A 113,724-nucleotide genomic window follows, 5' to 3' on the forward strand; every position below is an offset into this window, starting at 1 on the left:
GAACGAGGCGCTCGATATGCTATTGGAGGAGGGAATGGAGCAGGTGTTCGAGCGCCATGCGCGCTGGGGAGCTGGCGTACGCGCGGCGGTCCAAGCTTGGGGGCTGGAGATCCAGTGTCAGGATCCAGCGCTCTATTCACCGGTATTGACGGGAGTCGTCATGCCTGAGGGGATCGATGCCGACGCGGTACGGCAGATCATCTACGAGCGCTTCGATCTCTCGCTGGGCATGGGCCTTGGCAAGGCGAAGGGCAAGATGTTCCGTATCGGTCACTTGGGCGACTGTAACGACTTGACACTCATCGCCACCCTTGGTGGCTGCGAGGCGGGCATGAAGCTTGCCGGTGTCGAGCTCAAAGCCAGCGGCGTCACAGCAGCGCTCGACTATTTCGCCGAGCATCCACACCGGTTTTCCCGCGATCAATCAGGCCAATAGGCCGGGAGGCGACATGATATCGCTGACTCAGCCGCCACGGTCTGCCGACGCCAAAATCAAGCCGGTGAGTGAGCTCGCGGCCAGGCTTTCTCGTGAAATAGCCGGCGACGTACTCTTCGATCACGCCAGCCGCGGACGCTATTCCACCGATGCGTCGATCTATCAAATCACGCCGGTGGGAGTGATCATTCCGCGCCACCAAGAGGATCTCACCTTGGCGCTGGATATCGCGCGCGATGCCGATGTGCCGATGCTGGTCCGTGGAGGCGGCACCAGTCAGTGCGGGCAGACCGTGGGCGAGGCGCTGATACTAGACACCACGCGCTGGCTCAACCAGGTGGTGGAGTTCGACGAGCAGGCACAAACCGTCGTGGTCGAGCCGGGCATGGTGCTCGATCACCTCAACGCCTGGCTCAAGCCTTACGGGCTCTGGTTTCCGGTGGATGTATCCACCAGCGCCCAGTGCACGATCGGCGGCATGGCTGGCAACAACTCCTGCGGTTCACGCTCGATCTATTACGGCAACATGGTGCACAACGTGTTAGGGCTCGACGCGGTGTTGGCCGATGGCAGCGAGGTGAGCCTTGGGTTCGTCGATCAGTTCTCCATCAGTAGCCGGGAGCAGGCGTTGGCCGAAAAAGTCAGGGCCATCGCCGAAAAGGTCGGCCCGGAGATTCGGGAACACTTTCCCAAAGTGCTGCGCCGGGTCGGTGGCTATAATCTGGACCTTTTCGACTGTCAAAACCCGATTCCCTACGACCCTGATCACCGTCCGAATCTATCGCACCTGCTGGTGGGCTCGGAAGGAACGTTGGGGGTCAGCCGGCGTATCAAGCTAAAACTTTCACCGCTGCCGGAAAAGAAGGTGCTGGGCGTAGTCAATTTCCCCACTTTCTATCAGGCGATGGATCTCACTCAGCACATTGCCAAGCTTGGCCCCATGGCCGTGGAGCTGGTCGACCGTACGATGATCGAGCTTTCACTCGAGAATCCGGCGTTTCGCCCGGTCATCGAGAAAGCCTTGATCGGCCGCCCCGAAGCGATGCTGTTGGTGGAGTTCGCTGGTGCAGATCAGGCTGTGCTCGTGCAAAAACTCGACGAACTCAACGAACGCATGGGCGAGCTGGGCCTTGGTGGCAGCGTGGTCAACATGATTGATGCCAGCGAGCAGAAGGCGCTCTGGAACGTGCGCAAGGCCGGGCTCAACATCATGATGAGCATGAAAGGGGATGGCAAACCGGTATCGTTCATCGAGGATTGCGCGGTACCGCTGGAACATTTGGCCGAATACACCGACAAACTGACCCAGGTTTTTCATCGTTATGGGACGGAAGGAACCTGGTACGCCCACGCAGGTGCCGGCACGCTTCACGTGCGCCCGATCCTCGACCTGCGCCGGGGCGGGGCCGAGAAGATGCGGGAAATCGCCGAGCATGCCTCGAGTTTGGTGCGTGAATACAAGGGCGCCTATTCCGGTGAGCACGGCGACGGTATCTGCCGGGGCGAGTGGGTCGCTTGGCAGTTCGGCGAAACCGTCAACAATGCGTTCAAGGAAATCAAGGCGCTCTTCGATCCCCATAATCGTTTTAACCCTGGAAAGATCGTCGATACCCCGAAAATGGACGATGAACGCTACTTTCGCTTTCCCACAAGCTACGATCGTATTCCGCTCACGCCTGTATTTGATTGGTCCGCTTGGAATGTCGAGCGTGATCCGCTCACCGGCGAGCAGAGCCCTCCGGGGACGGCGGGCGATGCCACCCACGGTCTCGCGATGGCGGTCGAGATGTGCAACAACAATGGGCATTGCCGCAAGTTCGATGCGGGCACCATGTGTCCAAGCTACCGGGCGACTCTGGATGAGAAGCACCTGACCCGGGGGCGAGCCAATACCCTGCGCCTGGTGCTTTCCGGTCAGATGGGCGAGGAAGGACTGGCCGATGACAGCGTGAAAGAGGCGCTGGATCTCTGCGTCTCCTGCAAGGGCTGTAAGCGTGACTGCCCCACGGGGGTCGACATGGCCAAGTTCAAGATCGAAGCGCGCACGGCCCGAGCGCGGCTCAAGGGGCTTTCGCTTCGCGATCGCATGGTCGGCGAGATGCCGCGCTACGCACGCTGGGCTCACCGCTTAAAGGGCGTAACGCGAACCGTCGAGCGCATTCCGTTGATCGCCTCGCCGCTCAAGCGCGCGTTGGGGCTCGCGCCACAGCGCGCCTTTCCCGTTTTCGATGGCAACTTTCTGGTAGAGCCGCACCAAAACGCACGCGAACGCGGTCAGCGCGACGTGCTGCTATTCGTGGATACGTTCAACAACTATATGGAAAGCGACAATGCTCGAGCGGCCAAGCGTGTGCTGGAGTCTGCGGGCTATCACGTACACTTGAACGTGCAAAAAGGACAGCGACCGCTTTGCTGTGGGCGCACCCACCTGGCAGCCGGTCAGTTCGACAAGGCAAAGGCTGAAGCACGGCGAACGCTCGACTATCTGATGCCCTTCGTTCAGCGCGGCGTGGCGGTGGTCGGGCTTGAGCCGTCATGCCTGTTGACCCTACGCGACGAGTTTCTGCAGTACGGCTTTGGCGATGAGGCTCGGGCACTTGCCGAGTCTGCTTACCTCTTCGAAGAATTTCTGGTCAAGGCAAAGGCTGCCGGCGAACTTACGCTGTCGCTCGAGCCGTTGGAGACGTCTCACGCGCTGCTTCATGGCCACTGCCATCAAAAGGCGTTCGATGCACTACGCCCGGTCGAGGAGGTGCTTGGCTGGATTCCCGGTCTCCGCGTTGAAACCATCGAGTCCTCCTGCTGCGGTATGGCGGGGAGTTTCGGCTACGAAGCGGAGCATTTCGACGCCTCGATGAAAATGGCCGAACTCAGTCTGCTACCCGCCGTGCGCGGCGCCAACGCCGATACGCTGGTAGTCGCCGATGGCACTAGCTGCCGCCACCAGATTCATGATGGTGCTCAGCGTAACGCCATTCATGTTGCCCGCGTGCTGGAGCAAGCGTTATCCTGGCATGATCGCGCGAGCGGATGACAACAATCAAAAGGAGCCTTGCATGGCCATTTATCAACTGGGTGAGCACAAGCCGGACATCGGCGACGACGTCTACGTTGCCGAGACCGCCGATGTGATCGGGCAGGTGACGCTGAAAGCCCGCGCCAGCGTCTGGTATCAGGCGGTGCTGCGCGGCGATACCGAGCGGTTGGAGGTGGGAGAGCAGAGCAACATTCAGGACGGCGCGGTGCTGCACGCCGACCCCGGCTTTCCCCTGACCGTGGGTAAGGGCGTGACCGTCGGTCATCAGGCGATGCTGCACGGCTGTACGGTGGAGGATGGCTGTCTGATCGGCATTCAGGCGGTGATTCTCAACGGCGCGGTGATTGGCGAGAACAGCCTGGTCGGCGCCTGCGCTTTCGTGAAGGAGGGCGCGGTGTTTCCGCCCAACTCGTTGATCGTCGGCTCTCCCGCGCGGGTGGTGAAAACGCTGCCCGAAAGTGCAGTGGAGGGGCTCAAGCTGAACGCGCAAAGCTACGTGGAGCGCGGCCAGCAACACGCCAAAGAACTCAAGAAAATCGGTTGAAAAGCCGACGTTAAGCGCATAAAAAAACCACCCCGAAGGGTGGTTTTTTGCGTTGGGCCAGGCCCGCTAAACGCCTGCAGCCGCTACATCAGCGTGTCGGTTACCCCCAGAACGTAGAAGGCAATCAGCGCGATGATACCGGCAAACGTCAGGTAGTAGATCGTCGGCAGGATGGTAATGCGGATCGTGGCGCCCTCGCGGCCCAGAAGGCCCACGGTGGCAGAGGCGGCCACCACGTTGTGGATGGCGATCATGTTGCCCGCTGCCGCGCCTACGGCTTGAAGGGCGATCATCATGGCGGTCGACACGCCCAGAGTTTGCGCTACGTTAAACTGGAACTCGGCCAGCATCAGATTGGAAACCGTGTTGGAACCGGCGATAAAGGCTCCCAGCGCACCGACGGCCGGGGCGAAGAAGGGATAGACATCGCCCACGCCGTTGGCCACGGCCTGCGCCATCATCACCGGCATGGAGACCAGATCCGCTCCGTTTACACCGGAGTTGATCAGAATACGCACCATCGGCACGGTGAAAATCAGCACGAAGCCTGCGCCGAAGATGGTTTTAGTGGACTCCGACACCGCCGCCTTCAGCTGGCCGCCGTTCATCCTGTGCAGGAAGTAGGTAATCAACACGACCGCCAGGATGATGCCACCGGGTAGGTACAGCGGCTGTACGCCGCCGCTCACGCCGGTTTCACCGAGGATGTTCGCCCAGTTCAGGTTGATCGACGTCAGTGCGACACGAAGCGGCTCGATGGTGCGCGAGGCGACCAAAAAGAGCGCCAGCAGCACGTAGGGAATCCAGCCTCTGAGCGTGGACATCGGCGCCCGGCCGGCCACGTCTTCCATTTTGATTTGCAGGTTGCCGATCCACTCATCCGGCCAGGACGTCGCTTCGGGGAAGTCCCAGGTGTCCTTGGGCAGCAAGAAGCCCTTGCGCGCCGCTGGTACCACGATGGCCAGGCCAATCATGGCGCCGATCATCGAGGGGAATTCCGGGCCGAGGAAGACGCCGACCAGCATGTAAGGCACGACGAACGAGATGCCGGTGAAAATGGCAAACGGGGTAATCGACAGGCCCTCTTTCCAGGACTTGTTGGCACCGAAAAAGCGCACCATCACGGTGACCAGAATCAATGGCATCAGTATGCCAATGATGGCGTGAGTGATCGCCACTTCGCTGGTGATCAGCCTGAAAAACACCTCCCAGGAAGAGCCGTTGGCAACAAGCGCCTCGGTGATCCCGTTGCGGTCGACCCCGGTGCCCACGCCCACGATGATCGGCGTACCTACCGCGCCAAACGACACCGGCGTGGACTGGATCATCATGCCCGCCACCACGGCGGCCAGCGCCGGAAAGCCCAGTGCGACCATCAAGGGGGCGGCCACGGCGGCGGGCGTACCAAAGCCCGAAGCGCCTTCGATGAAACAGCCAAACAGCCACGCCACGATCAGCGCCTGCACGCGACGGTCCGGGCTGATACCGGAGAAGCCGTTGCGAATCGCCATGATGCCGCCGGAGTGCTTGAGCGTGTTGAGCAGCAAAATCGCGCCGAAGATGATCCACAAAAGCCCGGCGGTCTGAATCAGGCCCTGAATGGTCGAGGCAGCCACACGGGTAAAGCTCATGTCCCAGGCGGTCAGGCCGATCACGGCGGCGGTGAGGAAGACCAGCGGCATGGCGATTCTGGCGGGTACTTTAAAGCCAATCAGTAAAATACCCGCAAGCAGCAGCGGCATGAACGCCAGTAATGCAAGTATCGTTTCACTCATGGAGGAGAGCCCTTGTTTGTTCGACGGTGCTTTTATGAGTAGTCACTGCTCGGCGCTTGTGGCGCGTAAGCAGCCCAGGCCAACGATACGACCAGCTTAACGCGCTGACTACATTGGAAAATTGGTCTTACCAGTCAGCGGCGGGGATTGATGCTGTCTTGTACCTGATGATTTTGAATCAAGTCGTTGTTTTTGATCGATATAACATCAGGCGTGCCAACGAGAAGTGACGTTTTTCATTAGACTAATAGATAGGGCGGCAGGTAGGTGGTTGGGCAAGCATCAGGGCTTGTTTGTGGCGCGGGGAGCGACCATGCTGAACACGTCGTCTTTCAAGCGAGGTGAACCGATGGATCGTATCGTTTATGACCTGTGCGGGCGCGATGAACGCCTGCGTTTTTCGCCTTACTGCTGGCGCGTGCACCTGTCGATGGCGCACAAGGGGCTCGCCTATCGCACCGAGCCCTGGCGCTTTCAGCAAAAGGAGAAGATCGCTTTTGCCGATCACGACAAGGTACCCGTGCTGGTCGACGGCGACACGGTGGTGACCGATAGCTTCGAGATCATGCGCTATCTGGATCAGACCTATCCGGACGCGCCGCTGCTTGGTGAAGGACAGAGCTATCAGCGTGCGCTCTTTTTTAAACTCTTCGTCGAACGTAGTGTTAGCCCGGCCCTGTTTCGCATCGTGGTGATGGACCTGCTCGAGGCCATTCATCCCGACGACCGTGACTATTTTCGCGAAACCCGTGAGGCGAACTTCAAGATGCGCCTTGAGGAGCTTCACAACCCCACCCAGGGGCGCGAGCAGCTCGACAAGGTGTTGACGCCGGTGAACGCGCTGCTAAAAGAGAGCGCCTTTCTCGACGGCGAAGCGCCGGCAGGCGCCGACTACCTGCTGTTTGGAAGCTTCATGTGGGCCCACGTCGTGTCACGCGAGGCGCTGTTCGACGAGCACCAGCCCATCTCGCGGTGGTTCGAGAAAATGCTGGCCATTCATGACGGTATGGCAGGCCAGGCACCCACGGTGCGCGAGGTATAGGTCTCATCCCAACGGCTGAAATGATGCAGTGCGGCAAAAATCATGTTGCGCTGCACAAAAAGCGCTGCTAGTTTTAGAGGACACAAGGCAAGTGCTTTGGTATCGACCGCCCCACATGCGCGTCGAATCGCTAACTGGCAGGAGGTTACGTGATGGATAAGACCGCAGAGAACACCAAACAGCAGTTTGAGTCGATTTTCGTATCGCCCATGCGCTCATACACCCTGGCCGCGCTCGATTACTACGAGCGTCTCGTCGGTGCCCAGATGGACGCCGCTCGTGCCTACTCGGACATGAGTCTCGCTCAGGCGCGTACCTGGCTTGACGTGAAGGACGCCGACGGTTTCAAGCGTGCCATGCAGTCCCAGCAGAAAACCGCGTCCGACTTCATGGAGCGCGTCAAGGGCGACTCCGAGAAAGTCACCTCGATCGGTCAGGACTTCATGCAGGACAGCCAGAAAATGGCCGAAGAGCAGACTCAGAAAGCCGCTGATACCATCAACCGGTAATCAATCCGGTTGCTTTCGAAGCCGCCCCCTCGGGGGCGGCTTTTTCGTGGGCGAAACGAAAATAACCGGCGGCTCAGGTCTCGCTTTTGGCGATCAGACGAAAACGCGCGATGCAGGCGATCTGCTCGATGGCGGTTTCCCGCTCCTCGTCCGGCGTGTTGTTGAGCCGCGTCTCAAACGCCGCCAAAATATCGTGGCGGTCGAGCCCTTTCACCGCGATCACGAAGGGGAAGCCGAACTTCTCAAGGTAGGCGCCGTTCAAGGACTCAAAGCGCGCCAGCTCCTCGATTGAACACTGGTCGAGCCCGGCGCCGGCCTGCTCGCTTTTCGAAGCGTCGGTCAATTCATCGGCCAGCGCCGCCTTGCCGGCCAGGTCCGGGTGCGCGCGAATCACCTCGATCTGACGCTCGCGCGGCGCGGCGCGCAGTACATCGCTCATCGTTTGCGCAAGCACGGCCGGATCGTCGTGGGGGATATCCAACCCCTGGTGCCAGGCCTGCTCGGCGATCCAGGGCGAGTGTTCGAACACGTCGCCATAAGCCGCTAAAAACGCGTCCAGCGAACATTGGCTGGGGGCCGGGGTGAGTGAATCGGTTGCCTCTTGATGCGCGTTTGTCACGGCGTCTTCTCCTTGGCGTAGAGCGAGGGGGCGGTGTATACAATCGATGGTATCACCACTAAGCTTTGATCAATACAAGGTGTTGACCGATGGGTCAAACGCACCGCCGATAACAGGAGAGAGCCCATGGGACGGCTGACGACCCACGTACTGGATACCGCGAGAGGCGCGCCTGGCGCCGGCATCACGATCGAGGTTTTTCGACTTTCGGCCGGTTCTCGCGAGCACCTGGGGAGTGCGGTGACCAATGCCGACGGACGCTGTGATGTCCCGCTGCTCGATGGCGAGCGCTTTCTGGCCGGCGAGTACGAGCTGGTGTTTCACGTCGGCGACTATCTGCGCACCCAAGGGGTCGAGGCCGTCGAGCCGCGCTTTCTGGACGTGATTCCGCTGCGCTTTGGCGTGGCCAGCGCCGATGAGCACTACCACGTGCCGCTGCTGCTCTCGCCCTATGGTTACTCGACATATCGCGGTAGCTAAACAGACCCTAAAATCGGCACCCGATTTATTTCTTGCAAGGAGACGCCATGAGCGACGAGCAGGCCGCCATGAAGCGCCGCGCGCCTGAAAGCGACGGCGACGCGCGCCACGAGTCGATTTATCGTGCGGTGAGCGACGCGATCGTCGAGCAGCGCCTAAAGCCCGGTGCGCGCCTTCGCGAGGATGCGCTCTCCGAGGTGTTCGGCATCAGCCGGACCGGCATTCGCAAGATTTTACAGCGCCTGGCGCTGGAGCAGCTCGTCACCCTTACGCCGCGCCGCGGCGCCAGCGTCACTCGCCCGACCGCGGAAGAGGCGCGCGACGTCTTCAACGCGCGTCAGCTGGTCGAGTGTGGGCTGATGGCGGACGTTGCCAAGCGTATGACCGCGGCGGATTCCGACGCGCTTCGCACCCTGGCCCACCGCGAGCGCCAGGCGCTGCGTGAGGGTCAGCAGAGCGTGGCCATTCGCCTCTCGGCGGATTTTCACGTGCATCTGGCAAGGCTTTCCGGCAACGCCACGCTTGCCGATTTCGTCGAGCGGCTCTGCTCGCGCTCGTCGCTGATTCTCGCGGTCTACGGCCATCGCGGTCATCTGGGCTGCGAGTCCCACGATCACGACGATTTGATCAATTACCTGGAAGCGGGTAAGACCGAGCGCGCTACGGCGTTCATGAGCCGTCACCTGAAAGCGATCGAAGCCTCGCTTTCGATGGTGGAGGAGGAAGAGAGCGTGCCGGACTTGCGCCAGATATTTGCCGGTTGAAGGATGGTCGCTGTGGGCAGGTTTACATCAGGCTCCAGAAGGCTTCGACCAGCGGGTTTTTCAGGTTTTTCTTTAGCGTGAACAGGCCGATATCGTAGGGCTCGAGCTTTGGCGCCACGTCCAGCACGCGAATGCGCTCCCTGAGCGGGCTGTTGTCGAGCACGATTTTAGGCACCACGCCGATGCCGAAGCCCAGGCTGACCATGCTGACGATCGCCTCGTTCCCGGTGACCTGGGCGTAGATACGCGGCGAGATGTCTTGTCGGCGAAACCACTCGTCCACCCGTGCACGCGACACGCCGCTTTCCGACAAAATCATGGGAACACTCGCCCACTGCTCAGCCGTGCCAGGCGTGCCGGTGGGAGCGTTCGGCCCCGGCTGCTCGAGCGGGGCAATGAATAAGAGCGGTGAGGTGGCGATCGGCTTGAAGGCCAGTCCTCGCGGCAGGTGGGCGGGTTTGGCGGCGATGCTCAAATCTTCCTTGCCCTCCAGCACGTGGGCGATGGCGTGTTCCGGGTCCCCGGTGCGCAGCTTGATCTCGATGGCCGGGTAGGCGATCCGAAAGCGGCGCAAAAGCTCGTGTAGAAAGCTGTAGCTGGCGGTCACCGAACCATACAGGCTTATTTCGCCGCTCAACTCGCCGGGGTTATCGGTCAGCTCATGGCGAATCATGTTCCACTGGCTGCTGGCCTCGCGGGCGTACTCGAGAAATCGCTGGCCTTCCCGGGTCAGCATCACGGTCCGGTTGTCGCGATTGAAAAGCGCCACGCCAAGCTCGTCTTCCAGATAGCGGATATTGCGCGAAAGCGCCGACACGCTCACAAAACACGCCTCGCTTGCGCGGCCAAAGTGCAGCGTCTCCGCCAGCGCCAGAAACTGTTTGAGAAGTTTGAAGTTCATTTCGCCATCATACCCCTGTTTTGTTAAAAACGGGATGTGCTGTTGCAAATATATCAATTTAAGAAAGAGTCGTTTTTGGGTAGATTGGCTCTACCCACTCGGCGCTGGCGTTTGAAGCGAGCGACCGGGTCACTTTTTTCGTGTCGGTGTGGCTACATCGACCGCGTTTGATCACAGATCGGGATATCCAGAATGGCTAATTATTTCAATACCCTGACGCTTCGCGAACAGCTGGAGCAGCTTGCCAAATGTCGTTTCATGTACAGCTCTGAATTCGACGAGGGTGTCGAGGCGCTGAAGGGCAAGAAGATGGTGGTCATTGGCTGTGGCGCGCAAGGCCTCAACCAGGGCTTGAACCTGCGCGACAGCGGCCTGGACGTCGCCTACGCGCTGCGTCCGGACGCCATCGAGCAAAAGCGCCAGTCCTGGAAGAACGCCACGGAAAACGGCTTCACCGTGGGCACCTACGAAGAGCTGATTCCGACGGCGGACGTGGTTCTGAACCTGACCCCGGACAAGCAGCACACCTCGGTGGTCAACGCTGTGATGCCGCTGATGAAGGAAGGCGCGTGCCTCTCCTACTCGCACGGTTTCAACATCGTCGAAGAAGGCATGAAAATTCGCGATGACCTGACCGTCATCATGGTTGCACCCAAGTGCCCGGGCTCCGAGGTGCGTGCCGAGTACGTACGTGGTTTCGGTGTTCCCACTCTGATCGCCGTGCACGAAGCCAACGACCCCAAAGGCGAAGGCCTGGCGCTGGCGAAAGCCTACGCGGTGGGCACCGGCGGCCACAAGGCGGGCGTGCTGATGTCCTCTTTCATCGCGGAAGTGAAATCCGACCTGATGGGCGAGCAGACGATTCTTTGCGGCATGCTGCAAACCGGCTCTATCCTCTGCTTCGACAAGATGATCGAAGAGGGCATCGAGCCGGGCTACGCCTCGAAGCTGATCCAGTACGGCTGGGAAAACATCACCGAAGCGCTGAAGTACGGCGGCGTGACCAACATGCTGGACCGGCTCTCCAACCCGGCCAAGATCAAGGCCTTCGATCTGGCCGAAGAGCTGAAAGAGATCATGCGTCCGCTGTACAACAAGCACCAGGACGACATCATGAGCGGCCATTTCTCGCACACCATGATGGAAGACTGGGCGAACGACGACGCCAACCTGCACAAATGGCGCGCCGAAACTGCGGAAACCAACTTCGAGAAAACGCCGGCCGGCGACGTTGAAATCTCCGAGCAGGAGTACTTCGACAACGGCATCCTGATGGTCGCCATGGTGAAAGCGGGTGTCGAGCTTGCGTTTGAGACCATGACCGCAGCGGGCATCATCGCCGAGTCCGCCTACTACGAGTCGCTGCACGAAACGCCGCTGATCGCCAACACCATCGCGCGCAAGAAGCTCTACGAAATGAACGCGACGATCTCCGATACCGCAGAGTATGGCTGCTACCTGTATAACCACGCCTGCGTACCGCTGCTGGCCGACTTCATGAAGGGCATCAAGTCCGATGTCATCGGCAAAGGCCTTGAGGTCGACGACAACGGCGTGGACAACGCGCGCCTGATCGACGTCAACGAAGCGCTGCGTTCGCACCCGGTAGAAGCCGTTGGCGCCGTGCTGCGCGGTCACATGGCCGATATGAAGAAGATCGTTTAACCCCTGGGTTAGCCGTTAGCTAGTCAAATCGAAGCCGGGCTATCCCCAGGATACGCCCGGCTTTTTTGTCTCTTTTTCCAGCCCGAAGGAGCAACTGCATGGCGTCCTCGATTCCGCTTGCGAGTATTCAGCTAAAGAGCGCGACGATCAGCTTCGATGATCGCTTCACCCTGAGCGAGGTCGACTGGACCATCGAACCCGACCAGCACTGGGTGATCACCGGCGCCAACGGTTCCGGCAAATCGGCGCTGGCGGCGGCGCTGGCCGGCGTTGGAAAGCTGGAGGCGGGCAGCATCGAGGGTCTTCCCAAGCGCGTCGGGCTGGTCTCCTTCGAGGCGCAGGCCGAACTCATCGCCGCGGAGCTTAAAAAGGACGACGCCGACATCATGGATGTCGTATCGCTGGGCACGCCGGTCAGGGAGATGATTTTTGATTACTGCCGGGATGTTGAGCTTGCCGAGCAACTGGTCGAAAAGTTTGGCCTGGCGCCGCTGCTGGAGCGCGCCTTTCGCAAGCTCTCGACGGGGGAGACCCGCAAGGTCATGCTGATTCGGGCGCTGGCCAACGAGCCGGCGCTTTTGATTCTGGACGAGCCGTTCGATGGCCTCGACGCCGACACGCTCGCCATGCTCCAGGCACACCTGGCCGCCATCGTCGAGCGCGTGCCCATGGTGCTGGTGCTCAATCGCTTCGACGAGATGCCGGATTTCATCACCCATGTGGCCTATCTGGACAAGGAGCGCCCCGCACCGGTGAAAGGTAGTAAAAAGCGTGGCGAAGGCGGGCGGCTGGCGTTCACGGTCGACCGCCAGGATGAAGCGGCTTACAACGAGCTTTATCAGCTGCTGCATTTGAAAACCAGCGATTTGCGCGTGCCCGAGGCGGACCCTGCCAGCCAGCTGCCGGCGCTCGACCCGAGCCAGCCGCTGGTCAAACTCACACAAGCGACGATCCGCTACGGCGATACCCTGATCGTCGACCGCCTCGACTGGACGATCGAGCAAGGCCAGCACTGGCAGCTCAGTGGCCCCAACGGTAGTGGCAAGACCTGCGTGCTCTCCTTGATCACAGGCGACCACCCGCAGTGTTACACCAACGATATCTTCGTGTTCGGCTTCAAGCGCGGCAGCGGCGAGAGTATCTGGCAGATCAAGCAGTTCATCGGCTACGTCTCCACCGCCCTTCAGTGGGAGTATCGCGTCAGCACCAGCTGCAAGAACGTCGTCATTTCGGGCTTCCATGACAGTATCGGTGTGTATACCAAGGCCACCGATCAGCAAAAACGAATCGCCGATCAGTGGCTTGAGCTACTGGGCATGAGCGCGCGGGCGGATCAGCCGTTCAACAAGCTCTCCTACGGCGACCAGCGGCTTTTATTGATTGCCCGGGCCATGGTCAAACACCCGCCGCTTCTGATCCTCGACGAGCCCTGCCTGGGTCTGGACGACATGAACCGCCAGCTGGTGCTCGCGCTGATCGAGAAAATCTGTGAAGGCGGCGAAACCACGGTGCTTTACGTCAATCACCACACCGAAGACCGCATCAAGGAGATCGACAATCACCTGACGCTGGAGAAACTCAGCGCTGTTTCATAACGCCTCACCTAAACCCTCACGCGATAGGGGTAAAGAGCAGCCTCGGCATTGCGCCGCGGGGTGAATAGCGAACTGTCGCTAAATCGTCAGCGGCCAAAAAAGCGGCGCCAAAAGCCGCGTTTTGGCTCCGAGGGCTTTGGCGTGCGCCGCGCGAGGTACTCGCCGTAGCAGTCGGGGAAGTGCGTTTGGCACCAGTCGGCAAGCTCGGCCGCGGTGGCTGGATGGCGCGTCGGCGCCGAGTTTGAATAGAGCGATAGCGCCTCGCCCGCACCGAACGCCTGCCAGAGTAGCGCGATATAAGTGCTCCCAGCGCCAATGCTCGAGGCGGCGCCGTAGCCTTCGGCATCGCTCAGGGCGCGATAGCCCGAGCGCGTGACGACCCCTTTGGCGAACGCCTGCTGGTGCGATGGCAACGTATTCATGCGAGTGATAGCGTTCTTAAGCGATGTTCTTGAGCGATGCTATGAAACGATGCCCTTAAGCGATGACGGCAGGTGAGGTAGTGCGTAAAGGCGTTGCAGAGCATAAATCGATCCGTAAAAAAGCGCCGCCGGCCCGGGCCGGTGGCGCTTTTGGGCTTACCTCAACGCGCAACGTGTGCGCCTCAGGTGGTCTGGTGAGCGCCGATGGCAGGGGCCGCCTTGAAATTGCGCATCAGCACGTAGTAAATCAGCCCGCCCAAACCGGCACCGATCAGCCAGCCGTAGCCGCCAAGCCCGGAAAGCGCGGGTACCAGCACGGTGGAAAGCGAGAACGCCGCCGCCCCCACGAAGGCGATCAGTGCGCGCTTGTTCCAGCCCTTGGTGTAGTAGTAGGCGCTGTTGCGCTCGGAAGAGAAGAGCTCCTCCATGTTCAGGTGCTGGCGCTTGATCAGGTAGTAGTCCACCACGATGATCCCGTAGAAGGGCGCTACTACCGCGCCAAGCGCGTTGACGAAGCCCGGCACGCCGATCTGGCTGATCACCGATACCCACAGCGCGCCGACGAAAAACGCGATGATCGCGGTGATCAAGCCGCCGGTCTTGAAGCTGATCCTGCTGGGGAACAGGTTCGCCAGGTCATACGCCGGCGGGATGAAGTTGGCCACCAGGTTGATGCCGACGGTCGCGGCGAAGAAGGTCAGCGCGGCGACGATGGTCAGTGGCAAGGAGTCCACCCGCTCGACGATGTCTGCCGGGTTGGTCAGCGCCTCGCCGAACAGCACCAGCGTGCCGGCGGTGATGATCAGCGCGATGAAGGAGAAAAACGCCACGTTCAGCGGCAGGCCCAACAGGTTGCCAAGCTTCATCTGCCGCTCGGTTTTCACGAAGCGGGTGAAGTCACCGAAGTTGATCACTACCGCCGCGAAGTAGGCGATCATGGTGCCGACAATGGCGAAAAACGCCGCCACGGCGCCACCATCCGGCTCGCCGCTGCCGCTGAAAATGGTGCCGATGGCAGGCAAAAGCTCATCGCCGGCCTGGTACCAGACCACGCCCATCAGCACCAGCATGACCACGTAAACGAGCGGCCCCGCCCAGTTCAAAAAGTGCTTGATGCGCTCGATTCCCTGCCAGAAGATCGCGATCTGAAACACCCACACGATCACGAACGACACCCAGGCCACCGGGGAGAGCCCCAAAAAGCTTGCGCCGCTCGGCTCACCAATGAAGGCGGTGATCAATAGCGCCACCGCCGTCGAAGCGAAGTAGGTCTGCACGCCGTACCAGAATATACCCACGATGGCGCGCAGCATGGCGGGCAGGTTGGCGCCGCGCACCCCAAGGCTCGCCCGCACCATGACCGGAAACGGAATGCCGTATTTCACGCTGGGCTTGCCGGTCAGGTTGACCAGAAACATCACCACCACGCCGGCGAGAATGATCGCCGCCATCACCGCCCAGCCGTTCAGGCCATACGTTAGAAAAAGCGACGCGGCCAGGGTATAGCCGAACAGGCTCTGAATGTCGTTGGACCAGACGTTGAAGATCTCGAAGGCGCCCCAGCTACGCGCCTCGGGCTTTAACGGGGCGAGGTCTTCGTTGTAAAGGCTTGGGTCGATACGCTTGATATCGAGTCCACTCGGGGACGGTTGCTCATGCATGGTGACATCCTGTGCGGGTATTTGGCGTTGTGAGTGAAGCGATATAAAAAGGCCGCCCGAGGGCGGCAGGGGGACAAACGATTATTGCGTAAAGCGTTGGCAGGCGGACCAGCGCGCCATGAGCAGGTAGTACACCGCGCCCGCCGGAATCAGGCTCGCGTACCAGGAGACCGCCGAGAACATCAGTGCGGCGACGATCCCCACCGCCATGGCGATCACCGCGGCCAGGTTGACGCCTTTGTAGGGGCCTTGCGGATCGTAGAGCTTGTCGAGATCCAATGTACGCCGGCGAATCAGATAGTAATCCACCACCAGAATCGCGAAGATCGGGCCGAGAAAGGCGGAGTAGGTCTGCACGAACAACTGAAGTCCGGCGGCGGATTCCGGCTGCACCAGCTTCCAGGGAAAGGTGGCGAAGGCCAGCAGGCCGACCAGAATGGAGGCCGTCGGAAAGCGCATCTTGAACACGTCCATCAGCACGTAGGTCGGCGGCACCACGTTGTTGAGCACGTTGGTGGTCACCTGAGCGAAGGCGATGAACAAAAGCGTGGTCATCAGAAGCGGCGTGTTATCCACGGCGTTGGCGAATACCTGGATGGGGTCGGCGGTGCCGGTCGCCTCGGACACCATGTAGCCAATCAGCCCCATGAACAGCGTGCAGGGCAGAATCGACATGGCGTAGATGGTGGTCAACAGGCCGCCGCCGGTGCCTTTTTCATGCTCGCGCGAATAGTCGCTGACGTTGAGCATCATGGTGCTGTAGATGCCGAGAAACAGCATCGTCGCGCCCCAGAACGGCATGCCCCAGGAGCCTTCCATGGTGAACAGACTCGCCGACAGCTCGTCGCCGTAGCGCTGTACCGTGGCATAGAACATGTAGGTCAGCGAGCACAGGATAAACGCGCTGCCGATGTTCTCGAGCCACTTGATGCCCTGAAACCCGGTCACCGACAGCGCGATCTGCAGAAGCTGGAAAGCGATGAAGAAAAACACCAGATTGTCGAAGCCGAACAGCGTGGCTGACACCATGTTCAGCGCCCCCGCGCCGATCCAGCTCTGAAAGCCGTACCACACCACCGCAGGCACCGCGCGAACGAGGCCCGGAATGCGCGTGCCGGTGAAGCCGAAAGCGGAGCGCGCCTGCACCATGAAGGGAATGCCGTACTTGTAGCCGGCCGCGCCGTTGATCGCCAGCGCCACACCGATGACGAAGCAGCCGATGGCGATGGCAAGGGTGGCCTGTAAAAGGTTGAGCGTGCCCACCACGCTCGACCCCATGGCGAAGGTGCCAATCGACACGCAGCCACCGAACCAGGCCAGAAAGTAGGAGCCGCGTCCCATGATGCGGGTTTGTTGCGGCGCCAGGCTCTCGGCGCCCATCGCTTTTTGGGCGGCGTCCGCCGGCGGGTGGGATGTTTCCGAGGTCAAACCAGACGTGTTCATCGTACCGTCCTCGCAAGATATTCGATGTTATAGTTTTGCCCGATGGCTCGGGCGACGCTTGCGGCGTGGCGTGCTAACGGTGTTCGTATTGTCGTTATGGATGCTGCTTGTATCGATAAAACGGTACTGCTGTATCAGCGATTCTGCCTGCTTGGCGCTGCTTCGTAATTAACGGTTGCCTGGTGATGAGCGCTAAGCGCCTGGCGGCAGCTCGAGGTTCGAATAGTCGCTGAACCTGCCGGTAAAAGTTTTCGCGCGCGGGTAGTCCAGATCGCCGTGCTTGCTGGTATGAAGGCCAAGCCCCACCAGCGACTCGGCAAGCTTCAGTGCGGCGCTGACGCCTTCGACGACCGGAAGGCCCACCTCGCGGCTGATCGCCTGGGTCAAATTCGCCATGCCGCCGCAGCCCAGTACGATGGCGCCGATACCGTCCTCATCGCGAGCTCGGCAGCACTCGGCCACGATGCGCTTGAAGGCCGCGTCCGGGTCGTGTTCGAGATCGAGCACCGGAATTTCCGCGGCGCGAATGCGCCGGCAGTGGTGGCTAAAACCGTACTGCTCTAAAAGATGCTCGGCGATGATGCCGGTGCGCCCCAGCGTGGTGACGATCGAAAAGCGCGTGCTGATCAGGGTCGCCAGGTGAAACCCGGCCTCGGCGATGCCGATCACCGGCGCGCGGGTTAGCTCGCGGGCGGCCAGAAGCCCGGGGTCGCCAAAGCAGGCCACGATATAGGCATCGATCCCGCCTTCGCGCTCGCCCTTGAGCACCTCCTCGGCCACGCCCACGGCGCTCACCGCCTCGTCGAAATGGCTTTCGATCGATACCGGCCCGGCCTCGGGCTGTGTGGCGCTCAGCACGGTGCCTTCGCTTTTCAGAGCTTCGGCGGCGCGATGAATGGCTTGGGTCATCGAGGCGGTCGTGTTGGGATTGATGATGCGTATATGCACGTTGAGCGACTCACAGGTAAACGATTAAAAGTCATCTTGTATACGAAAATAAGGCGCTTTAAATCACGGCGCAACCCTTTTAACGTTGAACCATAGTGTAAGACCCAAACGTCTCGCAGCACGGTATAAGCGCTTTGAGAAAGCGTTGAAACATGGCGAATGAAAGCTGTTGGATTGCTAGCGCGTTGCGACCGGGCGTCGAACTGTTTACCTTGTATACAAAGAAGTCCCGCCAACAATCAGGGAGATACCACGATGTCCACGAAAGAGCAGACCGCCAGTTTCTATCCGCGCGACCTGGTCGGCTACGGGCAAAAGACGCCCCACGCCAACTGGCCTGGCAAGGCAAAAATCGCCGTACAGTTCGTGCTTAACTATGAAGAGGGCGGGGAAAACTCGGTGCTGCATGGCGACGTCGGCTCCGAGCAGTTTCTTTCCGAGATCATCGGGGCAGCGAGCTACAGCTCGCGCCATCTCAGCATGGAGTCGATCTATGAATACGGCTCGCGCTCAGGCGTCTGGCGTATCCTGCGTGAATTCGAGCGTCGCGGTCTGCCGCTGACCGTGTTCGGCGTGGCCATGGCGCTGGAGCGCCACCCGGAAGTGGCCCACGCTTTCAAGGAGCTGGGCCACGAAATTGCCTGCCATGGCTACCGTTGGATCCACTATCAGGAAGTGCCCGAACACATCGAACGCGACCACCTGCAAAAGGCGATGGATATCTTCGAGCGCCTTTATGGCGAGAAGCCCGAGGGCTGGTACACCGGTCGCGACAGCCCCAACACCCGGCGGCTGGTGGTCGACGAAGGAAGCTTTTTGTATGACAGTGACTACTACGGCGACGACCTGCCGTTCTGGAGCCGCGTGACCGACAGCCAGGGCAGCGATCATAACCATCTGATCGTGCCCTATACGCTCGACACCAACGACATGCGCTTCGCCTCGCCGCAGGGCTTCAACACCTCGGATCACTTCTTTAGTTATCTGCGCGACGCCTTCGACGTCCTCTACGCCGAAGGCGACGAAGCGCCTAAAATGCTCTCCGTGGGCATGCACTGCCGCCTGCTGGGACGCCCCGGGCGCTTTCGCGCGCTGCAGCGCTTTCTGGACCACATCGAAGCCCACGACCGCGTCTGGGTGACGCGCCGTGTGGACATCGCCCGCCACTGGGCCGAGCACCACCCGGCGCCGGCACTTTAACCTTATCCGTTTGGAGAGCCATGACGCCCCATATAGGACAGCGCATCGCCGCCCAGTTCGAATCGCTTAGCGCTCAGGAACAGCGGGTGGCGAGCTTCATTCTGGATCACTTCGACGATCTGGCCGTCTACAGTGCCGCGGACCTGGCGCGGCTGACCGGCGTGTCGAAATCGACCGTTAGCCGCCTGTTCAAGCGGCTGGGGTTCGAGAGCTTTCGCAACGTCAAAACGCACGCCCGTCAGCTTCGAAACCTGGGCGTGCCGCTGGTCATCGAATCCGATGCCATGGCAGAGGAAGGCGGGGGCGCCCTGGCGCGTCACCTTCAGCGCGAGCAGGAAAACCTACAGCGCGGCTTGGGCCGGTTGGATACGGGCGATATAGCGAGCGCAGTCGACGCGCTTTGCTCGGCGCGCCAGGTAGTGGTGATGGGATTTCGCAACAGCTACCCCTTGGCACTACACTTTCGCCAGCAGCTGATCCAGGCACGGGCTCAGGTGCGTCTGGCCCCACAGCCCAACCAGTCGCTTGCCGAGGAAATCGTCGATCTCACCACCGACGACGTCGTGGTGCTGTTCGGTTTTCGCCGGCGGCCGAAAGGGTTTGACTCCCTGGTTGAAACGCTCGAGCGCTCGTCCCCCCGCGTTCTTTTGGTGGGTGACCCTACGGCCGTTGCCTTTGCCTCGCGGGTCGATTGGTTTTTAGAAACACCCCTTGAAAGTATTTCGGCCTTTGATAGCTACGCCACGGCTAATAGTTTGATCGCGTTGATCGCCAACGCTTGCCTTCATGAAGGTCTGGCAGAAGGCCGTAAGCGGATCAACGCGATTAGTGAAAGCTACGATGCGCTCGACGAACTCGAGCGCTCCGCTTTCACCTTCGACTAGCCGTATCTTATCCGGTCCATTGCGTTGCCTGGGCGAAGACCAAAAAGCCCAGCGCAATGACGATCCAGACACAGAATAGCGGGAAGAAAAATTTTACCCATTTTTGCCAAGGCACGCCGGCCAGTGCGAGCGTCGCCATGAAATAGCCGGAGGTAGGATAAAGAATATTGCCTATTCCATCACCGAGCTGGTAGGCCAGCACGGCGGTCTGGCGGGTAACGCCGAGAATGTCTGAAAGCGGCGCCATTAGCGGCATGGTAACCAGTGCCTGACCACTGCCAGAAGGTACGATGAAGTTGAACCCGAGCTGTGCGAAAAACATGCCGATGGCTGAAAGCAACGTGGGCAACTCGCCGACCAGGTTACCCAACCCGAACACCAGCGTGTCCATGATCTGACCGTCTTCGAGCATGACCGCGACGCCCCGAGCGACACCGGCAATCATTGCGCCCACCAGAACGTCGCGAAAGCCCTGATTGAAACCAGCGCAGATCTCGTCGGTATCGAGCCCCGCGATCACCCCGACGACAATACCCATGATGATGAATAGCCCTGCCATTTCCATCATGAACCAGCCCTGGCGCAGTACTCCGTAAACGAGCAGCGCGAAGAAGGCAAACGTCGCCGCTGCCGCCAGCTTCTGGCGCAAGTTTGCACGCAGCGCCGGCGTGGTCTCGCCGTGCTGATAGCGTGCGCGTTTTTCGCTTTCCTCTGGATCAGCGGCCATGAGCCCGGATGTCGGGTCGGCATGAACTCGACGGGCATAGCGCATGACGAAAAAAATCGCCGCGGCCAGCATGACAACAAACGCCAAAATACGTAGCCCGTAACCGGAGTAGAGCGGCAGTGCCGAGAGCTGCTGGCCGAGCCCGGTGTTGATCGGATTGAGCACGCCGGTAGTGAATCCCACCGTGGTAGCGCACAGCGCCACAGCGGCGGCGGTCAACGAGTCAAAGCGCAGCGCGATCATCAGCGGCAATATTACAGGTACGTATACGAGCGCCAGTTCCTGGGTACCAATGACCGTGGCGATGGCGGCGAAAACGGTCATGAGCACCGGTATGGTGAGTACGCCACGGCGCGAGAAGCGTCTCGTCAGCTTATCCACCCCGATCTCGATGATGCCCGTGCGGCGAAGGACCATGAACATGCCGCCGATCATGAAGGTAAAGAAGACGACTTCGCCGGCGCTCATCAGCCCGTTAGGAATGGCTAACATGAAGTCGACCCAGCCGACCGGCGTAGAGTCGATCTGCTGATACGAGTTCGGGTCGATCGTGATCCGTCCGGCAGGGCCAGGCACGCGCTCAAACTGCCCAGCAGGTACGAAATGTGTGGCAATGGCCGCCAGCGCGATAAAAACGAAAAGTACGGCATAGATGTCGGGAATGCGGCACCAGCTCTTTTTGGCGGGCGATGGGGGGCGAGATATATCTTGGCGATCCATTGAGTGCCTCGTACCAGTGGGCCGCTATAGCAGCCTCTGTTGTGTTTTAAAAAACGGCAGAGCCATATGTTCCTGTTGACGTTCGAATCAGCCCAAACACGTGGGTTGAAACAAAAGTTGTTATAGAAGTTACTATTGGGAGATATGTTTCACAAGCGTTCAATAATGGCTACGCTTCATTATGTTCGCTAAATCTTGTATACAAGACGGGTCCATTTGTTCCTTACCATCAGAGTCAACAATGTCCAATAACTACTACGCCCCCCAGGGCGGCCATCCGCCGCAGACTCAGCTCACCGCCGACCGGGCGGTGTTCACCGAGGCTTACGCGCTGATTCCGAAAGGGGTGATGCGCGATATCGTGACCAGCAACCTGCCGTTTTGGGAAAGCACCCGGGCCTGGGTGCTGGCGCGGCCACTCTCCGGCTTCGCCGAGACGTTTTCGCAGTACATCATGGAAGTGCAGCCGGACGGCGGCAGCGACAAGCCCGAGCTCGACCCGAAAGCCGAAGGCGTGCTGTTCGTGGTCGAAGGCGAGCTCACGCTGACCCTCGAAGGCGAGCGCCACGTCATGGCGCCCGGCGGCTACGCCTATATCCCGCCGGCCAGTAATTGGCAGGTGCGCAACGACACCCGCGCGCCCGTGCGCTTTCACTGGATTCGCAAGGCGTATGAGTATGTCGAGGGCATCGACGTGCCCAATGCGTTCGTGACCAACGAGCAGGAGATCTTGCCCAACGAGATGCCGGGCACCGACGGGCGCTGGTCGACGACCCGCTTTGTCGACCCGGCAGATGTGCGCCACGACATGCACGTGACCATCGTCAACTTCCAGCCCGGCGGCGTGATTCCCTTCGATGAAACCCACGTCATGGAGCATGGCCTCTACGTGCTGGAAGGCAAGGCGGTGTATCACCTGAACCAGCAGTGGGTCGAGGTGGAAGCCGGCGACTTCATGTGGCTGCGCGCCTTCTGCCCGCAGGCCTGCTACGCCGGCGGCCCGGGCCCGTTTCGTTACCTGCTTTACAAGGATGTGAACCGCCACGCGGCGCTCAAGTTTTAACTCACCCGCCCAGGCCAAAGGAGTTTGATATGCTCGAACTGACCGCCGCGCCGCTGACCGCGGAAACCTTCGCCCCCTTTGGCGAGGTGATCGACGCCCGAACGTCGCCCTCGTTTGCCATCAACGCCGGGCGCACCCAGCGCCACCATGATCTGGCGCGGGTGGAAACATTAGGCGAGAACGCCCACACGCTGATCAACATTTTCGTCAGCCAACCGGTAACGCTCCCGCTTGAGCTCACCTTTCTGGAGCGCCACCCCCAGGGCAGCCAAGCCTTCATGCCGCTGCACGGCGAGCGCTTTATCGTCGTGGTGGCGCCCAAGGGCGATACAATCGACCCACGCGAGGTGCGCGCGTTCGTGACTGATGGCCGCCAGGGCGTGAACTACGCCGCGGGCACCTGGCACGCGATCAACTCGGTGCTCGAGTGCGAGGGCGAGTTTCTGGTGGTCGACCGGGGCGGGGAGGGCGCCAACTGCGACGAATACCCGCTCGAGATCGTGGTGGCTCTCGACGAATAGCGGCGAGGGCGTTTGCCTGTTCGTCACATTAATTTGCTAAGCTGTCAGCCAACTTCACCAACGATCAGGACTTCCATGAGCCAGCGCACCGCACCGCCCATTCGCCGTACCAAGATCGTCGCTACGCTCGGCCCCGCCAGCGACCGCGAAGGCGTTCTCGAAGCCATGTTGAAGGCGGGGGTGGACGTGGTGCGTCTCAACTTCTCCCACGGCACCGCCGATGACCACCGCGAAAGACTCACGCGCGTGCGCGAGATTGCCGCGCGGCTGGGGAGAAGCGTGGCCGCTTTGGGTGATTTGCAGGGCCCGAAGATTCGCATCGCGCGCTTCAAGGCAGGAAAGGTCGTGCTCGGGGAGGGCCAGCCCTTCGTGCTCGATATGACGATGGATAGCGACGCCGGCGATATTCACGGCGTCGGCTGCGACTACAAGACCCTGGCCGAGGACGTGGCCGCCGGCGACCGGCTACTGCTCGACGACGGCCGCGTGGTGCTCGATGTCACCCGTGTCGAGGGCCAGCAGGTGCATACCGAGGTCGTGGTCGGCGGCAAGCTCTCCAACCACAAGGGCATCAACAAGCAGGGCGGCGGGCTCTCCGCGCCGGCGCTGACTGACAAGGACAAGGCGGATCTCAAGACCGCCGTCGAGATCGGCGTCGATTATCTGGCGATCTCCTTTCCGCGCTCGGCCGCGGACATGCAGGAAGCCCGGCGCCTGCTGGGTGACGAGGGCGCCGAGATCGGCCTGGTCGCCAAGGTGGAGCGCGCCGAGGCGGTGGCGGACGAGGCCACGCTCGACGGCATCATCGAGGCCTCGGAAGCGGTGATGGTCGCCCGGGGCGATCTGGGCGTGGAGATCGGCGATGCCAAACTGGTCGGCGTGCAAAAGCGCATGATCAAGCGGGCCCGCACGCTCAACCGCGCGGTGATTACGGCGACCCAAATGATGGAAAGCATGATTTCGGCGCCGCTGCCGACCCGCGCCGAGGTGTTCGACGTGGCCAACGCCGTGCTCGACGGCAGCGACGCGGTGATGCTCTCCGCCGAAACCGCCGCCGGCGACTATCCGGTCGAAACCATTCAGGCGATGGCGCGAGTGTGTCTGGGCGCCGAGCGCGAGCGTACCGTTCAGGAGTCCGGTCACCGCATCCACGAAGGCTTCACCCAGGCCGACGAGACCATCGCGCTCTCCGCGATGTACGCCGCCAACCACATGAAAGGCGTGGTCGCGATCGCCTGCATGACCGCCTCGGGCTATACGCCGCTGATCGCCTCGCGCATCAGTTCGGGCCTGCCGATCGTGGGCCTGGCCCATAACCCCATCGCCCAGCGGCGCATGGCGCTTTATCGCGGCGTGGTATCACTGCCTTTCGATACCTCTCGGATGAGCGCGACCGAGCTCAACGACCGGGCGCTCGAGATGCTCGTCAAGCAGGGCGTGGCACGCCCCGGCGATCACGTCATTTTGACGCGCGGCGATCACATGAATGCCCACGGCGGCACCAATACCATGAAGGTGATGTCGATTTCCGATCAGCATCAAAGCGCCCGCGAAAGCGCAAGCGGAGACGCCTCATGAACCTGTCGCGTCGCAAACTCATCAAAACCGCGCTGGGCGCGGCGCTCGTCGCCAGCGTAGCGACCCCCGCCTTCAATCTCTTCGCCGCCGAGCCAGAGGGGGCGAAAGCGGCGGCACCAGAGGCCGGGACGCTGCCGCTGACCATTCACACCGAGCAGGGCCCGCATCGGCTGGATGTCGAAGTGGCCGAGACGATCTCGCAGCGCCAAAAAGGGCTGATGGGACGCGAGCACCTGCCCGAAGAGCGCGGCATGCTGTTTCGCTTCGAGCGCGAGCAGCCCGCGGGCAATGCCTTCTGGATGTTCAATACGCTGATCGCGCTGGATATCGCCTTCATCGATGACCAGGGGCGGATCGTCGCGATCAACACCATGCCCCCGTGCGAGTCCGAGACTGCCCGCGAGTGCCCAACCTACCTGGCGGGCGCGCCGTTCACCTCGGCGCTGGAGGTCAACGCCGGCTACTTCGAGGCGCGCGGTATTCAGGTGGGCGACTGCGTCTCCGTGCCGGCGCTGGCCGGCTTCTGCCGGCCCGACGCCTGAATGCTCGCCCGGTGGTGACCTAAACCGCCGGGCGGCGCTTTTTAAAACGCAGTAGAATCAGCCCCACCCCGGCGACCACCAGGCCGCCGCCGGCGAGCTTGTGTACGCCCAGGGGGTCGCCCATCAGAAGCGCCCCCAGCCCCACCGCCAGTACCGGTACCAGCAGCGTCATCGGCACCACCTTGTTGACCGGGTGGCGGCGTAGCAGCGCGTACCAGATACCGTAGGCAAGGATCGACGACATCACCGCGGTATAGAACACCGCGCCCCAGCCGGCCAGGCCCGCCGAGCGAATGGCTTGCCACTGCCCGTTCTCGAAAAGCCAGGAGCCGAGCGCGACCTGGGGCACTGCGAATAGCGCGATCCAGCCCGCCAGCGCCAGCGGCGCGATGGCTGGGCCGCGCTTGATCAAAAGTTGCGACACCGCCCAGCCCAGCGCGCTCAAAAGCAGAATGCCAAGCGGCAGCGGCGAGGGCAGCGTGGGGCCACCCGCCAGCACCACCACGCCGGCAAACGATAGCAACAGTCCCGCCAGCCGCTTGGGCCCCAGCTTCTCCTTGAGAAAGACGACCGCCAGAATCGTCGCAAACGGCGTGCCCATCTGTACCAAAAGCGCGCCGGTGCCCGCCTCGGACTGACCAAGGCCGATGAACAGCATGGCGAAGTGCAGCGTACCGAAGGTGACGGATAACAGCAGCAGAAACGGCAGCTGGGCGCGCGGCACCGGATAGAAGGGCACCAGCAGAAGGGCGACCAGCGCAAAGCGCAGCGTGGTCATCAACAGCGGCGGAAGTTCCGCCACGCCCACCTTGATGACGACGATATTGAGCGCCCAGATGGCCACGACCAGAAGGCCCAGAAGTAAATCGCGTAGCGGCACGGCAGTGTCCTGTCGTTGAAAAGAGGATGATTCAAAGTGGCGCGACCATCATAACAGCCCGGCTCTCTTCCCTTCGCCCTTCAAGTGCCTACAATAGGCGAGGCGCGCGCGGGCCAACGACCGCCGCGCCCTTGCACATCCCCTATAAAAACCAGATAAAAAGGAATCCTCATGACGCTGACACGCCACCTCTCCCGCGCAGGCCTGGGCCTGACCGGTGCCGCGCTCTTGACGCTGGCCGTTTCCGCCCAGGCGCGCGAGCTTTCCGTCTCCACGGTGCTGTCCGACGCCTTCCCCTGGGGGCAGGCGGCAGAAAAATGGGCCGAACTTTTGGAAGAGCGCAGCGACGGCGAGCTGACGCTGCGGGTTTACCCCAACTCGCAGCTGGTCTCCGGTGATCAGACCCGCGAGTTCTCCGCCATGCGCTCCGGACTGATCGATGCCGCGGTGGGCTCGACCATCAACTGGTCGCCCCAGGTGCCGGAGCTCAATTTGTTCTCGCTGCCGTTTTTCATCCCCGATGTCGCCGCCGTCGACGCGGTGACTAAAGGCGAGGCGGGCGAGATGGTGTTCGAGGCGATCGAGTCTCGCGGTATCGTGCCGCTGGCTTGGGGTGAGAACGGCTTTCGCCAGGTCTCCAACTCGAGCGGCCCGATCAGCGCCCCGGACGACCTCGACGGGCTCAAGATTCGCGTCGTCGGCTCGCCGCTGTTCCAGGACACCTTTGCAGCCCTGGGCGCCGACCCGACCCAGATGAGCTGGACCGACGCCCAGCCCGCGCTGACCACCGGCGCCGTCGACGGCCAGGAGAACCCGCTGTCGGTATTCGACGCCGCGCGCATCGACCAGGTCGGTCAGGAGTACCTGACGCTCTGGAACTACATGAATGATCCGCTGATCTTCGCGGTTAACCAGCAGGTGTGGGGCTCACTGAGTGAAGAGCAGCAGACTTGGCTTCGCGAAACCGCCGAAGAGGCCGGCGCCTGGGAAATCAGCATGACCCGCGAGCAGGAGAGCGAGCGCCTGGCGGCGATCGAAGAGCGCGGCGTCACCGTCACCGAGCTAAGTGATGACGAGTACCAGGCCTTTCGTGAGGCGACCCAAAACGTCCTGGAAAAGTGGGCGCCGCGCATCGGCGAGGAGCTCATGGAGTCGGCGCAGTCGGCCATCGACGCGCGCTAAGCGCCAGATCCGCTACCGGCGTTGGCCGGTAGCGCTACCCTTTAGAGGCTACCATGCAACCATTTTCCGATGCGCGCCTCGAGCGCTGGCTGGGCGCGCTATCGTTGATCGTCATTTCGCTCATCAGTCTGGGTAACGTGGTGACGCGCTACCTGACCGGCGGTTCGTTCTCGTTTACCGAAGAGTTTTCCGTGTTTTTGCTGGTGGTGCTGACCTTTGCCGGCGCCAGCGTGGCGCTCCGGCGCAACCGCCATATTCGCATCAGCTTTCTCGAGCGCATGCTGCCCGAAAAATGGCGCGGCGCGCTGATTCTTTTTCAAGGCGCCTGCGGGCTTCTGGTGCTGGCGCTGATTACCTGGTACGGCGGCAAACTCGCCTTTCAGGAGTATCAGTGGGAGTCGTTGTCGCCCGGGCTTGGACTGCCCCAGTGGTGGTATCTGGTGTGGCTGCCGGTGCTCTCGGCGCTGATGCTTTGGCGCCTCGTTCAGCAGACCCGCGAACGATTGAGCGGAGACCTGCGCGATGACCCCTGATCTCTGGATGCTGCTCGCCTTCGCCGGGCTCTTGATCGCCGGGGTGCCGGTGGCGTTTTCGCTGGCGCTGGCGGGCTCGGTCGGTATCGTTACCGGGCTTTCGCCGGATATGCTGGCAACGCTTGGCACCAACACTTACAACAGCATCGCCAAATACCCGTTGATCGCCATTCCGCTGTTCATTTTGACCGGGCTGATCTTCGAGCGCTCCGGCGTGGCGCTGCGTCTGGTGCGCTTCGCCCAGGCGCTGATCGGCCCGCGCCACGGCGGCCTTGCGCTGGTCGCGGTGCTGGTGTGCATGATCATGGGCGGCATGTCAGGCTCTGGCCCGGCGGATGCGGCGGCCGTGGCGATGGTGATGCTGCCGAGCATGACGAAGGCGGGCTACCCCAAGCCGTTTTCCGCCACGCTGATTGCGGCCTCCGCCTCCACCGCGATTCTGATTCCGCCCTCGGTGGCGCTGATTCTCTACTCCATCGTGGTGCCCGGGGTGGATCTTCGCGCGCTGTTCGCCGCCGGACTCTTCCCCGGCATTCTGGCGGGACTTTCGCTGCTGATACCGGCGATGCTGCTGGCCAAGCGCTACGGCTGGGAGGGCAGCACGCCCGAGAGCGATGCCGAGCGCCTGAGCGTGGGCGCGGCGTTCAAGCAGGCGCTGCCGGCGCTGTTTGCCCCGGTGCTGATTCTCGGCGGGCTGCGCTCGGGGCTATTCACACCGACCGAGGCGGCGGTCGTCGCGGTCGCCTACGGCACGCTGGTGGGGCTTTTTCTCACGCGCGAGCTCTCGCTCAAGGATCTCTGGGCGCTGCTGGGCGAGGCGGCGATCATCTCCGGCGTCGTGATGCTGATCATCGCACTGGCCGGGGTGTTCGCCTGGGCGGGCACCATGCTCGGCACCTTCCGTCATTTGGCGGAGTGGATGATCGGGCTGACCGACAACGGCGCGCTGCTGCTGGTACTGGTGATGCTGGCGGTGCTGATCGCCGGGATGCTGCTCGATGCCATTTCGATCTATTTGATCCTGATGCCGATTCTGATTCCGGTCATGCAGCACTTCGAGTGGAACCCGGTGTGGTTCGGTATTTTGCTGGCCATGAATATCGCCATCGGCCAGTTTACACCGCCGGTAGCGGTGAATTTGATGGTCACCACGGAAGTGGCAAAGATCCGTCTCGAGCATACGCTGGGCTGGGCGCTGGTGTTCGTTGCCGCCATGGCCTGCGCGATGGCCATCGTGGCGCTGTTTCCCGGTATCGCGCTCTGGCTGCCAACGGTGCTGGGTTACAACGTGTAGAGCCCGGGATAGCGGCTGGCGCCAGCGTTTAAAATGCGCGTGAGGCTAAACGTGCGTTTGACCGGGGATTTCATATACTCGGTCGAAAGAGGGGACGCGTTTTCGCCAAGGGTTGAATTTTTCGCTAAAGTGAATGAACCTTTGCCGCCGATTGGCAGAGTCGCTCCATAGAGTTAACAGACTGTCTCACAAGCGTTTTGAACGGTATCGCCCAAGGGATCCGATAAACGGGTGGTTTAAAACGAATAATGCTCACAAAAGAGAAAGAGGTGTGCCCATGAAGCGCCATGTATTTTCGACCGCAGCCTTTTCAGGCGCGCTGATTGCCGCGGCAAGCTTTGCAAGCCCGGCGGTTGCCCAGGAACGCTACATCACCATTGGTACCGGCGGTCAGACCGGCGTGTACTACGTCGTCGGCCAGTCGGTGTGCCGCATGGTCAACCGCGGCAGCGAAGAGCACAACATTCGCTGTAACGCGCCGTCCACCGGCGGCTCGGTCGCCAACGTCAACGGCATGAAAAACGGCGACCTGGACATGGGTGTGGTGCAGTCTGACGTGCAGTACCGCGCTTACAACGGCGAAGCCAACTTCGAAGAAGAGGGCCCGTGGGAAGAGATGCGCGCCGTTTTCACCATGCACGGCGAGCCGCTCACCGTAGTCGCCCGTGCCGACGCCGGTATCGAGAACATCAGCGATTTCCCGGGCAAGCGTGTGAACATCGGTAACCCCGGTTCTGGTCAGCGCAACACCATGGACGTGGTGATGGACGCCTTTGGTTGGGACGAAGATACCTTCGCGCTCGCCTCCCAGCTCGACGCCGCCGAACAGGCCGCTGCGCTGTCTGACAACAACATCGACGCCATGGTCTACGTGGTCGGCCACCCCAACGGCTCCATCCAGGAAGCGACCACCACCATCGATGCCAAGCTGGTCTCGGTGACCGGTGACGAAATCGACAGCCTGATCGAAGAGTATCCCTACTACACCCGCTCCGTGATTCCGGGCGGTCTGTACCGCGGCAACGACGAAGACGTCGAAACTTTCGGCGTGGCGGCGACGTTCGTCTCCTCCACCAATGTCGACGAAGACGTGATCTACGAAACCGTGAAAGCCGTGTTCGAGAACTTCGACCGCTTCAAGCGCCTGCACCCGGCGTTCGAGAACCTGAACGAAGAAGACATGATCTCCGACGGCCTGACCGCGCCGCTGCACGCCGGCGCCGAGCGCTACTATCGTGAGCGTGGCTGGATCGAGTGAGCCGACAAGCGCTAGGCGGCAGGTACCGATAGCGCCTTGAGAGAACGACAAGCGCGGGCGCCCAGGGTGTCCGCGCTTTCGTTGGAAGCGACGTTATATATCACGTCGAAAGCGTCGCCTACGGCGCGATCGACCGGCGCGGATCTTGAAAAGGACAAGCGTATGCAAGACGAAAAAACATCCTCGGGCGCCGCGCGAAACGACCTGGACGATATGGTTGCCTCGAGCGATACCGGCGCGCGCAAACCGTTGGGGGCGCCGGGCAAGCTGTTGGTGGGTATTGCCGCCGTCTGGTCGCTGTTCCAGCTCTGGATCGCCTCGCCGCTGCCTTACATGCTGGGGTTTGGCGTGTTCAGCGCGACCCAATCGCGTTCGATCCACTTGGCCTTTGCGCTCTTTCTTGCCTTTATGGCCTACCCCGCGCTCAAGCGCTCGCCGCGCGACCGCGTGCCGCTGCAGGACTGGGCGTTCGCCGCCGTGGCCGCGTTCTGCGGTGCTTACCTGTTCATCTTTTATGACGATCTCGCCACCCGAGCCGGGCGCCCAATCACCCAGGACATCGTGGTCGGCGTGGTGGGTATCGTCATGCTGTTGGAGGCGACCCGGCGCGCGCTCGGGCCACCCTTGATGGTGGTCGCCGCGGTGTTTATCGCCTATTCGCTCTTTGGCCCTTACATGCCCGGCATTCTCGCGCACCGAGGCGTGAGCCTGGGCGGGCTGATCAACCACCAGTGGCTCGGCACCCAGGGCGTGTTCGGCATTGCGCTGGGGGTGTCGACCAGCTTCGTATTCCTGTTCGTCCTGTTTGGCGCGCTGCTCGACAAGGCCGGCGCCGGCAACTATTTCATCAAGGTGGCCTTCTCGATGCTGGGCCACTTCAAGGGTGGCCCGGCGAAGGCCGCCGTGGTGGCCTCGGGCATGACCGGTTTGATCTCCGGCTCCTCGATCGCCAATACCGTCACCACCGGCACGTTCACCATTCCGATGATGAAGCGGGTCGGTTTTAGCGCCGAAAAGGCCGGGGCGGTGGAAGTGTCGTCATCGGTCAACGGTCAGATCATGCCGCCGGTCATGGGCGCGGCGGCGTTCTTGATGGTCGAGTACGTGGGCATCTCCTACGTCGAGGTCATCAAGCACGCGTTTCTGCCGGCGCTGATCTCCTATATCGCGCTGATTTACATCGTTCACCTGGAAGCGCTAAAGGCGGACATGCGCGGTTTGCCCTCGGGCAACCCGCCGCGCCCGCTGTTGAACAAGGTGATCGGCTTTTTGACCGGGCTTTTACTGCTGATGGCGCTCTCCATCGGCGTCTATTACGGGCTGGGTTGGCTCAAGCCGGTGCTGGGCGAGGCGACCCCCTGGGTCGTATCGGTGGGGCTGGCGGTGATCTATATCGGCCTTTTGAAGATCGGTGCTCGCTACCCGGAACTCGAGGTCGACGACCCCAACCAGGCGGTGGTGAAGCTTCCACAAACCCGGCCGACGGTGATGGTGGGGCTTCATTACATTCTGCCGGTCGTCGTGCTGGTGTGGTGTCTGATGGTCGAGCGTCTTTCACCGGGGCTATCGGCCTTCTGGGCGACCGTGTTCATGATTTTCATCATGGTCACCCAGCGCCCGATCATCGCGCTCTTTAGAGGCCGTAGTCAGATGGCCGCCGACATCAAGGAAGGCCTTTGGGATCTCTGGGACGGCCTGGTCACCGGCGCGCGCAACATGATCGGCATCGGTATCGCCACCGCCACGGCGGGCATCGTGGTGGGGGCGGTGTCGCAAACCGGCGTGGGCCTGGTGCTGGCGGACGTGGTCGAGATTCTCTCCGGCGGCAACCTGATGGTGATTTTGCTGCTGACCGCGGTGCTGAGTTTGATTCTCGGCATGGGGCTTCCCACCACCGCCAACTATATCGTGGTCTCGGCCTTGATGGCGCCGGTGATCGTCATGCTTGGCCAGCAGAACGGGCTGATCGTACCGCTGATCGCGGTGCATCTGTTCGTGTTCTATTTCGGCATCATGGCGGACGTCACCCCGCCGGTGGGGCTGGCCTCCTTCGCCGCCGCGGCGGTCTCCGGGGGCGATCCGATCCGCACCGGCTTCCAGGCGTTCTACTACAGCCTGCGTACCGCAGCACTCCCGTTTCTGTTCATCTTCAACACCGACCTGCTGTTGATCGATGTCACCGTGGCCCAGGGGATCGTGGTCTTCATCGTTGCAACCATCGCCATGCTGATCTTCGCGGCCGGCACCCAAGGGTACTTCATTACCCGCAACCGCTGGTACGAGTCGATTCTGCTGCTGCTGGTCGCGTTCACCCTGTTCCGCCCGGGCTTCTTCATGGATCGTATTCACGACCCTTATGATTCGGTCCCGCCGGCGCAGTTCGTCGAGGCACTGGGGCGGGTAGATGAAGGCAGCAACCTGCGTATTCAGATCGCCGGCGAAGACGCCTTCGGCGCGCCGCTGACCACCTACATGCTGATACCGGTACCGGAGGGTGAAACCGGCGAGGAGCGTATGGAGAACCTGGGGCTGGAACTCTACACCGACGGCGACCAGACGCTGGTAGACATGGTCGAGTTTGGAAGCCCCGCAGCGGATCTGGGCCTGGATTTCGATCAGGAGATCATCGAGGTACTGGCCCCGGTGAATCGCTGGACGAAAGAGTGGATGTGGCTGCCGGCGCTGGGGCTGTTCGCGCTGGTCGTCCTATTGCAGCGCGGCCGTCGGCGCAAGGACGAGCCGGCACCCGCGGCGACGTGAAACGTCAGGAGAGTGCCATGTACCAGAAAATTCTGCTGCCCGTGGATCTCAACGAAGAGAGCTCGTGGAAAAAGGCGCTGCCGGTGGCCGCCACGCTGTGTCAGACCTTTGGCGCGTCACTGCACCTGGTGAGCGTGCTGCCGGAGTTCAAGATGCCGATGGTGGGGGCCTATTTTCCGAAAGACTTTTCGCAAAAGGCCCACGAGGGGATGAAGGAGGCTCAGGCCGCCTTCATCGATGAGCACGTCCCAAACGATATCCCGACTCAAAGCGTGATCATCGACGGCTCACCCTGGGAGGCGATCATCAAGGTCGGCAAGAAAATCGACGCCGATTTGATCGTCATGGCCTCCCACACCAGGCGCAAGTTCGCCGACTACGTGCTTGGCCCCAACGCCGAGCACGTGGTGCACCACGCGAAAATCTCGGTGATGATCGTGCGCTAACAGCGCGCGTTTCACGCGACAAGGCGGCTTCGGCCGCCTTTTTTTGTGCCAGTGACGGCGACTGCGACGTTTGGCTAATGTCGTTCCCGCGCCGGGTGACCAACACTGAGCGAGCGGTTTCAAACACCATAATGCTTGGGAGCCTTACCATGATCTACGCCAATCCGGGCGACAGCGGCGCCGTCGTCACTTTCGAAAAGCGTTACGGCAACTACATCGGCGGCGAATTCGTGGCGCCGGTGAAAGGTGAGTACTTCGACAATCTCAGCCCGGTCAACGGCCAGGTGTTCTGCGAGATTCCCCGATCCAGCGCCGAGGATCTGGAAAAGGCGCTCGACGCCGCCCACAAGGCCGCCCCCGCCTGGGGCAGGACCTCCGCCGCCGAGCGCAGCAATATCCTGCTCAAGATGGCCGATCGCATCGAGCAGAATCTCGAGCTTCTGGCGGTGGCGGAGACCTGGGACAACGGCAAGGCGGTACGCGAGACCCTGAACGCCGACTTGCCGCTTGCCATCGATCACTTTCGCTATTTCGCCGGCTGCATCCGCGCCCAGGAAGGGAGTGCAGCGGATATCGACGCCAACACCGTGTCCTACCATTTCCACGAGCCGCTGGGCGTGGTGGGGCAGATCATTCCCTGGAACTTCCCCATCCTCATGGCGGTGTGGAAGCTGGCGCCTGCGCTTGCCGCCGGTAACTGCGTGGTGCTCAAACCCGCCGAGCAGACGCCAGCCTCCATTCTCGAGGTCATAAAGATCGTGGGCGACCTGCTGCCGCCGGGCGTGGTCAACATCGTCAACGGCTTCGGCGAGGAGATCGGTCAGAGCCTTGCGACGAGCAAACGCATCGCCAAGATCGCCTTCACCGGCTCCACCCCGGTGGGCTCGCACATTTTGAAGTGCGCCGCCGAGAACATCATTCCCTCCACGGTGGAGCTTGGCGGCAAGTCGCCGAACATCTACTTCGCCGACATCATGAACGCCGAGCCAAGCTTCGTCGACAAGGCCGTCGAAGGTCTGGTACTGGCGTTTTTGAACCAGGGCGAGGTCTGCACCTGCCCCTCGCGCGCGCTGGTGCAGGAGAGCATGTATGACGAGTTCATGGCGAAGGTGCTCGAGCGCACCAAGGCGATCAAGCGCGGAAACCCGCTGGATACCGACGTGCAGGTCGGCGCTCAGGCATCGCAAGAGCAGTTCGACAAGATCATGTCCTACATGGACGTCGCCCGCGAAGAGGGCGCGGAGTTTCTCACCGGCGGCAACAAGGCGAGCATCGACGGTGACTATGACAGCGGCTACTACATCGAGCCGACGATTCTGAAAGGCAACAACAAGATGCGCATCTTCCAGGAGGAGATCTTCGGCCCGGTGGTGTCGGTCACCACCTTCAAGGATGAAGAAGAGGCGCTGGCGATCGCCAACGACACCGAGTTCGGCTTGGGGGCCGGGGTGTGGAGCCGCGACATCAACGTGGCGTTTCGTATGGGCCGTGGCATTCAGGCCGGGCGCGTGTGGACCAACTGCTACCACCAGTACCCGGCCCACGCCGCGTTTGGTGGCTACAAGAAGTCTGGCGTCGGCCGCGAAACCCACAAGATGGCGCTCGAACACTACCAGCAGACCAAGAACCTGCTGGTCAGCTACGACGTGAACCCGATGGGCTTTTTCTAACTCGCCCCACGGGCTTTCGAAACACAGCGACCCGGCCACTGGCCGGGTTTTTCATGCCGGTTTTTCAGACCGGAACTCCAGCCAGCGCCGCGCCAGCCGCTTGGCCTGTTCGAGCTGGCGGACCACGGCGAACCGGCCCGTTTGGCGGCGGATGCCGGTGCGCTTGAGCTTTAACACCATGCGCGGCGCCAGACCGACCACGATAATGCCGACGCCACGCTCGGCAAGCTCCCGGCGCAGCGTGTCGATGGCGACCAGCGCGGAAGCGTCCAAACTCGGCACCTCCTGCATCTCCAGCACCACGATGCGCACGTCGCGGTCGATCACGCGAAGCGTCGCCATTGCCTTTTCGGCGGCGCCGAAAAAGAGCGGCCCGCTGACCCGGTAGTGGGCGACGCCGTCCGGGAAGGCGGCTGCGGGCTCCGGCGCCTCCAGACGGCGAGTGTGGGTGAGCTTTGCCATTCGCCGGATGAACAGCGCGGCGGCCAGGCCCATGCCCACGGCCACCGCGATCACCATGTCGAACACCACGGTGAGCAAAAAGCAGATGACCAGCACCGCCACGTCGCTGCCCGGCGCACTTTTCAACGTGTGCACGAAGTGGCGCGCCTCGCTCATGTTCCAGGCGATGATGAACAAAAGTGCGGCGAGCGCCGCCATCGGCACGTAGCCCATGGCGCCGGCCAGCGCGACCACTGCCAGCAGCACGACCAGCGAATGAACGAGCGCGGCCACCGGCGAACAGGCGCCGCTTTTGATATTGGTCGCGGTACGGGCAAGTGCGGCGGTAGCGGTCATGCCGCCAAAGAACGGCGCGATCACGTTACCCAGCCCCTGACCGATCAGCTCGGCGTTGGAGTCGTGACGGGTGCGGGTCAGGCCGTCGGCCACCACGGCGCACAAAAGCGACTCGATGGCTGCCAGCAGCGCGATTGCCAGGGCCGGGCCGAGCAGCGCCTGGATCAGCGCGAAGTCGACGGTCAGCGGATCATCGTTGGCGCCGGGAAGCTGCCAGGGCAAGGCAAAGCTGGGCGCGAAAGGAGGAATGCCGCTACCCGCCACGCCATCGGCCTCCCAGCTAAAGCGCGAGGCAATGGTCGCCACCTCAATGCCGCCCCAGGCAAGCATAAGCGCCACCAGCGTGCCAACGCTCAGGCCCACCAGGGGGGCGGGGATTGGCGTTTTCAGGCGCGGCCAGGCAATCAAGGTGGCAAGCGTGGCCGCCCCTATGCATAGATCCGGCGGCGAAAGCTCGGGAAGCGCGCGGCCGATCACCACCAGGTTATTAAGCGTACTGCTGCCAAGCGCGATATCGCTCAAGCCAAGAAAGCCGGGCACCTGCAGCAGCGCAATGACCACCCCGATACCCGCGGTAAAGCCGAGAATGACCGGGTAGGGCACGTACTGGATCAGACTCCCCAGCCGGGCGAGCCCCAGCGCCATCAGAATCAAACCGGCCATGAGCGTGGCGACGAGCAGCCCGCCCAACCCGTACTCGGCCACGATAGGAAAGAGAATGACCACGAACGCCGCGGTAGGGCCTGAAATATTGAAGCGTGAGCCGCCCGTCAGCGCGATGATGGCCCCGGCTACGATCGCCGTGTAGAGCCCATGCTGCGGCGCCACCCCGATGGCGATCGCCAGCGCCATCGACAGCGGCACCGCGACCACGCCTACGGTGAGCCCCGCCAGCACGTCCCGCTTGAGCTTGCCAGGCGTGTAGCCTTCGCGCCAGGTGTTCAGCAGGGCGCGGCCGGGAAGCGGAAGTTGGGCCTGGAAGCGACGGGGAGCGCGGGACATGGCAAAGCCTCGGGATCAATGGCGAACCCGGATAAATTACGCCGCCCTAATGTATTACACAACGGCCTCGCCCAATGGCCTTGATGACAGCGGGCTACCTCCATGCGCTAAGGGCATAAAAAGACACCGCCCGGTATGAGCCGGGCGGTGTCTTTGGAACCCAACCTATCGATGAGGCGTTTACTGCTCGGTCTGGGTCTCGTCCGTCGCAGTAGTCGCTTCGTCGCCCTGTTCGCCGTGGTGACGCCCACGCTCGCCGCCGCGCTCGCTGCGATGCTCCTGGCGTACGTCGCGCATGGCCTCGCGCAGCGCCTGGTGCTCCTCGTCGGTCAGAATCTCGTCGATGCGCGCCTGATGCTCGTCGTGCAGCGCCTTCATCGCCTCGAAAAATTCGCTGTTGGCTTCGTTGAGCTGTTGCTGCTTCTCTTCATCGATCTCGGCGCGCTGGTAGACTTCCTGGCGCTGCTCCTGCATGCGCTCGCGCATCTGCTCGCGGTCCTGGCCTTGGCTGTCGTGCGGGTGCGCCTGAGCGGTCATCGCGACGGGTACCAGAGCGGCGGCCAACAGAGCCGGGGCAAAGAGTTTGCGAAGTGATAGCGTCATGGTTTCTCTCCTTGATGCGATGCTGTCGAAGGTGACACCTGCAGTATCACGCGGCCCGGTGTAAAGTCGTTGCACAAAGTGTGCAAACACCGTGACCTTCTCATAGGCTAAGCATCCGGATAAAAGGAGTTATCGATGCACGCGTTTCGTGTGATTCGCCGCTCGCTAGGCGCAGGAAGTTTGGCGCTACTGCTCGGCGGCTGCGGCGCGACCCACCTCGCCACCAGCGGCGAAACCGCCATCGCCCAAGCGGCTACCTCCCCAACCCCGCGTTCGCCCTCGGCGCGCTCGACGTCGCTCACCCCGCAGCGTTATACCCCGGCAAACTGGCCCGAGTCGCTCACCGCCCGCGTGCGCCTGCCCGACACCCCAAAAGCGGGCCTGCGCCCGGCGGCGCTGATCGTGCATGGTGGCGGCTGGCGCGGGCGAAGCCCCGCCGATATGGAGAAAATCACCCGCCAGCTGGCGGGGCAGGGCTATGTGACGGTCAACGTCGAGTATCGCTTTGCGCCGCGCTACCGTTTTCCCGCCCAGCTTCATGATCTGCAGCAGGCGATGCGCTGGATTCACGATAACGCCGAGCGCCTGGGGGTCGATACCGACCGCATCGTCGGCGTGGGCTACTCCTCCGGCGCCCACCTGGTGAGCCTTCTGGCGCTGGCAAGCCAAACGGGGCCGCTGGCCGAGCCGTATGGCGGCGAGCACACCAGACTTCGCGCCGCGGCGGTCGGGGGGCTGCCGAGCGATCTGTTGAAATTCGATGACGGGGAGCTTGTGATCGGCCTGCTCGGCGGTACCCGCGACGAGGTGTACGACGCCTACGTGCAGGCCTCGCCGATTCGCCAGCTCACGCCAAAGGCGCCGCCGTTTTTCCTTTTCCACGGCAATCGCGACCGGCTAGTGCCGGTGGATCACGCCCGGGACTTTTATGAGGCGCTGCGCGCCCAGGGCACACCCGCCGAGCTCTACCTGCAGCACGGGCGTGGGCACATTGCGGCTTTTCTACTGCGCGGCGGGGCTGTTGATGCAGCGATCGCGTTTCTCAATCGAGAAGTGAATCGCAAGGTGGATAATGGCCCCGACACTCAGCCTTCAGGCTGATACTTGTAACCCACGCCATACACCGAGCGGATGATCTCCTGCTCGGGCAGCGCTTCGGTGATCTTTTTGCGCAGCTTCTTGATGTGGCTATCCACGGTGCGCTCGGACACGATGCGGTTGTCGCGGTACATGTGATCCATCAGCTGCTCGCGGCTAAAGATCCGCCCGGGGGCGTGCATCATCACGCGCAAAAGCTGAAACTCCACCGCGGTGAGGCCCAGGTCCTGGCCCTTGGCAAGTGCCATCCAGCCTTCATCGTCCAGGGTGACCGGCGCGATTGGGGCGGTGGCCTCAATGGGGGCGCTTTCGGCGGCGCGGCTTCTGCGCAGCACCGCCTTGACCCGGGCCACCACTTCCCGCGGGCTGAACGGCTTGCAGATATAGTCGTCGGCGCCCATCTCGAGCCCCACCAGACGGTCCACCTCTTCGACCTTGGCCGTCACCATGATGATGGGCAGCGCCGGCCAGCGCTGGCGGATCTCGCGGCAGAGCGTGGTGCCATCCATGCCCGGCAGCATCAAATCCAGCAGTACCAGCGCCGGCGTATTCGCGTCGAGCCAGGCAAGCACGTCGTCGCCGTGCTCGATCAGCGTCGGCGCGAAGTGGTGGCCGGTCAGGTAGTCGGCCATCAGGCGCGCGATCTTCGGCTCATCCTCGACGATCAGAAGTGAGGCGTTGGCGGGGTACGAATCGGTCGATGACATGGGCACTCGAGGCTCCAGAGTGAAAATCCAGCGTGAAGCTAATGTAACGCTAACGCGAAGACAGAAGCGGGAAGCGCAGCGTCCAGCAAAGCCCGCCCAGGGGCGAGGTGCTGGCGGTGAGCGTCGCGCCGTGGGCGCCGGCCAGCGCGCTTGCAATCGAAAGCCCCAGGCCGCTGCCGCCGCTTGCGCGACTGCGCGAGCCCTCGACCCGGTAGAGCCGTTCGGTCAGCCGTGAAAGCTCGCTTTCCGGCACGCCCGGGGCGCTATCTTGCCATATCACCACGGCCTGGTGGGCCTCGACGGTCAAGCGAACGTCGAGCGTGCCCGGGGCCACGGTGTAGGCGCAGCTGTTATCCAACAGGTTGCTCCAGAGCTGGCGCAGACGCTGCGGGTCGCCCAGCACCATGACGTTCGGGGCGATCTCGGTGGAAAGCGCAAGGCCGCTGTCCGCCAGCCAGCGGTCGGCATCCGAGAGCCGGCCCAACAGGCTGTCGCTGAGATCCATCGGCGACAGCTGAATATCGAGCGCGCCGGCGTCGCTTTGCGATAGCAGGCGAAGATCCGCCACCAGCCGCTCGAGCTGATCGACCTCCTGGGCGAGCGACCCCAGATTCTCCTGGTCGAGCGCTCGCACGCCGTCCTGCATCGCCTCGATCTCGCCGCGCAGCACGGCCAGCGGCGTTCGAAGCTCGTGGGCGGTGTCCGATACCCAGCGCGCCCGGGCGTTGCGGCTCGCCTCCAGCGTTTCGGCCAGCAGATTGAAGTCCTGGGCCAGCCGCGAGAGCTCGTCGCGCCCGCGCGCGCGCAGGCGGATGTGGTAGTCGCCTTCGGTGAGCCGGCGCGTGGCGCCGGCCAGCGCCCGGGTGCGCCCGCCGAGCCACCAGGAGAGCCCGCCGGCCAGCAGCAGCGAGGCGACCACCAACGACAGGACGATAACGATGAGGTTGCGCTGCTGGCGCTCCAGAAAACGGCTCTCCATGCGCTCCATGACCTGCTGGGGCGAGCGAAAGCCCAGCTCGCCGATACTCACGCGCTCGCCGCCGCTGGCGCTTTCGCTGTAAAGCGTTAGCCAGTGCCAGTCGCTGGGCTCGCCCAGCGGGCGAGGGCGCACCACGAAGCGGCCCTCGGCGTCACGCAGCGCGAAGTCTCGCGCTTCGCCCAAAGGAGAGGCGCGCTCCTCGCGCCCGCGGCCGAGCTCGAAGCGCACCACGCGAGGCCAGCGGTCCGGGGAGCGCTCGAGCCACGCCCAGTTTCGCTGGCCGTTCCAGCGGGTCACCAGGCCGTCGGCCAGTAGGGTCGCCCGGCGCTCCTGAGCCTGGGTCAGATACTCGATGAAGCCCCGGTCGATGCTGTAGGAGACCGCCAGAAAGGTGCTGGCGGCGATCGCCACGTTGACACTCAGAATCACCGCGAACAGGCGCCACCCAAGACGCGACGGACGCCAGCGTGACAGCGTTTGAAGCCGGGTCATGATACGCCACCGCTTTGGTCGGGTTGTGGGGTTGGCTGCGGCGGGGCGCTCAGGCGCTCGCGCAGGTTTTCAAGCCCCAGGTACAGGCAGGGCACCAGAATGAGCAGAATGGCGGTGGCGAAGATCATCCCGAAGCCCAGCGAGATGGCCATGGGGATCATGAAGCGTGCCTGACGCGAGGTTTCCAGAATCATCGGCGCCAGCCCCAAAAAGGTGGTGAGCGTGGTCATCATGATCGGGCGAAGGCGCCGAGTGGCCGCGGCGACGATCGCTTCGCGCGCCGCCATACCCTCGCGGCGCTTGCGATTGGCGTAGTCGATCAGCACCAGCGCATCGTTGATGACCACCCCGGAGAGCGCCAGCATTCCCAGCAGGCTGATGATCGAGAGCCCAAAGCCCATGACCATATGGCCCGCCACCGCGCCGACCAGGCCAAAAGGAATGGCGGCCAGCACCAATAGCGGCTGCAGGTAGCTTCTAAATGGAATGGCGAGCAAGGCATAGAGCGCGGCGAGCATCAGCCACATGGCGGTTCTGAGCGTGGCGAGGTTGTCGGCGGTGTCCTGCTGGCGCCCGCCGAGGGCCACTTCGAGCCCCGGCCAGGTGTTGGTCAGCGTAGGGAACACGTCCTCCTGCAGCGTGGCGAGCATTTGGTTGATCGTCTGGTCGTTGTCGGAGTCGGCGGTCACGGTGATGATGCGTCGCCCGTCGATACGCGTCAGGCTGCTCGAGGCCTGGCTCAGGGTGATATCGGCCGCCCGCGACAGCGAAACGCTCAAGCCATCGGCGGTGCGCACCGGCAGGCGGTAGAGCTCGTTCAGACTCGCCCGGTCCTGCTCGGGCAGGCGCACCTCGACACTGACCTCCTGGCGGCCGATGAACTGCTCGACAGCGGTGGCGCCCTGCAGCGGGCCGCGTAGCGCCTGGGCCAGATCGCTGCCGGTCAGGCCCAGCGCGCGACCCTCGGCGGAAAGACGCATTTCGAGCTGTGGCTTGCCGTCGCCCAGGCCGCTGTCGATATCGGTCAGACCGTATTCGCCGAGCTGCTCGGCCAGACGCGTGGCGGCGGCTTCCAGCACCTGGGTATCCGGGTGGGAAAGGCGCAGGCTGAGCGCGGCGCCGCTGCCCGGCCCGCCCACGTCCGAGGCGAAGCGCACCGACTGCGCGCCGACCAGATCGCCGCTCACGTCGCGCCAGCGCTCGGCGATGCGCGATGGCGGCCACTGATCGAGACTCTCGCTGGCGATATCCAGCGTCACTTCCAGACTTTCACCGTCCAGCCGGCTGCGGGTGCTGGCGAATGAAAGCGTCGGCTCCTCGGCGCTGAGCGTCTCGGCGGCGTCGATCAACTGCTGGCCGAGTTCGCGGCTGACGCTGATATTGCTGCCGATCGGCAGGGTCACGGTAGCGCGCACCTGGTCCGACTCGACCCGGGGCATCAGCGAAAAGCCGAGCCGCCCGCTCATCGCCCAGGCCAGCGCTACCACCAGCAGCGTAACCCCCAGGCTTACGCTCAGAAGCCGCTGATTCAGCGCGCGCTGCAAAAACGGCTCGAAGCGGCGGTAGGTAAACGCGTGCAAGCCCCCTTGCAAGGCGTGGCGAAGGCGCTCCAGCGGGCGCTGCCAGGCCGGCGTCTTGCGCGGCTTGTGGCTGTGGGCCAGGTGCGCGGGCAGGATGAACAGTGCCTCGGCCCAGGAGATCAGAAAGACCGTGACCACCACCACCGGTACGGTGGCGAAGATCATGCCCAAAAAGCCCGGCAAAAACAGCAGCGGCATGAACGCCACGATATTGGACAGAATGGCGAAGGTGAGCGGCACCGCGATCTCCTTTCCCCCCTTGACCGCCGCATCACGCAGCGAATAGCCCTCTTCGCGGTAGCTGTAGATGTTCTCGCCCACCATGATCGCGTCATCCACGACGATGCCGAGCGCAATGATGAAGGCGAACATCGACATCATGTTCAGCGACACGCCGATCCAGGGCAGAAACAGCATCGCGCCTAGAAACGCGGTGGGAATGCCGAGCGTCACCCAGAACGCCAAGCGCGCCTCGAGAAACAGCGCCATGAGAATCATCACCAGCGCCAGGCCCATCCAGGCGTTCTTGAGCAGAAGCCCCAGGCGGTCCTCGTACACCTCGGAGCTGTCGCGGGCTACGTCCAGATGAATGTTCGGGGGAAGCCCGGCGCGCAGGCGCTCGAGCTCACCCTGCACCGCCTTCGAGACGCTGGTGGGGGTTTGATTGCCGACCTGGAAAACCTCGACGGAGAGGCCCTGCTGGCCGTTATAAAACTCCTCGCGGTCAGTTTCGGCAAAGCCTTCGCGCACCTGGGCGATCTGGCCAAGCGTTACCGGTGCGCCCTGGGCGGTGGTCAGAATCGGCAGGCGCGCGAACTCGGCGGCGCTCTGGCGCCGGCCCTGGTAGCGGATCAGCCACTCGCCTTCGGCAGTGGTGAGCTGGCCGCTGGCCAGATCCAGCGCTTCCTCGCCGATGCGCGCGGCAAGCGCCTGGTGGTCCAGCCCGTAACGCTCGATCGCCTCATCGTCCAGCAGCACCTGAATCTCACGGTCGCGGTTGCCGGAAAGCTCCGCCCGGGAGATGCCGCTATTGGCCTGAAGCTCGGCGCGCACGTTTTCGGCGGCGTCGTGCAGCGCGGAAAGGCTGGCATCGCCGTACACCTGCAAACTCACCACGCCGCGGGAGAAACCGGCCAGGCTAAAGCGCGGCGGGTCGGCGGCGTTGGGGAAGGTAGTGATCCCATTCACCGCCTGCTGGATCTCCTGATAGACGCGCATCACCTCCACGCCGTCGATCAGCGTGGCCTGCACCACGCCGCTGCTTTCGTTGGCGGTGGCGGTCAGCTCGTCGATCCCTTCGACGTTGGAGATCGCCGCCTCGACCGGTAGCAGCAGGCTCTGCTCGATATCTTCTGGCGTTGCGCCGGGGTAGCTGATGGTGACCTGCACGGTTTCGCTTTCAAAGTCGGGAAAGACCTCCTTCTTGATCGCAAGCGAGGCCATCAGGCCACCGACGATGAACAGCGCCATCATCAGGTTCGGCGCGACACCGTGATCCACCATCCAGGCAAGCGGGCCCTTGCGCGTCATGGGGCGTTCTCCTCATCCGGGTGGGCCGGCGTCTGCGCGGATTGGCGCGGGCGCACCTGCTGGCCGACGCGCGGCTGGGCAAGCCCGGCGGTGACCACGCGCTGACCCGGGCTGAGCCCGTCGCTCACCAGCGCCTGCTCTTCGCCGCGGTAGGCAAGCGTCACCGTCGAGCTCTGGAGCCTGTCGTCATCATCGAGCCACCACACCACGTCGCCCGGGCGCAGCGCCGAGGAGGGCAGGGCGATCAACGCCTCGCGCGCGGTGGTGTGGTAGCGAAGGCGCACGACATCCCCCAGGCGCAGCGCCGGCCCGTTCTGGTCCAGTGCCAGCGGGTCGTCGACGGAGACGAGCAGCTGTGCCTGCAGGCCGTTCTCTTCGAGATTCGGCAGAATCGAGGTCAACTCACCTTCGCGGCTCTCCTCCGCCGGCCAGCTTTGGCTGGTGAGCGTGACGCGATCGCCGGGCTCGAGCCAGGCAAGCGTGTCGCCGGGAAGCGAGGCGCGCACCCAAAACTGTTCGACGCCGACCAGGCTCAGCACCTCGGTGCCTTGGCTCAACAGGCTGCCGGCGCCGAGGGTGCGTTCGGCGACCATCGCCCGCCAGGGCGCGGTGAGCGTGGCGCGCTCCAGATTCAGGGCGGCCTGGTCGCGTAGCACCCGGGCCTGGGTCAGGGCAGCTTCGGCCTGGCGCTTTTGCGGTTCGCGCAGCACCAGCGCACGGCGCTCGGCGGTAAGCTCGCGGCCAAAGCGGGCGTAGTCACCCTCGGCGCGCTGCTGCTCGGCGCGTTCGAGCGCAACGCCGGCTTCGGCGGTGGCGACCTGGGCCTGGGCATCCTGCAGCGCAAGCTCGAGATCCGCGCGGTCGATATAGGCAAGCGGGGCGCCTTCCTCTACGACCTCGCCGGGCACCACGCCTTCGGCAAAGCGTTCGAGCTCGCCGGCCACTCGGCTCGAGACCATGGTCGATTTCTCGGCCTCTACCCGGCCGAAGCCTGAAAGTGATGGGGCCTGAACGCGGCGCTCAACGCTGATGACATCGACCAGCGGCGGTGAGGCCGGCGGCGGCGGGCGGCGCTCGATACGCGGGGGTTGAGTGACGATCCACCAGGCCAGGGCCAGGCCGCCGGCCAGAATCAAAAGCGCCGCGATGGCGCCCCAACGCACCCGGCCGCGCTGGCGGGCCGGCGTTTTATCAAGAAGGGTCATTACCGCACGTCATCCGTTGGCTGGAAGCTAAAAATGCTGGAAGATAAGCGTAGTATGCTAGCATCTACTCCAGTTAAGCAGTGATTAGGCAAGCAATGTGTAAAGAGCGTGCAACGTGACGCATTGATACAAGTACCTGCGCCTAACGACTCGACCCTAATAAATAGACCGGCTTCACGTTGATTGATTGCCTTGACCGACAGGCCTGGACGATATGAAAAACACCTCGACCCGCGACAAATTGATCGATACCGGCGCCGAGCTGATCGCTCAGCACGGCTACAACGCCACCGGCATCAACGCCGTGCTCAATTCCTGCGGGGTACCCAAGGGCTCGTTCTATCACTACTTCTCCAGCAAGGAGGATTTCGGGCTGGCGGTGATCGAGCGCTTTGCCGACGACTACGCCGTGGGTCTGAAGGCGCTATTGGAAGATGAAAGCGTGACGCCGCTCGAGCGGCTCAAACGCTACTTCGCCCGCGGCCGGGACTACATGCAGACCTGCAACCACGAAACCGGTTGTTTGATCGGCAACCTGGGCCAGGAGCTTTCGGGCCAAAGCGATGTCTTTCGCGACGCGCTGAACACGGTCTTCCAGCGCTGGGAGCAGCACTTCGTGGCCTGCCTTCAGGCCGCTCAAGCCCAGGGCGCGGTGAGCCCCCGAGCCGACGTCCAGGCGCTGGCCAGCTTCATCCTGAGCGGCTGGGAAGGGGCGATTTTGCGCGCCAAGACGCTCAAGTCGGTCACGCCCATGGAGCAGTTCGAGTCGATTCTGTTCGAGTACGTGCTGGTCGATACCGTGGCGCGCCAGAGCGCCTGAAAGGCGGCTGGCGCCGCGCACGCGGTCATCGCTCTACTTACGCTCTACCTACGCACAAGGCGGCCCGCAAGCCGCCTTGTGCGTTCAACATGGCGTATCAGGTGTTCAGAATCACGCCGCCGTTCAGGTGGAGGGTTTGGCCACTCATGTAGGACGAGTCTTCGCTTGCCAGATACACGTAGGCGGGGCCCATTTCGCTGGGCTGGCCGGCGCGCTTCATCGGCACCTGGCCGCCGAAGCTTTCGACCTTCTCCTCACTCATGCTGGCGGGAATCAGCGGCGTCCAGACCGGGCCTGGTGCTACGGCGTTGACCCGAATGCCGCGCTCCATCAGCGACATGGCCATCGAGCGCATCAGCCCCTGAATGGCGCCCTTGGTCGCGGTGTAATCGATCAGGGTGTCGTTGCCTTTGAAGGCGTTGATCGACGAGGTTTCGATGATGGTATCGCCTTCGCCGAGGTGCGGCAGGGCCGCCTTGATCATGTAGAAGTGGCTGAAGATGTTGGTCTGGAAAGTGCGCAAAAGCTGGTCGTCGGGAATATCGGTGATATCGTCCCAGTCGTACTGCTCGGCGGCGTTATTGATCAGCACGTTGAGCTTGCCGTACTCATCGAGGGTCTTTTGAATGACCTCGCGGCAAAAGACCGGCTGGGCCACGTCGCCCTTGAGCACCAGGCAGCGCCGGCCCTCGGCTTCCACCAGGCGCTTTGTCTCTTCGGCGTCCTCATCCTCTTCCAGATGTACGATCACGCTGTCGGCGCCTTCGCGGGCAAAGTGTACGGCCACGGCGCGGCCGATGCCGCTGTCGCCGCCGGTGATGAGTGCTACCTTGTCCTTGAGCTTCTCCGAACCGCGATAGCTTGCGCGGATGTACTCCGGCGCCGGGCGCATGGCGTATTCGTCGCCGGGCTGTTTGTCCTGATGCTGCGGGGGCTGTTTCTGCTCGCTCATATTGATTCCTTCCTTTGTAACCGTTTCGACGCGGTGTATAGCGATGGCCGACCCGCTCCTGGGTCGCACCATCGTTTACCTTAGTCCAACGTTACGAAAGGGCCAAACCTGGCCACTTTTACGGTTTGCTTTAAGTGATTTTTACTTAACACTTTTTTAAAAAAAAGGATGGTCTACTTGTATTTCAGGAAAACGCGTTTGTTTTTAAAAGCATTAGTTAAAGGGGTTTTTTAATAATCCTTGCGGCCGAGATTTCAAGTTTTTAGATTGGTTTTAAATAATTGAAATATAAATATTTTTTTGGTTTTGGGAATAAGTGTCTGGAGTTTTTTGTAAAAGCGTTGTTTTAAAATTGACAGTTATTAACCCCCCGCTATAGTTCATAAGTGGTCTGTAAGAAGTTTTAAAAATAAGTAGTTAACTCATGTTATAAAAAGGATGGCGTTTATCAGCGCTAAAAGTTCATTTTGTTCACTACCCCGGCTGCAAACAATGCAACGCATGGAGGATGCAATTAATGAGCGATCAAGGAAAGTACTCCCACCCCGATGCCAGCGGCGCAAAAAGCGCTGACACCTCTCAGGAACACGATACTCTCGATACCGAACGGCTCAAAAGCCAAGGTAAAGAGACCGCTCACGACCTTGGCGACGCCGCCCAGCACCAGGCCGAGCACTTCTATGAGCAGCAGCGCGAGCTGGTCGCCAAGCAAGCCGGCAAGTTCACGAAGGTTCTGAACCAGGCCGCAGACGAGTTCGAAAGCCAGCACCAGCCCTTTTTCTCGCAGCAGGCACGCAAGGCGGCAGCGCTTGCCGACGACTTCTCGAACCAGTTTCGCGACAAGGATCTCAAGCGCGTCTTCCACGACGTTCAGGGCTACAGCCGCCGCGAACCGGCAGTTTTCATTGGCGGCGCCATCGCCGCGGGCTTTCTCGTCGCCCGCTTTCTGCGAAGCTCGCAGCACCATGATTCCCAAGAGCGCGGTTCTCGTGGCAATGGTTCTCATGGCTATGGTTCACAAGGCTACGGTTCACAAGGCTACGGTTCGCAAGCATACGACGCCAGACGCCAGAACCCTCAAGACGACCCCCGCCATTATGGCGCTGAAGGCTTTGGGGCTGTGAATCGCGGCTCGGCTTCCGGTGGTCAGGGCGACTACCGCGAGCGCCATACGGACATGAACGCCGCCGGGTCGCGCTTTACCTCTCAGCACCCTTCGTCTCGTCCCCTGTCATCCTTCGATAACGACGGCCCTGTGCCTGGCGGCAACAGCGCCGAGCGCGACCCGAGCGAGCCTTTTGATGCCAATGACGCGCGGCCGAGAATTACCCCCCGGCCCGGCGATGACCCGCTGCCCGGCGATCGCGACCCTTACCGCACACCGCGATAACCCTCCACGCGTTTAACGCTCAACGATTGGCCAGTACGAACGAGGCTTATATGGAAACGCAGCGCAATAGCACGACGCAGGGAGCGTCCGTTGGCTCGCTTTTAACGACGTTGACCCGCGAGGTAACCGACCTGGTTCGAGGCGAAGCCGAACTCGCCAAGGCCGAGGTCTCGGAAAAGACCCATCAGGCCCTGACCGGCATCGCCGCAATCGCCGTGGCGGGCGCGGTGATCTTCGCCGGCTTTCTGGTGCTGCTGGCATCGGCGGTCGCCCTGCTCAACGAAATCCTGCCGCCGGACATGACCCCCTGGCTCTCCGCCGCCATCGTCGGCGTCGTGACCGCCGTTATCGGGTTGATCATGCTCAACGTGGGGCTCAACAAGATCAAGGCGCAGCGTTTGGCACCGCAGCGCACGCTAAAAAGTTTACAGCGGGACAAGGAGCTGGCCCAGGAGCACGAGCATAACGTCAAGGAGGCGTTGAAATGAGCGATCACAAGGATCACCGCACCCCCGAAGAGATCGAAAAGGACATTCAGCACTCCCGCGAGCGGCTCGACTCCACGCTTGGCGAGCTGGAGGAGCGCTTTTCACCCCAGCGGCTGCTCAACGCTTCCTACGACTACCTTCGTCACGGCGGCGCCAACGAGTTCTTCACTAATCTGGGTACGACCATCAAGGAGAACCCGGTTCCGTTTCTGGTCACCGGGGCAGGGCTTGGCTGGCTGTTGACCGCCCAGCGCAGCGGCGCTCAGCGCGATGACCGCCACTACGCCAATTCCGAAGCCTACCCGCACAGCGGCCCGCAAGGGCGCTTCGATTCGCGCATGAACCCCCCGCCGATGTCGCAGCCGTTCTCCAACCGGGGGGATCGCCCTACCGGTGAGTACGCCGATGCCTTGACGGGCGGCGCGCGCCCGGCGGGTCTCGAAGGCGGCGCCCCGTTTGACCACCCCGAGCGCAGCGCCTTTTCGCATCCGCCGGCGTTCGATGACAGCGACCGCCCGGATACCGGTTTCGACCAGGGCGCGGGCATGAACTCGGGCATGAAGGAGCGCGTCGTCGGCGGCGCCCGCCACATGGGCCACAGTGCCAGTGACGCCGTCCACCATATCAGCGAACGGGCTCACCATATGGGAGGCAACATGCGCGACACGACCTCAGGCTTGTACCGCTCCACCCAGCACGGCATGCACGACGCCGGGCAGTGGGCCAGAGACGCCGGCCGCCACTCGTCGGACTTCATTCAGGAGCACCCGCTGGTCGCCGGGGCACTGGGGTTTGCCATTGGCGCCGCGCTCGGCGGGCTTCTACCCTCAACACGGCGGGAAGACGCTTATATGGGCGAATATCGCGACCGCCTGATGGGCGAGGCCGCCGAGATGGGCCACCAGCAGGCCGATAAGATGCAGCACTCTCTTCACGAAAGGACCGAGAAGATGAAAAACGAAACCGACAAGGACCAGCAACAGAAAGACCAGCACGAGAAAGACTCGCATCAAAACGAGCATCAGGAGCACGACACGCGCCATACGCCGAGCGACACCGACAGCGAGCACATGCGCTACTCCGACGAGGCGATGCCGGGGCATAACGCCGCCTCGGGCCAGAGCGGCAACCCGGGCAAGCAGCCCACGCCCCACGACAAGGACGAGAGCAAGAAAGAGCACGGCCTGGCCGACTCCGACACGCCCTCCGGCAACACCCAGGGCGACGACACGCTCGAGCCGCCCAAGCGTTAAACGGGGTGTGAACGCTCGTTAGCGCTCCTATGAAACATTAGGCAAGACACGCTGATAGCGCCCGGCCACCGCCGGGCGCTATTTTTTGTGGCGGCGTTTGACCTCGACGCTCAGGCGGCCTTCTCCCAAACGCAGCGACAGCGTTTGGCCCGGCACGGTGTCCTCGGCGCGGCGCACCACCTGGCCGGTGCTGTCCTGGGCGATGGCGTAGCCTCGGCCCAGTACGGCCAGCGGGCTCACTGCGTTGAGCTCGCGGGCAACGCTCGAAAGCCTTGCGCGGCGCGCCTCCAGCGTGCGCGCCACCGCGCCTTTCAGGCGGCGGTCGAGCTGGGCCAGACGCGCCTGCTCGGCCTGGTGTAGCCTTGTCATGTCCTGGCTTGCCAGCCGTTTGGCGAGCTGCGCGGTACGGCTCTGCTGCTGGCCAAGCGAATGGTTCATGGCGCGCTGCAGGCGCTGGAACAGGGTTTCGACGTGCTGGCGGCGCTGGGCGAGCTGCTCGCCGGGATGTTTGAGCCGGGCGCGCAGGTGATCCAGCCGCTGGCTTTCACGCTGAAGGCTGGCCCGAACGGCGCGGGTCAGGCGCGCCTCGCTTTGGCCCAGCGCCTGCAAAAGCGCCCGTCCATCCGGCACCAGCCGCTCCGCTGCCGCCGAGGGCGTGGGCGCGCGCACATCGGCGGCGAAGTCGGCAAGCGTCGTATCCACCTCGTGGCCCACGGCGGACATCACCGGCAGGCGGGAATTGAAAATCGCCCGCGCCAGGTGTTCGCTGTTGAACGCCCACAGGTCTTCCAGGCTCCCACCGCCGCGGGTGATCAGCACGGCGTCGCGTGCCGGGTCGAGCTGCTTTTGCCGGTTGAGCAGCGCCAGCGCCGAAATCATCGCTGGCGCCGCCTCTGCCCCCTGTACCGGCACGGGGATCAGCGTTACGTCCGCCAGCGGCCAGCGCGCGTTGAGAACCGCCAGCACGTCGCGAATCGCCGCGCCGCTGGCCGAGCTCAGAATCAAAAGCTTGCGTGGCGGGTAGGGCAGGGGGCGGGCGTTGACGAACACGCCTTCACCGTCGAGCTGCGCTTTCAGCCGCTCGAAGGCCGCCAACAGCTCACCCAGCCCCGCCGCCTGCACCGCCTCGGCGATCAGCTGGTAGTCGCCGCGCGGCTCGAACAGCGACACCTTGCCTCTGAGCTTCACCTGGTCGCCGTCGCGCATCGGTGCGGCCACGAACCGCGCCCGCTGGCGAAACAGCGCGCAGCGCACCTGGGCGCGGTCGTCCTTCAACGTGAAATAGATATGCCCAGAGGCGGGTTTGGAAACGTTCGAAAGCTCGCCTTCCACCCACACCTCGCCCATGTCGCGCTCGAGCGCCTGGCGCGAGCGTTTGTTAAGGTCGCTGACGGAAAGGGCTTTAGCGTCGGAAGAGGTCATGACGAGCTCCGAATCAAAAAGAGCAGCAAGCCTAGCATCAATTCGGAATCAGCAAATGATCCAATCCACTATTGGCTTTCAGCTCTCTCTGGCCTTCGCTCGAAAATGTCACACCGTCCAGCTCGCCTACAAGCTGAAGCGAGTCGTCCTCGCGGCGCAGCGCGGTACCCTCGCGCAGGGCAACGACCAGAGCGTTCGGATTGAGCGCCAGATATTCTGTCAACCGCTCCTCGCGACTTTCACCGTTATGTCCTGCAGGTTTGCCAGAGATGAAGTGCGGGTTGATTTGAAACGGCACGAGCCCGAGAGTATTGAAGCTAGGTGGTTCTACAATAGGCATATCGTTGGTGGTACAGATCGTGGGACCTGCGATATTGGAGCCGGCGCTCCAGCCTATATAAGGGGTACCTAAAGCCACGCATTGTTGAATAGCAGTGAGCAGGTTAGCTTCATAAAGGCGCTTTACCAGCGCGAATGTATTGCCACCCCCTACCGCAATGGCCTCTGCACGGTGTACGGCCTCTATTGGATCAGGTGCTCGATGAACGCCATCTACAGTAATGCCCAATGCCTCGAACGCAGGGCGGACCTGTTCAAGATACATATCAAAGGTCTTGCCCACACCTGCAAATGGAATGAACAGCACACGGTTTATCACATTTGGCGCTGCAGTCAGGAAGTCCTCAATCAGCGGTTTGGCGTGTTCGAGGTAACCGGTGCTGCCAGCTTTGGAACTGCTCAATAAAAGTAAGCGCGACATTATAAGCCTCCTGAATGAAAAGAGCGGCGCCTGTGCGCCGCCTTTAAAAATAAGTGCCGAGAAGAATGTCCGAGGGATTAACGCGAGCCTAGCTTCAAGGTCGACGAGAAGAAGCTGTAGAGTGCAGAGCCCGTGATGAAGCCAGCGCCCAGGATGTAGAGCTTATGACCGCCTTCGGTCCCGAAGCGTTTCACTACCAGCCAGCGAATTACTAGCGCGATGTAGATCACGATGCCGGCCAAAGGCGAAGTGATCAGAAGCCCAGTGGCCAGAAGCACCCCGATTTGACGCGACATACCGCCCACTGCCTGGATGACGCCGCCTATCACAGCCCATATGAGCAGTTGTTTGGCGACCTCCATGCTGGCGCCAGCATCGATGGTGGCTACGTAAACCCGCGCTACTGGCGGTACCAGATCGGCGGCGAAGTAGGCTCTAAAGACCAGCGCCACGATTACTATCGCCACGCCGAAGCTAAAGAGTTCAGCAAAATACTGCTGGCGACGACCATCAAGCTCGTACTCCTGATCGTGCCCCTCTCCACGGATCACCCAGCCCGCTTTTAGGTCGTAGGCCATGTCGGCAAACGCGGGACCAGTGGCTACGGTAAAGGCCACCAGTACACCCAGCGCGGTGCTGGGAAAACCTATCAACATGCCAATGACCAAGGCAATGAGGGCGGTGGCGAAGGAAGGAAACCAGCCCGAGTGCATGGCCGCAATCCCGACAATGAGTTCGGACGCCATGGCGGCCAGCGCTGCAAACACTAGCCAGCCAATCAACATGCCCGGCGACATGCCGGTATAGACACCGGTGCCCAGTGCCAGTATCAGCGCCACGATCAGGTAGACACTGAAACCGCTCATTAACGCCACGCGCATTTGAAGTGCTGAACGGGTCGGGCGCTGCGAAGGCTCATCGTTGGCTTGCTTGTCACGCTGGTCGCGTCGCATCAATAGAATGATTTGCACCAGCGCTACCAGTCCTGCTCCGATCATGATGCCATGCGGGATGTAGGCGTTGCTGATGTCAAAGCCGAAAAACTGCTCGGAGTAGCCACGCAGAATCAACCCCAAGCCCAATGCGCACATGGCGAACACGTTGGCGATCCAAGCGATACCGAACATTTCAGCGGGGATGCCGAAAGCCTTGCCGGTCATGCCACCTGCCATGCCTGCCAGTAGCAAAAGCGCATTGCGACCCTTGTCGGCAGCAGCCTTCAGTGCCTCAGCGGTGGCAAGCCCCGGTGGCCAAGCCGCACGAGCAGTGAAAACTTTGCTATCGAAGGAGAAGTAGAGAATCGAAGCATCGGTGATCACGGCAAGCGCTGCGCCGAAGAGCATTGGAATGAGCATCTGCGACTCACCCATCAAAAACGGGATCGCTAGGGGCAGCAGTAATCCGTTGGCGGCAGAAAAGGTTGCGCCGGATATGGTGGTCTGTACCAGCGTTTGACGCTCGAGCGAGTTGTAACTACGAAATAGCTTGAGGGGAATATAAGACAGAAGGATGGCAATCAATGCGCCAATGATCGAGGTATTGGGCGTGATCCCCACACGCGTGATCAGCTCGAGCCCGATGATCGCTCCCAGCACGCAGACGACCAAGTTGGTCAGCATTTGGCCCGGTGAAAAGAAGCGAGGATGTCGGCGAGGTGCTTGAGGCACCTCGCTATCGGCCGTGGCCGACGTGGTATCGTTCATGATGTATTCCCTGTTCGACTTGCGTTTTTTTATGGAGTGGTCCGCTTGGCTAACCAAGCAGCAGGTTTGCCGCGCTGAAAACCAACTGGCGTGGCGTCAGCGTTCGATGGCCCGAGATTCGGGCGATGCGGGCACGTTGGGCCAAGGTGTAGCCCATGCAATCGAGATAGAGCAGGTCCCCTTTCAAGTCGGCTGCTTTCTCCGCGGCCAAGTCGAGAAGTAAGGAATCACCGTAGGGGGAGGCGTAGAGCGTTTCGACCTCGAAGCCGGCTGCTTGCCAACGTGTTCTCGCAGGTGTCATTTGACGCGGCTCCGGACTCATGACCAGTAGCCTGCCCTCGGGGAAGAGTCCCTGTAGGCCAAGGCGCACCAAGCGTTTGGGCAAAAGTACAGGAACTGATAGGTCGGAGTAGTCAGGAAGCTCGCCTGTGCAGAGCACCAAAATGGCGTCTGTACCTTTTGTCGCCATCGTGCGAATCGCGCTATCCAGCAGTGGCTCCAAGTCGGGCTCGGCGATAGTGACCTGGCAGCCGTCGGCCATGCGCGATACCAGCACCTGGTCCTGCTCGCCTACTGGATAATGGCGTTCGATTTCCTCGAGCGTCAGCCCATCCAGCGCGCCGGCCTCGATGACTTTGATACCCGGTGCAAGCAGCTTGGAAAGGTCATCATGAAGGTCCGTGCGTGGGGCTTGGCCGATAGTGATAATGCCTAAGCACTTGCGTTGTTCCTTCATTCGCGGGCACCGCCGTGTTGAAAACGAGTGTGTTCGCCATACATCTCGACGATACGGGCAAACTCTTCGGAGTCATGGAATTGACAGGTACCAGCGGTGAAGTCCTTGGCCACTTCAACGGCGAAACGTGCCGCCTGTTCGACATCTACCTCGTGACTTGCGCCGGTCGCGCAACCGGCTACAGCGGTTTCGGTGGCCAAGGCCACGCCCACGACGGGGGCCGAAGTAGCCACGGCGGGTTGTAGAATGCTGTTCAGATGATAGAGGCCGTTACCGTAGGGCGTGATGTCCTGCTGGGTAATAGCGAATATGTGTGGCAACCGTCCTGTCACACGGGACATGACATTCATCAGGTCTTCACTGGTGCGCAGAATGTAGCCCTGCTTGACGGTCGGTGACATCGACACGCCTCGCAGGTTGATGACGCGATTACCCTTTGTGGTATCGATCGACACGATTGCGTCCATTGCCGTGTCGATCTCGTGCTCCCAAGTGTCCTCGAAGCTGATGGGGGAGTCCATGAAAGGGACGGGATGATGCTCGCGAGTGGGAGCGTTCGGGCAGATGTGAGTAGTGATGATGACATCTCCTTCAAGCTGATCGCCGTTAGCAGCCATGCCGATTAATTTGGCCGCAGCCGCCAGTGCGGCGAGCGCGCCATCACCATCGGATACATAGCCTGTAATCTCCGGACGGGCACCGATACCGCCAAGACGGCCGATTACCCCAAGCGTTGGCGCATCGCCACCCGCCTGTTTACCGTCATGGCCCTTTACGGTGATATGCATGAAATCGCTTGCACCCTTATCGGATGTGACCCGAGTGATTCGAATGCTCTCCGGTGCTGCGCCGCAGCTTATTAGGTACTCCTTTATCCGCTCGCCGGAAGCGCTAGGGGTATCGAGAATTTCATGAAGATCGATGACTTGTTTGAGCACGAACGTAACCTTGGTAGTAAAAGAAGATGCAATTAGAGTACGCTCGCGTATTAATTGGATAAATTTGAATAAAAGATAGATTGATCAGGATTTCCGATGAATAACGTAACCGCTCGTCAGCTCGAGGCCATCATCGCGGTGGCTGACTTGGGCAGCTTTACCGAGGCCGCTGAAAGGTTGCACTTATCACAGCCGTCGCTGAGTCAACTGGTGCGTCAGCTCGAACAGACATTAGGTGTGAAACTGTTCGAGCGCACCACACGGCGCGTCAGTCTATCGACGGCGGGTCAGGAGTTTCTGCCGGTGGCGGAGCGGGTGTTATCGCGTCTGGAGCGAGGCATGCAGAACATGCGCGCCTTCGCGAAGGGGCAGCAGGGCCAGATCAGTTTTGCCGCTCTTTTGACCGTCGGGGGCAGCTTGATTCCTGCCGCTATGGCGGCGTTTCACCAGCGCTATCCCGGCATCGGGCTCGAATACCTGGAAGAGAGTGACGAGCCGATCTATCAACAGGTGATGGCCGGGGATGTCGATTTCGGTGTGAGTGTTGCTCCCCTCAATCCGGAAGACGTCGACTTTCATCCTCTGTACAAGGATTACCTCTATTTCGTCTGCTCGCCGAATCATCCCTTGGCCGATGAAGAGGAAGTCAGTTGGCATCAGATCGTCGAGTGGCCGTTCATTGCGATGAAGTCGCGAACCAGTATGCGCAGACTAACAGAGCAGGGCTTTGCCATAACCGGCCAGTGCATGGAGCCGGTTCAAATCGCAGGGTATCAGTCAACCATTCTAGGCATGGTGGCCAACAATATCGGCGTTAGTGCCTTGCCGTCATCGCTCAAGCTGATGTTTCGCCGAGATGATGTTTGCCTGATTCCTATCAGTGAAAGGCTTTATCGCGACATCGGTATACTCACCTCACGACGGCGAGAGCTTGCGCCTGCCGCCGAGAGATTCATCGAGGTACTGATGGAGCTGGTCGAGGCTAATCGTTCGTTGTTGCCAAGCCCCGAGTAAGTGTCAGACGTCGGGTTGGCGGTGCTCCTTTTCGAGTCGCCTACCGTATACGTCGCTGCCCCCGGCGGCGAACCCACTCGCCCGGTAGCGTCAACAGCAGGCAGCCGCACATCATGACCAGGGCCAGTAGGGCGACCGAGCCCATGTCCGAGCCGGCATCGGAAATGTTGCTGTAAAGCAGCAGCGGCAGTAGGTTGATCTGCGAGCCGGTGAGCGCCAGGGCCGTGCCGTAGGCGCCGAAGGCCACCGCCGCGCACAGGCTCCAGGAGGAGACCATGGCCGGGGCCAGCGCGGGCAGATAGACATCGCGAATGCGTTGAAACGACGAAGCGCCGAAGCTCTGGGCCATGACCAGCTGGCGCCGGTCGAGCCCCTGTACCACCGGCAGCATCAGCAGCACGACGCGTGGAATCAGAAAATAGGCGTAAACGAATACCAGACCCTGAGGGGTGTAGACGAAACGCCCGAACCAGGCGGGGTCGACGCCCAGCGATGCCAAGCTCAGCGTGACGAACCCCGCACGTCCCAGCAGCAGGATGAAGCCATAGGCGACGATCAATCCACTGAAGATGAGTGGTAGCGAAATCAGCCATAGCAGAAAGAAGCGCTGACGCGGCGATTGGTGGTGAAGGTATTCGGCGATCACCACGCCGACCAGCACCGAAAGAAACGCCGTGGTGACCGAGAGCAGCACGCTGGTAAGCAGGCTCTTGGCCACCAGCCCCTCGGCCAGCAGCCGCGCGCCGGTTGCAAGCGGTGACTCGAGGGCTGTAAGGATCAAAAGCGCCAGCGGCAGCAAAAAGAACAGGCTATAGCCCAAAGCGCTGGGCGCGACGGGGGCGAGGCCTTGCCACGCCCGAAGGCGTGGCAGAAGCCGGTCGAGAGGCGATGAGCGCATGATCGACGCTTACTGGCTCAGAACGCGCTGGGTCCAGAGCTGGCTCAGATCGCTGCTGATCCGGGAGGCGGCCTGAACGTCCAGCGGTTGGATCTGGGGCGCATCGACCAGCGTTTCCGGCAGTTCAATATCGCCGTTGACCGGGCGTACGAACCCTTCGGCGAAGGTGCGCTGGCCTTCGTCGGACATCACGTAGTTGAGCCACAGGCGCCCGGCGTTCGGGTTGGGGCCATCCTTGACCAGCGAAATGGCATAGGGCGCGGCCACCGAGGCTTCCTCGGGGATGACCACGGCCACGTTGTCGCCCATGCCATCGGTGATGCTGGCCTTGAGGCCGTCGTTTTCGTAACCGATCCAGATCGGAATCTCGCCGCGCACGAATTGGGCGTAGGGGGTGGTGCCGACCACGCGCGCTACGTTGCCCGAGCGGCTCAGCTCGGACAGATAATCGATGCCGGGCTCTAGGTTGTCCAGGTCACCGCCCGCGCCGTAGTTCGCCGCCAGCGTAACGACCTGGCCTTGACCGGTCGAGCGCGGGTCGAGGTAGACGATGCTGTTGCGATACTGCTCATCGAGCAGGTCTTCCCAGCTTTGCGGCACCTCGTCGACGAGCTGCTTGTTGACGAGAAACGCCACGTTCAGCGAGTGAATGGTGAACCACTCACCGTCCTCGGCCTTGAAAACCTCGGGAATCGTGTCGAAGTTGATCGGGGTGAACGGGCTGAGCAGATCTTTCTCGTAGGCGTTGATGGCTGAAGACGCATAGTAGTAGGCGGTATCGGCCTGCGGGCGATTGCGCGACTGCTCGAGCGAGACGACGGTCGCGCCGGAGCCCAGGTCGTTGAAGACGATCTGCACGCCTGGATAGCGCTCGGTGAAACCGTTGAACTGGCTTTGCCAGTTGGCCCAGGTGGGGCCGGTATCGAAAGAAACCACCAGACCCTCTTCTAGCGCTTCATCGTAAAGCGCCTGTTCGCCTTCGTAGAACTCGGTGTCCAGCGTTTCGGCGGCGGCGGTCAAGGGGAAAAGGCTGGCGGCGGCGAGCAGCCCCCATATGATCGAGCGTTGCATGATGTTACCTCAGCGGTTGAACAAATGAATGTGACGGGGAGGAAGGGCTACCTGAGTGACGAGGTTGGGAGGAAGGATCGCCTCGAGCATCAGGGTGGTGTTGCCGCAGCGAAGCTGCAGCCGTTGTTGAGCGCCGAGGAACTGGCGCTCGATCGTCTCGACCGGGCGCCGATTGGCGGCGTCATCGGTCGGGTTCGATAACAGGGTTTCGGGGCGAATCATGGCGCGTACCGGCTGCCCTTTGGCAAAGTTGTGGGGCGGCACTTCCAACGTGCCAAGATGTTCGGTCGTGATATGGGTAGCATCCACCACCTGCGCATCGATGAAGTTGGCGCGGCCGATGAAGCGCGCGACAGCTTCGCTGCCGGGCCGGGTATAGAGCGTTTCCGGCGCACTGTGCTGTAAAAGCCGGCCTGCCTCGAGCAGCGCCACGTGATCACCTAGCGCCATGGCCTCTTCCTGGTCGTGGGTGATCATCAGCGTGGTCACGCCAAACTGGCGCTGCAGGTGCTTGAGTTCCTGGCGCATGGATTCGCGCCGTGAGGCATCCAGCGCCGAGAAGGGCTCGTCGAGCAGCAGCGCGCGGGGCTCGAACACCAGGGCGCGAGCGATGGCCACGCGCTGCTGCTGTCCGCCGGAGAGCTGGCTGGGGTAGAACGCCTCGAGCTCCGCCAGGCCCACGTCGCGAAGCGTGGCGCGAGCGCGGCGGTAGCGCTCGTCGCGGCGGACGCCCTTCACCTTCAACGGGTAGGCGACATTATCCAGCACGCTCATGTGCGCAAAGAGCACGTAGTCCTGCAACACGATACCCAGTCCGCGCGCGCCGCAGGCGGTGTGGGTCATGTCCTGACCGCCGAGCATGATGCGCCCTTGGTCGGGCGTGAGAAAGCCGGCGATGAGCTGCAGCAGTGTGCTCTTGCCCGAACCGCTGGCACCGACGACGACCAGGAACTCGCCGCTCTCCACCCGCAGATTGATGTCGTGAACGCCGACCTCGCTGCCGGGGTAGCGAAACTGAATGTCTTCGAGCGCGATCATGACGCGGGCTCCTGTGAACGGGGTCTACCCAAGCGCCTCTGCACGAGGGTGGAGAAGAGCGAGAAAAGAAGGGCCAGCGACAGCAAGAACAGCGTTGCCGCGCAGGCGAAACCGGTGGCGCGGTAAAAGGCCTGGATCAGTACGACGGGGTAGGGCTGGGTGAGAAAGCCTGAAATGAGGTTGCTGAGTTCGAACTCGCCAATGGAGAGCGCCGCCACCGTCAAGCTTCCAGTGAACACCGAACGCGACACCAGCGGCAGGTAGAGATGAAAAAAGCGCTGCACGCTGGAGGCACCGAGCGAATCAGCCATCTTCACGTAGGCCTTCAGCGGTGAGGCGTCGATATCCGCCTGAACGGTGTAGAACAGATAAGAGAACGTCACCACGACGTGGCCTGCGATCAGCAGCCAGGAACTGCCAAGCCAGGGCATCAGCGCGCTGCTGAAGGCCAGCACGAACGCGAACCCGATCACCAGCTGTGGCACCGCGATGGGCAGCATCACCAGCAGCCGGGTAATGCCTTGGGAGAGCGCGGAGAACCGCAGCGTGACGCAGTACACCAGCGGCACGACCAGTAGAACGTCGATCACGCAGGTGAGCAGTGCGAGCTTTAGCGTGGTGAACATGGCGTTGCGGTAGGTCGCTTCCTCCCAGACGGCGGCGAACCAGCGCCCGGTGAACCCGTGAGGCAAAAGCGTGTTGCTCCATTGATCCCCGAACGCGCCCACCAGCAGCAGCGCGATAGGGGCCAGCAGATAGACGATGTAGCAATAGGTGAGCAGTCGCACGGCGTTACCTTGGCATCGGCCGAATGGAAATATCAGAATGTCGCGTTTTGATCGGTGGCGGGTTCATGGCAGCGAAGCGATGCCCCATAGCGCCGCAGCGGCTCGGTCGAGCGCTTCGTCCACGCTGGTGACGCGCGTGACGCCTTCGGCATGAGGAGCATCCGGAAAAGTGAGCACGGGCTTGTCGAAATGACGCCCGAAGGCGACTTCCGTATGCGTGCCAAGGCTTCCCCCTACCGCGATCAGCGCGACGCTGGCGCGGGCGATGAGCACGTTACGTGCCTCTCCCAGGCCGCTGGCGATAGGCAGCGTCACCCAAGGGTTGGCGTAGCCGGCGTCGGTTTCCGGCAGCAGGCCGATCACGCATCCGCCCTTGCTCGCCGCCCCCTCGCTTGCCGCCTCCATGACGCCGCCGCGCCCACCGCACAACAAGGGAATACCCAGCTCTGCAAGCCCCGCGCCTAGATGGCGCGCGGTCGCCAGCTGGTCGGACGTGGCGGCGCGCGGGCCGATGACCCCGACGGGCGGGCACTGCAGTGGAATCCGGCGGGTGCGCAGGAGGGCAAGTGCCTCCCGCGGGGAGAGGGGCGAGCGCAGCGCGTCGGGCCAGTCGGCACTGCCCAGCGGGCGCAGGCGCGGCTCGAGGGGGACGTCGTTGCACACTAGGGTGCGGGTGGTTTCTGACAGGCGAATCAACGGTTGGGATGTCATATAATGATCAAAATGTAAGAAATTGATCGCAATAATCGCGCCCCGCCGTGTCACTTTGATGACATGCGCTCATGCGAGGATCGATGAATCAAAGGAATCCCCGGCTCTATGACTGATCTGACATCGCTGAACCCACGCCACCGTGAACTGATTTCCCTGGTCGAACTACACGGACACGCCTCCATCGAGTTTCTCGCCCAGCGTTTGAACTGCTCTGCACAAACGGTGCGGCGCGATATTCGCAAGCTCTGCGAGGCCAGCGTGCTTCAACGTTTTCGCGGCGGGGCGAGCATCGATACGTCCCAGGTAAGGCTTGGTCACGCCTCCAAGCAGGACTCGCAGCAGGTGGAAAAGGGCCGCATCGCCGCCGCCGCGCTGGGCGTGCTCGAAGATGGGCAGGCGCTGTTTCTGGATACTGGCACCACCTGCGATCACGTGGCACGTGCACTGGCGCATTTTCGCGGAAAATTGCACGTGATCACGCACAACCTGACCGCTGCGCTAGCGCTGGGCCCTCATCATCAGCGCTTCGATCTACAGGTAGTGGGAGGGCGAGTAGCCGGAAGCGACGGCGCCTTGACCGGGCCGCGCGCCATTCGCGAGCTGAGCGGATACCGGGCAGATGTCGCCTTCATCGCTGTTTCAGGCTTGGACGCCGATGGCTACGTGCTGGATTTCGACAGCGAAAAAATAGAGATCAAGCAGGCCATGATGCGTGGCGCCCAGCGATCGGTGCTGCTGATGGGGTCGTCCAAGCTGGGGACGAGAGGCATTCGGCGTGTAGCGCACCTCGACGAGTTCGACCAGATCTTATGTGACGTACCGGCACCCGAAGAGATTCAAACGATCATGGCCAAGCCGCAGTGCTGGAAAGCGGTGCCCTAGTTGTTGCAAGAAACGGGGCGCCCAGCGCCCGGCATTGCTGCCACACCCCTCGAAACGCTATAATGGTCGATTAATTTTCCTCGCCCCATCTTCCCACTGTTCAATGGGTGTTGCCGCTATGCTACGTATGGCCCAAGAAGCGCTTACGTTCGATGACGTTCTCCTCGTTCCCGGCTTCTCCGACGTTCTTCCCAAGGATGTCAGCCTCAAAACCCGCCTGACCCGCAATATCACGCTCAACATTCCGCTCGTTTCCGCCGCCATGGACACGGTGACCGAAGCGCGGCTGGCAATTGCGATGGCCCAGGAAGGCGGCATCGGTATCATCCACAAGAACATGAGCATCGCGCAGCAGTCTGCGGAAGTGCGCAAGGTCAAAAAGCACGAAAGCGTGATCGTGAAGGACCCGGTCACCGTCAGCCCCAACGCCAAGCTCGAAGACCTGCTCAACATGGCGAACGAGTTCGGCTTCTCCGGCTTCCCGGTGGTCGAAGGCGAAACGCTGGTGGGTATCGTCACCGAGCGTGACATGCGCTTTCAGCCCAACGTGGGCGACAGCGTCGCCGACATCATGACCCCGCGCGAGCGCCTGGTCACCGTATCCGAGGGCACCGATCTCGAAACCAGCAAGGCCAAGATGCGCGAGCACCGCATCGAGAAGATGCTGATCGTCGATGACGCCTTCCACCTGCGTGGCCTGGTCACCTTCCAGGACATCGAGAAGGCGCGCACCTACCCGAACGCCGCGAAAGACAGCGACGGCCGCCTGCTGGTCGGCGCCGCCGTCGGTACCGGCCCGGAAACCGCCGATCGCATTACCGCACTGGCCGAAGCCGGCGTGGACGTGGTGATCGTCGATACCGCCCACGGCCACTCCCAGGGCGTGATCGACCGCATCCGCTGGGTGAAAGAGCACTTCCCCGAGATTCAGGTGATCGGCGGCAACATCGCCACCGCCGCCGCCGCCCGCGCGCTGGCCGAAGCCGGCGCCGACGGCGTGAAAGTGGGCATCGGCCCCGGTTCGATCTGCACCACGCGCATCGTCGCCGGTGTGGGCGTGCCGCAGATCACCGCCGTTTCCAACGTGGCTGCCGCGCTCAAGGAGTTCGACATTCCGCTGATCGCCGACGGCGGCGTGCGCTTCTCCGGTGATCTGGCCAAGGCGATTGCCGCCGGCGCCAGCGCGGTCATGGTGGGTGGCCTGCTGGCCGGCACCGAGGAAGCGCCGGGCGAGGTCGAGCTCTACCAAGGGCGTACCTACAAGGCCTACCGCGGCATGGGCTCCATGGGCGCGATGTCGCAAAGTCAGGGCAGTGCGGATCGCTACTTCCAGGACAAGAGCGCCGGCGCCGAGAAGCTGGTGCCGGAAGGCATCGAAGGCCGCGTGCCCTACAAGGGCCTGATGAGCGCCATCGTGCACCAGATGATGGGCGGGCTGCGCGCCTCCATGGGCTACACCGGCTGTCACAACGTCGAAGAGATGCGCACCAAGCCGGAGTTCGTGCAGATCACCGGCGCCGGCTTCAACGAGTCGCACGTGCACGACGTGCAGATCACCAAGGAAGCCCCCAACTACCGGGTGAGCTAACCCCGGGGGTCAGTATTGATGCGGCGGGCCTTGGCCCGTCGCTTGCTTTTAGAGCCTTATCAAAGCCTTCGCGGCCGCGCTTACACTGCTTGAGAGATACCGCCATGACCGACATTCACGCCCACAAGATTCTGATCCTCGATTTCGGCTCCCAGTACACCCAGCTGATCGCCCGCCGCGTGCGCGAAATCGGCGTCTATTCCGAAGTGCGCGCCTTCGATATCACCGAAGAGGAGATCCGCGAGTACAACCCGAACGGCATCATCCTCGCCGGCGGCCCGGAATCCGTGACCGAGCTCGAATCCCCGCGCGCACCGGCGTGCGTATTCGAAATGGGCCTTCCGATCTTCGGCATTTGCTACGGCATGCAGACCATGGCCGAGCAGCTTGGCGGCAAGGTGGAAGGCTCGCAAAAGCGCGAGTTCGGCTACGCCCAGATCCAGATCGACGAAGACAACGCGCTGTTCAAGGGCATCAAGGACCATGTGGACGCTGAATCCGGCAAGGCGCTTTTGGACGTATGGATGAGCCACGGCGACAAGGTGGCCCAGGCCCCCGCCGAGTTCACCGTGACCGCCTCCACCCCGAGCTGCCCGATTGCCGCCATGGTGTGGGAAGAGAAGCAGTTCTACGGCGTGCAGTTCCACCCGGAAGTGACCCACACGCTGCAGGGCCAGCGCATCCTCGAACACTTCGTGCTGGATATCTGTCAATCCGAAAAACTCTGGACCCCGGCGCAGATCATCGAAGACCAGGTGCAACGCGTGCGCGAGCAGGTAGGCGACCGCCACGTGTTGCTCGGCCTCTCCGGCGGTGTGGACTCTTCCGTGGTCGCGGCACTTCTCCACAAGGCGATCGGCGACCAGCTCACCTGCGTGTTCGTCGACAACGGCCTGCTGCGCAAGGACGAAGGCAACCAGGTAATGGAAACCTTCGCCAGCCACATGGGCGTGAAGGTGATCCGCGTCGACGCCGAGGACCTGTTCCTCGATAAGCTCAAGGGCGAAAACGACCCGGAAGCCAAGCGCAAGATCATCGGCAACACCTTCATCGACGTGTTCGACGACGAGGCCAGCAAGATCGAAGGCGTCGAGTTTTTGGCCCAGGGCACCATCTACCCGGACGTGATCGAGTCCGCCGCCTCTAAAACCGGCAAGGCGCACGTGATCAAATCCCACCACAACGTGGGCGGCCTGCCGGAAACCATGAAGCTCAAGCTGGTCGAGCCGCTGCGCGAGCTGTTCAAGGACGAAGTGCGCAAACTCGGCCTCGAACTCGGCCTGCCGTATGACATGGTCTACCGCCACCCCTTCCCGGGGCCGGGCCTCGGCGTGCGGATTCTGGGCGAAGTGAAAAAAGAGTACGCCGACATCCTGCGCGAAGCCGACGCCATCTTCATCGAGGAACTGCGCGCCTCCGGCTGGTACGAGAAAACCAGCCAGGCGTTCGCCGTGTTCCTGCCGGTCAAATCCGTCGGCGTGGTCGGCGACGGCCGCCGCTACGAATGGGTGATTGCCCTGCGCGCCGTGGAAACCATCGACTTCATGACCGCCCGCTGGGCGCACCTGCCCTATGAGCTGCTGGAGAAGGTGTCCAACCGGGTGATCAATGAGTTGGAAGGGGTTTCGCGGGTGACTTATGATGTCTCCAGTAAGCCGCCGGCTACTATTGAGTGGGAGTAGGTAACGCGTTTTTTAATTGGTGAGCCATAAAATTAAGGTCGCTATTTTTTTAAAAATAGTGACCTTAAAATACATTTAATAAATTAAAATCAATTAAGTTTGAGGTAGTGACAAGGTGTCGTTATATCCAAAATATCAATGACTCTATCAATTGTATACTTCTCATCAAGTCCAATTTTAAAAGTAGCGTTGCTTGAGTAAAAGAAATCGAAGTGGTTTAGTGGATGGTAATCTTTATCTTGGTTAGCCTCATCATGATCAACACGTAAGTAACCGTCTTCATAAAAGAATAACTCTCTAATTAAAAGCCAAAAATCTCTATTATCGGCACTGCTATCTAGAATTGGACTAGCAAAATCGAATATATCTTCCCCATGCATTGTATCGTCTCTCGATATAAAAGCTAAAGCTTCCGAGGTCAAGAGATTATCGAGTTCAATATCATTCGCTGTCAAAAATTTAAGTCTTTCATTATCAATAATAACTTTAAAAGGAAAGTTTATAGTAAAAATTTTTTCTGAACTTTCAAAAACTAAACGGCTCATTTTTGATACTTTTAAAAAAAGCTTCTCTTCAGATTGAACTGACTTGCCAGGTGGTTCGTATATTAGCATTATTTTTATAGATTCTAGAAGAATACGCACAGCATCCTGTTTCTTTCTTATGGGAGTGAAGAAAAAACGTGCTTGATGGCGATCTAGTATAAATTCGTAAGCTTTTGACATATTAAATCACAAGTATTTATAGTTGTCGGCAATAATTCTTTTTATGTCTTCTCGACTGCTAGTTTCGTCAATATTTCCATTTCCATGATGTATCTCAATGAGCCCATGAGCCATACTTCTAAACTCAGGTGCTATACCCGCATCTTCGCAGGCCAGCTCAATTAGGTCGTAAAGTGATATATTTTGTGAGCTATAATCAATTGACGTTTTGTCAACTTCGTTCTCACCTGGAACTTTAATTGTCATTTTTCCTTCATTATTAATTTCTTGGATACCACGATGAATATAAGGCAAGATGTTAGAGTTTTCAGTCTCTGAAACAACTAAGAAAGTTTTAAGAAAAGATCTAGTTAGCATCATATATAGTGCATTTCTGAAGTTATGATTATTGTTTATTTTTTCAGCGATACAAATTATAAAAGGAAATTCTAAACCTTTTACATTGTTTTGGTTGCTGATAAATAAAGCATCGCGATCATATACTTTACTTTCATATGCTTTATTAACAGACCAGTCGAAGTTCCGGCCTATATGCAGCTGAAGTCTATCAGCTAACTGATAAGAACGTCTTGATGGGTGAATAAATATTACGCCAATATCAGCAGGCTTAACAGTCGGGTGTTCCTCTTTAATATGAGCAATTGCATCAATTATATTGTCTACTACTCCAGAATAGTCGCTGTACTCAATTATCTCTATACTCGGTGAGCTATCATGATCTATATCTTCAAATCTTCTTAATGGCTCTCTCTTTAATGCTACATGTTCATTATCAGCTTCATTTTCAACTATGTAGCCACATGATTTCCATTCATTTTCGTCTAACCATCTTAGCTTTTTATCTTCAAAAAGACCCATCCCTAACCCATGCGCGAACATTAAAGTACGTGGGTCTGTTCTATAACATTTGCTTAATAAGAAGTCTGGTGTTACTTCAGATATAATTCTATCGTCAAATATACTCTGAAAGATATCACCAGCTATATATATATTTTTCTTCGTTACTTTTGAGCATAGTTCGAAGAAAGATTCTGGGAAATCTTGACTCTCATCTACCAGCATATAGTCAAATGCAGGCCCGAGGCTCTCTATTTTATTATCTACTAAAGCTAGTGCTGCTTTACAAGCCTCATCAAAACCGTAATGTCTTGAGTAGGTATGGAATGGGATTCCGTAAAAATCACAGATAAAACGATATGCTCCAGAGTCTTTATCAGAACCAGAGCCCCATCCATGAACGCACCAAAGTCGTTTATTCCACAATATTTGTTGTTCTACTTTCATAAAGTCAAAAAAAACTGGGATTCTGTCTCTAAGGTTGTTAGCTAATATTTTATTGTGACAAGTAAGTATTATTTTAGAGGAGTCCGTAGAAGTGTATAGTTCTTTAAGTTTGTGAAGCAGTAACTCTGTTTTTCCTGTTCCTGAAAGTCCTTGAATAACGATGGATTTTTTAGAAGGAGCTTGATATATAAAACGTGTTTGATCTCCGTCAAAAAGTTGAATCTTCTGCTTTACGGCATCTAGTAAAGTAATCGGAGCTTCTTCTCCAATCCTGTTTACATCATTAATGCTGCCTGTTAGTAATGATATGATTAGTTCACACTTTCTTTGATCTTCAGGGTCCTCAATTTTGATTTTCTCAAGCAGGTCTTCAAGTTCGTATTTGTTAGAAGAGTAATCGATTTTTTCTGTAATTTTTTCTTTCCATTTCTTTGGACGACCAAGTACCTTTTTATATAGGAACTTATCGGAGATTGACCCGACGTCTTCTAGGAAATCATCAGCAAATTCATCAAATTCTTCTGTTTTATTTCCAAAGTTAATAAATAGAATTTTTCTTTTTGGGATTAATACTACCAAAGCATCATCATAGTCGTAAGTGTACTTTGATTCCCCTAAGGGGCTGTCAATAACATAAACTTGCTCTAGTTTTTCATCAGCATATTGACTAAGAGAGTTTAGTAAAAATGAGTTTTGATCATTCTTTTTGGCTTGTAAGTAAAACCAGCTGCTGGCCATTTTCCACCTTTTCTTTAACCGGGTTTTTTTGATATAAGCTGTATTATATAAAAAATATTATGTTTATGGCAATGCTGAATTTTATATAATTTTTAATGCTTTTCTTTAGTTCGTTCATATACTCTTAATTTGAGAATATAATGTTATTTTTTTCGAAATTAGCTGTATGTTATTTAAGTTCATAAAGTTATTAAGCATTAAGGTTTTGATAGCGTTAAGTTGGTAAATTGCAGTTAGTTCAAGCCAATTAGTTGACTGTAAATGAAACTGTATGGCGTTAAATTTTAGGTTGGTCTTTTGATAACAACTCTTACAGATGAATGTTCTATATTAGTCCTCATCACAAATAAGCGCTATATTTGGCTCGTAATTTGATTTGAATATGCGAGATAACCGGCTCATATATTTTTTGGGCCTGAAGGATTGGCTATCTTTTGGGTAAAGTGAGGTAACCTTGCGCACTTTGCTGAACGACATCAGATTGCTGCAAGCGTGGAAATGGATGCGCTCATTCAGAACGCCATTCGTACCAGTGAGATCGAAGGGGAGCTGTTGGATGTAGTTCAGTGCGGTCGTTGGTGGCTCGCCAGTTGGGGCTGGAACTGGCCGGTCTTCTCGGCAGAACGACGCCTTAAGCGAGGCTCTTATGAAGCTTTTGTTGTAAGCCACGCATTATCCGGATCAGTCGCTTACCCTCGAGTAGTGATGCAATTGGTAATCCCTGCTCTTCGTACAAGGGTTGAGTGCGGTTGATACTGTCCAGGTGGGGCGAGTTACACGGTAAACATCCTCTGCCGGTCGTTTCAGGGCGAATCGACCGGCCCACCGTTAACTTTGAAGCGCCGCCTCGCTAGTGGTTGTAAGTGGCGCTGGAAAATTGTGATCCGCTGATCCGCTTTGGTATTGCCCACCTTTGACTGGTAACGCTGCATCCCTTCGACGATGACAACGGACGAGTAACGCGTGCCTTAACTGATAGAGCATTGGCATAAGTCGAGAGGAAGTCGGTGCGTTTTTATTCGCTGGGCGTGGCGAGGCTTACTATGCCCACTATGAAAGTGCCCAAAAGGGCGGGTTGAATATCACGGGTTGGCTCGAGACGCGCTTCGCAAAGCCCAATACAGGGACGTTATAACGCCGCGCTATTCAAGCATCAGGTCGCCATCGTATTTAATACACCTATGCTCTTGTGTCACAGGATCAATGAACTCAAAGCCCTTGGAGAACAGCTGTAAGGGGCGCTTATAGTCATCTGGCGAGAGCGGCTTAAGCACCGGGTAGTAGCGGTCGTTCAAGATCGGCCAGCCGAGTGACTGCATGTGCAGGCGCAGCTGGTGGCGGCGCCCGCTGACGGGGTTTAATTCGAACAGCGCTTGGATGTCGGTTTGCTGAACGCAGCGGATCACCGAGTGGCTGTTGGCGTCGCCCTCACCAATCCGCATGCGAAAGCGCTGCTCGCTTGGCTCGATGCGATTCTTGACGTCCCACTCTCGACCCACCCATGACGTATTGCCGTCGACTTCGGCAATGGCCTGATAGGTCTTATGAATCTGTCGTGACTTGAACAGCTGGTGATACAGCGCGCGGGTCTCAAAATTCAGCGAACACAGCACCAATCCTGCCGTCACTCGGTCCAGACGATGCACCGGCTGCAGCGCCTCGATCCCCGTGCTTTGTCGCAGGCGCTGTTGCAGGCACTCATTCACGTAGCGCCCGCCGGGCGTGACGGGCAAAAAGTGGGGTTTGTAGGCCACCAGAATGTGCTCGTCGCGATAGACAATATGCTCGGCGAAGGGAATGACCGGCTCGCTGGCGACTTCGCGATAATAGAACACGCGAAGATGGGGCTTGAAGCATGAGGCCGGCGTAATCCAGCTACCGTCATCGCAATGCACCTTGCCGGTGGCCATGCGCTCACGCCATGTCGCCTCACTGATGGCCGGAAACGTGAGCAGCAGATACTCGAGCACCGTCGACACACCGGGATTGACCTGCGGCAGGCTCAGTTTCGAAGGGCGTTGGGCAATGGACATGGGATGCATCACCGGTCGGGCAGAGGCTGGGAGGCGGTCGCGTTAGTGTAACCGAGAGAGGGAGTCGTGTCGGGCGAGGCGTGACTCTACTGTCAGCCTGGATGTCCGGTAGTGTCAGGCACAACATTGCTCCCGCAATAAAAGCAGAGTCCATCATGAGCCGCTGAGTGACGCTGCTGTACTCACTTTGCAATTTGAGCCGAATAAACGCTATATTCGGCTCATTTATTGATCCAAATAGACGGGGTAATCGGCTCATGTATATTTGGGAGCGAAAGGGTTGGCCATCGTTTGAATGGCGTGAACCCATCTTACGCCCCTTGCTGGACGAACTCAGGCTACTGCAAGGCCGGGTGGTGGGAAGAACGGAGTCAGCCTCCGAGCGTGCGAATGCAAGCGTGGAAATGGATGCGCTCATTCAGAACGCCATCCGTACCAGCGAGATCGAAGGGGAGCGGTTGGATGTAGACTCTGTGCGCTCGTCGGTGGCTCGCCAGTTAGGGGTGGATCAGGCCGGTGTTCCTGGCAGAACGACGCCTGAATCCGAGGCGCTCATCGAGCTTCTGCTGCAAGCGACGCACTACCCGGATCAGCCGCTTACTCTTGAGCGTCTGTGCCATTGGCAGTCCCTTCTTTTCGTACAGGGGCCAGGCGTGATCGATAAAGTGCGGGTAGGCGAGCTACGCGGTAAGCAGCCCATGCAGGTCGTTTCCGGGCGAATCGATCGGCCCACCGTTCATTTCGAGGCGCCGCCGCGGCGTCAGCTCGAGGCAGAGCTGGATGCGTTCCTGGCCTGGTTCAACCAGCCGCCGGAGAGCCTCGCCCCGCTCATTCGTGCGGGCATTGCTCACCTTTGGTTGGTCACGCTGCATCCCTTTGACGACGGCAACGGGCGCTTGACGCGCGCGGTCACGGATAGGGCGCTGGCTCAGGCCGAACGGCAGTCGGTGCGCTTTTACTCGCTGAGTGCAGCGATCATGGCGCGCCGGGAGGCGTACTACGATCACCTCGAGAGCACGCAAAAGGGCGGCCTGGATATCACGCTCTGGCTTGCGTGGTTTCTGGATACATTAAAAGCAGCACTCGAGCAGGCGCTATCGAGAATCGACCGGGTGCTCGAGAAAACCCGCTTCTGGCAGCGCCATGCGACCACTGTACTGAACGAACGCCAGATCAAGGTATTGAACCGCTTGCTGGATACGGCCGGCGTGGAATTCGCGCAAGGCATCAACGCGCGCAAGTATCAGTCGTTGGCGAAGGTGAGCAAGGCCACCGCTACCCGGGACCTGGCTGAACTGCTGGAGAAGGGATGCCTCGTCAAACTGCCCGGGGGCGGGCGCAGTACGCGTTACTCGATACCGTTCGAGCCAACCCTTGCGAGCGCGCTGTAAGGGCTAGCCAAAACAGGATGGTTGATATCGAGCTCAACGGATGGGCTTTATCGCCGCCACATCTTCCGATCAGCGAGCGCCATGCTCATCGCTTGCCAACCCACCGCTGCGTCATTTTCCGGCAGTTGCCTGACAGCCGCCGTTGTAGCCGTTCCAGCAACGTCTGTTCGGTTCCTTTACCCGCTACATGACTCAGAGAGGCGACTGTTGCGTCGATGGCTTGCGGCATTCGCTCGGCCAGTTCGAGCCCTTGCTTCAAAAAGTAACGTGGCTGAAAGCGCAGCGCGCGGGCCAATGCTTCGAGGTGTGAACGCTCGATGTGGCCGGGGCGGTCTTCACCGCTGATGCTCATGGCAAAACGGCTCGAAAGGCCGCTGTAAAGCGTGGTGCACATCAAGTCGTAGAACGGTGCCAGCCGTGGCCCATCAGCGGTGTAAAGAGTGGCGAGGTTCTTGGCATGGCTATCGTTATTGCCAATCAACAGGTTGAAGAAGAGCCAGCCGATCAACCGCTGCATGTCTTTAGCCGGTGCGCCCTGTTGCTGCAAGAGCTCACGGCAGCGAACCAGGCCTGGGCCGCCGTCACTTTCGTATTTAATGGTTGAGGGCGTGCCGGCGAGCTGGCAAAAATCGAGCTGGTGCAGGCGCTGCAAACTGCCTTGGGCATCAATCCTACGATCATACCGGCGCACCAGACAAGCGCGGGTGTCAGGCTGGTAGCTCGTCTCAGCCGCATCGAGCCCAAGTTCTGCGGCCAGCTGCATGCAGAACGTTTCGTTGAGCGCCGTTGCCCACACACCTTTCAAGCCTTGAATGTCGGGTTTGAGAATATGACTGGAAGGGGCCGAGCCTTCCGGTATGGCAGGACTTCCATCCGGCATGACCATCAGCAGTAGCTTGTTTTGTGCCCCCGCGAGCGAGATACGCGGCTCGTTATCGTGTTGTGTAAATAACGCGCCTTGGGTGCGCGCTTGTAGATGCGCCGCCACGGTCGCCCAACGAGTGGGCGTATAATGGGGTAAAACGGGTGATTCATTGGGTGATAGCAGGGTGAAGCCGCTGGCCGTATCACCGCCAATGGCGTTCAATAGCCCAAAAACGGTGGTGGTGTGGTGGCGAAGTTCCAGCTGGTGGCGCAGGTCGCCTTCCGGTAACAGATTCTCGAAATAGGTCAGTACGCTATCGCCTTCGTGAACGAGCGGCGAAAGCGGCAGTGAAGGTGAGAGACTCACTGCGTCAGATTGCTCACGCCATGCCGGGGCGTACTCAAAACGCAGTGGATGCGTATTAAATAGCCACCCGACGAGCCTCTCGCCTTGATAAAGCGTCAGGACGGCGTCACTCGCCATGGCGATTAGATCCTTTGCGCTTCACGACCACCTCTAGCCCCATTAAGTCCAATACATCCAGCACCTTTTGCAGCTGGAGGGTGGGCTTTCCTCGCTCCAAGTCAACGATGAATCGGTTGCCGGTACCGGCAAGGCCCGCCAGATCCATCTGCAACAAGCCTTGTTCATTGCGCATTTGGCGAACCAGTTGGCCCAGCTCTTCGCTTTGACGAATGATTGTAGGGGCGGTGGCATTATCGGTCGACATGGAGAGCCTGCTTTTGATTACCGTTCGGTAATTATAGGTTTGTTTTTGGTAGGCAGCCATCACCTAGTTACCGATCGGTAATTTTATGGAAAAAACGCGATAAGGTCTTTTAAAAAATTACCGTTCGGTAATTGAAGCTAGAAAGCATCTCCAAGTGCGTTGATCCCACGTGGCATATTTCAAAGCTTACCGCGTGGCACATGTGCTCGATTCCGGTCCCGATCATGGCGCTCAACGTCAGGGAAGGGCGGTAGCCAATCTTCACGGCGAATATTCCAAAGCTCGTAGGTCGGCTTTAATTGGTTCGGTGCATCGAGGGCACCAAGGTGTATCTCGATTTCATGCTCGCTGATCGAAAACAGTGATGAGCCGCAGGTCGCGCAGAAGTAGCGCCCCTGGTAGCAGGCGGGCTCGCCTTCGATCACGACCGCTTTCCTGGGGTAATCCGCCGCCGCGTAGAAAAGCGCACCGTGGTGTTTGCGGCAATCCATGCAGTGGCAGGTGCCTACACTCTGCGGTTCGCCACGCGCTTCGAATCGCACCTTGCCGCACAAGCAGCCACCGGTTAGTTGCTTCATTCCTCATCTCCGTAAGACGTATCTTGAGTTCGACTCTATCTTGTGAGCCGAGAGTACACCTAAAGAAAAGGCTTGAAGCATACGGTCACTACCCTACGAGCCAGATAAAAACCTTATATTGGCGAAAATTTACCCATCGTCGCACCACCTTCGTGCTTAAGGCACATATATGGTGCGACGAAATGGCTTATGAATGCGATCAAGCCCACGAAATACGGCTTTCTCGGGCATGGCACGATCCTTGCTCAGTACTGAGGTAAGTAAACAGTTACTTAACTCAACCAACGTAGAGCGCTACATCTACCAGCGCCTTGGCAGAGGGTCTCACCATGAAAACGCAACTCAACAACGCCAAACTTAAAGTACTTGCTTATAGCGTGGCACTGGGCGCTTTGACCCTTGCCGGCACTGCAAGCGCCAATACACACCTGAAGTTTCACCACGACCTGCCAGAAGACAGTGCTCAGCATTTGGCAGCGGAGCGCTTCAAGCAGGCCATTGAGGAGCGCAGCAACGGCGAGATCACCGTGCAGCTCTTTCCCAACAATACGCTGGGCGACGATGTCGAGGTGACCCAGCAAATGCAGATGGGCGCGGTAGAAGCCGCCATCATCCCGACCGCCAAGCTCTCGGGCTTCGTGCCGGCCATGCAGATCGTCGACCTGCCGTTTTTATTTCCTTCTCCGGAAGTCGCGCACACCGTGCTGGACGGCCAAGCCGGTGACGATCTGCTCGCCACCACCGAGCAGGTGGGGCTAAAAGGGGTGACGTTCTGGGAGAGTGGCTTCAAGCAGTTCACCTGTAACCACGCGATTGAAGGGCCAGAGAGCTTCGAAGGCCAGAAGGTACGGGTGATGCAGAGCCCCATCATCATGGAGCAGTTCAGCGCAATGGGCGCCAACCCGGTGCCCATCGCCTTCGGGGAAACCTACAACGCCTTGCAGCAGCGCGTAGTGGATTGCCAGGAGAACCCGTTGGTGTCGATTACCCAGATGCGGTTTTTCGAAGTGCAATCGGACGTGGTCATTAGCAACCATGCGTATCTGGGCTACGCGTTCCTGTTCAGCCAGCGCTGGTTCGATGGCCTGAGCGAGGACGACCAAGCGCTGTTGACCGAGGTTGCGCGCGAAGCCACCACGTTCCAGCGCGAAGAAACCGCCCGTCGCGAAGAGGGCTACATCGCTACCATCGAAGCCAGTGGCACCAACGTAAGCTCCCTCGATGACGAGCAACTGGCGGCGTTTCGTGAGGCGACCGCCTCAGTGCACGAGGCCTTCGCCAGCGAAATCGGCGCCGATCTGATGGATGAGTTCCAGCAAGCGATTGCCAGCGCAGAATAACGTTCCTTCCTGGGAGGGCCGGCCGGGTATCCCGCTGGCTCTCTTTTCCTTGCAGTGTCCTCATTGGGAGTGCGCCATGCGCAAACTTGATGCCTGGCTGTCGCGCAGCGAGGAGGTCGTGATCGGCCTGCTAATTCTCTCCGCCGCGCTCATCCTCTTTGCCAACGTGGTGGCCCGCTACGTGTTCAATTTTGGGTTCTCCTGGGCGGAGGAGTTGGTGCGCTACCAGATTGTCTGGATGGTGCTGCTGGGCGCCAGCGTTGCCGCCCGGCAAGGCATTCATATCGGCATCGATATTCTACGCCGCTTCAGCCCACCGCCCATTGCGCGGGCTCTGGAACTGCTGGTGCACGCGATCTCGATTGGCTTCTGCGCCTTTCTGGTGTTCTACGGTATCGAACTCACCGAGCAGACCCACCGGTTCGGCCAGGTAAGCTCGGCATTGCAGGCGCCCATGTGGGTCGTGCAACTGGCCATTCCCGTAGGGGCCTTGTTAATGGGCATTCGCTTTACCCAGCATTTCTTCCGCGCTTTGCTCGGCCGCCGGCAGGCCAGCGCCCACCTCGATCAGATTGGATGAGCCCATGGTTATCACTTTTTTAGCGCTGTTGGCGGCGTTGATGCTGTTAGGGGCGCCGATCTTTATCGCCCTAGCCGGCTCGGTCATGGCGACGATGAGCAGCTTTAGCCACATTCCGCTGGCCATCGTCGTCGAACGGCTGTTCGCGGGGCTGGACAAGTTTCCGCTCATGGCGATTCCGTTTTTCATCCTGACCGGTAGCCTGATGAGTGCTGGTGGGCTTTCACAGCGCATCATCCGCTTCGCCAATTTGCTGGTGGGTCGTTTTACCGGAGGCATGGGGATGACGGCGGTGTCGTCGAGCATGTTCTTCGGCGCCATTTCTGGCTCCAGCCCCGCGACGGTGGTTGCGGTGGGGTCACTGCTCTACCCGGCGATGCGTAAGGAGGGGTACTCCGGGCCGTTCTCGATTGGTTTGCTGGTCTCCTCCGGCTCGCTTGGCATTATCATCCCGCCTTCGGTGGTGATGATCGTTTACGCGGCGGTCACCGGGGTGTCGGTAGGCGCGCTGTTCATGGCAGGGGTGGGCGCGGGGCTTTTATACGCCGCGTGCTTGCTACCGTACTGCTGGTATCGCGCTAAAAAAGATGGCGTCGCCCCGATGGATCCACCCAGTTGGCGCGAGGTGCTGGCCGGGCTGAAAGACGCCTCCTGGGGGCTTGGTGTGCCCGTCGTCGTGCTGGGCGGTATTTATCTGGGTATCTTCACGCCCACCGAGGCCGCCGCGGTGTCAGTAGTCTACGCGTTACTGGTCGCGGCGCTGATTTACCGCGAGAAAAGCGTCAAGGAGCTGTTTCAGAGCATGGTCGATGCGGCGACCACGACCGCACAAGTGATGATCATTCTCGCGGCGGCCTCGGTACTGGCCTGGTTTCTGACCAGTAATGGCTTGGCCACCCAGCTTGCCAATACCATCCTGTCGCTCTCTGAGAACCCCTACCACATCTTTTTGCTGATCAACGTGACGGTGTTGATTGCTGGCATGTTCTTGGATGCTTCCTCGATCATGGTGATCCTCGGGCCGCTGTTTTACGCGGTGGGCACGCGCATCGGTATTGATCCGGTCCACCTGGGGGCGGTGCTCACCGTGAATGGGGCGATCGGCATGTTCACGCCGCCGTTCGGGCTCAACCTGTTCGTCGCGGGGACGCTCGAGGGTGTCGATTACATGCAGACGGTGCGCGGGGCGCTGCCCTTTATCGGCATCGCGCTCATCGCCTTGCTGCTGCTGACCTACCTCCCTGCGGTCAGCATGTGGCTTCCCAATATGGTGTACGGCGGCTAAACGCCTGAAACAAGGATGACGATAGTGGCAACTTCCCCGAACACGGCCCCAGGCGCTTTGGCGCACTCCCAGGAAGGCGTGGTGACGAGCCCGCACACCCTCGCCACCCGAGCCGGGCGCGAAGTATTGCGCCAAGGGGGCAACGCCGTCGAGGCGGCGATCACCATGGGCGCTTGCCTGTCGGTGACCTACCCGCACTTCACCGGCCTGGGTGGCGACGCCTTCATGATCATTGCCGACGCCCAAGGCGGAGTGCGCACGCTCTCCGGCATTGGCCAGGCACCTCAGGCCAAGCTCGAGCACGATGGCGCGCTACCCGATAGAGGGCCGGGGTCGCTTTTGACCACGGCGGCCACGGTGGACACTTGGGGCCAAGCCCACGATATCTCGCGTCAACACTGTAGCGGTCGGATGAGATGGCAGGCCTTGCTGGCGCCAGCCATCGAGCTTGCCGAGCAGGGCTTTGAGGTCACGCCCTCGCAGCGCTTCTGGCTCGATTTCAGGCGTGACGAGATAGCGACGATGCCCGGCGTGCAGTCGCTATTCATGGCGGAAGGCAAAATGCCCGAGCCGGGTGATATTCTACGTCAGCCGGCGCTGGCCGCTTCGCTGCGCTCGATGGCCGCCCATGGCTACCGGGATTTCTATGAAGGCGAACTGGGCGCGAAGATTGCCGCCGGGCTGGCGGCGGCAGGCTCCCCGTTGACGGCTCAGGACCTGGCGGCAACGCGGGCGCGAGTCGAATCGCCGCTCTCTATACCTTACCGGGGCGGCGAGCTGCTGGCCCACCGCCCGCCTACCCAAGGCATGACCACGCTGGAGATCATGGGTATTCTCGAGCGTTTCGATTTTGCCGGCATCGAAGAGGGAAGCGCGGACTATTACCATCTGCTGGTCGAGGCGGTGAAGCGCGCCTTTCTGGATCGAAACGCCCACCTGGGCGACCCGGATTTTGCATCGATACCCTTCGAAGAGCTGCTTTCGCCACGTTATCTCGATGCGCAGGCCGCCCATATTGAGGCAGACAACGCGCTGGCGTGGCCCCACGCTTACCAGCATGGTGATACGGTGTACCTGGCCGCTTCGGACCGTTTCGGCAACGCCGTTTCGATGCTGCAGACGATCTACTACGACTGGGGCAGCGGCGTCAGCGTGGGCGATACGGGCATTTTGTGGCACAACCGGGGGGCGGCGTTCAACACGGATCCATCCCATCCCAACGCGCTGGCACCGGGTAAGCGGCCTTTTCATACTCTTAACCCGGGCATGTACCGCGTCGATGGTAAGCCGCGCCTGCTGTACGGCACCCAAGGGGCGGATGGCCAGCCGCAAACCCTGGCGGCGGTGCTTACCCGCCTGATCGATTACGGCCTGGACCCGCTTACCGCGTTGAAAAAGCCACGCTTTCTGTTGGGGCGCACGTTTTCTGACGGGCGTGATACGTTGAAACTGGAGGAGGACGCGGGGGAGGCGGTCTTTGCAGAGCTTTCCCGTCGTGGCCACCAGGTTAGCCCGATGCCCGCCCAGAGCGCGCTGGCTGGCCACCCTGGGGCAGTGCTAATCGATCCCTCAAAAGGGTTATACGCGGCCCACGACCCGCGCAGCGATGGTATTGCGTTAGGGCAATAGCGCGAGACACTACAATAGACAAGGATGTATGAATGAGTGAAAGCGAGGCGCTTGGCGTATTGTCGAACGCACAGACCGGCAAACCCCGCCGTAACGCCCATGAGACGCGCGAGCGCCTGCTACAGGCGGCCACGGATGAATTCTGCGAGTGCGGTTTCGACGGGGCGCGGATGCAGCGCATCGTGCGCGCCGCGGCATGCAACGTGCGTATGGCGTACCACTACTTCGGCGACAAGGAAGGCCTTTATCTGGCGGTGTTAGAGCGCGTTTACGAGGAGCTGCGGGCCAAGGAAAAAGCGCTCAACCTGAGCGATCTTGAGCCGGCTGCGGGGATGCAGGCGCTGGTCGAGTTCACCTTCGATCACATGGCCGAGCACCCGGAGTTTACAAGCCTCGTGCGTAACGAGAACCTGCTGGGTGGTCGCATGCTACGAAAATCGGCGAAGGTGGTGCAACAGACTACGCCGCTGGTGGGCATGATTCGTGACACCCTCGAACGCGGCGAGGTGGCAGGGGTGTTTCGTAGCGCCGTCGACCCGACTCAGCTCTACATCTCAATTCTTTCACTGTCGATCATTCATATAAACCAGCGAGACACGCTAACAATCATTTTCGAGCAGGATTTAGCCGACGCGAAGTGGCTGGCCGAGCGGCGAGCGCACGCCGTCGAGGTCATTATGTCTTATCTTCATAACACGGGCGCGCCATCAAGTAATAAACGCTGAGTGAAAGAAACATGTGGTACTAAAAAAAGCCGTAGTAGCACTCCTCTTTTTCACACAAGCTCGCCAACAATGAGTTACCTACTTCAAGGCTAGTATCAAGGGCCGACATCGAGGTCTAGGGGGATTTAATAGCTAATTTGAGTAAGGCAGGGTCAAATAATGTTGACCCGTACTCCCGCATAACCACTTATCGCCACGCCCGTACAAAGCGAATGCCACTGACAGTCAACGCACGCCCGCCGAATACGCCCAACGCGAAAGGCCGCTCTCAGCGATGCTAGCGTGGCGCTATCCAGTTTCAAGCGATCGCCAACCGCCAGCGGGCGGCCCAGCGTCTCGCTGATATCCTCGAGCGCGGCGCTGTCGCGTGCGATGACGCTGTCGTTCAGGCAGTGGGGCGCCTCGCACGCGGGGGCCAAAAGCGGGGCGCAGATGTCGTCCGGCCCCGCGACCAGCTCTACCGGCTCGCCGCCAGAGAGGCGCTGGGCGAGTCGGTCGTAGTTGGCCACGAAGGCAGTGCTGTAGCCCTTGCCCACATAGGTGAGCAGGCAGAGCAGGTGGTGGCCGCGTAGCCGGATGGTCACGCGTTATCGCGGTGGCGGCTGGCGATCAGTTTGAGCGTTACGACGGCCAGAGCCGATTTCAGCACGCTGCCGACCAGGAACGGCGTCACACCCAGCGCGATGGCTTGCTCCATGCCGACGAACTGTGAAAGCCAGGCACCGCCGGCGGCCAGGCAAAGCACGTGGGCCAGCATCATGGCCGTGAAGGCAAGTACCGCGCGCTGACCGTTCCAGCCGAACTGGGCCAGCCAGCCCGTCAGCGCCGCGCACAGCGGGAAGGCGAACAGATACCCCGCCGTCGGCCCGGCAAACGCCACCCAGCCGTTCGCACCGCCCGCCAGCACCGGTAGACCCACGGCGGCCTGACCCAGCCACGTCAGCGTGGTCAGCGCGCCCAGGCGCCAGCCATAAAGCGCCCCGACCAACAGTACCCCGAAGGTTTGCATCGTAACGGGCACCGGCATCATGGGCACTTGGATATAGGAGCACAGGGTCAGAAAGAGAGAGCCCAGCACGACCGCGACTATTTTCCAACTCAGCGAGTAGTGCGAAAGAGCCGAAGGCGTAGGGAGTGTGAAAGAACGAGACGTATCGTACATATTGGCAGTAACCTTTTTTTATGGGATGGGTTTACTGCATTATTCTAGCCACCATGTTAACCAAGGTGCAACTTTTTGGTTTACAAGTGCGCTCGGCTGGATTTCGGGAAGATTAATTCGTAACGCTCGCGCAGTTATCCTGGTACAGCGCCTCGTCACTACCCACTGCGAGCCGCTCGGTGGCGCTGTTGTAGTAAAAGCGCCCGGTCTCGGCGCCCGAAAGCGCATAGTCGCCGCACACCCCGTACCCCTTATTGACGCTCATCAGGTTGGAGATCTCGGCCGGCGTTTGGTGATCAAGACGCTGCGAAATCGCTTCAGAAATATGGGCATCGCGCTGGGCCTCGGAGTAGGCCTGGCTGCCGAAGATCAGGCCCGCTACGACGACAATGGCGACGACGGGAATCCAGAGGTTGTGCATGGCGTGTCCAGCAAGAGTGTGAAAGCGAACGGAGTCGGCATAAAAATAACTGAGCCGGATAATAGCGTTTTGCTCGGCGAATTTCATTGGTTGGCAAGCGCCGGTTAGAGGCAGTCATCGCCTGCTGTCACCGTCAGCGAACGCCTTGCCTCGTAGGCAGAAACGCATTACTTGGCTGGCCCGCTTATTTTTACGGCTCTCGGTATTGAGCCGAAAGGGCGCCGTCATCGGCTTAATTTCTCCTCTGTTTAAGGCACGCTCTAGGCGATGAACGCATCTTGATCGACCGCCAGCGTCAGCGGTTTGTTTGTCTCCAGTTCATTCATCCTTTGCGTCAGCGCTTGGCTAATGGAGTGATAGGCCGTGCTGCCCAAGGCTAGCCTAAATGGGGCAGAGGGGAGGTCGGCGGTATCGATGAGGCGGTTCACCGTTTTAATCGCATCGCCTTTAATGGCGAAAGCCCCCGACGCTAACGCACGGCGCGTTTCGCCCGCGGGTGTTTCATCATATACGGGCATGGGGGTCGTGCGGTCCAGCGCTTCGCCGAATTGGGTAGCGGTGGGGCCGGGTTCGGCAAGGATGAAGTCGATGCCAAAGGGAGCGACTTCTTGCGCGACCGACTCAACGAACCCTTCGATGCCCCATTTGCTGGCGTGGTAAAGACTGAAACACGGGTAGGCGATTTGGCCGCCTTCCGACGATACCTGCACGATACGCCCACCGCCTTGCTCGCGCAGGTGGGGTAGCACCGCTCGAATCAATTGAATCGAGCCGCTGAGATTGGTCATTAATTGCCGCTCGATCTGTTCGTCCGTGGCTTCTTCGGCGGCGCCAAACATGCCATAGCCTGCGTTGCTGACCACCACATCAATTCGTCCGAAAGCGTCGAAGGCATGCGCTACGCCCTGTCTCATTGCCTGCGTATCGGTCACGTCGAAGTTCACCACGTAAAGGCGCTCTCCGTGCTGGGCCAGCAAGTTATCCAGGGCGCCGGGACGGCGTAGGGTGGCCACCACGCGGTCGCCGCGTTCTAGCAGGCGTTCAGTGAGCAGGCGGCCAAGGCCGGTCGAGGTGCCTGTAATCAGCCAGGTTTTAGCCATTTATTATCTCCTTTGAAGCGATTGAGCGTTGCGAGAGATAGGCTAGGCCAGTAATACTGTTAATAGAATACTCAACAATTGGCACAAGTTAGTGAAGCATGTTCATCAATGAATAAGCCGACGTTAGCCGACCTTAAGGCATTCAAGGCGGTGGCCGAACACCAGAGCTTTCGCCGTGCGGCTGATCTGATGGGCGTTAGTCGGTCGTCGCTAAGCCATACCCTGCGAACCCTCGAGCGCAGATTGGGTACGCGGCTACTGCATCGAACGACGCGGAGTGTCTCGTTGACCGAGAGTGGTGAGCGTTTACTCTTGCGTTTGGGCCCGCTTTTAGGGGAGCTGGACACCCTGCTGGAAGAAGCCTCAAGCCTTGAAGGTAAGATCACGGGGAGGTTAAGGATCAACGCCAGTGAAGCAGCGATTCGCCTATTGCTTACGCGTGTCGTGCCCCGATTCCTGACGCTGTATGAGGATGTCGAGCTTGACCTGGTGGCAGAGGGACGACTGGTCGATATTGTCGAGGAGGGGTTCGATGCCGGGATAAGGTTAAGGGAAGGGGTCCCCAAGGATATGATTGCCGTTCCTGTTGGCGGAGAGCTGCGGTTTCTTGCCGTTGCCTCGCCTGGTTATTTACAGGGCAAACCGATGCCTGAAAAGCCCGATGAGCTCGCCCTGCACCAGTGCATCAGGCAGAGGTTGCCCAGTGGCAAACGCTACCGCTGGGAATTCCAGCAGCACGGCCAGGAGGTGTTGGTTGATGTTTCTGGCGCCATAACGCTGGATAGCAGCCAACTGATGGTGGAGGCGGCCGTGGCGGGCTTGGGTATCGCGTATGTGCCGGAACCCTATGCACACGCGTACCTTAGCGATGAGACGTTAGTGACGGTGCTTGAGGATTGGTGCCCTTACATCTCCGGCTTGTACCTTTACTACCCCAATAACCGCCATGTGCCGCCCAATTTGCGGGCCTTTATTGATCTGCTGCGGGAGTGACAGGCATCGCCTATCAGTTCGCCCATCAGGTCGACCCCTTTCTGGAAAGCGGTAAGCTGATCCAGCTGATCGCCGACTGGACGCCGCCGTTTCCGGGATTCTATATCTACTACCCCAGCAGCCGCCCGCTTTCCGCGCATTTCTGGACCACGTGCGCCGCGTCGGCACAGGCTAGCCCTTCAGTCTTTCCTCGTGCGGCGTATCGTCGTAATCCGGATTCAGCCATTTACGCAGCGTGTGGTAGCCCTTTATCACTGCACAAAAGACCAGGCCGGTGACGATGAAATAGCTAACGAGCGCCAGGAGGAATGTAATAATGGAGCCGCGAGCCACCAGCGTGAGCACAAAAGGCTGCATGATGACCAGGAGCGTGAGCGCTACCCAAAGGCCCATCCCCAGGGCCCATTTGAGCTGATAAAAGAGCAGAAAGTAGCACCCGTATTTTTCAAGCGCCCCGTGAATATTGATGTAGGGCGAATAGTTGAGCACGACGGCGAAGCCCGATGGCTGTCGCTTGAGCGTTTTGGGGGCCCAGCGTGCAAGAAAAGCGTGTACCTTTTGGCGCGGGGCAAGGTCGATCATGGCCACCGTCAGCGAGAGCGGGCGGCCGATCGAGCGGGCGTAAAGATCCTGCGCGCCAGGTGGCCACATGATCTGAGTATCGTTGATGAAGTAGCGATAATAGACAGAACCTCGAACGTTGATCCGGACCTCGGTCAGCGTGCCGTGAAGCCGAGTGGTCGCGCCTCTCTGCCTCAGCGCCTGCCTGAGCCCGAGTGCGAGGAAAAGCGTGCCAGCGGCAAGGAAAAAAAGGCTCAGCAGCAGCATGAAAAGGCCGGCCAATTCTGGTAAGCCCTGTGGGTCGACCACCAGCGCTGCGGGCAGCGCCAGGCCGAGCAGCCAAAAAAGCCCACCGAACAGCAGCGCCACCCATTTAAGCGCGACTAGGCGCAGGTAAACCGTGCGCACATGGGTTTTTTCCAAAGCCGTCAGCGGGCGGGCGTTGTGATTCAAAAGAACTCCTGATGATCTAAAGCAGGGTGATGACGAAACAGTTATGCCGAAACGGGGCGATTTGCTGGAAGACGGCGCTTACCCCTTCAGCCTTTCCTCGTGCGGCGTATCGTCATACGCCGGATTCAGCCACTTGCGCAGCCCCTGATAGCCACGAGCGATTAAATATGTCACCACGACGCTGCCAATGGCCCACCCCAGAATGATTGCGAGCATCGTGACGTGGCTTCGCCCCACCAGCCAGTCGGTCGTCGCCGGATACAGAGAGGGCAGCAGGAAAAGCGCGACGAACAGACCGATGGCCGCCGCCGTCTTGAGCTGGTAGCGCAGCAGATAGTAACGGCCGTACCTGGTAAGCGTGCCGTGAACGTCGATCACGGGCGGGCACGCGAGCACCACGCCCACGGCGGCAGGTTGCTTCTTGAGCGCTTCGATACCGATCCCCTCGAGCAGCGCCTTCAGCCCGGCCCGGCTTCGCATGTCGATCATGGCCACCGTCAGCGTGATCGTTTGACCCACCAGCGGCTTGTAGAGGCGCTCGGCCCCGGCGGGCCAGACAATCTGTTGGTCATCGATGAAATAGGTGTACACGGTATAGCGCCCGCCGCCGTTGCCTGTACTCGCCGTATGCGTCTTTTCGATCAGCCGACCGCGCAGTTGCGCGGTGGTAGGCCTGAGCGTGGCGGCCCGCCCCAGGCCATGGGCCATGATGAAAAGGGCGAGCGCCACCACGAGTAGATCCAGCAAGCCCATGAAGATGATCAGGGCCAGGTGTGCGCGGGTATCGTCGATCACGAAGGCAACCGGCAGTATGATGCCGAGCATCAGTATCAGGCTTGCGAATACTACCAGCAGCCACTTGAACAGCGTCAAGCGCAGGTACGCCGTGCGTGCATGGGTGCGCTCCAGGGCGCTCAGGGGGCGGGGCTCGTGGTTCAAGGGAATTCCTGGTGATTCATTACAGGTGAAAGGGAAGCGCGGCTTGCTAAAGGCGGCTCGATTCACTGAAAGGATGTGAGCGCTTACCCCTTCAATTTTTCCACGTGCGGCGTTTCATCGAAACCAGGGTCGACGCGTCGGCGCAGCGTTCGGTAACCCTTGAAGGCCAGCAACGAGATCACCGCAAGCCCCGCGAGATACCCCACAACGGCCAGAAGGCTCAAGGAAAAGTTGATGCTGACCAGAAAATCCGTCGTGACGGGCTGCATGAGGACGAACAGCGTCAGCGCCGCCAGGGCAGTCGCCCAGAGCGCCGTGCCGGCATGATAACGCAGCAGGTAGTGCCGCCCGTATTTGGCGAGCAGCGGCACACGCTTACCGTCGGCCATAAACGCCACGGGGAGTGCCAGGCCGAAAAACAGTGAAGTGACACCAGTGGTCATGGCCAGGGCGTTGATGAGTTTCAAGCCGGTTTGCACCGTGCGGGCGTGGTAGCGCTCGAGATCGCTGAGCGGGCGGGGTTGCTGGCCCACGAGGCCTCCATGGCGGTGTTGATGAGCGAGTCAGGATATCAAAGCTGCGCCAGCAGCGGCATGGGAACGGCTTTACTCGTCGTAACCAACGAGGCGTTTACCCGGCGGGTCAGGGCGGCGCTTGTTTGAAAGCGCTTAAGTCTATCGCGTCAGCCGCGCTCACTCGCGTTATGCTTGACGCAAGGCATGTGCCATCAAAGACGGAGAACGCCCCATGATGGGTGGATTGTTAGGCTTACTGGATGATATCGCTGCATTGGCAAAGCTGTCGGTGTCGTCGCTTGACGACGTGAGTACCGCCGCCGGGCGCGCCACGGCGAAGGCGGCGGGGGTGGTGGTCGACGACACGGCGGTGACGCCACAATACCTTCAAGGCATCAAGGCCGAGCGCGAACTGCCGATCGTGAAAAAGATCGCGCTGGGTTCGATTCGCAACAAACTGCTGATCATTCTGCCGGTGGCGCTGTTGTTGAACCACTTTCTGCCCATGCTGCTGCCGATCATTTTGATGCTGGGCGGCACCTATCTGGCGTTTGAGGGCGCGGAAAAGGTATGGCATCGGCTAAGCGGGGCGGAGGAAGACGAGACGCCCGCGGTCATGAAGGGGCCAGAGGCTGAAAAGCGCATCGTCAGCGGCGCCATTCGCACCGACCTGATCCTTTCCGCCGAAATCATGGTCATTGCGCTGTCGACGGTGGCCCACCAGGGGTTCTGGTCGCAGCTGGTGAGCCTGGTGGTCGTGGCGCTGGTGATCACCGTGCTGGTGTACGGTGTGGTCGCGGGGCTGATTCGAATGGACGATATCGGCTTGAGGCTGGCTCAAAAAGAGAGCTCCACGATGAAAAAGCTGGGCCGCGGCATGGTGGCGGCCATGCCGAAGGTGCTGGCGGGCATCGCCTTCGTGGGGACTATCGCCATGCTCTGGGTCGGAGGGCATATTTTGCTGGTCAACCTGGGGGAGGAGGGCGTGGGCTGGCTCAACGCGCCTTATGACTGGGTGCATCACATCGAACTCAACATCCACGAATCCGTCGGCACTTTGGGCGGGGCGCTGGGCTGGGGCTTCAATACGCTGTGCTCGGCGGTGATTGGCTTTTTGGTAGGCTCGGTGGTGGTGGGTGTGCTGCACCTCGTTCCTTTCAGAAAAGCGCATTCGGCATAAGGTATCAGTAGGGATAACACGGGGCGCGGCGTGCGCGATTCCTTCACGGCTTAAAAATTCGTGATCAGCTCCCGGGAGGGCCGTTTTCGAGGCCCTCTCTTTCAGTCGTTGCTTGAAAACCGGGGGGCTTGAAAACCGTCGCTTAAACGCCGTTACTCCCGCCGTACTAACAACGTTTGCTCAGTGCCGCTCGTGGCATGCGGCGTCCCACAACTTCATGAGCTCGGCAATAGAGGCATTGAAGGCTGATAACTTGACGCCGTCTCTCGCTGATATCGACACCCCCAGCAGAAAACTACTGAACGCCGTGCCCAGGGCCTGAGCATTGGTGCCTTCCTGGAGCTCGCCACTGGCAATGCCACGCTCAACGCAGCGTACAAACCCGGCATGAGTGCGCGCCCGTGAAACGGTCAGCGGCTTCGTAATATGAGCATGCTCGGGTTTTGAGGCGCTCATGGTGCCCAGGGCCACCATACAGCCTTTGGGATGCCCGGATTCGCACTGCATTTTCACTGAACGACGTAGCGTCAGCTCGACCGCTTCTCTGGGCGGTATGGCGTCGTCCCATAGGCCGTCTGTCACCCGGGCGTAGCTCTCCAGATAGCACTGAACCGCCTCTTCGAACAAGGCTTCCTTGGAGCCGAAAGCGGCATAAAAGCTGGGCGCAGAAATGCCGCCGCCGATCTGAGCCTTGAGCTGGCTTAAAGACGTTGTCTCGTAACCCTGCTCCCAGAAAAGGTGCATCGCTTGCTCGATGGCTTGCTGTCGATCAAACACTCTGGGGCGCCCCATCTGTGCCATGTCGAACTCCCTTGCGTCACTCACTATAGAGGACTTATATACTACTCGATACAAAAGTCCTTGACAATAATCTGCCCGTCGCCACATATTTGTACCGATCGATACATATGTTTCGTGGAATGCTCTGGATGCCTGTTGCCCAGGGTTAAACCTCATCTTCGAAAGGGTATTTTTGTGGCCTACTCCTCTACTCAAGCGGAATCGGCGGCGTCCGATAAGCTGCCCATGTCCGCCCTGCTGGCCCTGGCCATGACGGGCTTTATCTGCATCGTGACAGAAACGCTGCCGGCGGGATTGTTGCCTCAAATCAGTGACGGCCTCGGGGTCAGCCAGTCGTTGGCAGGCCAGATGGTGACGGCGTATGCGCTGGGTTCGATGCTGGCGGCGATTCCTTTGACGATTGCGACACGCGGCTGGCGGCGGCGCAATGTGCTGCTGCTCACCATCGGCGGATTCTTCGTTTTCAACTCGGTCACGGCGCTGTCCAGTAGCTATGTCATAACGCTGGTTGCCCGATTTTTTGCGGGGGTGGCCGCCGGGCTTGCCTGGAGTCTACTCGCCGGTTATGCGCGGCGCATGGTGGCGCCTCATCAACAGGGGCGCGCCATGGCCGTGGCGATGGTCGGCATTCCCGTGGCGCTGTCTCTGGGCGTGCCGCTTGGCACCTACATGGGTTCGGTCGCCGGTTGGCGTACCGCTTTCTGGGTGATGTCCGCGTTGACACTGGTGCTGGCAGTATGGGTAATGGTCAGGGTTCCCGACTATCCCGGCCAGCCGAAAGGCGAGCGCATGCCATTGCGAAACGTCTTCACGACGCCGGGTGTGCGGCCCGTGCTGGCCGTGGTCATCACATGGATGCTGGCTCACAATATTCTCTACACCTACATTGCGCCGTTTGTGGCGGCCACGGCACTCGGCGAACGGGTTGATCTGGCGCTATTGACCTTTGGCGTTGCCTCGCTTGGCGGTATCTGGATGGCCGGCAAGCTGGTGGACAGCCATTTGCGAATCACGGTGCTGACAAGCCTGGCGGCGTTCGCGATCACCGCGTTCATTTTCGGTGTCAACACGCAAAGCTCCGTGGTCGTCTTTATCGGCATTGTGGTGTGGGGGGTTACCTTCGGCGGTGCTTCTACCTTGATGCAAACCGCGCTGGCCGATACCGCCGGAAGTGGCGCGGATGTGGCGCTTTCCATGAATGTGGTGGCATGGAATGGCGCGATTGCGGGCGGCGGCGTCGCGGGCGGTATGCTGCTTGATTCCTGGGGAGTAGGTGCCTTTCCCTGGTCGCTGGTGGTCCTGCTGGCTATCGCCTTCAGCGTCGCTTGGGGCGCGCGTTCCCATGCTTTCACACCTGGCCCGCGAGATGGAGAACCTTCGTGAGAACCCGGGTAATCGGTTTTCGGGTTAATTCGGTGGCGGTAGCGATTATGCGGTTTTTGACGCTCCACAAGGCGCACGCCGAGTAAGCTTGAGGAGTCGCTCACCATCCCTGCCAATGCCCGCCTTTACGGCGGGCATTGCGCAACGGGCCTGAACCTTACGGGTATTATGAGCCTTCTACCTAAGCGCGTTTGACGACCATTAGCCGGCTGGCGGTGCGCACGGTCATCACGATAGCGCTGGCCGCGACCATGATTAGAAACAGCCCCAGCGCCAGCATCGCCTTGAAATCGAACAGATCGAACAACAAGAGTCCGGCGATACAGCCGGTCAGAAAAGAGAAGATCGTGGTCAGGTGCGTATACAGCTGCTTGCGGGAAAAGCGCCGGTCGAGCGCCGCGTCCTGAGAAAAGCGTGACGAGATGAACGAGCCCAGCGCGATACCTGCATCGGTCAGCGTGCCGGTCACGTGGGTGGCGCGCACGCGGCCGTTGGAAAGCTGGGTCGAGGTCGAATTATGCACTCCCATCAAAAAGCCCAGCGCCAGCAGTACTTCCGAGTTGAAACGCGGGGAGTACATCAGAATTTCGAACAGCGAGACCGCGGCCAGCGCCGCGCCTTCCGCCAGCAAGATCAAACAGAAGATGGTGCGAATGCGTTGGCCCAACACCACGACAATGCGGGCCAGCATGCCGCCCATGACGAAGACGAGCAGCAGCGTGGCCAGAAACAAAAAGCCGTGGGTGTCGGCGCTGGCGACCTCATCAGAGATTTGCGAGACATTGCCGCTCATGTGGGAAGGGAGAAAACCGAAGGCGCCCAGCGCCATCGCGTTGAGAATGCCCGCCGCCGTGGCTAGCACCAGCGCCAGGTAACGATCTTCAGTGTGGGAACGCACTTTTTTCTTCTTGATCAGCAAGGTAGACCTCCAACGTCCATGTAGCAGTCACCTGTACGACGCCTGGACGCAGGAATAGTTCTCGTTTGGCTCATCAAGAAGTGGATGCAAGCATGACGCCTCGTTAACTTCTCCCGTTATCTTCCAGGATCATGTCTGACGCCTTCTCTCCAATCATCATGGTAGCGGCACAGATATTGGCAGAGGGAATGTCGGGCATGACGGAGGCATCGACCACTCTTAATGAAGTGATCCCTTTGACCCGAAGCCTTGAATCCACGACCGCCAGCGGGTCGTTGGACGGCCCCATCTTCGCGGTGCCGCATAAATGGTAGGACGACACGCCATAACGGCGACAGAAGTCGAGAATCTGCTGATCCGTTTGGCACTCGCGGCCTGGAAATGTCTCGGTAGGGTTGTAAGGCGCAAGGGCATCGCTTGCCATCAGTTTACGTGCCAGTTTGGCGCCGAGAATGATCTTTTCCTGATCTTCTTCATGCTGCAGGTAGTTGGGTTGTACCGCGGGCGACTCAAAGGGGTCACTGGACACCAGCTTTACTTCACCCGTGCTTTTGGGTCTGTGCTGCCAGAAACCACACGTCATGCCGGGGTATTTGTCCAGCACCCCAACGTAGCCATTTCGATAGCTGGCGGGCGAAAACACGCCTTGCAGATCGGGCTCTTGAGCGTCTTCGCTCGAGCGGCAAAAAATATGCACGACAGAAGGGCTCAGGCTCAGGATACTGGGCTTTTTAACCACCCATTTCAAAACTTCCAGAGCGAGTCTGGGGCCTTTCGCTTTTTCGTTGATGGTCACCGCGTTTTCGATTTGATTGGAGATTCTTATCGAATAGTGATCTTTCAGGTTTTTCCCGACGCCCGGTAGATCTACAACGGGCGTGATGCCAAGTTTTTCCAGAGCCTGGCTATCCCCAATCCCCGAAAGATTGAGAATTTTAGGGGTGTTGATTGCGCCCGCGCTTAAAATGACCTCCTTGTTGGCATAGATCTTTTCCTTTGCACCGCTTTTCGAGTTGAAGAGTTCGACACCTATGGCGCGGTTGCCGTCGAATAGCACGTTCGTGACCTGCGAATGCGTCATCACACTCAGGCCGAATTGCTTTTTGGCTCTTTTGATATACGTATTGGCAGTGCTTACGCGTTTGCCCGAGAAGATGGTGCGCTGGAAATATCCGACTCCCTCCTGGGAGGCCCCGTTATAATCCGGGTTCTTGTCGATACCAAATTCAGAGGCGCCCTCGATGAAAGCGTCGCATACCGCATCCGACCAGTTCGAATCCGTCACCGAAATCAAGCCATCGGAGCCTCTAGCCTCACTCTTTTCGTGGCCGATCCGGCGTTCACACTTATTGAAGTACGGAAGGACGCTTTTATAGTCCCATCCTTCATTGCCAAGCGCCGACCAGTTGTCGTAGTCCGACTTCAAACCCCGGTTATAAACGAGGCCATTGATCGAGGTCGAACCACCGAGAACACGTCCCTGCGGAATGGGAATGTTTCGATCGAGCGTCAGTGCATTGGCCTCTGTGGAGAACTGCCATGCAAACGCGGGTTTGAATATGACCTTGATAAACCCTGCCGGTATATTCAGGTAAGGGTGCCAGTTGCTCGATCCTGCCTCGATAAGACAAACGCTGCCCGGATGCTTTTCACTAAGGCGAGAGGAAACGATCCCTCCTGCGGCGCCACTGCCTACGACGATATAATCGTATTCTCTCTTTTTGTCATTTTTCATGAGTTTTTCCTTAACTATTTAAAAGTATGCTGGGTAGTCCAGTAATGATTTGCGGAAAAACGGACATCAAGATGCAGGCCAGAATGATAATGGCGACAAAAGGTATGACGGCTTTATAAAGGTCCAGGGTTTCAACGCCTGCCGGTGCAACCCCTTTTAGATAAAACAGTGCGTAGCCAAAGGGCGGCGTAAGAAACGACGTTTGCAGTACAACGGCCACCATGACAACGAACCAGAGCATATCGATACCCAGCTGTTGAACGATGGGCAGTATGATGGGAAAACTTAAAAGTACGATGCCCGTCCAGTCCAAAAACATGCCCAGAACAAACACCAGCAGAAAGATCGCGATCAGGGCACCTGTTGTACCGCCAGGCATGGCGAGCACGATATTGTTGATCACCTGCATGCCGCCACCACGAGAGAAAACGCCTGTAAACGCCGTTGCCCCGACCAGTACCAGCATGACCATGGTGGTGGTCTTGCCCGCCTCGAGCAGCGTATTGAAGCATGTGCCGATCTTTCTATCGCCGAATATCAAAAACAGGATGAACGCAATCCCCACCCCGATAGCCGAGGCCTCTGTTGCCGTTGCGATTCCAGTAAACAGCGCACCTAGTACACCCAGTATGAGTGCCATGGGGGGAAGCACGTACTTGGCCAGCATGAGCAAGAGTTGGGGGGTGGAAACCTGGCTGCGCTCCTCTGCAGGCACTTTTGGCCCGTACGCGGGTTTTATAAAACAGACAATTAATACGTAAAGCGCATACATGGCGCCCAGCATGAGACCGGGTACCAGAGCACCCGCGAAAAGCGCCCCTACCGACACGGGCGAGTAGCTGGCCATCAAAATGAGCATGATACTGGGGGGGATAAGGATCCCCAGGCAGCCGCTGGCCATGATCACGCCGGAACTCAGCCCCTTGTGATAGCCGTATTTCAGCATCGGTGCGAGGGCGATCAATCCCATGACGGCAATCGAGGCGCCTACGATACCGGTCGTTGCAGCCAGAAGCACCGAGACAATCACCACCGTCAGGGCAAGTCCTCCTCTTAAATTCGCAAGAAGAAGCCGCATGGCTTCAAACATCTTCTCAGTGACGCTTGAGTCGTTGAGAAAGCGTGCCATCAGGATAAAAAGAGGGATGGCGACCAGAACATAGTTATCCATGGAGTTGCCATAGATATTATTGATGATGGTTCCAAGAACGCGCTCCCCGGGCCCCAGGTAGGCCCCAATGACGGCGGTTCCTCCCAATACAAAAGCGAGGGGGTGGCCCATGAAAAGCCCGATCAACAACCCACTAAACATGACAACGGTCAGCATTTCAGGACTCAGGCTCATGGCTTGCTACCTTTTAATGTATGAATGCACTTAAGAATGACGGAGACAACCTGTATCAATAGCAAAATGGCCGATACAAGAATGACGCCCTTGATTGGATAAAGGGGGATGGCCGTCATGCCATAGGTAGTTTCACCTCTTGAAAAAGAGCGCTCGAAAAAAGCCCAGCCGTAATATATGAGCATCCAGATAAAGGGTATAAAGAATATGAGATAGCCCAGTACGTTGATAATGGTTCTTTTTTTGTTATCGAACAGTCGAGTGATGACATCTACCTCGACATGACTTCCATGAAGTAATCCATAGGCAGCCAACAACATGAAGTGGGCGCTAAAGAGCATCTTTGTAATATCAAAGACCCACTCACTGGGGCGGCCCATTACGAAGCGCATGGCAATATCATAAATGACAATGAAGGTGATCACTGCCAAAAGAGGAGCCACGCAGCGTCCGACGCCTTCGTTGAAGGCGTCAATCATGACGAATAATCTTTTCATTTCAGCGCTCGAGATGGCTTGAGGGCAAACGTCACACACGCTTAAAAAACCCAATCTGATGATTATCAGATTGGGTCATCAAGAATTACATGCACGCTTCGATGTCTTCGAGAGAAGGCAGATCGGTAATGTTCCTGCTCAAGTTGAAGGGGGCGGATACTTCATTCCACTGTTGATGTTCCTGAAGGTAGCTGATCTGCGAGTGATAAACCTTGGCATGCATGGGGTTTTCGCAGGCGCTTTCAAGAATCATCTCATTGGTGACTTCCTGGATTCTCGCCAGGTCCTCTTCAGAGAATCGCGTTATCTCGACCCCGGCATCGACAAAGGCAGCCACCCCTTCCGAATTTTTCCTTTCCGCCCAGGCTAAGGACCACGCCATATTGGCTTCAGCGGCCACTTTGAGTCTTTCCTGAACCTGTTCAGGTAACGCATCCCAGGCATCCTTATTGATCATGATGCCATGTACCCCACCTGTCTGGTGCCAGCCCGGAGTCGCCCAGTAGGGCGCTACTTCGGCAAAACCAGCGTTGAAATCAACGCCAGGCATGGAGAACTCGGCGGCGTCGACAACGCCACGTTCTACTGCCTGATAGATTTCCGAACCCGACAGCGTCACCTGTGAGCCGCCCAGTTTTTCCAGCACGCGGCCCTGGTCGCGACCGGCCAGTCGAATTCGTTTTCCTTCCAGGTCGGCAAGGCTATCGATCTGCGTTCTTCCTCTAAAGCCTGATTCGGACGTTACCAGGCCAAAAGGCAGGTAATAAATGCCGTATTCACCGTAAACTTCCTGATAAAGCTCCAGACCACCCCATTCAAATATCCAGTTGAGATAATCAGCGGCGTTGAAGAGGCTGGTATGAGTCGATAGAGGAGAAAAAGCTGAATCAAGGCCCGCCCAGTAACCGCCCCAGTCGCCTGCTGCGTCAATGGCACCTGTTTCGACTGCATCGAAAACCTCGGTACTGGGCATCAAGGTTCCGCCCGAGAAAAAGGTAATCTCGAGGTCATCGCCAGTAATACGACTGACACGGTCTACCCAGGCTTTGTCTATTTCGATAAGTTCAAGGCTTTCAGGCCAAACGGTGGTGACCGTCCACTCGATCTTGTCGTCGGAAAACGAGTGAGTGGAGGCCAGCAACATGCCGCTTGCGGTAGCGATGCAAAGTTTCTTGAGATTGAACTGTTTCTTGAGGCTGAACTGTTTCATGGTGTGCTCCATTTTTTTAGGAATTATTCTTTCGAAGTGCTGTTTTCAATAAAGGGTCTTGGTCAGTAAGCTTTTTGTAAGAGTGTCAAAAAGTCTTTTTCAGTCGTCCATCGTGGATTCCAGCGGTTGTAGTCAAGTAAGAAGCATTTCTCAGAAATTTCTGGTAAATCCTTCTCTTCTACTCCTACGTCGCGTAGGCGAGGAGGTACGTTTAAATCGTCACAGAGTTCCTTGATCGCTGTAATGGCTTTTCGGCCAGCGTCTAATGTCGATAATCCTCGCGTATCGATGCCCATCGTGGCGGCCAATATGGCAAATCGTTGAGGCGTGGCGATAAAGTTGAATTCCGCGACATGGGGCAGACAAACGGCGTTCGCCAACCCGTGAGGTATCGGATATTTACTGCCCAGTGCCATCGCCATGCAGTGCACATTACCCGTACCGGTCGTGCCAAATGACATGGCCGCCATGGAGGAGGCGCATAGCATATTGAACGCTGCGTCCTGATTCTCTCGGTTAGCGACGTAGGGGCGAAGGTTATCGCTGATCAACCGGATGGCGTGAAGGTTCTGGGCATCAGTGAACGGGTTTGCCAATTTGGAAAGATAGGATTCAAAAGCGTGAACGAACGCATCGATGCCTGAATGAATGGCAACGTGCTGTGGTGTGGTACTGATGGCCTCTGGATCCAGAATGGCGTACGTGGCCGGACCATAGTGAGCATGACGTATGGCCATCTTGCTGTTTCGCAGCGTATCCGTGATGACCGCTGCACCGGAGACCTCTGAGCCTGTGCCGGCTGTCGTGGGTATGGCAATCAACGGAAGGGGAGGCACGTCAAACGTGTCGATACCTTCGTAATCACTGATCTCTCCACCGTTCGTTGCGACGATGGCGACTGCTTTAGCGACATCAATGGCACTTCCCCCGCCCAGCACCACCAGCACTTGTGGTGATAAAGCGCTGCTTACGCGCAGTGCCGACACCACGTTTTTATCGGTAGGCTCAGGATTGATGCCGTCAAACTCTTCAAGTTCGATACCCAGATTCTTCAATGAACAGACAAGCGATCGATGAAGACGGCTTCCTTTCAAGCCCGGGTCGGTCAGTAACAGTACCTTGCTCCAGTTGTTCTTTTGGACAATTTCCGCGACACGCGTCCACGCTTGGCGTCCAAACTCTACACGTGTGGGGCAGTGGCTTTTTGAAAGGCTGGCGTCAGTCATGTCATTGTCTTTTTAGAAGTTGACGTTCGAAGCATCGATGCGTATGCAGACGTTCTTTATCTGGGAGTAGGAGAGGATGGCGTCCATGCCTTTCTCGCGGCCAAACCCGGATTTCTTGTAGCCGCCGAAGGGTATTTCGGCACCTCCACCCGCGCCGTAACAGTTGACGAATACTTGTCCTGCCTTGATTCGATTCGCAAGCCAATGGGCACGTCCAATATCGCGTCCCCAGATGCCCGCCACCAATCCGTATTCCGTATCGTTGGCCAGGCGTTCGGCATCTTCGAGCGTATCGAAAGGCAGCAGCGTAAGGACAGGCCCGAATATTTCCTCTCGCGCGACCCTGGCGCTGGAGGATGCTGGGCAGATAAGGGTCGGCTTTACAAAATGGCCGGTGGATTGATCAGCATCTCCGATAAATCGGCCGCCGGTGTAGACATCCGCCTCCTCCTGCTGACCCAGTGTTATGTAGTCTTCGATGCGCTGTCGTTGAGAAGCGCTCACTACTGGCCCAAGGTCAGGATCATCCAGTCCACGTCCCAGGGTCAGCTGATCGATCGAGTCGCGAAGCCGCTCGATCACAGTCTCTTTTATCGAGCTATGCACCAGAACACGAGATCCGGCCGAGCACGTCTGTCCTGAATGTGGGAAGGCCGCCTTTATAATCAAGGGTATGGCTGTATCCAGTTCCGCATCGGGCAAAATGATATTGGGAGATTTGCCGCCTAGCTCTAAAAGAACGGGCGTAACGTTTTTGGCGGCTGCCTGCATGACCGCCGTACCCGTTTCAACAGACCCCGTAAACACGAGAAGATTGATCCCCGGGTGTGACGCCAGTGCGGCCCCGGCCTCATGGCCAAAGCCAGGTACGATATTGAGTAGCCCATCCGGCAGGCCTGCTTCCTGACAGATATCGGCAATGGTGAAGATGCTCAGGCATGCAAGCTCGGCGGGTTTGAGTACCACGGCATTACCGGTGGCAAGCGCCGGTGCTATGCCCCGACAGGCAATTTGCAATGGATAGTTCCAGGGCACTATCTGGCCTGTCACGCCCAGGGGCTCACGAACGGTAAAATCAACATAATCCGGTCCGAGGGGAATGGAGTTACCCAGTATCTTGTCGGCCACGCCGGCATAGTATTCGAAGAAGCGAGCTGCCGCATTGGCGTCGGCCTTTGCTTGTGCCAGGGGTTTGCCGGCATCACGACATTCGATCATGCTCAGCTCTTCAGCCTTGTCTCGTATGACCTGTGCAATGTTATAGAGAATTCTGGCCCGGTCGCTTGGTAGTCGAGTTGCCCATTCCTGCTGCGCTGTTTGGGCGGAGGCGACCGCTTGATCAATATCCTTTGCAGAACCACGCGCAATTCGAGCCAGTACTTTCTGGTCGGCGGGGTCATGCACGTCTATCCACTCATTGGTCTCTGCCGGACGCCATGTCCCCTCGATGTAGCAACCAAAATCTTTCATGTGAGCCTCTTGTAAGAATTCTGTCAGGAGTAGTGCAGCTCATCCGAGCTTGCTGGTTTAGTTGTTGGTGTGGCTGCCAATGGGCAAGCTAAGTAACGCCGAGCCCAATGATTTGCCGTGGGCGTCTAGCGCTAGAGAGCCTACGACACCTCCTGAGAGGGCATGAGTGAGTACCAGGTTGAGCGCACCAAGCCTGGGGAGTTCATAACGCATAACGGTACCTTTGACACTATCTCGCAGGTGCTCGGCCACACGTTCGGGCGTGACTTCCTTGACCAATAACTCGTAATCTTTATCTTCATAAGCAATGACGGAGATGTTGGCGGTATCTCCCTTGTCACCACTTCGGCAATGAGCAATATCTCTCAGAATCATGAGCTGGCGGTTTCCATGAAGACGATCGATGTGGGTACATGGCTTTCTGCAATGAGTGGCGATGTTAGAAATACGGCAGAACGCGTCGATTTCCATGCGCCACCCCCTCCCGATGGACCATTGGTATAAAGCGCCTCGACTTCATTGCCAATGCGTTCGGCATCCTCCTGGGAGTCGCATTTTGCCAGGACTCTAAGGCGCACTTCATACGGCTCATGACCACTGCTTAACTGATCGCCGTGAAGTGCATTCATGCCAATGAAATCGACTCTCAAGTCACGGTATATATTGTCGGTTAGTCTTTCTTTAATGATGTCCTTGGCCAGCTGCGCACGTGCGACCGCGCCGATACCGGCATAGGAAATCTGGCCTTCACCAATAAAGCCATCGTGATAACTGATCGATACTTTTAGATGGTTGGTCTTGGCATGCCCCGTGGCATCATGAATACGCACACGATTAGTCGCTATCTCCTCGATCCAGACATTGCTGAAATCCGCAATCACGTCTGGTTGAAGATATCGGGCAGGATCATGTATCTCATATAAAAGCTGCTCCTTGACGGTTGCGGGAGTAATGTAGCCTCCCGTATTGTCCAGCTTGGATATTTCGATGCGACCATCGGCGTAAATATCTCCAAAGGGAAAGCCAATGTGTGCCAGCTGCGGAACATCCTTTTTGCCAGGATCGGCAAAATAGCCACCGCAAATTTGCCCTGCGCACTCCAGAAGGTGACCAGCCGCAGTTCCCTTGCCAAGCTTGTCCCAATCATTCATTTCCCATTTGAATGAGTGGATCAGCGGCCCTAGAAATAATGCGGGATCGGCCGCTCTGCCGGTCACGACCACGTTTGCGCCTTCATCCAGAGCCTTGGCAATCGACTCAGCACCGATGTAGGCGTTGGCAGATATGATTTGGTCACGATGTTCGGCAATCGTATAACCGTGTTCTTCTTTTAGGCAGGCGCTATCTTTCGTGCATTGCGTCAGGATATCGTCGCCGACGACAGCTGCCACGCGTATCGAATCAAGTCCCATGTCATGTGCCAAATCACGGATGCACTGCGCCGCAGCCAGGGGGGCAGCCGCCCCCATATTGGTTACAATGCGTATGTTGTTCTGATGACAAAGGCCTAGAACGGCCTGCATGCGAGCGACCAGGAAGGGGTCATACCCCTTTTGTTGACTGGACAGCAACTGCAGCTGGGCATTAGTGATAGTTCTCTCAGCCAGACACTCGAATACGAGAAAATCCAGATTGCCTCGCTTGGCGAGATCTACCGCTGGATCGATTCTATCGCCTGAATATCCAGCGCCAGCTCCAATTCTTACCTTATGCATGCGCCACCCTAGCGTTGTTGTTTGTATAAGACTAAAGGCTATGAACTAAAGCCTAATATTGATATCGAGTGTGATTACTAGTGGTTGGTTTCAAGTTAAAGCTGGCTAATCAATTAAACAATTGAAATAATTAAATGGTAATTATAAAGGATTTTTATGGATCTTAGTTTTCGTCAAATACGCTCATTTCTTGCCGTGGCCCAGTTAGGGAGTTTTACTCAGGCCGCAACTTCTCTTTTTCTGACGCAACCCGCATTGACGATACAGATTCGTAATATGGAAGAGTCGTTAAATGTTCGCTTGTTTGACCGTAATACGCGAACTGTAAAACTTACTCGCGTGGGGGCATCGTTATTGCCCGTATTTCAAAGAATGGTCAACGATCTTGATTCGGTTGTAACCGAGGCGCGCGACATCGTTGCAATGAGGCGGGGCGTTGTGCGCATTGCCGTTCTTCCTTCAGTGGCTGCCTCTTTATTGCCCTTTGTTATCAAGGAGTTTCGTGCCATTTATCCAGGTGCTGAATTTATCGTTCGCGACGCCATCGATAACAAGATTGTCGAGCTGGTAAAGGAAGGTGAGGTCGATATAGGCGTTACGGGTGGGTGGATCAGGGATAAAGAAGTTAAAACGCTTTTCAAGAAGTCAGAAACGCTTAAAGTTATTTTTCCGCATGAACACCCGCTAGGTAATTTGAAGAAAATAAGTGTTTCCGATATTGCTCAATTTCCACTGGTTACCTTGAATGCCTTGACTAGTTTGAGAACCGTTGTTGAAGAAGCTTTTGCCAAAGAGGGATTGACGCCCGTAACCGCCTGCGAAGCGACCTACATGATGACCGTAGCGAGTATGGTTAGCGCAGGACTAGGCGTTGCCGTATTGCCTTCGGCGGCAAAGGAAGATCACGCCTTTCCCGATATAACGAGTGCTCCGGTAGATGACTCTAAACTGCGTCGTACTATTTCGATTATTACGCTAAGTGACAAGACCTTGCCGCCTATGAGTCAGTTGTTTTGCGAACATTTAATTAACGCTTTTGAAGATTAGGGTCTGCCTGAAAAGTCGGTGAGCGAAGATAAGACAAGGCAAAAATTGGCGAAGAAACGGAGTTTACACCGTGTAAATGAGCATTCTGATCTGACTCGCGCGCGAGCCAGTTTTTAACGCCGTATTGTCGAGCGCAGGCACTTTTCAGACAGAGCCTAGCCCTATTGTTCAGAAGTTTTTTATACACGCTTTTTATTGTAGAGACTTTTTATGATAGAGGCATTTGTTGAACACTGGATAATCCGTAGCGGTCTGGATGGTTAACGTTAATTTGGCTGACGCGTTGGTACCTATATAGCGTACAGGCGCGGCAGTCTGGGGGCCCATCCAGCCAGTACCTGTCCAGGCTGCCAGGTCGAACAGCAAGAGCCCCGTGATATAGCCGGTTGGAAACGAGAAGCGCGTAGTCAGATGGGTATGCAGCTGCTTGCGAGAGAAGCGGCGTTCCGAGGAACGTCGTGACAAAAAAGCAATGGGATGAACGAGCGCCAGAAACAAAAAGCCCTAGGCGTCGGCGCTGGTCACCCATCGGATCTCTATGAGTCGTTGAATATTCGTTTATTATCTGCGCGTCCGTACCCTGTGCGCGGCTTAAAGATGGTATGGCTATAAAGCCGGATGACCCCGCGCCGATACATAGCTGTAACCCAAATTAATTCAGGCTCATGATGTCCCAAAAGACGGTTGGAATGGACAAGCGTTAAGAGGACCGGGCCTTGTCGGGTGGAGGGGACAAAAGAGCATTCTGGAGCAGGTAAATCGGCCTCGGCAGGCATCTTTTTTGGAGGCGGGAGCGCGGGTTGCCTGTTCGCTCTTGTTTATGAATTCCGGGTTCTGAAAAGCGCGGCGAATCGTCGCGTTATGGTCGACTATCTTGCGGTCAATGGGTGCCTATAGTGGATGGATGGTATGGATGAATATAGCGCGGTATGGCGTTTAAAACGGGAACCCCCTGAATGCTGAGTAACCTTCAAAAAATCTGGTCGCCGGGTGTGGCGGACAACCCCGTGCGACTGCGTCGACAAATCGAGCTGTGTAACCAGCTGGGTCTGTTTGCGTTCTTCATGTGCACCTGTTACCAGACCTTCTTCATACTTTCCGATTTCGACCTCTATAGCACTTATTTCACCATCAATATGCTGTTCATGGGCGGCTATGCCTCGATTTTATGGATCAATCATCGGCGCTGGTACATGACGGCGTGCCTCGTTTTCACGGCGCTGGTCATGGTGCAACTGTTCATTAGCGCGTTCTATTTGAGTGTCGATGCCGGAGTGCCTCTTTTCTATATCACGCTGGCTGGGACACTGTCGTTTCTGTTTCCCCGTAAGCAGTGGTACCTCTCGATGAGTTTAACGCTGCTCAGCGTGGCGCTTTTCGTCGCGGCGAACGTTTTGTTTCCTTCCGGTACCGCCTATACGCCGGTGCCACTGCCCTGGGCCAATCTGCTGCACGGTTTTAGCGTCGTGGGCGTGTTGCTGGTGCTGGGTACGCTGCTTTTCCACTACCGCCATCAGTTCGAGATCACCGAAAGCGAGCTTTTGATCAACAACCACGCGCTCGAAACGCTCAGCAATACCGACCCGTTGACGGGGCTTGCGAATCGACGGGTGCTCGATGACACCTTAAGGCGCGAATGGCTGCGGTTGACCCGCCACCCAGGGGCGCTTTCGGTCATCATGTGCGACGTGGATCATTTCAAACATTACAACGATCGCTTTGGTCACGATGGGGGGGATCGGTGTCTGCAGCGAGTCGCGCTGGTGCTTCAGGCCGAGCTTAGCCGGCCTGCGGATCTCATCGTGCGCTACGGCGGAGAGGAGTTTGCGCTGGTACTTCCGGAAACCGATGAACGAGGCGCGCGCCACGTGGCACATAGACTGTGCGAGGCGGTTCGACGCCTTGAAATACCCAATCCCGGCGCGGGTGACGGCTTTGTCACCGTCAGCGTCGGCGTATCGAGTATCCATGCGCTGAACTGTAACGGCCTGAATGCGGAAGAGGGTGAAAGCCTGCTCAAGTGCGCAGACCAGGCGCTTTACCAGGCCAAGAGTCTCGGTCGCGACCGGGCCGTTTTTTTGACGTACGCGGCAGGATAGCGGCGCTTTGGGAGTACGAAGAATGCTCGATCAATGGATGAAGCTAAGCGCCGTCGATATGAGGGAGCTGCCCGCCAAGCGTCAGCGTCAGGTTCTGGTGTGTGATCAGTTGGGTATTTTTGCGTTTTTTACGCCTCTTCCTTACCAGCTTTTCTATATCTTTTACGATCTCGCTTACTTTAGCGAAATATTCATTATCAATCTGATGTTCATGTCCTGTTACGCGACGGTGCTACTGCTCAACCGGCGCGGCGAGTACGGGGCGGCGCGCAATTTGCTCATGTTGTGTGTGAGCACCCACATGTTCGTTTCATCGCTCATGGCGGGTTCTGGCGTAGGCGTTAATCTTTTCTATTTCACCCAGGCCGCCGTGCTGGTCTTTTTGTTTCCTGGGCTTTGCTGGCTGGGGTTGGTCGCCTGGCAGCTCGTATGCGGTGCGCTCTATCTCGGCACTCAGCTATTGTTGACGTCAGAAGTCGCGATTACGCCGGTGCCCCATCCCTGGGTGGATCTCATGTACGTGTGCAGCGCCTCCGGCGCGCTGCTGCTGATGGTAGCCTTACTCAATCTTTTTCGACACCAAATCGAGAACACCGAGAAGGAGCTGTTGACGACCAGCCAGATGCTCCAGGTCCGCTCGAGCACCGATCCGCTAACCGGACTCGCCAATCGGCGCGCGCTGGACGAGGTCCTGCGCGCCGAGTGGCTGCGGCTTGCGCGTCATCCGGGCACGCTCTCGGTCATCATGTGCGATGTCGATCACTTCAAGGGCTATAACGACTATTTTGGTCACGATGGGGGCGACGAGTGCCTACGTCAAATTGCCTGGGCGATCAAGGAGGTGCTCGAGCGGCCTTCGGATTTGGCGGTGCGCTATGGTGGCGAGGAGTTCGCGGTCGTGCTGCCCGCGACCGACGAGCAGGGCGCTCGACACGTGGGGGAAAAAATCAACGAAGCGGTGCGGCGTTTGGCCATCCCCAATCCCCATATAAAAGGCGGTATCGTGACTGTCAGTGTCGGTGTCTCGAGTTCCACTTGCTTTACCAGCACGCATTTCGAGCAAAGTGTCGAGCGCCTGCTCAAGTGCGCCGACCAGGCGCTCTATCTGGCCAAGAAAAACGGACGCGATCAAACGGTCTGTATGGGCTGCTACTCGCTCACTTGAAACGTCTCGCCACGCGTCTTTTTGCGCTGAATTCCAAGCTTCTCTTTTAGGGCGCCTACAATGTTAAAGAGAGTCAAATGGGTTTGGGCGGCAGGCGTGGCCGGTAATACCATGCAGCGACGTCGCCAAATCGAACTGGCCAACCAGATAGGGCTATTCGGCGCGGTAGCAACGGCTCCTTATCAGCTGTTCTACTATTTGTACGACTTCGCCTATTTCAACAGCGTGTTTACTGCCAATATCGTTTTTACTCTAGGGTATTTGTCAGTGCTCGTGCTCAATGGGATGCGGCGCTACGGGCTGGCGCAGCGAACGCTGTTGATCAACGTCAATATCCAGATGTTCGTCGTGACCGCGCTGATCGGTGCCGATGCCGGGGTGCATCTTTTTTACTTCACCATTGCCGCGGTACTGGTGTTCATGAAGCAGCGCGGGCGACGACGATATATCGCTCACATGGCGCTTCTGGGTACGCTCTATATGACGTCCCACTTTCTGTTTACGCCGTCCAGAGCGCTATCGCCGGTTCCCGCCCCTTGGGTGAACGTCATGTACGTGGGCAGCGGCATTGGGGTGCTGACGTTATTGGGTATTTTTCTGTGTCTCTTTCGCCAGCAGATCGATCATGCCGAGCGCGAGTTGATGCTATTGAGTCGCCATTTCAAAACGCTGAGCGATACCGACCCGCTAACCGGGCTTGCCAACCGGCGGGTGCTGGACGAGGCGTTGGAGCGCGAGTGGTCGCGGCTTTCACGACATTCCGGAGCGCTCTCGATCATCATGTGTGATATCGACCACTTCAAGCGCTTCAACGACCGCTACGGTCACGACGCGGGCGATGAATGTCTCAAGCGCGTCACCGCCGCCTTGAAGGAAGGGCTTTCAAGGCCCTCGGATCTGATCGCGCGCTATGGCGGTGAGGAGTTCGTCATCGTGCTGCCGAATACTGCCGCTCAGGGGGCGCGCCATATCGCGGATCGGCTGTGCCAGGCGGTCGAAGCGCTTGAAATACCCAACGAAGACTCAAGCACGAGCGCCTGGGTGACACTGAGCGCCGGAGTATCGAGCACCGAAGCCGCCGTAACGATGCGCGCAACCGGCGGTGGTGTGCTGTTAAAGGGCGCCGACCAGGCGCTTTATCAGGCCAAGACAAGCGGACGCAATCGGGCCGTTTACTTACCATGTCCGACCAACGCTCTCGAACCGAGCGGCGCTTGAACACGGCGCGCCAAAGAAACGGCGAGCGCTTTCGACGCTCGCCGTTTTTATGAGAAGCGCTTTCTACGCCCCTGAGTGAAGCGTCAGTGGTGTCTTGTGGGACTCCTGGTCGGCGTCGAGGCCGATCATTTCATCGTAGGGCACCTGCTGGACGAGATAGAGCGGCACGTTTTCCAGCCCGCCCACGTCGCTCAAGCGTTTGCGCGCGTCGGTCAGCGACTGCGGACGTATGGGCTTGCCGTGGTGGTCGACCAGTACATGCTCTTCGTCATCGTCGGTCATGGCGCGAAAGACGAACACATCGCCTTCGTGAGACTCGATGTGCAGTTCCTTGATACTCGACTGACCGGCAAGTTTTACGAACTCGTCGAACGTCATGGTGGCCTCCTTGGCTACGCTTTCTTGATTTCAGTGTGCAGTTTGAGAACGCGACTGCCGTCCTCCTGTTTGATCAGATAGGCGGGGGTTTTTTCACTACCCTTGCGGGTCACCTCGCTGCCCTGAAGTTTGCGCGTCACTTTCTCGCAGTACTTTTTGGTGACCTGACCTTGGGCCCAGTTGTCACCCCATTTCCATTTCACCCACTCGCGCTGCTTGAAATCCGCCATCAAAGGCATCCTCGAAAATTGTACGTTGTACAATTCTTGTACCTTTTGAGGATTTTGGCAATGAAGAGTTCAATATGGGGCTCTTGTCAGGCGTACCGAGCCTGGTTGGATCAAGCGAGCGAAGGTGGCATGCAATGTGTTGGTGGTGCCGCAGATACATAAAACCCTCTTCAGCCGGGGAGGTTGAAGAGGGCCAATGTGCGTGGATCGATGCATTATCGGGGCGTCAGGCGCATCATTTTCAGCGTGAGGGGTTTCAGCGCGAAGGGAGCAGCGCAAGGTTCCAGGCGTTGGATTTAGCGCTTGAGCCTCTTCAATAGCGCCTCGGCAGTCGCCTCGGAGGAGCCGGGGTTCTGGCCGGTGATCAAAAGACCGTCCTCCACCACGTAGGCGCTCCAGTCATCGCCCTTCGAGTACTCGCCGCCTTGCTCCTTGAGCATGTCCTCGACCAGAAACGGCACCACTTTGGTAAGCCCTACGGCTTCTTCTTCGCTATTGCTAAAGCCTGTCACCTTGCGCCCGGCGACCAGCGGTTTGCCATCGCTTTTGCGCACGTGGCGAAGCACGCCGGGGGCGTGGCACACCGCAGCAACCGGCTTGTCGGCGGCCAGGGCGTCTTCGATCAGGCGGGCCGAGGTGGCGCTTTCGGCCAAATCCCACAACGGGCCGTGGCCACCGGGATAGAAGATCGCATCGAAATCACTGACATCGATATCGTCGAGCGTTTGGGTGTGAGCCAGCGCGTGCTGCGCGTCAAGATCCTGCTTGAAACGGTTGGTGGCGTCGGTTTGGGCGTCCGGCGCGTCGCTCGATGGGTCCAGCGGCGGCTGGCCGCCGGCAGGGGAGGCCAGAGTCAGCTTGGCGCCCGCATCCAGAAAGGTGTAGTAGGGCGCGGCCAGCTCTTCGAGCCAGAAGCCGGTCTTGTTGCCGGTGTCGCCGAGCTTATCGTGAGAGGTCACGACCATCAGAATGTTCATCGCTGACTCCTTGTGTGGTCAAACATGTACAGGAAAAGACTCACTTGAGCGTAGGTAACTCGGCCCGCTGTTGCCAACGGGCCGGGGCGGTTCGCACTGGGGGTTAGCCCTCTGGCAGCCCGTCGAGCAGCAGTACGCGGTAGTCGGCGCCTAGAAAGCGGTGCTTTCGAGCCGCCTGGTAAGCGGGGCTGTGGTACCAGGCGCGGGCGGCGTCCATGTCGGGGAAGCGCAGAATCACGCCGCCTTCCATGGCGCTGCCTTCCAGCACCTCGAAGTCGCCGTAGAACGCCAGCGGCTCAGGGTCATGACCTTCGCGAGCGGCCCTGGCCTTTTCACCGTAGGTTTTGAACTCCTGCTCGTCGTGGGTGCGTTCTTTAATTAGTACAACGTAGGCGGACATGCATTTACTCCTGTCATGAGCCGGATGGCGAGGTCTTCGGGCATCCGGCCTGGGGCCGTCAATAACCCTGAATTCTGGCCCGAGATCGATAGGGCGTCCACCGCCGCGTGTTGGTGCCCGTCGCCGCCATGATAAAATGGCGCTCCTTTTTTCGCTTTTGAGCCTCTTGTATGCATGTGGATCTTTACCAGGTCGATGCCTTTGCCGACCGGCCGTTTGAAGGCAACCCCGCCGCCGTTTGCCCGCTCGACGCGTGGCTGGATGACACCCTGCTACAGGCCATCGCGGCGGAAAACAATCTATCGGAAACCGCGTTTTTCGTACCTGAGGGGGCGGGGTACCGGCTGCGCTGGTTTACGCCCACGGTCGAAGTGGATCTTTGCGGTCACGCCACGCTGGCCGCCGCCTGGGTAATCTTTAACGCGCTGGGCGTGAATACCGAGACGCTTGCGTTTCAAACGCGAAGCGGTGAGCTGTTGGTCGCCCGCGACGGTGAGGCGTTGGCCATGACGTTTCCCGCCAAACCGCCCGCATCACTTGCATTGAAAGACGAGGTCGCCGCTGCCCTGGGGCTTTCCCAAGTCGACGAGGTGCTGATCGCCGACGATATCATCGCGGTGGTGGAAAACGCCCAGGTCGTCGCCACGATCACGCCGGACATGGCAAAACTCAGGGCGCTACCGGGAAGGGGCGTCGCCGTGACCGCGCCTGGTCAGGAGGAAGACTTCGTTTCGCGCTGGTTCGGCCCGAAGGTCGGCGTTGAAGAGGACCCGGTCACCGGCTCGGCGCATACCTCGCTTGCGCCCTACTGGGCCAAGCGGCTGGGTAAGCACTCACTTACGGCGCGTCAGGGCGGCGCACGTCAGGGTACGCTTCGGGTTCACCTGAAGGATGAGTACGTCGTGATTCAGGGGCGGGTCGCGCCGTACCTGACAGGTACGATCACGCTTTAACGCGCTTGCCAGAACGTCATGGCGTCGCCATCGACCGGGCCCTGGGCAGGCAGAGCAACGGCGGCGGCCCGCGCTTTCAACGCGTCGAAATCCTGCGGATTGCCGCGCTCCAAATCCGGCGTTTGGCCGGGTGGGTAGGCGCCCACCATGCAGAAATCGCCTTCATCCTGCAGGCAGGCGTGACCGGTGCCCGCCGGCAGCACCAGCACATCGCCCGGGGTAAGCGTAATGACGGGCCCGTCGGGGCCACCCAGCTGCGCCCGGGCGCGGCCGCGAAACACGCCCAGCGCTTCGTGGGCATCGGCGTGGAAGTGCTGAAAATCGTAGAGGTGATAGCGCCAGGCGGGCGGCCAGCCGTTTTGCTCGAACAGCGCCTCGAGCGCCTGGGCGCACTGTTCGGCGTCACCGTGCGCGACCACGCCACGGTAAATCAGCACCGGCAGCCGTGAGTTGGGAAAGCCGCGTTGAACATCGCCTTCAAGATAAAGCGTTTCGAGCGTGGGTGTGCTCATTCTGTGCTCCTCGTCGCGTTAGGCGCTTTTCTAACTTTAGCAGCAGGGCGCTAACCGTCGAGGAGCCTGAGCTGGCGTTGCGCTTATTCGGGCAACTTGGCAATCACCTTGATTTCAAACTCGAACCCGGCCAGCCAGTTGACGCCGATCATCGTCCAGTTCGGGTAGGGCTGATTGGGAAACGCCCGGGCCTTGGTGGCCAGAACGCTCTCGAACTGGGCTTCAGGGTCGGTGTGGAAACTGGTCACATCGACGATATCGTCAAAGCTTGCCCCTGCGGCCTCCAGCACGCCTTGCAGGTTGTCGAAGGCGAGCTGGATCTGGCGTGCCAAATCAGGCTCCGGGGTGCCGTCTTCACGACTACCGACCTGGCCTGATACAAACAGAAAACCATTGGCGCGCACGGCCGCGCTATAACCGTTCTGTTCGTAAAGGGCCTGACGTTTATGGGGGAATACGACATCGCGTTGTGCCATAGCGGTCTCTCCATTGGTGGTTTACTGCAAACAGTGCGCTTGATAACGCTACTTTAAGTCGGCTCAAGGGCGTGATAAACGCGCTATCCTGCCCAGCACTGTTTGCTCTTTCCAAACAATCACAAGGATTGGGTCGCCATGGACCGTTTCACTGCCATGCAGGCTTTTGCCCGTGTTGTCGAGACCGGAAGCTTCACCCGGGCGGCGCAAACGCTGGGTATCAGCAAGACCAGCGTCACCCAGCTGGTGCAGCAGTTGGAGGCCAGACTGCGGGTCAAGCTTTTAAACCGCACCACGCGCAAGGTGAATACCACGGAGGACGGCGCGGCCTACTATGCGCGTGTCGTTAAGCTTTTGGCGGATATGGACGATGCCGACACCAGCCTATCCAATGCGGCCGTCGCGCCACGCGGGCGGCTTAGAATCGATGTGCCCAGCCCGTTTGCACGCATGATTTTGATTCCCGCGCTGCCAGACTTTTGGGCGCAGTACCCCGATATTCAGCTCGACATGGGGGTCAGTGACCGTCGGGTGGATCTGATCGATGAAAGCGTGGATTGCGTCATCCGCGGGTCAGAGCTGACCGACCTTTCGCTAGTGGCCCGTCGCGTGGGGGAGCTTGGTTTGGGCATTTACGCAGCCCCGGAATATCTGGAAAAAACCGGTATGCCCTCGCATCCCGCAATGCTTTCTGGTGCACCTCATTATGTTGTCGGCTTCAAATGGCGTGGTGGGGCGGCCTTTGCCCCCACGCTTTATCGCGGTGCACAAAGTGTCAGTGTCCCGGGGCGCTACCGGCTAATCGTCGACGATGGTAACGCTGCGCTAGCGGCGGGGTTGGCGGGGCTGGGCGTGGTGTGGTTGCCGGATTACATGGCGCGCGAGCATATCCTTCGCGGTGAGCTCGTTCAGCTATTCGATGACTGGCAACTAGCGCCGATGCCGATGTTCGTTGCCTTTCGACCTCATCGTCACGTCAGCGCCAGGCTGCGCGTGTTCATCGAGTGGGTCGCTGCGCTGATGGCCGCGCAGTCTCCTGGCGTCGATCGATCCCACGAGGTAAAAGGCGCGAGTCGAACGCCGTCCGAGTGAGCTTTCCATAGACTAAAGTTGGGGGCAGTGGGGCGCTCCCCGGGCGGGTTTACTTGGTACGCTAGCCGGTAGCGTAAGGCGTTGGAGGTACGGACGCTTCACAGTTTCCCGTCTCGAGAGGTAAGGCGATTCCATGATCATTTCAAGCCCTTCGGATTACCGGCAAGCCGCCAAGCAGCGCATTCCCCGCTTTCTGTTCGACTACCTCGACGGCGGCTCGGTGACCGAGAGCACGCTGCGCGGCAACGTCGAGGCGCTGCAGGGCATTCCGCTGCGCCAGCGGGTATTGAAAGGCGGTGGTACGCCCACTCTCGATACCGAGATTCTGGGAAGCCAGTGGAAAATGCCGGTGGCGCTCGCCCCGGTCGGGGCCACGGGCCTGTACGCGCGGCGCGGCGAGGTACAGGCGGCGCGCGCCGCCGAGAAGGCGGGGATTCCCTATACGCTCTCGACCGTGTCGGTCTGCTCGATCGAGGAGGTGGCTCGCGATGCCCACGGCGAGCAGTGGTCGCAGCTTTATGTATTGAAGGATCGCGGCTTCATGAAAAACGCCCTGGAGCGCTCCTGGGCGGCAGGCATGAAAACGCTGGTGTTCACCGTGGACATGCCGCTGCCCGGCTCGCGCTATCGTGACCGGCGCTCGGGCATGTCCGGCCCCAACGCCAAGCTTCGCCAGTACGCCCAGGCGATCACCCATCCGCAGTGGGCCTATGACGTGGGGCTCAAGGGCAAGCCGCTGTCGTTTGGCAATATCGAGGCCTACACGCAGCGCACGATGGGCATGGACGATTACATGGGTTTTCTGGCCAAGAACTTCGATCCCTCGATCAGTTGGGATGAGCTGGCCTGGATTCGCGAAAGCTGGAAGGGCAAGCTGATCATCAAGGGGCTTCTGGACAAGGACGATGCCCGCGAGGCGCAGCGCATGGGCGCCGACGGCATCGTGGTGTCGAATCACGGTGGCCGCCAGCTCGACGGCGCGATCTCCACCGCCCAGGCGCTGCCCCACATCGTCGAAGAAGTCGGCGACGAACTCACCGTCCTGGCGGACTCCGGCGTGCGCTCCGGGCTCGACGTGGTGCGCATGCTGGCCCTCGGCGCCAAAGGCGTGCTGCTCGGCCGCGCCTACGCCTACGCGCTGGCCGCCCGGGGCGAGGCGGGGGTCTCGCACCTTCTGGAGCTGATCGCCGCGGACATGCGCGTGACCATGACGCTGATCGGCGCCAATTCACCCGCCGAGATCAACCAGAGCCATCTCGACGCGGTGGTGAAAGAGATGAAGATGAGCGAGTAGCGCCGCCCCCTCGCGCCGCTTGATCGCCCCGCCGTCATTGCGGGGCGTTTTCGTACTCAGGCGTTAATTCATTGGGCTGCGATACCTTGGCCCGTGATTTAGCCTTTACGCCGCCGTGGCGCCCCAGCGGAATCATCATCGGCTTGCCGGTCACCGGATCGTCAATGACCCGGCTTTCCAGGCCGAACACCTCACGCACCATCTGCTCGGTCAGCACGCTTTCGGGCGGCCCCGCCGCGTACACGCGCCCGCCCGCCATGGCGATCAGCGTATCGGCGTAGCGGGCGGCCAGGTTCAGCTCGTGGAGCACCATCACGACCGTAGTGCCGCGGGTCTGGTTGAGCTCGGTGAGTAGATCCAGCACGTCGATCTGGTGGTTGATGTCGAGAAAGGTGGTGGGCTCGTCGAGCAGCAGGACGCGGGTCTGCTGGGCCAGCGCCATGGCGATCCACACCCGCTGGCGCTGGCCGCCAGAGAGTTCGTCCACCGCGCGCTCGGCAAGCTCGCAAAGGTTGGTGGCGGCCAGCGCATCGGCGACCGCCGCCTCGTCCGCTGCGCTCCAGCGCTTGAACAGCCCCTGGTGGGGGTGGCGGCCCCGACTGACCAGCTCCAGCACGCTGATGCCTTCCGGCGCGATGGGCGACTGCGGCAAAAAGCCGAGCTGGCGGGCGAGCTTTCGCCCAGGGACACCGTCGATGGCGTGGCCGTCGAGCAGCACGCGCCCGCTGGCCGGGGTGATCAGCCTTGAGAGCACGCGCAACAGCGTCGACTTGCCGCAGGCGTTGGCCCCGACGATGGCGGTGATATGGCCGGGCGTCACTGTGACGCTGACGTTTTCGAGCACGCGGCGCTCGCCGTAGCCGGCAGTGAGCGCGTCGACCTGCAGGGAGGATGCGTTCATGGGGCGCCCTTGCGTTGGTTGTCGCGAACGATCAGATAAACGAGGTAAGGCGCGCCCAGCACGCCGGTGACGATGCCGACCGGGTAGCGGGCGGGCAGCAGGAACTGCCCGGCGTAGTCGCTGGCGAGCACCAAAAGCGCTCCCACCAGCGCCGCCGACCAGAGCAGCGAGCCGTTCTGGCCGTTGATGCGCGCGGCGATCGGCCCGGAAAGAAACGCCACGAAGGCGATCGGCCCGGTCACCGCCGTGGCGAAGGCCACCAGGCCTACCGCCGCCAGCACCACGACGAGGCGGGTAACGCCAAGGCGCACGCCGAGCCCAGCGGCGAGCTCGTCCCCCAGGCGCAGCGCGTCGAGATCAGCGCGTCGGCTCAGCAACAGCCCGCCCAGCAGAGTCAGCGCCAGACCCAGCGGCAGCGCTTGCGCCAGGCGCACGCCGTTGACGCTGCCGGTGATCCAGCGAAGCGCCTCCTGCAGCGACCAGCTCGGCGCCTGCATCAGAAGATACGCCGTTACGCTTTGCAGCATGGCGGCAAGGCCGATGCCGATCAGGATCAGCCGAGCGCCGGTCACGCCGTCGCGCCAGGAGAGCAGGTAGATCGAAAGCGCCACGCCAAGCCCCGAGGCCACCGCCGCAAGCGCCACCGCCGGCCCGCTCCAGGAGAGCGCGACGATGGCAAACACCGCACCGGCGCTGGCGCCGCTGCTGATGCCGATGATGTCCGGACTCGCCAAGGGGTTGCGCAAGAGCGTCTGGAAGGCCACGCCGCCGAGACCAAAGCAGGCGCCGGCGAGCAGGCACGCCACCGCCCGGGGCAGGCGCAGCTCGCGCACGGTGAAGCTCGCGCCCGGTACGTCGATGCCGGCGAGCACCCGCGCCACCGTGGAAAGCGGGGTGTAGGACTGGCCCAGCGCGAGCGTCACCAGCACGCCCAACAAAAGCCCGGCGGCGAGCAGCGTCAGCACGCCCCGGCGTCGCCTTGATTGGGCACGGCGCAGCGCGTTCAGATGCGCCCGCTGCGTGAGGGTCGCCTGCTTCATGGCGCGCCCACCTTGCGACGGCGCACGATCCAGATGAACACCGGCGCGCCGACGAACGCCGTGACGATGCCCACGTCGAGCTCCGCCGGATGCGCCGCCAGCCGCCCGGCCACGTCGGCCAGCATCAGGAGTATCGCCCCGCCGAGGGCGGAGAAAGGCAACAGCCAGCGATAGTCGGTGCCCACCAGCAGGCGGCAGGCGTGGGGCACGACCAGGCCCACGAAGCCGATCGGCCCGCACGCCGCGGTGGTCGCGCCGCACAAGAGCACCGCGCCGATCGCCGACATCGCTCGGGCCAGCACGACGTTTTCGCCGAGCCCGGCGGCGGTATCGTCGCCCAGTGCCAGCAGGTTGAGCTTACGCGCCGAGGCGACCGACACGATGAAGCCCAGCGCCAGGCAGGGCAAAATGGGAAACATCTGGCCGTAGGTCGCCCCGCCTACGCCGCCGACCAGCCAGGACTGCACCAGCCCCGAGATATCGCCCCGGGGCAGAATCACGGCGGTGGTGAGCGATGTGAGCGCGGCGGTGATCGCCGCGCCGGCCAGCGCCAGGCGAAGCGGCGTGGCCCCGCCGCGGCCCAGGCTTGCGATGGTGTAGACCGCGACCGCCGAAAGGCTTGCCCCGGTCAGGGCGCTAATGATGAAACCGAGGCTGGTCTGCATGTCGAACCAGGCAATGCCGATCACGACGGCCAGTGCGGCCCCGGCGTTGACGCCGAGAAGACCCGGGTCGGCCAGCGGGTTGCGCGTCAGCCCCTGCATGACGCCGCCGGCCACGCCCAGTGCGGCACCGGCGAGCAGCGCCAGCAGCGTGCGCGGCAGGCGGCTGGCCACGGCGGCGTCGCCCACGCTCTGCACCTGGCCTGTGAGCGCGGCGTGAATCTCCGCCCAGCCGACGCTTCGCGCGCCCAGCGCGATCGAAAGCGCTGCGGCCCCGATCAAAAGCACCACCAATAGCGCCGCGCCGGTCAGGCGCTTGGCCAGGTACCGGCGGTAGGCGCTCGGGCGCGCGGGCATCGCGTCACTCGGCCTTGCGCGCGGCGTTGGCGAGGAGCCTTGCATACTCATCCAGTACCCAGGCGATCGACATCGGCGTCGGGTTGGCGGCGGTGCCCAGGGGGCTGTCGTCGAGCATCACCACCGCGCCGTTCGCTACGGCGGGCAGGCGCGAGGTGAGCGGGT

The 113,724-nt window shown here is 59.7% G+C and carries 106 protein-coding genes (2 of these 106 only partly in view); 47 read left to right on the forward strand and 59 right to left on the reverse strand.

The window, feature by feature from the left end; genetic code table 11:
- The 3 genes in view from OCT39_RS03220 to OCT39_RS03230 are tightly spaced (at most 22 nt apart) and all read left to right on the forward strand, a layout consistent with a single transcriptional unit that may run on beyond the window.
- On the forward strand, positions 1-436 hold the final stretch of the coding sequence (locus OCT39_RS03220; RefSeq protein ID WP_263586254.1) for a pyridoxal-phosphate-dependent aminotransferase family protein. The gene continues 788 nt to the left of window position 1, outside the view; the window shows 436 of its 1,224 coding nt (coding positions 789-1,224); its start codon lies off the left edge, out of view; it ends in the stop codon at positions 434-436.
- A gap of 13 nt (positions 437-449) precedes the next feature.
- The gene (locus OCT39_RS03225) at positions 450-3,470 is read left to right on the forward strand and encodes an FAD-binding and (Fe-S)-binding domain-containing protein (RefSeq protein ID WP_263586255.1); all 3,021 of its coding nucleotides are present in this window, start codon (positions 450-452) and stop codon (positions 3,468-3,470) included.
- A gap of 22 nt (positions 3,471-3,492) precedes the next feature.
- Entirely contained in the window at positions 3,493-4,017 is a 525-nt protein-coding gene (locus tag OCT39_RS03230) for a gamma carbonic anhydrase family protein (RefSeq protein WP_263586256.1), read from the forward strand.
- 83 nt (positions 4,018-4,100) lie between these two features.
- Here the strand turns inward: OCT39_RS03230 and OCT39_RS03235 are convergent, their stop codons facing one another.
- On the reverse strand, positions 4,101-5,792 hold the full coding sequence (locus OCT39_RS03235; RefSeq protein WP_263586257.1) for an L-lactate permease: 1,692 nt from the start codon (positions 5,790-5,792) through the stop codon (positions 4,101-4,103).
- A 313-nt stretch (positions 5,793-6,105) separates the two neighbouring features.
- Here OCT39_RS03235 and OCT39_RS03240 point away from each other — a divergent pair, with 313 nt between their 5' ends.
- Positions 6,106-6,834, forward strand: coding sequence for a glutathione S-transferase N-terminal domain-containing protein (locus OCT39_RS03240; RefSeq protein WP_412031133.1), 729 nt, complete (start codon positions 6,106-6,108; stop codon positions 6,832-6,834).
- Positions 6,835-6,986: 152 nt separating this feature from the next.
- Positions 6,987-7,343, forward strand: coding sequence for a phasin family protein (locus OCT39_RS03245; RefSeq protein ID WP_263586258.1), 357 nt, complete (start codon positions 6,987-6,989; stop codon positions 7,341-7,343).
- Positions 7,344-7,416: 73 nt separating this feature from the next.
- Here the strand turns inward: OCT39_RS03245 and uraD are convergent, their stop codons facing one another.
- Positions 7,417-7,962: a 2-oxo-4-hydroxy-4-carboxy-5-ureidoimidazoline decarboxylase gene (gene uraD / locus OCT39_RS03250; protein ID WP_263586259.1), complete on the reverse strand. Its 546-nt coding sequence runs from the start codon at positions 7,960-7,962 to the stop codon at positions 7,417-7,419.
- 126 nt (positions 7,963-8,088) lie between these two features.
- Here uraD and uraH point away from each other — a divergent pair, with 126 nt between their 5' ends.
- A complete protein-coding gene (gene uraH, locus OCT39_RS03255; protein WP_263586260.1) occupies positions 8,089-8,442 on the forward strand; it encodes a hydroxyisourate hydrolase in 354 nt (117 codons plus the stop codon).
- Between the two features lie 47 nt (positions 8,443-8,489).
- Positions 8,490-9,206, forward strand: a complete 717-nt coding sequence (locus OCT39_RS03260; RefSeq protein WP_263586261.1) for a GntR family transcriptional regulator — start codon at positions 8,490-8,492, stop codon at positions 9,204-9,206.
- Between the two features lie 22 nt (positions 9,207-9,228).
- Here the strand turns inward: OCT39_RS03260 and ilvY are convergent, their stop codons facing one another.
- A complete protein-coding gene (ilvY, locus tag OCT39_RS03265) occupies positions 9,229-10,107 on the reverse strand; it encodes an HTH-type transcriptional activator IlvY (RefSeq protein WP_263586262.1) in 879 nt (292 codons plus the stop codon).
- Positions 10,108-10,299: 192 nt separating this feature from the next.
- Here ilvY and ilvC point away from each other — a divergent pair, with 192 nt between their 5' ends.
- A complete protein-coding gene (ilvC, locus tag OCT39_RS03270; RefSeq protein WP_263586263.1) occupies positions 10,300-11,772 on the forward strand; it encodes a ketol-acid reductoisomerase in 1,473 nt (490 codons plus the stop codon).
- A gap of 98 nt (positions 11,773-11,870) precedes the next feature.
- On the forward strand, positions 11,871-13,367 hold the full coding sequence (modF, locus tag OCT39_RS03275) for a molybdate ABC transporter ATP-binding protein ModF (RefSeq protein ID WP_263586264.1): 1,497 nt from the start codon (positions 11,871-11,873) through the stop codon (positions 13,365-13,367).
- Between the two features lie 86 nt (positions 13,368-13,453).
- Here the strand turns inward: modF and OCT39_RS03280 are convergent, their stop codons facing one another.
- From OCT39_RS03280 to OCT39_RS03295, 4 genes are all read right to left on the reverse strand, one after another.
- Positions 13,454-13,789: a hypothetical protein gene (locus tag OCT39_RS03280; RefSeq protein WP_263586265.1), complete on the reverse strand. Its 336-nt coding sequence runs from the start codon at positions 13,787-13,789 to the stop codon at positions 13,454-13,456.
- Positions 13,790-13,971: 182 nt separating this feature from the next.
- Complete coding sequence (locus tag OCT39_RS03285; RefSeq protein ID WP_263586266.1) at positions 13,972-15,450, reverse strand: NCS1 family nucleobase:cation symporter-1; 1,479 nt, start codon at positions 15,448-15,450, stop codon at positions 13,972-13,974.
- Positions 15,451-15,531: 81 nt separating this feature from the next.
- On the reverse strand, positions 15,532-16,893 hold the full coding sequence (locus OCT39_RS03290; protein ID WP_263586267.1) for an NCS1 family transporter: 1,362 nt from the start codon (positions 16,891-16,893) through the stop codon (positions 15,532-15,534).
- A 192-nt stretch (positions 16,894-17,085) separates the two neighbouring features.
- A complete protein-coding gene (locus OCT39_RS03295) occupies positions 17,086-17,841 on the reverse strand; it encodes an aspartate/glutamate racemase family protein (RefSeq protein WP_263586268.1) in 756 nt (251 codons plus the stop codon).
- A gap of 255 nt (positions 17,842-18,096) precedes the next feature.
- Between OCT39_RS03295 and puuE the strand changes: the two genes are divergently transcribed.
- Both puuE and OCT39_RS03305 read left to right on the forward strand, forming a co-directional pair.
- A complete protein-coding gene (gene puuE, locus OCT39_RS03300; RefSeq protein ID WP_263586269.1) occupies positions 18,097-19,041 on the forward strand; it encodes an allantoinase PuuE in 945 nt (314 codons plus the stop codon).
- Between the two features lie 20 nt (positions 19,042-19,061).
- Complete coding sequence (locus OCT39_RS03305) at positions 19,062-19,925, forward strand: MurR/RpiR family transcriptional regulator (RefSeq protein ID WP_263586270.1); 864 nt, start codon at positions 19,062-19,064, stop codon at positions 19,923-19,925.
- A 7-nt stretch (positions 19,926-19,932) separates the two neighbouring features.
- Here OCT39_RS03305 and OCT39_RS03310 read toward each other — a convergent pair whose 3' ends face one another.
- Positions 19,933-21,372, reverse strand: a complete 1,440-nt coding sequence (locus OCT39_RS03310) for a YfcC family protein (RefSeq protein WP_263586271.1) — start codon at positions 21,370-21,372, stop codon at positions 19,933-19,935.
- A 241-nt stretch (positions 21,373-21,613) separates the two neighbouring features.
- On the opposite strand from OCT39_RS03310, the gene OCT39_RS03315 reads away from it, so the two are divergent.
- The 4 genes from OCT39_RS03315 (at position 21,614) to OCT39_RS03330 (ending at position 25,076) form a co-directional block, all read left to right on the forward strand.
- Positions 21,614-22,435 (forward strand): bifunctional allantoicase/(S)-ureidoglycine aminohydrolase, encoded by an 822-nt coding sequence (locus tag OCT39_RS03315; RefSeq protein ID WP_263586272.1) that lies wholly within the window; start codon positions 21,614-21,616, stop codon positions 22,433-22,435.
- Between the two features lie 29 nt (positions 22,436-22,464).
- Positions 22,465-22,956 (forward strand): ureidoglycolate lyase, encoded by a 492-nt coding sequence (locus tag OCT39_RS03320; protein WP_263586273.1) that lies wholly within the window; start codon positions 22,465-22,467, stop codon positions 22,954-22,956.
- A 75-nt stretch (positions 22,957-23,031) separates the two neighbouring features.
- Positions 23,032-24,534: a pyruvate kinase gene (gene pyk, locus OCT39_RS03325; RefSeq protein WP_263586274.1), complete on the forward strand. Its 1,503-nt coding sequence runs from the start codon at positions 23,032-23,034 to the stop codon at positions 24,532-24,534.
- On the forward strand, positions 24,531-25,076 hold the full coding sequence (locus tag OCT39_RS03330) for a DUF192 domain-containing protein (RefSeq protein ID WP_263586275.1): 546 nt from the start codon (positions 24,531-24,533) through the stop codon (positions 25,074-25,076). The genes pyk and OCT39_RS03330 overlap by 4 nt, the downstream gene beginning before the upstream one ends.
- Before the next feature lie 19 nt (positions 25,077-25,095).
- On the opposite strand, the gene OCT39_RS03335 is transcribed toward OCT39_RS03330, so the two are convergent.
- Entirely contained in the window at positions 25,096-25,956 is an 861-nt protein-coding gene (locus OCT39_RS03335; protein ID WP_263586276.1) for a DMT family transporter, read from the reverse strand.
- Between the two features lie 171 nt (positions 25,957-26,127).
- Between OCT39_RS03335 and OCT39_RS03340 the strand changes: the two genes are divergently transcribed.
- The 7 genes from OCT39_RS03340 to OCT39_RS03370 all read left to right on the forward strand — a co-directional run bounded on the left by OCT39_RS03340 (position 26,128) and on the right by OCT39_RS03370 (position 35,099).
- Positions 26,128-27,138, forward strand: coding sequence for a DctP family TRAP transporter solute-binding subunit (locus OCT39_RS03340; RefSeq protein WP_263586277.1), 1,011 nt, complete (start codon positions 26,128-26,130; stop codon positions 27,136-27,138).
- 53 nt (positions 27,139-27,191) lie between these two features.
- On the forward strand, positions 27,192-27,671 hold the full coding sequence (locus tag OCT39_RS03345; protein ID WP_263586278.1) for a TRAP transporter small permease: 480 nt from the start codon (positions 27,192-27,194) through the stop codon (positions 27,669-27,671).
- Positions 27,661-28,965, forward strand: coding sequence for a TRAP transporter large permease (locus tag OCT39_RS03350; RefSeq protein ID WP_263586279.1), 1,305 nt, complete (start codon positions 27,661-27,663; stop codon positions 28,963-28,965). The genes OCT39_RS03345 and OCT39_RS03350 overlap by 11 nt, the downstream gene beginning before the upstream one ends.
- 277 nt (positions 28,966-29,242) lie before the next feature.
- Complete coding sequence (locus tag OCT39_RS03355) at positions 29,243-30,223, forward strand: TAXI family TRAP transporter solute-binding subunit (RefSeq protein ID WP_263586280.1); 981 nt, start codon at positions 29,243-29,245, stop codon at positions 30,221-30,223.
- 162 nt (positions 30,224-30,385) lie between these two features.
- Complete coding sequence (locus tag OCT39_RS03360) at positions 30,386-32,983, forward strand: TRAP transporter permease (RefSeq protein WP_263586281.1); 2,598 nt, start codon at positions 30,386-30,388, stop codon at positions 32,981-32,983.
- Positions 32,984-33,000: 17 nt separating this feature from the next.
- The gene (locus tag OCT39_RS03365; RefSeq protein WP_263586282.1) at positions 33,001-33,429 is read left to right on the forward strand and encodes a universal stress protein; all 429 of its coding nucleotides are present in this window, start codon (positions 33,001-33,003) and stop codon (positions 33,427-33,429) included.
- 149 nt (positions 33,430-33,578) lie between these two features.
- A complete protein-coding gene (locus OCT39_RS03370) occupies positions 33,579-35,099 on the forward strand; it encodes an aldehyde dehydrogenase family protein (protein ID WP_263586283.1) in 1,521 nt (506 codons plus the stop codon).
- A gap of 51 nt (positions 35,100-35,150) precedes the next feature.
- Here OCT39_RS03370 and dauA read toward each other — a convergent pair whose 3' ends face one another.
- Together dauA and OCT39_RS03380 are read right to left on the reverse strand one after the other, a co-directional pair.
- Entirely contained in the window at positions 35,151-36,899 is a 1,749-nt protein-coding gene (gene dauA / locus OCT39_RS03375; protein WP_263586284.1) for a C4-dicarboxylic acid transporter DauA, read from the reverse strand.
- Positions 36,900-37,079: 180 nt separating this feature from the next.
- Positions 37,080-37,502 carry a hypothetical protein gene (locus tag OCT39_RS03380; protein WP_263586285.1) on the reverse strand — a complete coding sequence of 141 codons (423 nt, stop codon included), beginning with the start codon at positions 37,500-37,502 and terminating at the stop codon, positions 37,080-37,082.
- Positions 37,503-37,637: 135 nt separating this feature from the next.
- Between OCT39_RS03380 and OCT39_RS03385 the strand changes: the two genes are divergently transcribed.
- On the forward strand, positions 37,638-38,603 hold the full coding sequence (locus OCT39_RS03385; RefSeq protein WP_263586286.1) for an alpha/beta hydrolase: 966 nt from the start codon (positions 37,638-37,640) through the stop codon (positions 38,601-38,603).
- On the opposite strand, the gene OCT39_RS03390 is transcribed toward OCT39_RS03385, so the two are convergent.
- From OCT39_RS03390 to OCT39_RS03405, 4 genes are read right to left on the reverse strand one after another with little or no spacing between them, the layout of a single operon-like run.
- A complete protein-coding gene (locus tag OCT39_RS03390; protein ID WP_263586287.1) occupies positions 38,588-39,307 on the reverse strand; it encodes a response regulator in 720 nt (239 codons plus the stop codon). The two genes, OCT39_RS03385 and OCT39_RS03390, sit on opposite strands and share 16 nt — an antisense overlap.
- A gap of 49 nt (positions 39,308-39,356) precedes the next feature.
- On the reverse strand, positions 39,357-40,778 hold the full coding sequence (locus OCT39_RS03395; RefSeq protein ID WP_263586288.1) for an ATP-binding protein: 1,422 nt from the start codon (positions 40,776-40,778) through the stop codon (positions 39,357-39,359).
- The gene (locus tag OCT39_RS03400) at positions 40,775-43,888 is read right to left on the reverse strand and encodes an efflux RND transporter permease subunit (protein WP_263586289.1); all 3,114 of its coding nucleotides are present in this window, start codon (positions 43,886-43,888) and stop codon (positions 40,775-40,777) included. Before OCT39_RS03400 ends, OCT39_RS03395 begins: the two co-directional genes overlap by 4 nt.
- Positions 43,885-45,093 (reverse strand): efflux RND transporter periplasmic adaptor subunit, encoded by a 1,209-nt coding sequence (locus tag OCT39_RS03405; RefSeq protein WP_263586290.1) that lies wholly within the window; start codon positions 45,091-45,093, stop codon positions 43,885-43,887. Before OCT39_RS03405 ends, OCT39_RS03400 begins: the two co-directional genes overlap by 4 nt.
- Positions 45,094-45,307: 214 nt before the next feature.
- Between OCT39_RS03405 and OCT39_RS03410 the strand changes: the two genes are divergently transcribed.
- The gene (locus tag OCT39_RS03410) at positions 45,308-45,913 is read left to right on the forward strand and encodes a TetR/AcrR family transcriptional regulator (protein WP_263586291.1); all 606 of its coding nucleotides are present in this window, start codon (positions 45,308-45,310) and stop codon (positions 45,911-45,913) included.
- A gap of 97 nt (positions 45,914-46,010) precedes the next feature.
- Here OCT39_RS03410 and OCT39_RS03415 read toward each other — a convergent pair whose 3' ends face one another.
- Positions 46,011-46,865, reverse strand: a complete 855-nt coding sequence (locus OCT39_RS03415; RefSeq protein ID WP_263586292.1) for an SDR family oxidoreductase — start codon at positions 46,863-46,865, stop codon at positions 46,011-46,013.
- Positions 46,866-47,382: 517 nt separating this feature from the next.
- Here OCT39_RS03415 and OCT39_RS03420 point away from each other — a divergent pair.
- Genes OCT39_RS03420 through OCT39_RS03430 form a run of 3 tightly spaced genes read left to right on the forward strand, consistent with a single transcriptional unit; the run spans position 47,383 to position 49,996 of the window.
- Positions 47,383-48,255, forward strand: a complete 873-nt coding sequence (locus tag OCT39_RS03420; RefSeq protein ID WP_263586293.1) for a hypothetical protein — start codon at positions 47,383-47,385, stop codon at positions 48,253-48,255.
- A 50-nt stretch (positions 48,256-48,305) separates the two neighbouring features.
- Positions 48,306-48,743: a phage holin family protein gene (locus OCT39_RS03425; RefSeq protein WP_263586294.1), complete on the forward strand. Its 438-nt coding sequence runs from the start codon at positions 48,306-48,308 to the stop codon at positions 48,741-48,743.
- Positions 48,740-49,996 carry a DUF3618 domain-containing protein gene (locus tag OCT39_RS03430; RefSeq protein WP_263586295.1) on the forward strand — a complete coding sequence of 419 codons (1,257 nt, stop codon included), beginning with the start codon at positions 48,740-48,742 and terminating at the stop codon, positions 49,994-49,996. The genes OCT39_RS03425 and OCT39_RS03430 overlap by 4 nt, the downstream gene beginning before the upstream one ends.
- A gap of 78 nt (positions 49,997-50,074) precedes the next feature.
- Here the strand turns inward: OCT39_RS03430 and xseA are convergent, their stop codons facing one another.
- The 5 genes from xseA to OCT39_RS03455 all read right to left on the reverse strand — a co-directional run bounded on the left by xseA (position 50,075) and on the right by OCT39_RS03455 (position 55,555).
- The gene (xseA, locus tag OCT39_RS03435) at positions 50,075-51,418 is read right to left on the reverse strand and encodes an exodeoxyribonuclease VII large subunit (RefSeq protein ID WP_263586296.1); all 1,344 of its coding nucleotides are present in this window, start codon (positions 51,416-51,418) and stop codon (positions 50,075-50,077) included.
- A 37-nt stretch (positions 51,419-51,455) separates the two neighbouring features.
- Positions 51,456-52,178: a dipeptidase PepE gene (pepE, locus tag OCT39_RS03440; RefSeq protein WP_263586297.1), complete on the reverse strand. Its 723-nt coding sequence runs from the start codon at positions 52,176-52,178 to the stop codon at positions 51,456-51,458.
- Positions 52,179-52,255: 77 nt separating this feature from the next.
- Complete coding sequence (locus OCT39_RS03445) at positions 52,256-53,881, reverse strand: OPT/YSL family transporter (RefSeq protein ID WP_263586298.1); 1,626 nt, start codon at positions 53,879-53,881, stop codon at positions 52,256-52,258.
- Positions 53,882-53,930: 49 nt separating this feature from the next.
- Positions 53,931-54,617 carry an AroM family protein gene (locus tag OCT39_RS03450; protein ID WP_263586299.1) on the reverse strand — a complete coding sequence of 229 codons (687 nt, stop codon included), beginning with the start codon at positions 54,615-54,617 and terminating at the stop codon, positions 53,931-53,933.
- Positions 54,614-55,555 carry a DUF1177 domain-containing protein gene (locus OCT39_RS03455; protein ID WP_263586300.1) on the reverse strand — a complete coding sequence of 314 codons (942 nt, stop codon included), beginning with the start codon at positions 55,553-55,555 and terminating at the stop codon, positions 54,614-54,616. The genes OCT39_RS03450 and OCT39_RS03455 overlap by 4 nt, the downstream gene beginning before the upstream one ends.
- A 96-nt stretch (positions 55,556-55,651) precedes the next feature.
- Between OCT39_RS03455 and OCT39_RS03460 the strand changes: the two genes are divergently transcribed.
- Positions 55,652-56,569 (forward strand): LysR family transcriptional regulator, encoded by a 918-nt coding sequence (locus tag OCT39_RS03460; RefSeq protein WP_263586301.1) that lies wholly within the window; start codon positions 55,652-55,654, stop codon positions 56,567-56,569.
- Positions 56,570-56,609: 40 nt separating this feature from the next.
- Here the strand turns inward: OCT39_RS03460 and OCT39_RS03465 are convergent, their stop codons facing one another.
- The 5 genes from OCT39_RS03465 to OCT39_RS03485 all read right to left on the reverse strand — a co-directional run bounded on the left by OCT39_RS03465 (position 56,610) and on the right by OCT39_RS03485 (position 61,075).
- Entirely contained in the window at positions 56,610-57,467 is an 858-nt protein-coding gene (locus OCT39_RS03465; RefSeq protein WP_263586302.1) for an ABC transporter permease, read from the reverse strand.
- 9 nt (positions 57,468-57,476) lie between these two features.
- The gene (locus OCT39_RS03470) at positions 57,477-58,538 is read right to left on the reverse strand and encodes an extracellular solute-binding protein (RefSeq protein WP_263586303.1); all 1,062 of its coding nucleotides are present in this window, start codon (positions 58,536-58,538) and stop codon (positions 57,477-57,479) included.
- 9 nt (positions 58,539-58,547) lie between these two features.
- Positions 58,548-59,576: an ABC transporter ATP-binding protein gene (locus OCT39_RS03475; protein WP_263586304.1), complete on the reverse strand. Its 1,029-nt coding sequence runs from the start codon at positions 59,574-59,576 to the stop codon at positions 58,548-58,550.
- Positions 59,573-60,364 (reverse strand): ABC transporter permease, encoded by a 792-nt coding sequence (locus OCT39_RS03480; RefSeq protein ID WP_263586305.1) that lies wholly within the window; start codon positions 60,362-60,364, stop codon positions 59,573-59,575. Before OCT39_RS03480 ends, OCT39_RS03475 begins: the two co-directional genes overlap by 4 nt.
- 63 nt (positions 60,365-60,427) lie before the next feature.
- The gene (locus tag OCT39_RS03485; protein ID WP_263586306.1) at positions 60,428-61,075 is read right to left on the reverse strand and encodes a hypothetical protein; all 648 of its coding nucleotides are present in this window, start codon (positions 61,073-61,075) and stop codon (positions 60,428-60,430) included.
- Between the two features lie 108 nt (positions 61,076-61,183).
- Here OCT39_RS03485 and OCT39_RS03490 point away from each other — a divergent pair, with 108 nt between their 5' ends.
- The 3 genes from OCT39_RS03490 to guaA all read left to right on the forward strand — a co-directional run bounded on the left by OCT39_RS03490 (position 61,184) and on the right by guaA (position 65,230).
- Positions 61,184-61,960, forward strand: coding sequence for a DeoR/GlpR family DNA-binding transcription regulator (locus OCT39_RS03490; protein WP_263586307.1), 777 nt, complete (start codon positions 61,184-61,186; stop codon positions 61,958-61,960).
- Positions 61,961-62,078: 118 nt separating this feature from the next.
- On the forward strand, positions 62,079-63,548 hold the full coding sequence (gene guaB, locus OCT39_RS03495; protein ID WP_263586308.1) for an IMP dehydrogenase: 1,470 nt from the start codon (positions 62,079-62,081) through the stop codon (positions 63,546-63,548).
- A 104-nt stretch (positions 63,549-63,652) separates the two neighbouring features.
- Positions 63,653-65,230 carry a glutamine-hydrolyzing GMP synthase gene (guaA, locus tag OCT39_RS03500; protein ID WP_263586309.1) on the forward strand — a complete coding sequence of 526 codons (1,578 nt, stop codon included), beginning with the start codon at positions 63,653-63,655 and terminating at the stop codon, positions 65,228-65,230.
- A gap of 89 nt (positions 65,231-65,319) precedes the next feature.
- On the opposite strand, the gene OCT39_RS03505 is transcribed toward guaA, so the two are convergent.
- The 3 genes from OCT39_RS03505 to OCT39_RS03520 form a co-directional block, all read right to left on the reverse strand.
- On the reverse strand, positions 65,320-65,955 hold the full coding sequence (locus OCT39_RS03505) for a hypothetical protein (RefSeq protein ID WP_263586310.1): 636 nt from the start codon (positions 65,953-65,955) through the stop codon (positions 65,320-65,322).
- Between the two features lie 6 nt (positions 65,956-65,961).
- Complete coding sequence (locus OCT39_RS03510; protein ID WP_263586311.1) at positions 65,962-67,977, reverse strand: DEAD/DEAH box helicase; 2,016 nt, start codon at positions 67,975-67,977, stop codon at positions 65,962-65,964.
- A 1,142-nt stretch (positions 67,978-69,119) separates the two neighbouring features.
- Positions 69,120-70,010, reverse strand: a complete 891-nt coding sequence (locus OCT39_RS03520; RefSeq protein ID WP_263586312.1) for a pseudouridine synthase — start codon at positions 70,008-70,010, stop codon at positions 69,120-69,122.
- 257 nt (positions 70,011-70,267) lie between these two features.
- Between OCT39_RS03520 and OCT39_RS03525 the strand changes: the two genes are divergently transcribed.
- Positions 70,268-71,401 carry a Fic family protein gene (locus tag OCT39_RS03525; RefSeq protein ID WP_263586313.1) on the forward strand — a complete coding sequence of 378 codons (1,134 nt, stop codon included), beginning with the start codon at positions 70,268-70,270 and terminating at the stop codon, positions 71,399-71,401.
- Positions 71,402-71,486: 85 nt separating this feature from the next.
- On the opposite strand, the gene OCT39_RS03530 is transcribed toward OCT39_RS03525, so the two are convergent.
- The 3 genes from OCT39_RS03530 to OCT39_RS03540 all read right to left on the reverse strand — a co-directional run bounded on the left by OCT39_RS03530 (position 71,487) and on the right by OCT39_RS03540 (position 73,574).
- Positions 71,487-72,749, reverse strand: a complete 1,263-nt coding sequence (locus OCT39_RS03530) for a type II toxin-antitoxin system HipA family toxin (protein ID WP_263586314.1) — start codon at positions 72,747-72,749, stop codon at positions 71,487-71,489.
- Complete coding sequence (locus tag OCT39_RS03535; RefSeq protein WP_263586315.1) at positions 72,739-72,996, reverse strand: helix-turn-helix transcriptional regulator; 258 nt, start codon at positions 72,994-72,996, stop codon at positions 72,739-72,741. The genes OCT39_RS03530 and OCT39_RS03535 overlap by 11 nt, the downstream gene beginning before the upstream one ends.
- Positions 72,997-73,175: 179 nt before the next feature.
- A complete protein-coding gene (locus OCT39_RS03540) occupies positions 73,176-73,574 on the reverse strand; it encodes a GFA family protein (protein ID WP_263586316.1) in 399 nt (132 codons plus the stop codon).
- Between the two features lie 329 nt (positions 73,575-73,903).
- Here OCT39_RS03540 and OCT39_RS03545 point away from each other — a divergent pair, with 329 nt between their 5' ends.
- The 5 genes from OCT39_RS03545 to OCT39_RS03565 all read left to right on the forward strand — a co-directional run bounded on the left by OCT39_RS03545 (position 73,904) and on the right by OCT39_RS03565 (position 79,133).
- Positions 73,904-74,914 carry a TRAP transporter substrate-binding protein gene (locus tag OCT39_RS03545; protein ID WP_263586317.1) on the forward strand — a complete coding sequence of 337 codons (1,011 nt, stop codon included), beginning with the start codon at positions 73,904-73,906 and terminating at the stop codon, positions 74,912-74,914.
- 76 nt (positions 74,915-74,990) lie between these two features.
- Complete coding sequence (locus tag OCT39_RS03550) at positions 74,991-75,494, forward strand: TRAP transporter small permease (RefSeq protein WP_263586318.1); 504 nt, start codon at positions 74,991-74,993, stop codon at positions 75,492-75,494.
- 4 nt (positions 75,495-75,498) lie between these two features.
- Complete coding sequence (locus OCT39_RS03555) at positions 75,499-76,779, forward strand: TRAP transporter large permease (RefSeq protein WP_263586319.1); 1,281 nt, start codon at positions 75,499-75,501, stop codon at positions 76,777-76,779.
- A gap of 24 nt (positions 76,780-76,803) precedes the next feature.
- Positions 76,804-78,408 (forward strand): gamma-glutamyltransferase, encoded by a 1,605-nt coding sequence (gene ggt, locus OCT39_RS03560; RefSeq protein ID WP_263586320.1) that lies wholly within the window; start codon positions 76,804-76,806, stop codon positions 78,406-78,408.
- Positions 78,409-78,440: 32 nt separating this feature from the next.
- Complete coding sequence (locus OCT39_RS03565) at positions 78,441-79,133, forward strand: TetR family transcriptional regulator (protein WP_263586321.1); 693 nt, start codon at positions 78,441-78,443, stop codon at positions 79,131-79,133.
- Positions 79,134-79,285: 152 nt separating this feature from the next.
- Here OCT39_RS03565 and OCT39_RS03570 read toward each other — a convergent pair whose 3' ends face one another.
- From OCT39_RS03570 to OCT39_RS03585, 4 genes are all read right to left on the reverse strand, one after another.
- Positions 79,286-79,717 carry a DUF1284 domain-containing protein gene (locus tag OCT39_RS03570; RefSeq protein ID WP_263586322.1) on the reverse strand — a complete coding sequence of 144 codons (432 nt, stop codon included), beginning with the start codon at positions 79,715-79,717 and terminating at the stop codon, positions 79,286-79,288.
- Positions 79,714-80,295 carry a biotin transporter BioY gene (locus OCT39_RS03575; RefSeq protein ID WP_318152974.1) on the reverse strand — a complete coding sequence of 194 codons (582 nt, stop codon included), beginning with the start codon at positions 80,293-80,295 and terminating at the stop codon, positions 79,714-79,716. The genes OCT39_RS03570 and OCT39_RS03575 overlap by 4 nt, the downstream gene beginning before the upstream one ends.
- A gap of 112 nt (positions 80,296-80,407) precedes the next feature.
- Entirely contained in the window at positions 80,408-80,716 is a 309-nt protein-coding gene (locus OCT39_RS03580; RefSeq protein ID WP_263586324.1) for a hypothetical protein, read from the reverse strand.
- A 260-nt stretch (positions 80,717-80,976) separates the two neighbouring features.
- Entirely contained in the window at positions 80,977-81,816 is an 840-nt protein-coding gene (locus OCT39_RS03585; protein ID WP_263586325.1) for an SDR family oxidoreductase, read from the reverse strand.
- Between the two features lie 108 nt (positions 81,817-81,924).
- Here OCT39_RS03585 and OCT39_RS03590 point away from each other — a divergent pair, with 108 nt between their 5' ends.
- The gene (locus OCT39_RS03590) at positions 81,925-82,809 is read left to right on the forward strand and encodes a LysR family transcriptional regulator (protein ID WP_263586326.1); all 885 of its coding nucleotides are present in this window, start codon (positions 81,925-81,927) and stop codon (positions 82,807-82,809) included.
- Between the two features lie 171 nt (positions 82,810-82,980).
- Here OCT39_RS03590 and OCT39_RS03595 read toward each other — a convergent pair whose 3' ends face one another.
- The 3 genes from OCT39_RS03595 to OCT39_RS03605 form a co-directional block, all read right to left on the reverse strand.
- Positions 82,981-83,823: a hypothetical protein gene (locus OCT39_RS03595; protein ID WP_263586327.1), complete on the reverse strand. Its 843-nt coding sequence runs from the start codon at positions 83,821-83,823 to the stop codon at positions 82,981-82,983.
- 78 nt (positions 83,824-83,901) lie between these two features.
- Complete coding sequence (locus tag OCT39_RS03600) at positions 83,902-84,762, reverse strand: hypothetical protein (protein ID WP_263586328.1); 861 nt, start codon at positions 84,760-84,762, stop codon at positions 83,902-83,904.
- 83 nt (positions 84,763-84,845) lie between these two features.
- Positions 84,846-85,295 (reverse strand): hypothetical protein, encoded by a 450-nt coding sequence (locus tag OCT39_RS03605; RefSeq protein ID WP_263586329.1) that lies wholly within the window; start codon positions 85,293-85,295, stop codon positions 84,846-84,848.
- A gap of 214 nt (positions 85,296-85,509) precedes the next feature.
- On the opposite strand from OCT39_RS03605, the gene OCT39_RS03610 reads away from it, so the two are divergent.
- Positions 85,510-86,457: a DUF808 domain-containing protein gene (locus OCT39_RS03610; RefSeq protein ID WP_263586330.1), complete on the forward strand. Its 948-nt coding sequence runs from the start codon at positions 85,510-85,512 to the stop codon at positions 86,455-86,457.
- 180 nt (positions 86,458-86,637) lie between these two features.
- Here OCT39_RS03610 and OCT39_RS03615 read toward each other — a convergent pair whose 3' ends face one another.
- On the reverse strand, positions 86,638-87,258 hold the full coding sequence (locus OCT39_RS03615) for a TetR/AcrR family transcriptional regulator (protein WP_263586331.1): 621 nt from the start codon (positions 87,256-87,258) through the stop codon (positions 86,638-86,640).
- Positions 87,259-87,432: 174 nt separating this feature from the next.
- On the opposite strand from OCT39_RS03615, the gene OCT39_RS03620 reads away from it, so the two are divergent.
- Entirely contained in the window at positions 87,433-88,641 is a 1,209-nt protein-coding gene (locus OCT39_RS03620; RefSeq protein WP_263586332.1) for an MFS transporter, read from the forward strand.
- 181 nt (positions 88,642-88,822) lie between these two features.
- On the opposite strand, the gene OCT39_RS03625 is transcribed toward OCT39_RS03620, so the two are convergent.
- The 9 genes from OCT39_RS03625 to OCT39_RS03665 form a co-directional block, all read right to left on the reverse strand.
- Positions 88,823-89,539, reverse strand: a complete 717-nt coding sequence (locus OCT39_RS03625) for a YoaK family protein (RefSeq protein ID WP_263586333.1) — start codon at positions 89,537-89,539, stop codon at positions 88,823-88,825.
- Positions 89,540-89,663: 124 nt separating this feature from the next.
- The gene (locus OCT39_RS03630; RefSeq protein ID WP_263586334.1) at positions 89,664-91,295 is read right to left on the reverse strand and encodes a GMC family oxidoreductase; all 1,632 of its coding nucleotides are present in this window, start codon (positions 91,293-91,295) and stop codon (positions 89,664-89,666) included.
- Positions 91,296-91,305: 10 nt separating this feature from the next.
- Positions 91,306-92,640 (reverse strand): TRAP transporter large permease, encoded by a 1,335-nt coding sequence (locus tag OCT39_RS03635; protein ID WP_263586335.1) that lies wholly within the window; start codon positions 92,638-92,640, stop codon positions 91,306-91,308.
- On the reverse strand, positions 92,637-93,137 hold the full coding sequence (locus OCT39_RS03640) for a TRAP transporter small permease subunit (RefSeq protein WP_409335765.1): 501 nt from the start codon (positions 93,135-93,137) through the stop codon (positions 92,637-92,639). The genes OCT39_RS03635 and OCT39_RS03640 overlap by 4 nt, the downstream gene beginning before the upstream one ends.
- Before the next feature lie 85 nt (positions 93,138-93,222).
- The gene (dctP, locus tag OCT39_RS03645) at positions 93,223-94,347 is read right to left on the reverse strand and encodes a TRAP transporter substrate-binding protein DctP (protein WP_263586336.1); all 1,125 of its coding nucleotides are present in this window, start codon (positions 94,345-94,347) and stop codon (positions 93,223-93,225) included.
- Between the two features lie 62 nt (positions 94,348-94,409).
- Complete coding sequence (locus OCT39_RS03650; RefSeq protein WP_263586337.1) at positions 94,410-95,573, reverse strand: iron-containing alcohol dehydrogenase; 1,164 nt, start codon at positions 95,571-95,573, stop codon at positions 94,410-94,412.
- Between the two features lie 12 nt (positions 95,574-95,585).
- Positions 95,586-97,043: an aldehyde dehydrogenase family protein gene (locus OCT39_RS03655; protein ID WP_263586338.1), complete on the reverse strand. Its 1,458-nt coding sequence runs from the start codon at positions 97,041-97,043 to the stop codon at positions 95,586-95,588.
- A gap of 57 nt (positions 97,044-97,100) precedes the next feature.
- Positions 97,101-97,418: a hypothetical protein gene (locus tag OCT39_RS03660; protein ID WP_263586339.1), complete on the reverse strand. Its 318-nt coding sequence runs from the start codon at positions 97,416-97,418 to the stop codon at positions 97,101-97,103.
- Positions 97,415-98,758, reverse strand: coding sequence for an acyclic terpene utilization AtuA family protein (locus OCT39_RS03665; protein ID WP_263586340.1), 1,344 nt, complete (start codon positions 98,756-98,758; stop codon positions 97,415-97,417). Before OCT39_RS03665 ends, OCT39_RS03660 begins: the two co-directional genes overlap by 4 nt.
- 156 nt (positions 98,759-98,914) lie before the next feature.
- Here OCT39_RS03665 and OCT39_RS03670 point away from each other — a divergent pair, with 156 nt between their 5' ends.
- The 4 genes from OCT39_RS03670 (at position 98,915) to OCT39_RS03685 (ending at position 104,287) form a co-directional block, all read left to right on the forward strand.
- Entirely contained in the window at positions 98,915-99,805 is an 891-nt protein-coding gene (locus OCT39_RS03670) for a LysR family transcriptional regulator (RefSeq protein ID WP_263586341.1), read from the forward strand.
- A gap of 956 nt (positions 99,806-100,761) precedes the next feature.
- Positions 100,762-101,904, forward strand: a complete 1,143-nt coding sequence (locus tag OCT39_RS03675) for a GGDEF domain-containing protein (protein ID WP_263586342.1) — start codon at positions 100,762-100,764, stop codon at positions 101,902-101,904.
- A 22-nt stretch (positions 101,905-101,926) separates the two neighbouring features.
- Positions 101,927-103,069 (forward strand): GGDEF domain-containing protein, encoded by a 1,143-nt coding sequence (locus tag OCT39_RS03680; RefSeq protein ID WP_263586343.1) that lies wholly within the window; start codon positions 101,927-101,929, stop codon positions 103,067-103,069.
- 111 nt (positions 103,070-103,180) lie between these two features.
- The gene (locus OCT39_RS03685) at positions 103,181-104,287 is read left to right on the forward strand and encodes a diguanylate cyclase (protein ID WP_263586344.1); all 1,107 of its coding nucleotides are present in this window, start codon (positions 103,181-103,183) and stop codon (positions 104,285-104,287) included.
- A 63-nt stretch (positions 104,288-104,350) separates the two neighbouring features.
- On the opposite strand, the gene OCT39_RS03690 is transcribed toward OCT39_RS03685, so the two are convergent.
- The 4 genes from OCT39_RS03690 to OCT39_RS03705 form a co-directional block, all read right to left on the reverse strand.
- On the reverse strand, positions 104,351-104,665 hold the full coding sequence (locus OCT39_RS03690; RefSeq protein ID WP_263586345.1) for a DUF6482 family protein: 315 nt from the start codon (positions 104,663-104,665) through the stop codon (positions 104,351-104,353).
- A 14-nt stretch (positions 104,666-104,679) separates the two neighbouring features.
- A complete protein-coding gene (locus tag OCT39_RS03695) occupies positions 104,680-104,895 on the reverse strand; it encodes a DUF2945 domain-containing protein (protein ID WP_263586346.1) in 216 nt (71 codons plus the stop codon).
- A 296-nt stretch (positions 104,896-105,191) separates the two neighbouring features.
- On the reverse strand, positions 105,192-105,872 hold the full coding sequence (locus OCT39_RS03700) for a type 1 glutamine amidotransferase domain-containing protein (protein WP_263586347.1): 681 nt from the start codon (positions 105,870-105,872) through the stop codon (positions 105,192-105,194).
- A gap of 103 nt (positions 105,873-105,975) precedes the next feature.
- Positions 105,976-106,272, reverse strand: coding sequence for a DUF1330 domain-containing protein (locus tag OCT39_RS03705; protein ID WP_263586348.1), 297 nt, complete (start codon positions 106,270-106,272; stop codon positions 105,976-105,978).
- Between the two features lie 170 nt (positions 106,273-106,442).
- Between OCT39_RS03705 and OCT39_RS03710 the strand changes: the two genes are divergently transcribed.
- A complete protein-coding gene (locus tag OCT39_RS03710) occupies positions 106,443-107,225 on the forward strand; it encodes a PhzF family phenazine biosynthesis protein (RefSeq protein ID WP_263586349.1) in 783 nt (260 codons plus the stop codon).
- Here the strand turns inward: OCT39_RS03710 and OCT39_RS03715 are convergent.
- A complete protein-coding gene (locus tag OCT39_RS03715; protein WP_263586350.1) occupies positions 107,222-107,737 on the reverse strand; it encodes a cupin in 516 nt (171 codons plus the stop codon). The two genes, OCT39_RS03710 and OCT39_RS03715, sit on opposite strands and share 4 nt — an antisense overlap.
- Positions 107,738-107,820: 83 nt before the next feature.
- Positions 107,821-108,213: a RidA family protein gene (locus OCT39_RS03720; protein ID WP_263586351.1), complete on the reverse strand. Its 393-nt coding sequence runs from the start codon at positions 108,211-108,213 to the stop codon at positions 107,821-107,823.
- Between the two features lie 138 nt (positions 108,214-108,351).
- On the opposite strand from OCT39_RS03720, the gene OCT39_RS03725 reads away from it, so the two are divergent.
- Positions 108,352-109,305 carry a LysR family transcriptional regulator gene (locus tag OCT39_RS03725; RefSeq protein ID WP_263586352.1) on the forward strand — a complete coding sequence of 318 codons (954 nt, stop codon included), beginning with the start codon at positions 108,352-108,354 and terminating at the stop codon, positions 109,303-109,305.
- A 133-nt stretch (positions 109,306-109,438) separates the two neighbouring features.
- Complete coding sequence (gene lldD, locus OCT39_RS03730; protein WP_252106405.1) at positions 109,439-110,599, forward strand: FMN-dependent L-lactate dehydrogenase LldD; 1,161 nt, start codon at positions 109,439-109,441, stop codon at positions 110,597-110,599.
- 34 nt (positions 110,600-110,633) lie between these two features.
- Here lldD and OCT39_RS03735 read toward each other — a convergent pair whose 3' ends face one another.
- The 4 genes in view from OCT39_RS03735 to OCT39_RS03750 are tightly spaced (at most 4 nt apart) and all read right to left on the reverse strand, a layout consistent with a single transcriptional unit that may run on beyond the window.
- Positions 110,634-111,500: an ABC transporter ATP-binding protein gene (locus OCT39_RS03735; RefSeq protein ID WP_263586353.1), complete on the reverse strand. Its 867-nt coding sequence runs from the start codon at positions 111,498-111,500 to the stop codon at positions 110,634-110,636.
- Positions 111,497-112,540 carry a FecCD family ABC transporter permease gene (locus OCT39_RS03740; protein ID WP_263586354.1) on the reverse strand — a complete coding sequence of 348 codons (1,044 nt, stop codon included), beginning with the start codon at positions 112,538-112,540 and terminating at the stop codon, positions 111,497-111,499. Before OCT39_RS03740 ends, OCT39_RS03735 begins: the two co-directional genes overlap by 4 nt.
- A complete protein-coding gene (locus tag OCT39_RS03745) occupies positions 112,537-113,559 on the reverse strand; it encodes a FecCD family ABC transporter permease (RefSeq protein WP_263586355.1) in 1,023 nt (340 codons plus the stop codon). The genes OCT39_RS03740 and OCT39_RS03745 overlap by 4 nt, the downstream gene beginning before the upstream one ends.
- A 4-nt stretch (positions 113,560-113,563) precedes the next feature.
- Positions 113,564-113,724: the 3' portion of an iron-siderophore ABC transporter substrate-binding protein gene (locus tag OCT39_RS03750; RefSeq protein ID WP_263586356.1), read on the reverse strand. Its footprint extends 877 nt past the window's final position; only the last 161 of its 1,038 coding nucleotides appear in the window; the start codon falls outside the window, past its right edge; its stop codon occupies positions 113,564-113,566.

This window comes from Halomonas sp. GD1P12 (genome assembly GCF_025725645.1).
Classification (GTDB): domain Bacteria; phylum Pseudomonadota; class Gammaproteobacteria; order Pseudomonadales; family Halomonadaceae; genus Vreelandella.

Excerpts from the sequence above, each read along its gene's own strand:
- OCT39_RS03400 (WP_263586289.1), bottom strand. The coding sequence starts at position 43,888 with ATGACGCGCAAGGGCCCGCTTGCCTGGATGGTGGATCACGGTGTCGCG.
- OCT39_RS03550 (WP_263586318.1), top strand. The coding sequence starts at position 74,991 with ATGCGCAAACTTGATGCCTGGCTGTCGCGCAGCGAGGAGGTCGTGATC.
- OCT39_RS03705 (WP_263586348.1), bottom strand. The coding sequence starts at position 106,272 with ATGTCCGCCTACGTTGTACTAATTAAAGAACGCACCCACGACGAGCAG.
- OCT39_RS03420 (WP_263586293.1), top strand. The coding sequence starts at position 47,383 with ATGAGCGATCAAGGAAAGTACTCCCACCCCGATGCCAGCGGCGCAAAA.
- OCT39_RS03475 (WP_263586304.1), bottom strand. The coding sequence starts at position 59,576 with ATGATCGCGCTCGAAGACATTCAGTTTCGCTACCCCGGCAGCGAGGTC.
- OCT39_RS03430 (WP_263586295.1), top strand. The coding sequence starts at position 48,740 with ATGAGCGATCACAAGGATCACCGCACCCCCGAAGAGATCGAAAAGGAC.
- lldD (WP_252106405.1), top strand. The coding sequence starts at position 109,439 with ATGATCATTTCAAGCCCTTCGGATTACCGGCAAGCCGCCAAGCAGCGC.
- dctP (WP_263586336.1), bottom strand. The coding sequence starts at position 94,347 with ATGAAACAGTTCAGCCTCAAGAAACAGTTCAATCTCAAGAAACTTTGC.
- OCT39_RS03545 (WP_263586317.1), top strand. The coding sequence starts at position 73,904 with ATGAAAACGCAACTCAACAACGCCAAACTTAAAGTACTTGCTTATAGC.
- OCT39_RS03510 (WP_263586311.1), bottom strand. The coding sequence starts at position 67,977 with ATGGCCAGCAGCTGGTTTTACTTACAAGCCAAAAAGAATGATCAAAAC.
- OCT39_RS03320 (WP_263586273.1), top strand. The coding sequence starts at position 22,465 with ATGCTCGAACTGACCGCCGCGCCGCTGACCGCGGAAACCTTCGCCCCC.
- OCT39_RS03670 (WP_263586341.1), top strand. The coding sequence starts at position 98,915 with ATGGATCTTAGTTTTCGTCAAATACGCTCATTTCTTGCCGTGGCCCAG.
- OCT39_RS03655 (WP_263586338.1), bottom strand. The coding sequence starts at position 97,043 with ATGAAAGATTTTGGTTGCTACATCGAGGGGACATGGCGTCCGGCAGAG.
- OCT39_RS03385 (WP_263586286.1), top strand. The coding sequence starts at position 37,638 with ATGCACGCGTTTCGTGTGATTCGCCGCTCGCTAGGCGCAGGAAGTTTG.
- OCT39_RS03395 (WP_263586288.1), bottom strand. The coding sequence starts at position 40,778 with ATGACCCGGCTTCAAACGCTGTCACGCTGGCGTCCGTCGCGTCTTGGG.
- ilvC (WP_263586263.1), top strand. The coding sequence starts at position 10,300 with ATGGCTAATTATTTCAATACCCTGACGCTTCGCGAACAGCTGGAGCAG.
- OCT39_RS03355 (WP_263586280.1), top strand. The coding sequence starts at position 29,243 with ATGAAGCGCCATGTATTTTCGACCGCAGCCTTTTCAGGCGCGCTGATT.
- OCT39_RS03505 (WP_263586310.1), bottom strand. The coding sequence starts at position 65,955 with ATGTCAAAAGCTTACGAATTTATACTAGATCGCCATCAAGCACGTTTT.
- OCT39_RS03525 (WP_263586313.1), top strand. The coding sequence starts at position 70,268 with ATGTATATTTGGGAGCGAAAGGGTTGGCCATCGTTTGAATGGCGTGAA.
- OCT39_RS03710 (WP_263586349.1), top strand. The coding sequence starts at position 106,443 with ATGCATGTGGATCTTTACCAGGTCGATGCCTTTGCCGACCGGCCGTTT.
- OCT39_RS03695 (WP_263586346.1), bottom strand. The coding sequence starts at position 104,895 with ATGGCGGATTTCAAGCAGCGCGAGTGGGTGAAATGGAAATGGGGTGAC.
- OCT39_RS03660 (WP_263586339.1), bottom strand. The coding sequence starts at position 97,418 with ATGATTCTGAGAGATATTGCTCATTGCCGAAGTGGTGACAAGGGAGAT.
- OCT39_RS03415 (WP_263586292.1), bottom strand. The coding sequence starts at position 46,865 with ATGAGCGAGCAGAAACAGCCCCCGCAGCATCAGGACAAACAGCCCGGC.
- OCT39_RS03615 (WP_263586331.1), bottom strand. The coding sequence starts at position 87,258 with ATGGCACAGATGGGGCGCCCCAGAGTGTTTGATCGACAGCAAGCCATC.
- puuE (WP_263586269.1), top strand. The coding sequence starts at position 18,097 with ATGTCCACGAAAGAGCAGACCGCCAGTTTCTATCCGCGCGACCTGGTC.
- dauA (WP_263586284.1), bottom strand. The coding sequence starts at position 36,899 with ATGTCCCGCGCTCCCCGTCGCTTCCAGGCCCAACTTCCGCTTCCCGGC.
- OCT39_RS03285 (WP_263586266.1), bottom strand. The coding sequence starts at position 15,450 with ATGCATGAGCAACCGTCCCCGAGTGGACTCGATATCAAGCGTATCGAC.
- OCT39_RS03690 (WP_263586345.1), bottom strand. The coding sequence starts at position 104,665 with ATGACGTTCGACGAGTTCGTAAAACTTGCCGGTCAGTCGAGTATCAAG.
- OCT39_RS03305 (WP_263586270.1), top strand. The coding sequence starts at position 19,062 with ATGACGCCCCATATAGGACAGCGCATCGCCGCCCAGTTCGAATCGCTT.
- modF (WP_263586264.1), top strand. The coding sequence starts at position 11,871 with ATGGCGTCCTCGATTCCGCTTGCGAGTATTCAGCTAAAGAGCGCGACG.
- OCT39_RS03425 (WP_263586294.1), top strand. The coding sequence starts at position 48,306 with ATGGAAACGCAGCGCAATAGCACGACGCAGGGAGCGTCCGTTGGCTCG.
- OCT39_RS03565 (WP_263586321.1), top strand. The coding sequence starts at position 78,441 with ATGAGTGAAAGCGAGGCGCTTGGCGTATTGTCGAACGCACAGACCGGC.
- OCT39_RS03580 (WP_263586324.1), bottom strand. The coding sequence starts at position 80,716 with ATGCACAACCTCTGGATTCCCGTCGTCGCCATTGTCGTCGTAGCGGGC.
- OCT39_RS03650 (WP_263586337.1), bottom strand. The coding sequence starts at position 95,573 with ATGACTGACGCCAGCCTTTCAAAAAGCCACTGCCCCACACGTGTAGAG.
- OCT39_RS03635 (WP_263586335.1), bottom strand. The coding sequence starts at position 92,640 with ATGAGCCTGAGTCCTGAAATGCTGACCGTTGTCATGTTTAGTGGGTTG.
- OCT39_RS03260 (WP_263586261.1), top strand. The coding sequence starts at position 8,490 with ATGAGCGACGAGCAGGCCGCCATGAAGCGCCGCGCGCCTGAAAGCGAC.
- OCT39_RS03640 (WP_409335765.1), bottom strand. The coding sequence starts at position 93,137 with ATGAAAAGATTATTCGTCATGATTGACGCCTTCAACGAAGGCGTCGGA.
- OCT39_RS03315 (WP_263586272.1), top strand. The coding sequence starts at position 21,614 with ATGTCCAATAACTACTACGCCCCCCAGGGCGGCCATCCGCCGCAGACT.
- OCT39_RS03350 (WP_263586279.1), top strand. The coding sequence starts at position 27,661 with ATGACCCCTGATCTCTGGATGCTGCTCGCCTTCGCCGGGCTCTTGATC.
- guaB (WP_263586308.1), top strand. The coding sequence starts at position 62,079 with ATGCTACGTATGGCCCAAGAAGCGCTTACGTTCGATGACGTTCTCCTC.
- OCT39_RS03345 (WP_263586278.1), top strand. The coding sequence starts at position 27,192 with ATGCAACCATTTTCCGATGCGCGCCTCGAGCGCTGGCTGGGCGCGCTA.
- OCT39_RS03225 (WP_263586255.1), top strand. The coding sequence starts at position 450 with ATGATATCGCTGACTCAGCCGCCACGGTCTGCCGACGCCAAAATCAAG.
- OCT39_RS03485 (WP_263586306.1), bottom strand. The coding sequence starts at position 61,075 with ATGACATCCCAACCGTTGATTCGCCTGTCAGAAACCACCCGCACCCTA.
- OCT39_RS03610 (WP_263586330.1), top strand. The coding sequence starts at position 85,510 with ATGATGGGTGGATTGTTAGGCTTACTGGATGATATCGCTGCATTGGCA.
- OCT39_RS03235 (WP_263586257.1), bottom strand. The coding sequence starts at position 5,792 with ATGAGTGAAACGATACTTGCATTACTGGCGTTCATGCCGCTGCTGCTT.
- pyk (WP_263586274.1), top strand. The coding sequence starts at position 23,032 with ATGAGCCAGCGCACCGCACCGCCCATTCGCCGTACCAAGATCGTCGCT.
- OCT39_RS03725 (WP_263586352.1), top strand. The coding sequence starts at position 108,352 with ATGGACCGTTTCACTGCCATGCAGGCTTTTGCCCGTGTTGTCGAGACC.
- OCT39_RS03390 (WP_263586287.1), bottom strand. The coding sequence starts at position 39,307 with ATGTCATCGACCGATTCGTACCCCGCCAACGCCTCACTTCTGATCGTC.
- OCT39_RS03245 (WP_263586258.1), top strand. The coding sequence starts at position 6,987 with ATGGATAAGACCGCAGAGAACACCAAACAGCAGTTTGAGTCGATTTTC.
- OCT39_RS03715 (WP_263586350.1), bottom strand. The coding sequence starts at position 107,737 with ATGAGCACACCCACGCTCGAAACGCTTTATCTTGAAGGCGATGTTCAA.
- OCT39_RS03740 (WP_263586354.1), bottom strand. The coding sequence starts at position 112,540 with ATGAAGCAGGCGACCCTCACGCAGCGGGCGCATCTGAACGCGCTGCGC.
- OCT39_RS03530 (WP_263586314.1), bottom strand. The coding sequence starts at position 72,749 with ATGGCGAGTGACGCCGTCCTGACGCTTTATCAAGGCGAGAGGCTCGTC.
- OCT39_RS03460 (WP_263586301.1), top strand. The coding sequence starts at position 55,652 with ATGAATAACGTAACCGCTCGTCAGCTCGAGGCCATCATCGCGGTGGCT.
- OCT39_RS03470 (WP_263586303.1), bottom strand. The coding sequence starts at position 58,538 with ATGCAACGCTCGATCATATGGGGGCTGCTCGCCGCCGCCAGCCTTTTC.
- OCT39_RS03240 (WP_412031133.1), top strand. The coding sequence starts at position 6,106 with ATGCTGAACACGTCGTCTTTCAAGCGAGGTGAACCGATGGATCGTATC.
- OCT39_RS03450 (WP_263586299.1), bottom strand. The coding sequence starts at position 54,617 with ATGAAGGAACAACGCAAGTGCTTAGGCATTATCACTATCGGCCAAGCC.
- ilvY (WP_263586262.1), bottom strand. The coding sequence starts at position 10,107 with ATGAACTTCAAACTTCTCAAACAGTTTCTGGCGCTGGCGGAGACGCTG.
- OCT39_RS03520 (WP_263586312.1), bottom strand. The coding sequence starts at position 70,010 with ATGTCCATTGCCCAACGCCCTTCGAAACTGAGCCTGCCGCAGGTCAAT.
- OCT39_RS03405 (WP_263586290.1), bottom strand. The coding sequence starts at position 45,093 with ATGACCCTTCTTGATAAAACGCCGGCCCGCCAGCGCGGCCGGGTGCGT.
- OCT39_RS03720 (WP_263586351.1), bottom strand. The coding sequence starts at position 108,213 with ATGGCACAACGCGATGTCGTATTCCCCCATAAACGTCAGGCCCTTTAC.
- OCT39_RS03380 (WP_263586285.1), bottom strand. The coding sequence starts at position 37,502 with ATGACGCTATCACTTCGCAAACTCTTTGCCCCGGCTCTGTTGGCCGCC.
- OCT39_RS03370 (WP_263586283.1), top strand. The coding sequence starts at position 33,579 with ATGATCTACGCCAATCCGGGCGACAGCGGCGCCGTCGTCACTTTCGAA.
- OCT39_RS03745 (WP_263586355.1), bottom strand. The coding sequence starts at position 113,559 with ATGCCCGCGCGCCCGAGCGCCTACCGCCGGTACCTGGCCAAGCGCCTG.
- OCT39_RS03590 (WP_263586326.1), top strand. The coding sequence starts at position 81,925 with ATGAATAAGCCGACGTTAGCCGACCTTAAGGCATTCAAGGCGGTGGCC.
- OCT39_RS03340 (WP_263586277.1), top strand. The coding sequence starts at position 26,128 with ATGACGCTGACACGCCACCTCTCCCGCGCAGGCCTGGGCCTGACCGGT.
- OCT39_RS03360 (WP_263586281.1), top strand. The coding sequence starts at position 30,386 with ATGCAAGACGAAAAAACATCCTCGGGCGCCGCGCGAAACGACCTGGAC.
- OCT39_RS03490 (WP_263586307.1), top strand. The coding sequence starts at position 61,184 with ATGACTGATCTGACATCGCTGAACCCACGCCACCGTGAACTGATTTCC.
- OCT39_RS03310 (WP_263586271.1), bottom strand. The coding sequence starts at position 21,372 with ATGGATCGCCAAGATATATCTCGCCCCCCATCGCCCGCCAAAAAGAGC.
- OCT39_RS03535 (WP_263586315.1), bottom strand. The coding sequence starts at position 72,996 with ATGTCGACCGATAATGCCACCGCCCCTACAATCATTCGTCAAAGCGAA.
- pepE (WP_263586297.1), bottom strand. The coding sequence starts at position 52,178 with ATGTCGCGCTTACTTTTATTGAGCAGTTCCAAAGCTGGCAGCACCGGT.
- OCT39_RS03675 (WP_263586342.1), top strand. The coding sequence starts at position 100,762 with ATGCTGAGTAACCTTCAAAAAATCTGGTCGCCGGGTGTGGCGGACAAC.
- OCT39_RS03575 (WP_318152974.1), bottom strand. The coding sequence starts at position 80,295 with ATGTACGATACGTCTCGTTCTTTCACACTCCCTACGCCTTCGGCTCTT.
- OCT39_RS03230 (WP_263586256.1), top strand. The coding sequence starts at position 3,493 with ATGGCCATTTATCAACTGGGTGAGCACAAGCCGGACATCGGCGACGAC.
- OCT39_RS03540 (WP_263586316.1), bottom strand. The coding sequence starts at position 73,574 with ATGAAGCAACTAACCGGTGGCTGCTTGTGCGGCAAGGTGCGATTCGAA.
- OCT39_RS03685 (WP_263586344.1), top strand. The coding sequence starts at position 103,181 with ATGCAGCGACGTCGCCAAATCGAACTGGCCAACCAGATAGGGCTATTC.
- OCT39_RS03585 (WP_263586325.1), bottom strand. The coding sequence starts at position 81,816 with ATGGCTAAAACCTGGCTGATTACAGGCACCTCGACCGGCCTTGGCCGC.
- OCT39_RS03445 (WP_263586298.1), bottom strand. The coding sequence starts at position 53,881 with ATGAACGATACCACGTCGGCCACGGCCGATAGCGAGGTGCCTCAAGCA.
- OCT39_RS03465 (WP_263586302.1), bottom strand. The coding sequence starts at position 57,467 with ATGCGCTCATCGCCTCTCGACCGGCTTCTGCCACGCCTTCGGGCGTGG.
- OCT39_RS03410 (WP_263586291.1), top strand. The coding sequence starts at position 45,308 with ATGAAAAACACCTCGACCCGCGACAAATTGATCGATACCGGCGCCGAG.
- OCT39_RS03630 (WP_263586334.1), bottom strand. The coding sequence starts at position 91,295 with ATGAAAAATGACAAAAAGAGAGAATACGATTATATCGTCGTAGGCAGT.
- uraH (WP_263586260.1), top strand. The coding sequence starts at position 8,089 with ATGGGACGGCTGACGACCCACGTACTGGATACCGCGAGAGGCGCGCCT.
- OCT39_RS03735 (WP_263586353.1), bottom strand. The coding sequence starts at position 111,500 with ATGAACGCATCCTCCCTGCAGGTCGACGCGCTCACTGCCGGCTACGGC.
- OCT39_RS03280 (WP_263586265.1), bottom strand. The coding sequence starts at position 13,789 with ATGAATACGTTGCCATCGCACCAGCAGGCGTTCGCCAAAGGGGTCGTC.
- OCT39_RS03700 (WP_263586347.1), bottom strand. The coding sequence starts at position 105,872 with ATGAACATTCTGATGGTCGTGACCTCTCACGATAAGCTCGGCGACACC.
- OCT39_RS03555 (WP_263586319.1), top strand. The coding sequence starts at position 75,499 with ATGGTTATCACTTTTTTAGCGCTGTTGGCGGCGTTGATGCTGTTAGGG.
- OCT39_RS03290 (WP_263586267.1), bottom strand. The coding sequence starts at position 16,893 with ATGAACACGTCTGGTTTGACCTCGGAAACATCCCACCCGCCGGCGGAC.
- OCT39_RS03330 (WP_263586275.1), top strand. The coding sequence starts at position 24,531 with ATGAACCTGTCGCGTCGCAAACTCATCAAAACCGCGCTGGGCGCGGCG.
- OCT39_RS03680 (WP_263586343.1), top strand. The coding sequence starts at position 101,927 with ATGCTCGATCAATGGATGAAGCTAAGCGCCGTCGATATGAGGGAGCTG.
- OCT39_RS03365 (WP_263586282.1), top strand. The coding sequence starts at position 33,001 with ATGTACCAGAAAATTCTGCTGCCCGTGGATCTCAACGAAGAGAGCTCG.
- guaA (WP_263586309.1), top strand. The coding sequence starts at position 63,653 with ATGACCGACATTCACGCCCACAAGATTCTGATCCTCGATTTCGGCTCC.
- xseA (WP_263586296.1), bottom strand. The coding sequence starts at position 51,418 with ATGACCTCTTCCGACGCTAAAGCCCTTTCCGTCAGCGACCTTAACAAA.
- OCT39_RS03665 (WP_263586340.1), bottom strand. The coding sequence starts at position 98,758 with ATGCATAAGGTAAGAATTGGAGCTGGCGCTGGATATTCAGGCGATAGA.